The 114,002-nt window shown below is 66.0% G+C and carries 105 protein-coding genes, 1 tRNA gene and 3 pseudogenes (1 of these 109 only partly in view); 38 read left to right on the plus strand and 71 right to left on the minus strand.

Features of this window, described 5'->3' with window-relative positions; genetic code table 11:
* Positions 1 to 123, plus strand: a pseudogene (locus IY716_RS10180) (helix-turn-helix transcriptional regulator); it begins 542 nt to the left of the window's first position.
* Positions 124 to 154: 31 nt separating this feature from the next.
* On the opposite strand, the gene IY716_RS10185 reads toward IY716_RS10180, so the two are convergent.
* The 5 genes from IY716_RS10185 to IY716_RS10205 are packed head-to-tail and all read right to left on the minus strand — an operon-like array spanning position 155 to position 6,316.
* Positions 155 to 1,429, minus strand: coding sequence for a phosphotransferase (locus tag IY716_RS10185; RefSeq protein ID WP_218221606.1), 1,275 nt, complete (start codon positions 1,427 to 1,429; stop codon positions 155 to 157).
* A gap of 11 nt (positions 1,430 to 1,440) precedes the next feature.
* Positions 1,441 to 2,460, minus strand: a complete 1,020-nt coding sequence (locus IY716_RS10190) for a hypothetical protein (RefSeq protein ID WP_218221607.1) — start codon at positions 2,458 to 2,460, stop codon at positions 1,441 to 1,443.
* Positions 2,461 to 2,497: 37 nt separating this feature from the next.
* Positions 2,498 to 3,154: a GNAT family N-acetyltransferase gene (locus tag IY716_RS10195; RefSeq protein WP_218221608.1), complete on the minus strand. Its 657-nt coding sequence runs from the start codon at positions 3,152 to 3,154 to the stop codon at positions 2,498 to 2,500.
* A complete protein-coding gene (locus IY716_RS10200) occupies positions 3,151 to 4,860 on the minus strand; it encodes a DUF885 domain-containing protein (protein WP_218221609.1) in 1,710 nt (569 codons plus the stop codon). Before IY716_RS10200 ends, IY716_RS10195 begins: the two co-directional genes overlap by 4 nt.
* A 7-nt stretch (positions 4,861 to 4,867) precedes the next feature.
* Positions 4,868 to 6,316 carry an NAD(P)H-quinone dehydrogenase gene (locus IY716_RS10205; protein ID WP_218221610.1) on the minus strand — a complete coding sequence of 483 codons (1,449 nt, stop codon included), beginning with the start codon at positions 6,314 to 6,316 and terminating at the stop codon, positions 4,868 to 4,870.
* 189 nt (positions 6,317 to 6,505) lie between these two features.
* Here IY716_RS10205 and IY716_RS10210 point away from each other — a divergent pair, with 189 nt between their 5' ends.
* The 5 genes from IY716_RS10210 (at position 6,506) to IY716_RS10230 (ending at position 11,576) form a co-directional block, all read left to right on the plus strand.
* Positions 6,506 to 7,351 carry a purine-nucleoside phosphorylase gene (locus IY716_RS10210; RefSeq protein ID WP_218222177.1) on the plus strand — a complete coding sequence of 282 codons (846 nt, stop codon included), beginning with the start codon at positions 6,506 to 6,508 and terminating at the stop codon, positions 7,349 to 7,351.
* 97 nt (positions 7,352 to 7,448) lie between these two features.
* On the plus strand, positions 7,449 to 9,332 hold the full coding sequence (locus IY716_RS10215; protein WP_218221611.1) for a phospho-sugar mutase: 1,884 nt from the start codon (positions 7,449 to 7,451) through the stop codon (positions 9,330 to 9,332).
* A gap of 54 nt (positions 9,333 to 9,386) precedes the next feature.
* Positions 9,387 to 10,091 (plus strand): deoxyribose-phosphate aldolase, encoded by a 705-nt coding sequence (deoC, locus tag IY716_RS10220; RefSeq protein ID WP_218221612.1) that lies wholly within the window; start codon positions 9,387 to 9,389, stop codon positions 10,089 to 10,091.
* Positions 10,092 to 10,134: 43 nt separating this feature from the next.
* Positions 10,135 to 10,455 (plus strand): hypothetical protein, encoded by a 321-nt coding sequence (locus IY716_RS10225; protein ID WP_218221613.1) that lies wholly within the window; start codon positions 10,135 to 10,137, stop codon positions 10,453 to 10,455.
* Between the two features lie 23 nt (positions 10,456 to 10,478).
* The gene (locus IY716_RS10230) at positions 10,479 to 11,576 is read left to right on the plus strand and encodes an acyltransferase family protein (protein ID WP_218221614.1); all 1,098 of its coding nucleotides are present in this window, start codon (positions 10,479 to 10,481) and stop codon (positions 11,574 to 11,576) included.
* On the opposite strand, the gene mfd is transcribed toward IY716_RS10230, so the two are convergent.
* Positions 11,543 to 15,172: a transcription-repair coupling factor gene (gene mfd / locus IY716_RS10235; protein ID WP_218221615.1), complete on the minus strand. Its 3,630-nt coding sequence runs from the start codon at positions 15,170 to 15,172 to the stop codon at positions 11,543 to 11,545. The genes IY716_RS10230 and mfd overlap by 34 nt on opposite strands.
* A 108-nt stretch (positions 15,173 to 15,280) precedes the next feature.
* Positions 15,281 to 16,444 (minus strand): calcium/sodium antiporter, encoded by a 1,164-nt coding sequence (locus tag IY716_RS10240; protein WP_218221616.1) that lies wholly within the window; start codon positions 16,442 to 16,444, stop codon positions 15,281 to 15,283.
* Positions 16,445 to 16,542: 98 nt separating this feature from the next.
* Between IY716_RS10240 and IY716_RS10245 the strand changes: the two genes are divergently transcribed.
* Positions 16,543 to 17,046, plus strand: coding sequence for a DUF2505 domain-containing protein (locus tag IY716_RS10245; protein ID WP_218221617.1), 504 nt, complete (start codon positions 16,543 to 16,545; stop codon positions 17,044 to 17,046).
* A gap of 189 nt (positions 17,047 to 17,235) precedes the next feature.
* Here the strand turns inward: IY716_RS10245 and pth are convergent, their stop codons facing one another.
* The 6 genes from pth to IY716_RS10275 all read right to left on the minus strand — a co-directional run bounded on the left by pth (position 17,236) and on the right by IY716_RS10275 (position 22,384).
* The gene (gene pth, locus IY716_RS10250; RefSeq protein ID WP_218221618.1) at positions 17,236 to 17,814 is read right to left on the minus strand and encodes an aminoacyl-tRNA hydrolase; all 579 of its coding nucleotides are present in this window, start codon (positions 17,812 to 17,814) and stop codon (positions 17,236 to 17,238) included.
* A gap of 35 nt (positions 17,815 to 17,849) precedes the next feature.
* Positions 17,850 to 18,500: a 50S ribosomal protein L25/general stress protein Ctc gene (locus IY716_RS10255; RefSeq protein WP_218221619.1), complete on the minus strand. Its 651-nt coding sequence runs from the start codon at positions 18,498 to 18,500 to the stop codon at positions 17,850 to 17,852.
* Between the two features lie 221 nt (positions 18,501 to 18,721).
* Positions 18,722 to 19,405, minus strand: coding sequence for a 3-oxoacid CoA-transferase subunit B (locus IY716_RS10260; protein WP_218221620.1), 684 nt, complete (start codon positions 19,403 to 19,405; stop codon positions 18,722 to 18,724).
* On the minus strand, positions 19,402 to 20,145 hold the full coding sequence (locus tag IY716_RS10265; protein ID WP_218221621.1) for a 3-oxoacid CoA-transferase subunit A: 744 nt from the start codon (positions 20,143 to 20,145) through the stop codon (positions 19,402 to 19,404). The genes IY716_RS10260 and IY716_RS10265 overlap by 4 nt, the downstream gene beginning before the upstream one ends.
* An 18-nt stretch (positions 20,146 to 20,163) precedes the next feature.
* Positions 20,164 to 21,399, minus strand: coding sequence for a thiolase family protein (locus IY716_RS10270; RefSeq protein ID WP_218221622.1), 1,236 nt, complete (start codon positions 21,397 to 21,399; stop codon positions 20,164 to 20,166).
* Between the two features lie 136 nt (positions 21,400 to 21,535).
* Complete coding sequence (locus IY716_RS10275; RefSeq protein ID WP_218221623.1) at positions 21,536 to 22,384, minus strand: IclR family transcriptional regulator C-terminal domain-containing protein; 849 nt, start codon at positions 22,382 to 22,384, stop codon at positions 21,536 to 21,538.
* A 216-nt stretch (positions 22,385 to 22,600) separates the two neighbouring features.
* Here IY716_RS10275 and IY716_RS10280 point away from each other — a divergent pair, with 216 nt between their 5' ends.
* Together IY716_RS10280 and IY716_RS10285 are read left to right on the plus strand one after the other, a co-directional pair.
* A complete protein-coding gene (locus IY716_RS10280) occupies positions 22,601 to 24,388 on the plus strand; it encodes a sugar phosphate isomerase/epimerase and 4-hydroxyphenylpyruvate domain-containing protein (RefSeq protein ID WP_218221624.1) in 1,788 nt (595 codons plus the stop codon).
* Between the two features lie 237 nt (positions 24,389 to 24,625).
* The gene (locus IY716_RS10285; protein WP_218221625.1) at positions 24,626 to 26,101 is read left to right on the plus strand and encodes a sodium/glutamate symporter; all 1,476 of its coding nucleotides are present in this window, start codon (positions 24,626 to 24,628) and stop codon (positions 26,099 to 26,101) included.
* Positions 26,102 to 26,197: 96 nt separating this feature from the next.
* Here IY716_RS10285 and IY716_RS10290 read toward each other — a convergent pair whose 3' ends face one another.
* Positions 26,198 to 27,643 (minus strand): NAD(P)/FAD-dependent oxidoreductase, encoded by a 1,446-nt coding sequence (locus IY716_RS10290; RefSeq protein ID WP_255316739.1) that lies wholly within the window; start codon positions 27,641 to 27,643, stop codon positions 26,198 to 26,200.
* A 206-nt stretch (positions 27,644 to 27,849) separates the two neighbouring features.
* Between IY716_RS10290 and IY716_RS10295 the strand changes: the two genes are divergently transcribed.
* The 6 genes from IY716_RS10295 to IY716_RS10320 all read left to right on the plus strand — a co-directional run bounded on the left by IY716_RS10295 (position 27,850) and on the right by IY716_RS10320 (position 33,330).
* Positions 27,850 to 28,404 carry a TRAP transporter small permease subunit gene (locus tag IY716_RS10295; protein WP_218221626.1) on the plus strand — a complete coding sequence of 185 codons (555 nt, stop codon included), beginning with the start codon at positions 27,850 to 27,852 and terminating at the stop codon, positions 28,402 to 28,404.
* Positions 28,401 to 29,675, plus strand: a complete 1,275-nt coding sequence (locus tag IY716_RS10300) for a TRAP transporter large permease (RefSeq protein ID WP_218221627.1) — start codon at positions 28,401 to 28,403, stop codon at positions 29,673 to 29,675. The genes IY716_RS10295 and IY716_RS10300 overlap by 4 nt, the downstream gene beginning before the upstream one ends.
* Entirely contained in the window at positions 29,672 to 30,601 is a 930-nt protein-coding gene (locus tag IY716_RS10305) for a shikimate dehydrogenase (protein WP_218221628.1), read from the plus strand. Before IY716_RS10300 ends, IY716_RS10305 begins: the two co-directional genes overlap by 4 nt.
* 14 nt (positions 30,602 to 30,615) lie before the next feature.
* Positions 30,616 to 31,644, plus strand: a complete 1,029-nt coding sequence (locus IY716_RS10310) for a DctP family TRAP transporter solute-binding subunit (protein WP_218221629.1) — start codon at positions 30,616 to 30,618, stop codon at positions 31,642 to 31,644.
* Between the two features lie 9 nt (positions 31,645 to 31,653).
* A complete protein-coding gene (locus IY716_RS10315) occupies positions 31,654 to 32,625 on the plus strand; it encodes a phosphotriesterase (protein WP_218221630.1) in 972 nt (323 codons plus the stop codon).
* 63 nt (positions 32,626 to 32,688) lie between these two features.
* Positions 32,689 to 33,330, plus strand: coding sequence for a TetR/AcrR family transcriptional regulator (locus IY716_RS10320; protein WP_218221631.1), 642 nt, complete (start codon positions 32,689 to 32,691; stop codon positions 33,328 to 33,330).
* 108 nt (positions 33,331 to 33,438) lie between these two features.
* On the opposite strand, the gene IY716_RS10325 is transcribed toward IY716_RS10320, so the two are convergent.
* From IY716_RS10325 to IY716_RS10335, 3 genes are all read right to left on the minus strand, one after another.
* On the minus strand, positions 33,439 to 34,419 hold the full coding sequence (locus IY716_RS10325) for a ribose-phosphate diphosphokinase (RefSeq protein WP_218221632.1): 981 nt from the start codon (positions 34,417 to 34,419) through the stop codon (positions 33,439 to 33,441).
* A 52-nt stretch (positions 34,420 to 34,471) separates the two neighbouring features.
* On the minus strand, positions 34,472 to 35,959 hold the full coding sequence (gene glmU / locus IY716_RS10330; RefSeq protein ID WP_218222179.1) for a bifunctional UDP-N-acetylglucosamine diphosphorylase/glucosamine-1-phosphate N-acetyltransferase GlmU: 1,488 nt from the start codon (positions 35,957 to 35,959) through the stop codon (positions 34,472 to 34,474).
* Between the two features lie 137 nt (positions 35,960 to 36,096).
* Positions 36,097 to 36,168, minus strand: a tRNA-Gln gene (locus IY716_RS10335).
* A 141-nt stretch (positions 36,169 to 36,309) separates the two neighbouring features.
* Here IY716_RS10335 and IY716_RS10340 point away from each other — a divergent pair.
* Positions 36,310 to 38,139, plus strand: coding sequence for an ABC-F family ATP-binding cassette domain-containing protein (locus tag IY716_RS10340; protein WP_218221633.1), 1,830 nt, complete (start codon positions 36,310 to 36,312; stop codon positions 38,137 to 38,139).
* A gap of 42 nt (positions 38,140 to 38,181) precedes the next feature.
* Here IY716_RS10340 and IY716_RS10345 read toward each other — a convergent pair whose 3' ends face one another.
* From IY716_RS10345 to IY716_RS10355, 3 genes are read right to left on the minus strand one after another with little or no spacing between them, the layout of a single operon-like run.
* Complete coding sequence (locus IY716_RS10345; protein WP_218221634.1) at positions 38,182 to 39,177, minus strand: 4-(cytidine 5'-diphospho)-2-C-methyl-D-erythritol kinase; 996 nt, start codon at positions 39,175 to 39,177, stop codon at positions 38,182 to 38,184.
* A 9-nt stretch (positions 39,178 to 39,186) separates the two neighbouring features.
* Positions 39,187 to 40,218, minus strand: a complete 1,032-nt coding sequence (gene rsmA / locus IY716_RS10350) for a 16S rRNA (adenine(1518)-N(6)/adenine(1519)-N(6))-dimethyltransferase RsmA (protein WP_218221635.1) — start codon at positions 40,216 to 40,218, stop codon at positions 39,187 to 39,189.
* On the minus strand, positions 40,215 to 41,297 hold the full coding sequence (locus IY716_RS10355; RefSeq protein ID WP_369699681.1) for a TatD family hydrolase: 1,083 nt from the start codon (positions 41,295 to 41,297) through the stop codon (positions 40,215 to 40,217). The genes rsmA and IY716_RS10355 overlap by 4 nt, the downstream gene beginning before the upstream one ends.
* A gap of 692 nt (positions 41,298 to 41,989) precedes the next feature.
* Between IY716_RS10355 and IY716_RS10360 the strand changes: the two genes are divergently transcribed.
* The gene (locus IY716_RS10360) at positions 41,990 to 42,535 is read left to right on the plus strand and encodes an endonuclease domain-containing protein (RefSeq protein ID WP_218221637.1); all 546 of its coding nucleotides are present in this window, start codon (positions 41,990 to 41,992) and stop codon (positions 42,533 to 42,535) included.
* Positions 42,536 to 42,664: 129 nt separating this feature from the next.
* Here IY716_RS10360 and IY716_RS10365 read toward each other — a convergent pair whose 3' ends face one another.
* Together IY716_RS10365 and rsmI are read right to left on the minus strand one after the other, a co-directional pair.
* On the minus strand, positions 42,665 to 44,542 hold the full coding sequence (locus IY716_RS10365) for a long-chain fatty acid--CoA ligase (protein ID WP_255316740.1): 1,878 nt from the start codon (positions 44,540 to 44,542) through the stop codon (positions 42,665 to 42,667).
* Between the two features lie 67 nt (positions 44,543 to 44,609).
* A complete protein-coding gene (rsmI, locus tag IY716_RS10370) occupies positions 44,610 to 45,539 on the minus strand; it encodes a 16S rRNA (cytidine(1402)-2'-O)-methyltransferase (RefSeq protein WP_218221638.1) in 930 nt (309 codons plus the stop codon).
* A gap of 52 nt (positions 45,540 to 45,591) precedes the next feature.
* Between rsmI and IY716_RS10375 the strand changes: the two genes are divergently transcribed.
* The 4 genes and pseudogenes from IY716_RS10375 to IY716_RS14040 form a co-directional block, all read left to right on the plus strand.
* Positions 45,592 to 47,322, plus strand: coding sequence for a dolichyl-phosphate-mannose--protein mannosyltransferase (locus IY716_RS10375; RefSeq protein ID WP_369699682.1), 1,731 nt, complete (start codon positions 45,592 to 45,594; stop codon positions 47,320 to 47,322).
* Positions 47,323 to 47,413: 91 nt separating this feature from the next.
* The gene (locus IY716_RS10380; RefSeq protein WP_218221639.1) at positions 47,414 to 48,628 is read left to right on the plus strand and encodes a hypothetical protein; all 1,215 of its coding nucleotides are present in this window, start codon (positions 47,414 to 47,416) and stop codon (positions 48,626 to 48,628) included.
* 10 nt (positions 48,629 to 48,638) lie between these two features.
* Positions 48,639 to 49,310 carry a 5-formyltetrahydrofolate cyclo-ligase gene (locus IY716_RS10385; RefSeq protein WP_218221640.1) on the plus strand — a complete coding sequence of 224 codons (672 nt, stop codon included), beginning with the start codon at positions 48,639 to 48,641 and terminating at the stop codon, positions 49,308 to 49,310.
* A gap of 74 nt (positions 49,311 to 49,384) precedes the next feature.
* Positions 49,385 to 49,477 (plus strand): annotated as a pseudogene (locus tag IY716_RS14040) (FmdB family zinc ribbon protein); the annotation flags it as partial.
* 62 nt (positions 49,478 to 49,539) lie between these two features.
* Here the strand turns inward: IY716_RS14040 and IY716_RS14045 are convergent.
* The 3 genes from IY716_RS14045 to IY716_RS10400 form a co-directional block, all read right to left on the minus strand.
* Complete coding sequence (locus IY716_RS14045) at positions 49,540 to 49,776, minus strand: hypothetical protein (protein WP_369699730.1); 237 nt, start codon at positions 49,774 to 49,776, stop codon at positions 49,540 to 49,542.
* Positions 49,733 to 50,407: a Flp pilus assembly protein CpaB gene (gene cpaB, locus IY716_RS10395; RefSeq protein ID WP_218221642.1), complete on the minus strand. Its 675-nt coding sequence runs from the start codon at positions 50,405 to 50,407 to the stop codon at positions 49,733 to 49,735. The genes IY716_RS14045 and cpaB overlap by 44 nt, the downstream gene beginning before the upstream one ends.
* Before the next feature lie 889 nt (positions 50,408 to 51,296).
* Positions 51,297 to 55,484: a DUF4011 domain-containing protein gene (locus tag IY716_RS10400; protein WP_218221643.1), complete on the minus strand. Its 4,188-nt coding sequence runs from the start codon at positions 55,482 to 55,484 to the stop codon at positions 51,297 to 51,299.
* Between the two features lie 244 nt (positions 55,485 to 55,728).
* On the opposite strand from IY716_RS10400, the gene IY716_RS10405 reads away from it, so the two are divergent.
* The 4 genes from IY716_RS10405 to IY716_RS10420 all read left to right on the plus strand — a co-directional run bounded on the left by IY716_RS10405 (position 55,729) and on the right by IY716_RS10420 (position 59,634).
* Positions 55,729 to 56,442 carry a response regulator transcription factor gene (locus IY716_RS10405; protein WP_218221644.1) on the plus strand — a complete coding sequence of 238 codons (714 nt, stop codon included), beginning with the start codon at positions 55,729 to 55,731 and terminating at the stop codon, positions 56,440 to 56,442.
* Positions 56,439 to 57,584, plus strand: a complete 1,146-nt coding sequence (locus tag IY716_RS10410) for an ATP-binding protein (RefSeq protein ID WP_218221645.1) — start codon at positions 56,439 to 56,441, stop codon at positions 57,582 to 57,584. Before IY716_RS10405 ends, IY716_RS10410 begins: the two co-directional genes overlap by 4 nt.
* Before the next feature lie 193 nt (positions 57,585 to 57,777).
* Complete coding sequence (locus tag IY716_RS10415) at positions 57,778 to 58,812, plus strand: DUF418 domain-containing protein (protein WP_218221646.1); 1,035 nt, start codon at positions 57,778 to 57,780, stop codon at positions 58,810 to 58,812.
* A 186-nt stretch (positions 58,813 to 58,998) separates the two neighbouring features.
* Entirely contained in the window at positions 58,999 to 59,634 is a 636-nt protein-coding gene (locus IY716_RS10420; protein WP_218221647.1) for a DUF305 domain-containing protein, read from the plus strand.
* A 33-nt stretch (positions 59,635 to 59,667) separates the two neighbouring features.
* On the opposite strand, the gene IY716_RS10425 is transcribed toward IY716_RS10420, so the two are convergent.
* Positions 59,668 to 60,546, minus strand: coding sequence for a F510_1955 family glycosylhydrolase (locus tag IY716_RS10425; protein WP_218221648.1), 879 nt, complete (start codon positions 60,544 to 60,546; stop codon positions 59,668 to 59,670).
* Between the two features lie 148 nt (positions 60,547 to 60,694).
* Complete coding sequence (locus IY716_RS10430) at positions 60,695 to 61,102, minus strand: four-helix bundle copper-binding protein (RefSeq protein WP_218221649.1); 408 nt, start codon at positions 61,100 to 61,102, stop codon at positions 60,695 to 60,697.
* 330 nt (positions 61,103 to 61,432) lie between these two features.
* Here IY716_RS10430 and IY716_RS10435 point away from each other — a divergent pair, with 330 nt between their 5' ends.
* Positions 61,433 to 62,494 (plus strand): glycosyltransferase, encoded by a 1,062-nt coding sequence (locus IY716_RS10435; RefSeq protein WP_218221650.1) that lies wholly within the window; start codon positions 61,433 to 61,435, stop codon positions 62,492 to 62,494.
* Between the two features lie 15 nt (positions 62,495 to 62,509).
* Positions 62,510 to 62,725 carry a hypothetical protein gene (locus tag IY716_RS10440; RefSeq protein ID WP_218221651.1) on the plus strand — a complete coding sequence of 72 codons (216 nt, stop codon included), beginning with the start codon at positions 62,510 to 62,512 and terminating at the stop codon, positions 62,723 to 62,725.
* 6 nt (positions 62,726 to 62,731) lie between these two features.
* Here IY716_RS10440 and IY716_RS10445 read toward each other — a convergent pair whose 3' ends face one another.
* The 9 genes from IY716_RS10445 to IY716_RS10485 form a co-directional block, all read right to left on the minus strand.
* Entirely contained in the window at positions 62,732 to 63,367 is a 636-nt protein-coding gene (locus tag IY716_RS10445; protein WP_218221652.1) for an A24 family peptidase, read from the minus strand.
* A 2-nt stretch (positions 63,368 to 63,369) separates the two neighbouring features.
* Positions 63,370 to 64,044, minus strand: coding sequence for a type II secretion system F family protein (locus IY716_RS14050; RefSeq protein ID WP_369699683.1), 675 nt, complete (start codon positions 64,042 to 64,044; stop codon positions 63,370 to 63,372).
* 229 nt (positions 64,045 to 64,273) lie between these two features.
* Complete coding sequence (locus tag IY716_RS10455; RefSeq protein ID WP_218221654.1) at positions 64,274 to 65,239, minus strand: type II secretion system F family protein; 966 nt, start codon at positions 65,237 to 65,239, stop codon at positions 64,274 to 64,276.
* The gene (locus tag IY716_RS10460) at positions 65,236 to 66,750 is read right to left on the minus strand and encodes a CpaF family protein (RefSeq protein ID WP_218221655.1); all 1,515 of its coding nucleotides are present in this window, start codon (positions 66,748 to 66,750) and stop codon (positions 65,236 to 65,238) included. Before IY716_RS10460 ends, IY716_RS10455 begins: the two co-directional genes overlap by 4 nt.
* Entirely contained in the window at positions 66,747 to 67,937 is a 1,191-nt protein-coding gene (locus IY716_RS10465) for an AAA family ATPase (protein ID WP_218221656.1), read from the minus strand. The genes IY716_RS10460 and IY716_RS10465 overlap by 4 nt, the downstream gene beginning before the upstream one ends.
* A complete protein-coding gene (locus tag IY716_RS10470; RefSeq protein ID WP_218221657.1) occupies positions 67,934 to 68,650 on the minus strand; it encodes a Flp pilus assembly protein CpaB in 717 nt (238 codons plus the stop codon). The genes IY716_RS10465 and IY716_RS10470 overlap by 4 nt, the downstream gene beginning before the upstream one ends.
* 11 nt (positions 68,651 to 68,661) lie before the next feature.
* Positions 68,662 to 69,669: a TadE/TadG family type IV pilus assembly protein gene (locus IY716_RS10475; RefSeq protein WP_255316741.1), complete on the minus strand. Its 1,008-nt coding sequence runs from the start codon at positions 69,667 to 69,669 to the stop codon at positions 68,662 to 68,664.
* Entirely contained in the window at positions 69,657 to 70,061 is a 405-nt protein-coding gene (locus IY716_RS10480; RefSeq protein WP_218221659.1) for a TadE/TadG family type IV pilus assembly protein, read from the minus strand. The genes IY716_RS10475 and IY716_RS10480 overlap by 13 nt, the downstream gene beginning before the upstream one ends.
* Positions 70,062 to 70,167: 106 nt before the next feature.
* Positions 70,168 to 70,380: a Flp family type IVb pilin gene (locus IY716_RS10485; RefSeq protein WP_369699684.1), complete on the minus strand. Its 213-nt coding sequence runs from the start codon at positions 70,378 to 70,380 to the stop codon at positions 70,168 to 70,170.
* A 319-nt stretch (positions 70,381 to 70,699) separates the two neighbouring features.
* On the opposite strand from IY716_RS10485, the gene IY716_RS10490 reads away from it, so the two are divergent.
* Positions 70,700 to 71,347, plus strand: a complete 648-nt coding sequence (locus IY716_RS10490) for a TetR/AcrR family transcriptional regulator (RefSeq protein ID WP_218221660.1) — start codon at positions 70,700 to 70,702, stop codon at positions 71,345 to 71,347.
* A gap of 31 nt (positions 71,348 to 71,378) precedes the next feature.
* Here the strand turns inward: IY716_RS10490 and IY716_RS10495 are convergent, their stop codons facing one another.
* Positions 71,379 to 71,891, minus strand: a complete 513-nt coding sequence (locus tag IY716_RS10495) for a DUF456 domain-containing protein (RefSeq protein ID WP_218221661.1) — start codon at positions 71,889 to 71,891, stop codon at positions 71,379 to 71,381.
* 12 nt (positions 71,892 to 71,903) lie between these two features.
* Complete coding sequence (guaA, locus tag IY716_RS10500) at positions 71,904 to 73,454, minus strand: glutamine-hydrolyzing GMP synthase (RefSeq protein ID WP_218222183.1); 1,551 nt, start codon at positions 73,452 to 73,454, stop codon at positions 71,904 to 71,906.
* 305 nt (positions 73,455 to 73,759) lie between these two features.
* Here guaA and IY716_RS10505 point away from each other — a divergent pair, with 305 nt between their 5' ends.
* Both IY716_RS10505 and IY716_RS10510 read left to right on the plus strand, forming a co-directional pair.
* On the plus strand, positions 73,760 to 74,557 hold the full coding sequence (locus tag IY716_RS10505; RefSeq protein ID WP_218221662.1) for an alpha/beta fold hydrolase: 798 nt from the start codon (positions 73,760 to 73,762) through the stop codon (positions 74,555 to 74,557).
* A 154-nt stretch (positions 74,558 to 74,711) separates the two neighbouring features.
* Entirely contained in the window at positions 74,712 to 75,977 is a 1,266-nt protein-coding gene (locus IY716_RS10510; RefSeq protein ID WP_218221663.1) for an MFS transporter, read from the plus strand.
* Here the strand turns inward: IY716_RS10510 and IY716_RS10515 are convergent.
* The 12 genes from IY716_RS10515 to IY716_RS10570 form a co-directional block, all read right to left on the minus strand.
* Positions 75,915 to 76,757, minus strand: a complete 843-nt coding sequence (locus IY716_RS10515; RefSeq protein WP_218221664.1) for a GvpL/GvpF family gas vesicle protein — start codon at positions 76,755 to 76,757, stop codon at positions 75,915 to 75,917. The genes IY716_RS10510 and IY716_RS10515 overlap by 63 nt on opposite strands.
* The gene (locus tag IY716_RS10520) at positions 76,754 to 77,077 is read right to left on the minus strand and encodes a gas vesicle protein K (RefSeq protein WP_218221665.1); all 324 of its coding nucleotides are present in this window, start codon (positions 77,075 to 77,077) and stop codon (positions 76,754 to 76,756) included. The genes IY716_RS10515 and IY716_RS10520 overlap by 4 nt, the downstream gene beginning before the upstream one ends.
* On the minus strand, positions 77,061 to 78,086 hold the full coding sequence (locus IY716_RS10525; RefSeq protein WP_218221666.1) for a gas vesicle protein: 1,026 nt from the start codon (positions 78,084 to 78,086) through the stop codon (positions 77,061 to 77,063). Before IY716_RS10525 ends, IY716_RS10520 begins: the two co-directional genes overlap by 17 nt.
* On the minus strand, positions 78,055 to 78,522 hold the full coding sequence (locus IY716_RS13900) for a gas vesicle protein (RefSeq protein WP_304413981.1): 468 nt from the start codon (positions 78,520 to 78,522) through the stop codon (positions 78,055 to 78,057). The genes IY716_RS10525 and IY716_RS13900 overlap by 32 nt, the downstream gene beginning before the upstream one ends.
* Positions 78,523 to 78,584: 62 nt before the next feature.
* Positions 78,585 to 79,109: a gas vesicle protein gene (locus IY716_RS14055; RefSeq protein ID WP_218221667.1), complete on the minus strand. Its 525-nt coding sequence runs from the start codon at positions 79,107 to 79,109 to the stop codon at positions 78,585 to 78,587.
* An 8-nt stretch (positions 79,110 to 79,117) separates the two neighbouring features.
* Positions 79,118 to 79,360, minus strand: coding sequence for a gas vesicle protein GvpG (locus IY716_RS10540; RefSeq protein WP_218221668.1), 243 nt, complete (start codon positions 79,358 to 79,360; stop codon positions 79,118 to 79,120).
* A 5-nt stretch (positions 79,361 to 79,365) separates the two neighbouring features.
* A complete protein-coding gene (locus IY716_RS10545) occupies positions 79,366 to 80,115 on the minus strand; it encodes a GvpL/GvpF family gas vesicle protein (protein WP_218221669.1) in 750 nt (249 codons plus the stop codon).
* Entirely contained in the window at positions 80,112 to 80,528 is a 417-nt protein-coding gene (gene gvpJ, locus IY716_RS10550; protein WP_218221670.1) for a gas vesicle protein GvpJ, read from the minus strand. The genes IY716_RS10545 and gvpJ overlap by 4 nt, the downstream gene beginning before the upstream one ends.
* Positions 80,529 to 80,577: 49 nt before the next feature.
* A complete protein-coding gene (locus IY716_RS10555; protein ID WP_218221671.1) occupies positions 80,578 to 81,732 on the minus strand; it encodes an SRPBCC family protein in 1,155 nt (384 codons plus the stop codon).
* Positions 81,729 to 82,535, minus strand: coding sequence for a hypothetical protein (locus tag IY716_RS10560; protein WP_218221672.1), 807 nt, complete (start codon positions 82,533 to 82,535; stop codon positions 81,729 to 81,731). The genes IY716_RS10555 and IY716_RS10560 overlap by 4 nt, the downstream gene beginning before the upstream one ends.
* A gap of 196 nt (positions 82,536 to 82,731) precedes the next feature.
* Complete coding sequence (locus IY716_RS10565) at positions 82,732 to 83,256, minus strand: DUF3817 domain-containing protein (RefSeq protein ID WP_218221673.1); 525 nt, start codon at positions 83,254 to 83,256, stop codon at positions 82,732 to 82,734.
* A 6-nt stretch (positions 83,257 to 83,262) separates the two neighbouring features.
* A complete protein-coding gene (locus IY716_RS10570; protein ID WP_369699685.1) occupies positions 83,263 to 84,108 on the minus strand; it encodes an SURF1 family protein in 846 nt (281 codons plus the stop codon).
* A gap of 137 nt (positions 84,109 to 84,245) precedes the next feature.
* Here IY716_RS10570 and IY716_RS10575 point away from each other — a divergent pair, with 137 nt between their 5' ends.
* Positions 84,246 to 84,890, plus strand: coding sequence for a VOC family protein (locus IY716_RS10575; RefSeq protein WP_218221675.1), 645 nt, complete (start codon positions 84,246 to 84,248; stop codon positions 84,888 to 84,890).
* A 31-nt stretch (positions 84,891 to 84,921) separates the two neighbouring features.
* Here the strand turns inward: IY716_RS10575 and IY716_RS14060 are convergent, their stop codons facing one another.
* Complete coding sequence (locus IY716_RS14060) at positions 84,922 to 85,995, minus strand: class I SAM-dependent methyltransferase (RefSeq protein WP_218221676.1); 1,074 nt, start codon at positions 85,993 to 85,995, stop codon at positions 84,922 to 84,924.
* A 219-nt stretch (positions 85,996 to 86,214) separates the two neighbouring features.
* On the opposite strand from IY716_RS14060, the gene IY716_RS10585 reads away from it, so the two are divergent.
* On the plus strand, positions 86,215 to 87,351 hold the full coding sequence (locus tag IY716_RS10585; protein ID WP_218221677.1) for a CDP-glycerol glycerophosphotransferase family protein: 1,137 nt from the start codon (positions 86,215 to 86,217) through the stop codon (positions 87,349 to 87,351).
* A gap of 34 nt (positions 87,352 to 87,385) precedes the next feature.
* Here IY716_RS10585 and IY716_RS10590 read toward each other — a convergent pair whose 3' ends face one another.
* From IY716_RS10590 to IY716_RS10615, 6 genes are all read right to left on the minus strand, one after another.
* Positions 87,386 to 88,636: an MFS transporter gene (locus IY716_RS10590; RefSeq protein WP_218221678.1), complete on the minus strand. Its 1,251-nt coding sequence runs from the start codon at positions 88,634 to 88,636 to the stop codon at positions 87,386 to 87,388.
* Between the two features lie 58 nt (positions 88,637 to 88,694).
* The gene (locus IY716_RS10595; RefSeq protein WP_218221679.1) at positions 88,695 to 88,991 is read right to left on the minus strand and encodes a DUF4235 domain-containing protein; all 297 of its coding nucleotides are present in this window, start codon (positions 88,989 to 88,991) and stop codon (positions 88,695 to 88,697) included.
* Positions 88,992 to 89,052: 61 nt separating this feature from the next.
* The gene (locus IY716_RS10600) at positions 89,053 to 89,451 is read right to left on the minus strand and encodes a DUF3618 domain-containing protein (protein ID WP_218221680.1); all 399 of its coding nucleotides are present in this window, start codon (positions 89,449 to 89,451) and stop codon (positions 89,053 to 89,055) included.
* On the minus strand, positions 89,438 to 89,848 hold the full coding sequence (locus tag IY716_RS10605) for a phage holin family protein (RefSeq protein WP_369699686.1): 411 nt from the start codon (positions 89,846 to 89,848) through the stop codon (positions 89,438 to 89,440). Before IY716_RS10605 ends, IY716_RS10600 begins: the two co-directional genes overlap by 14 nt.
* Positions 89,849 to 89,887: 39 nt before the next feature.
* The gene (locus IY716_RS10610; protein WP_218221681.1) at positions 89,888 to 90,769 is read right to left on the minus strand and encodes a manganese catalase family protein; all 882 of its coding nucleotides are present in this window, start codon (positions 90,767 to 90,769) and stop codon (positions 89,888 to 89,890) included.
* 99 nt (positions 90,770 to 90,868) lie between these two features.
* Entirely contained in the window at positions 90,869 to 91,399 is a 531-nt protein-coding gene (locus tag IY716_RS10615; protein ID WP_218221682.1) for a CBS domain-containing protein, read from the minus strand.
* A 200-nt stretch (positions 91,400 to 91,599) separates the two neighbouring features.
* On the opposite strand from IY716_RS10615, the gene IY716_RS10620 reads away from it, so the two are divergent.
* The gene (locus IY716_RS10620) at positions 91,600 to 92,331 is read left to right on the plus strand and encodes a GAF and ANTAR domain-containing protein (RefSeq protein WP_218221683.1); all 732 of its coding nucleotides are present in this window, start codon (positions 91,600 to 91,602) and stop codon (positions 92,329 to 92,331) included.
* A 41-nt stretch (positions 92,332 to 92,372) separates the two neighbouring features.
* Here IY716_RS10620 and IY716_RS10625 read toward each other — a convergent pair whose 3' ends face one another.
* Positions 92,373 to 93,959 carry a hypothetical protein gene (locus IY716_RS10625; RefSeq protein ID WP_218221684.1) on the minus strand — a complete coding sequence of 529 codons (1,587 nt, stop codon included), beginning with the start codon at positions 93,957 to 93,959 and terminating at the stop codon, positions 92,373 to 92,375.
* Positions 93,960 to 94,161: 202 nt separating this feature from the next.
* Here IY716_RS10625 and tagD (IY716_RS10630) point away from each other — a divergent pair, with 202 nt between their 5' ends.
* Positions 94,162 to 94,620, plus strand: coding sequence for a glycerol-3-phosphate cytidylyltransferase (gene tagD / locus IY716_RS10630; protein ID WP_218221685.1), 459 nt, complete (start codon positions 94,162 to 94,164; stop codon positions 94,618 to 94,620).
* Positions 94,621 to 94,655: 35 nt separating this feature from the next.
* Positions 94,656 to 95,045: pseudogene (gene tagD, locus IY716_RS10635) on the plus strand (glycerol-3-phosphate cytidylyltransferase); the annotation flags it as partial.
* 205 nt (positions 95,046 to 95,250) lie between these two features.
* Here the strand turns inward: tagD (IY716_RS10635) and IY716_RS10640 are convergent.
* From IY716_RS10640 to IY716_RS10650, 3 genes are read right to left on the minus strand one after another with little or no spacing between them, the layout of a single operon-like run.
* Positions 95,251 to 95,997 carry a histidine phosphatase family protein gene (locus tag IY716_RS10640; protein WP_218221687.1) on the minus strand — a complete coding sequence of 249 codons (747 nt, stop codon included), beginning with the start codon at positions 95,995 to 95,997 and terminating at the stop codon, positions 95,251 to 95,253.
* A gap of 29 nt (positions 95,998 to 96,026) precedes the next feature.
* Positions 96,027 to 97,781, minus strand: a complete 1,755-nt coding sequence (locus IY716_RS10645) for a tetratricopeptide repeat protein (RefSeq protein WP_218221688.1) — start codon at positions 97,779 to 97,781, stop codon at positions 96,027 to 96,029.
* Between the two features lie 3 nt (positions 97,782 to 97,784).
* Positions 97,785 to 99,764: a tetratricopeptide repeat protein gene (locus IY716_RS10650; protein WP_218221689.1), complete on the minus strand. Its 1,980-nt coding sequence runs from the start codon at positions 99,762 to 99,764 to the stop codon at positions 97,785 to 97,787.
* A 163-nt stretch (positions 99,765 to 99,927) separates the two neighbouring features.
* On the opposite strand from IY716_RS10650, the gene IY716_RS10655 reads away from it, so the two are divergent.
* Positions 99,928 to 101,112, plus strand: coding sequence for an ATP-grasp fold amidoligase family protein (locus tag IY716_RS10655; protein ID WP_218221690.1), 1,185 nt, complete (start codon positions 99,928 to 99,930; stop codon positions 101,110 to 101,112).
* A 36-nt stretch (positions 101,113 to 101,148) separates the two neighbouring features.
* Here the strand turns inward: IY716_RS10655 and IY716_RS10660 are convergent, their stop codons facing one another.
* The 3 genes from IY716_RS10660 to IY716_RS10670 form a co-directional block, all read right to left on the minus strand.
* On the minus strand, positions 101,149 to 101,895 hold the full coding sequence (locus IY716_RS10660; RefSeq protein WP_218221691.1) for an acylneuraminate cytidylyltransferase family protein: 747 nt from the start codon (positions 101,893 to 101,895) through the stop codon (positions 101,149 to 101,151).
* A 213-nt stretch (positions 101,896 to 102,108) separates the two neighbouring features.
* Positions 102,109 to 102,315, minus strand: a complete 207-nt coding sequence (locus IY716_RS10665) for a hypothetical protein (RefSeq protein WP_218221692.1) — start codon at positions 102,313 to 102,315, stop codon at positions 102,109 to 102,111.
* A 14-nt stretch (positions 102,316 to 102,329) separates the two neighbouring features.
* Entirely contained in the window at positions 102,330 to 102,902 is a 573-nt protein-coding gene (locus IY716_RS10670) for a hypothetical protein (RefSeq protein WP_218221693.1), read from the minus strand.
* 726 nt (positions 102,903 to 103,628) lie between these two features.
* Here IY716_RS10670 and IY716_RS10675 point away from each other — a divergent pair.
* Together IY716_RS10675 and IY716_RS10680 are read left to right on the plus strand one after the other, a co-directional pair.
* On the plus strand, positions 103,629 to 104,777 hold the full coding sequence (locus IY716_RS10675) for a glycosyltransferase family A protein (RefSeq protein ID WP_218221694.1): 1,149 nt from the start codon (positions 103,629 to 103,631) through the stop codon (positions 104,775 to 104,777).
* Positions 104,778 to 104,813: 36 nt separating this feature from the next.
* Positions 104,814 to 105,704, plus strand: a complete 891-nt coding sequence (locus IY716_RS10680; protein ID WP_218221695.1) for a DMT family transporter — start codon at positions 104,814 to 104,816, stop codon at positions 105,702 to 105,704.
* 43 nt (positions 105,705 to 105,747) lie between these two features.
* On the opposite strand, the gene IY716_RS10685 is transcribed toward IY716_RS10680, so the two are convergent.
* The 7 genes from IY716_RS10685 to IY716_RS10715 are packed head-to-tail and all read right to left on the minus strand — an operon-like array spanning position 105,748 to position 113,592.
* Complete coding sequence (locus tag IY716_RS10685; protein WP_218221696.1) at positions 105,748 to 106,176, minus strand: hypothetical protein; 429 nt, start codon at positions 106,174 to 106,176, stop codon at positions 105,748 to 105,750.
* Positions 106,173 to 108,671: a glycosyltransferase family 2 protein gene (locus IY716_RS10690; protein ID WP_218221697.1), complete on the minus strand. Its 2,499-nt coding sequence runs from the start codon at positions 108,669 to 108,671 to the stop codon at positions 106,173 to 106,175. Before IY716_RS10690 ends, IY716_RS10685 begins: the two co-directional genes overlap by 4 nt.
* A 52-nt stretch (positions 108,672 to 108,723) precedes the next feature.
* A complete protein-coding gene (locus tag IY716_RS10695; RefSeq protein WP_218221698.1) occupies positions 108,724 to 109,596 on the minus strand; it encodes a hypothetical protein in 873 nt (290 codons plus the stop codon).
* Positions 109,597 to 109,639: 43 nt separating this feature from the next.
* Positions 109,640 to 110,296, minus strand: coding sequence for an HAD family hydrolase (locus IY716_RS10700; protein WP_218221699.1), 657 nt, complete (start codon positions 110,294 to 110,296; stop codon positions 109,640 to 109,642).
* Positions 110,293 to 110,985, minus strand: coding sequence for a cytidylyltransferase domain-containing protein (locus tag IY716_RS10705; RefSeq protein ID WP_218221700.1), 693 nt, complete (start codon positions 110,983 to 110,985; stop codon positions 110,293 to 110,295). Before IY716_RS10705 ends, IY716_RS10700 begins: the two co-directional genes overlap by 4 nt.
* The gene (locus IY716_RS10710) at positions 110,982 to 112,619 is read right to left on the minus strand and encodes an aldolase catalytic domain-containing protein (protein ID WP_218221701.1); all 1,638 of its coding nucleotides are present in this window, start codon (positions 112,617 to 112,619) and stop codon (positions 110,982 to 110,984) included. The genes IY716_RS10705 and IY716_RS10710 overlap by 4 nt, the downstream gene beginning before the upstream one ends.
* Before the next feature lie 22 nt (positions 112,620 to 112,641).
* The gene (locus IY716_RS10715) at positions 112,642 to 113,592 is read right to left on the minus strand and encodes a hypothetical protein (RefSeq protein ID WP_218221702.1); all 951 of its coding nucleotides are present in this window, start codon (positions 113,590 to 113,592) and stop codon (positions 112,642 to 112,644) included.
* Between the last annotated feature and the right edge of the window lie 410 nt (positions 113,593 to 114,002).

Genomic DNA, 114,002 nt, shown 5'->3' on the forward strand with positions numbered 1-114,002 from the left:
TGGTTCGCCGTGGAACGCATCGAGCGGGCCAGCGTCACCAAGGTCGCCTGCAGCGGTCACACCATCCACGAGGTCGGAGAGCCCCCGGAGGATGCCAGACCGGTGCACCGGTGGGGAGAGTGACGTCCTCGATCGCACTCTTCAGTCAATACACCTAGAGCTCCGGCCAGGCCGGCAGGTCGATGGTGGGCGCGCGCAGTCCCACCACTGCCTCGGCGCAGGCGAGCCGATGCTCCGCCTGCTTCTGCCAGGACTGTCCGCGGGCATCGCGGGCGCCGGCTACAAGAGACAACGCCACCGAGGCGGTGCGCACTCTCAGCGCCCGGGGGTCCACCGTGGCGGCGAACCCCGTCGCGAAGCGCTGGAACGCAGCGGGCACATGCACATATCGGGTATCCACCGCAGGCAGCACCGCCAAGTGGCCCAGGAAGCACGCAAGGTCATCCACCCGGTGCCCGGGTCCCAGCGAATCGACATCGAGAAGCGCGGAGACCCGGCCCTCGTGCATGAGCAGATTGGCCTCGTAGAAGTCGCCATGGGTGGGGACCACCTGGCCCCGGTCCGTCTTGGGAAGCGCCGCGGCGATATGCGACGCCAGGGCACGGATCCGGTCGGCCTCCCCCGGCAACGCCGAGCTGGCCGCTGTGGCGTAGGCCGAGAGTCGGTCGGTCCAGGCGTCCCTCGCGGGCAGGGTCATCACCTTGGCCGGAAGCTGGTCGAGAAGCTCGATGAACTGACCGGGCGAGATCGTGGCGGCACCATCGGCGAGGAAGTACTCGGCGAGCGACTCCCCCGGACCCTCGCGCAGCGCCACCACATCGTCCACGGGTTCCCGGACCGGCACGGCGGTGGGCACCCCGGCGTCAAGCAGCAGCCGGTGTCGCGTGTGCAGCTGATCCGCGCGCCGGGAGCGCAGCACCTTGAGGAACAGCCGGGCGCCGTCGTCGAACTGGGCCGCGATCACTGCCCGGCGCAGCGGACGGTAGCTGATGGTCTCCAGACTGACCAGGTTTCGACCCTCGCCCCAGACGCGGCGCACCGACGCGGGGTCGGTGGCCACCCGCAGCCCTGGCAGCGCAGGGTCCAGCGGGTGCTGCCAGATGGAGAGCCTCCCGTAGGGGCTGTGCGAGTGGACCAGGCCGTCTGCCTCGGCGGAGACAGGCTCCGTGGTCATGCCCACGTAAAGCTCGTCCACGTGATCCGAGGTCTCGGTATAGGACCCCGAAGGGCCTCCGCGCGGGACGACCGGGCGACCGGTGGCGACACGGTAGATTCCGGTGACTCCTGCGCCGGGGCGGTGCTGCAGGGATTCCAGGTGCACGCTGGTGGCGTAGACGCCGGTGTGCTGGATGGCCTCGGCCACCGGCGAATGGGCGTCATAGGACTCCATGAAGGCCAGCTGCTTGGCTTCCAGCTCCGCCGAGGTCATGCCGTGGGACATCAGGCGCGCCGGCGCTTGAGCACTTCGTCCAGGTTCAGTGAATCCTCCTGCGGAGGCGTCTCCTCCGCCGCGGCAGGGGTCTCGACGAATCGACGCTGGGTGAGCTTGGCGTCACTGGTGGGTGCGGGGGCCTCCACGGGCAGCGGCGCCGGTTCCAGGCGCTCGGCCTTGTCCAGGTCCAGGTACTTCGGACGAGGGACGGCGCGCGGCTGCCAAGGCCCGATCGGCTCGGCCGCGGTGCCCAGCACGGGGCCGGAATCTGCATGTTCGGGGCTGAAGGTCCGCTCGAGGCCCACCGGGAGGCCGTCCTCGTCGATCTGCTGCAGAGAGTTCGGTCCGCCGGCGCCGCGCTCATCGGCGCTCAGCGCGTCGAACAGGCCCTTGTCTGCAGTGGATTCCCAAGGGCGTGCCTGCGGTGGATTCATAGCTTCGTCGATGGCCGCCTGGACCCGACGACGTCGGCTCCTGCGTCGACGCACCACGGCCATGGTGCGCATGGTCACCAGGGCGAGCAGGAAGACTCCGCCGGAGGCGAGCGGCACTGCGACCGGCAGCGCGGTCAGCGGCGTGAGAATGCCGGTGACGACGGCGGAAAGGAGAGCCAGCACACCGATCAGGGCCACGGTGATGCGGCCCCAGTGCAGGTGGAATCCGGTGCTGGCACGGTCCGTGGACTCGGTGGATGCCGGGGTGCTCGGCGCGGTGACGGGGCTTGGGGTCTCGGCCGTGGCGCTCTCGGTACGGCTCTCGGCGCTCTCGGTGTGACCGGTGCCGGGGGAAGATTCGGTGTTCGCGGACATGTTCGCCCCTCGGTGGATGTGGGGGTGGGCGGCGGTGATCGGAGTCTCCTCGGAGGAGGCCTGCGCAGCAGCGGCGTAGCTGCTGTCCTGCCGCTGTCCGCGCAGAACCAGCGTCCCCAGGAAGAGCACGGCGATCAGCGCGATCAGCGCAGAGGACGGGATGGGCAGGCCCTCCACCGCAGCGAGGAACGCGCTCTCGGTGTGTGCAATGCCCAGCATCTCCGGCCCCCTGACCTGTGTGAAGTACAGGGCGAGCTTATCCGATGCCGGATTGTGATCCGCGGCAACGCGCCACGAGTCCTTCGCCTATCTCTTCCTGGGTCAGCGCGAAGCTGCGATGATCGCGCCAGTCGCCATCGATGTGCAGGAAGCGCAGGCGCATCCCCTCCTCGCGGAAGCCCAGCTTCTCCACCACACGCACGCTGGCGATGTTCTCCGGACGCACGGTGATCTCCACCCGGTGCAGTCCGCGCTCGAAGAACAGGTGGTCCACCGCGAGCGCCACGGCGAAGGTCATCAGCCCGCGTCCGGCGTACCGTTCATCGAGCCAGTAGCCCAGTGAGGTGGTGCGTGCGGAGCCGCCGATGATGGGGCCCACGGTGAGCTGGCCGATGAGCAGCGGTGGTTTGCCCACGGGGGTGAACCAGATGAGCCAGGGAAGGTGGGTGCCCGCCTGGGCGCCGCGGATGAGCGTGCGCGCCATGTCTTTGAATCCTGCCGAGGAGTTGCGCGGGGCCGGGTTCTCCGGAGTGGTCGCATCCCAGGGGGCGAGCCAGTCGGTGTTGATCACGCGCAGCGCCATGAAGCGATGCTCATCGGCCATGCGCAGCGGGCGCAGCTCGAGGCGGCCTCCCTCCACTTCGACAGAGGGGCGTGCGGAGAAGTCTCGGCTTCGGCCGGAGAACAGTCTCATGGCCGCATCGCGAAACGCAGTGTGTCCAACCCGATCATTCCCAGCTCCAATAGTTCCGTGTGAAAGGCTCGCAGATCGAAGTCCTCGCCTGCGGTGCGTGCGGCCTCCTCACGCTCCGCGCGGATCTGCCCGAAGACACGCTGACCGACCTTATACGACGGCGCCTGGCCCGGCCAGCCGAGGTACCGGGTGAACTCAAAGTCCAGCTGAGCGGCCGAGATCGGCAGGTGGGCGCGGAGGAACTCTTTTCCCAGCTCAGGAGTCCACACCGTGCCGCCCCATTCCTCCGGGGCGTCGAATCCGCAGTGGACTCCGATGTCGAATATCACACGTGCTGCGCGCATCCGCTGCATGTCATACATGCCCATCAGGTCCCCGGGATCGGTGAGGAAGCCGAGCTCCGCCATAAGCTCCTCGGCGTAGAGGGCCCACCCCTCCGCGAAGCCGGAGACGAAGCTGCCGTGGCGGCGCCAGGAGTTCAGCCGATCCTTGACCAGGGTGGCCGTGGCGATCTGCAGATGATGGCCGGGGACCCCCTCGTGGTAGACCGTGGTGGTCTCGGCCCAGGTGCTGAAGCACTCGTCCTCGGGCGGGACCGACCACCACATCCGTCCTGGTCGAGAGAAGTCATCGCTGGGTCCGGTGTAGTAGACCCCACCGTCCTGCGTCGGGGCGATCATGCACTCGAGCACGTCCATCGGCGCGGGGATGTCGAAGTGGACATCCTTCAGCGCCGCCACGGCCTCATCGGAGAGACGCTGCATCCATTGCTGCAGCGCCTGGGTGCCGACGAGCTGGCGCGCGGGATCCGCATTGAGGATCTCCTTCGCCTCCTCAATGCTGGCGCCTGGCTTGATCGCTGCCGCCACCTCTTGCTGGGCGGCGACGATCCGGGCCAGCTCCTGCAGACCCCAGCGATAGGTCTCTTCGAGATCGAGCGCGGTACCGGTGAAGTATTGGCTGGCGAGCCGGTAATGCTCGACGCCCACGGCGTCGGCCTCCGGAGCTTGCGGCGACAGTTCGCGTTCCAGCCGCTCGGCGAGCAGCCGGTAAGCCTCCTGCGCGGCCGAGGTTCCCGCCGCGATCGCCGCCTGCGTCGCGACGCTGACCTCAGCGGCCCGGGCGTCACGCTGATAGCCGGAGAGCGCGCCGTCGTGCTCCGAGTAGCTCCTGCACTGCTCGGCGACGGCCTGGACCTGGCGGCGGGCGGGCACGTGACCCCGCCGTGCGGACTCCTGCAGCGACTCCCAATAACCCTCGAGTGCGGCGGGAAGGTTGCTCAGCCGTCCGGCGATGTGCCCGAAGTCGGTCTCGGTCTCGGCGGGCATGAGCTCCAGCACCATCCGGACGCTCTGCGGCGCCGACGCGAGGTTGTTCAACTCGGTGCGACCGGTCTCGTGCAGCGCGACCTCCAGGCCGATCCGTTCAGCCATAGCATGCAGCGTGACCTCATCGGTGGAATCCACCGGCATCAGCTCGCTGAGCTGGGCCAGAGCGTCACGCTGCATCTGGGCCATCGCCTCGCGGCCCGCCGGCGAGTAGTCCGCGTACTGCGTCTCCACCCCGGGCCGTCCGAGCACGGTCGCCTCTTCGGGGTTCAGCGCGAGCAGCCGCTCATAGTACTGCTCGGCGAAGGCGTCCGTGGGGGTGCGCACCTGACCGGTGCGTGGAGGACGTTCCGGACCGGCGGGTGAGCGTCTGGTCATGCGGGATTCAGTCCTCGGGGTCGGTGACGTGGAGGTGAAGGCGACGAGCGGCCTCAGAGATCGAACCGGTCAGGGAGGGATAGACCGTGAAGGTGGTGGCCACGTCGTCCACATGCAGCTTATGGGTGACCGCGAGCGCCAGCGGAAAGATCAGCTCGGAGGCTCGCGGCGCGACGACCACGGCGCCGATCACCGTGCCCGAACCCTTGCGGGAGAAGATCTTCACGAACCCCTCGCGGATGTTCATCATCTTCGCGCGGGCGTTGGTGGCGAGGTCCAGCTTGACCACGTCGGCCTGGTACTTGCCGGAGTCCACCTGGTCCTGGGTGACGCCGACAGTGGCGATCTCCGGCGAGGTGAACACGTTCGAGGCCACCTGGTGCAGCTTCAGGGGCTTCACACTCTCACCCTTCATATGAGCGACGGCGACCCGTCCCTGCATCGCCGCCACCGAGGCGAGCGGCATCACCCCGGTGCAGTCTCCGGCGGCGTAGATGTTATTGGCGGTGGTCCGCGAGACGGTGTCCACCTGCACATGCCCGGATTCCGAGATCTCCACGCCGCACTCCTCGAGCCCGAGTCCGGTGGTGTTGGGGACACCGCCGACGGCCATCAGGCAGTGCGAGCCTTCGAGCACCTTTCCGTTGGTCAGCTTGACCTCGACGCCGTTCTCGGTGCGCTGCACGGATTCCGCGCGGGTCAGCGAGGCCACGTGGACCCCGACGCGCGCGAACGAATGCTCGAGGACCTGGGAGGCGTCGGAATCCTCTCCGGGCAGCACCTGCTCGCGGGAGGATACGAGGGTGACCTGCGCGCCGAGCCGGCGGTAGGCCGAAGCGAACTCGGCACCGGTGACCCCCGAACCGACCACGATCATGTGCTCGGGGACCTCCGTGAGGTTATAGGCCTGGGTCCAGTTGAAGATCCGTTCGCCGTCCGGCACCGCGGAGGGGAGCTCACGGGGATGCGCTCCGGTGGCGACGATGACGGCATCGGCCTCGATGACCTCGCCCTCGTGAGCACCCGTTGTCACTTCGATGTTGTGCGGGGGCAGGACCTTGCCGCGACCGATCACCACCCGCACCCCGTAGGACTCGAGCGTCGAGTGGATGTCCCGAGACTGGCTCTTGGCGAGCTTGAGCAGACGCTCGTTGACCTTGGAGAAGTCCGCCCAGGCGTGAGCCTCATCGCCCCGGCCCTCTCCGAAGCGCACTCCGAAGTCGGTGGAGAGGTTGACTCTGCGCATGGCGTCGGCGGTGGCGATCAGCGTCTTGGAAGGGACGACGTCGGTGAGCACGGCCGAGCCGCCCATCCCCTTCTCCTCCACGATGGTGACCTCGGCGCCAGCGTCGGCAGCGACCATGGCGGCCTCATAGCCGCCGGGACCACCGCCCAGGATGGCGATACGGTCAGGGGCGAAGCGGCTGTGCGAGTTAGTGGAAGTCACGGCCCCCATTCTGCCCAGTTCCCCGCACAATGTCATACCCCGCGCGCGGACGACGCCGGCCCGGCCGCCCCAGGTGTGTTGCCCAGACGTCTCATACGTCCACCCCAGACGCCCCACGTGTCCAGCCCAGACGGTAGATTGGATCCTGTGAGTGATGACATATCCCAGACCCAGCCCATGGCCCAGACCGGCGAGCACATGGTGGCGCACCCGGAACTGACCCCGACCAATGATCCGACGGCCCCGGCCAATCTCCTCGCCGAGGAGGCCTCCCGGGCGCTGTTGAATCAGGTCGGCGTGGACTCGATCGATCTGGCCTGCACCCTGGGTTCAGGCTGGGGCGAGGCCGCAGCCCAGCTCGGCGATCTGGTCGCCGAGGTCGATGCACAGGACGTGCCGGGCTTCCACTCCTCCGGGGTCTCCGGACACAGCGGCACGCTCAAGGTCATCCGCACTGCGTCCGGGGCGCATGTGCTGGTCATCGGTGCGCGCACCCACTACTACGAGGGCCGAGGCGTCGACGCCGTGGCCCATGGCGTCCGCACCGCGGCCGCCGCCGGCGCCAAGACCATGGTGCTCACCAACGGCTGCGGCGGGCTGAACCCTGCGTGGGCCCCGGGCACTCCCGTGCTGATCTCCGATCACCTGAACCTGACCGGCACCTCCTCGCTGCGCGGCGCGCACTTCGTCGACATGACGGACCTCTACTCCTCCCGCCTGCGCGGGCTCGCACGGGAGATCGATCCCGAGCTTCCCGAGGGCGTCTACGCGCAGTTCCCCGGCCCGCATTACGAAACCCCGGCCGAGGTCGCGATGGCGGGCACCCTGGGAGCCGACCTCGTCGGCATGTCCACTGCACTCGAGGCCATCGCCGCCCGCGCCGCCGGCATGGAGGTCTTCGGCATCTCCCTGGTGACGAACCAGGCGGCCGGCATCTCCCCTGAGGCCCTGAGCCACCAGGAGGTGCTCGAAGCCGGCCGTGAAGCCGCACCGCGGATCTCCTCCCTGCTCGCCAAGATCATCGGGCGGGTTCTCAGCCCCTGATCACCGCGGGCCTGGAGCTGAACACCGCAGTCGCGCCCCTGATCGCCAGCACCACCAGCACCCACATAGTCCACCTCTTCAGATGGAGCAGAGCATCATGACCGAGAAGCTGTTCGGCGAGGTTCGCCGTTGGATCAACGCCGACCCCGACGCCGCCACCCGCGCCACCCTGCAGGACCTGCTGCAGCGTGCCGAGAACTCCGATGCCGAAGCGCACCAGGAGTTGGAGCGTCGCTTCGCGGGACGCCTTGCCTTCGGCACCGCGGGACTGCGCGCCGAGCTCGGGGCGGGCCCGCTGCGGATGAACCGACTCGTGGTGCGACAGACCGCTGCCGGGATGCTCAGCTACGCGGAGGAGAAGCTCGCCGAGGCCCGCAAGCAGGTGGACAACCCGCAGGACGCGCTGCAGACCGCCCGCAAGATCGTGATCGGCTTCGACGCCCGCCACCAGTCCGATGAGTTCGCCGCCGACACGGCGGAGATCTTCTCCGCGGCTGGCTGGGAGGTCCATCTCTTCGATCGTCCCGGTCCCACCCCGCTTCTCGCCCGCCAGGTGCTGGTGCTCGACGCGGAGATCGGGGTGATGGTCACGGCCAGCCACAATCCCCCGCAGGACAACGGCTATAAGGTCTACCTCGGCGGCGAGCTCTCCCGCTTCCTGGAACCCGACGGACTCGGCGTGGGCGCGCAAATCGTTCCCCCGGTGGACCGTGAGATCGCCGCGCGGATCGCTGAGCTGGCGGAGTCCGAAGCCGAGAACGACGCCTCCCAGCCCGCTTCCGCCGACGGCGCTGCCGGCAGCGGTCAGGGCACAGCAGCGGAGACCGCTCCCGTGCACCAGGTCACCGATGAGGCGCGCCGCAGCTACGAGGCCGAGGCGCTGGAGCTCCTGGACACCGAGGCCTACCCGCAGCGTGACCTGCACGTGGTCTACACGGCGATGCACGGTGTGGGCGGCGAGATGGTGGCCTCCCTGCTGCGCGCGGCCGGATTCACGCTGACCCCGGTGGCCGAGCAGCACAAGCCCGACCCGGACTTCCCCACCGCCGCATTCCCCAACCCGGAGGAGCCCGGCGCCCTGGACCTGGCGCTGAAGACCGCGGAGTCCGAGGCCGCGGACATCGTCCTGGCCAATGATCCCGACGCCGACCGCCTCTCCGCCGCCGTCTATGACGAGCGCACCGAGAACTGGCGCCAGCTCTCCGGCGATGAGATCGGAGCCCTGCTGGGGCGCCACCTGCTCGAGCGCGGCCCGCTGCGCCCGCAGGTGCTGAACTCCCCCACCCCGGAGCGGACCGAGACTCCCGACGCGGCCCCCGTGCTGGCGAACTCCATCGTGTCCTCGAGACTGCTGGAACGACTCTGCCAGGTGCGCGGGGTCGGACATGCCGCCACGCTGACCGGTTTCAAGTGGCTGGCGCGGGTGCAGAACATGAGCTTCGGCTACGAGGAGGCAATCGGCTTCAACGTAGACCCGGCCCATGTGAAGGACAAGGATGGCCTCTCGGCGGCGCTGATCTTCGCGGAGATGGCAGCCTCGCTGAAGTCCCGCGGGGTCAGCCTGATCGATGCCCTCGACGAGATCGCTGCCGAAGCCGGCGTCTTCGTCACCGGCCAGGTCACCATCCGGGTCAGTGACCTCTCCGAACTCGGCAAGGTCACCGCCGGACTCCGCGCCGAAGCGCCGACCGAGATCGCAGGCTCCCCGGTGGTCAAGTCACTGGACCTCACGCAGGACCCGCTGCCCGGGTCCGAGCTGAACGAGGCCACCAAGACCGACGCGCTGATCTATCTCACCGAAGCCGGAGACCGGGTGATCGTGCGCCCCTCCGGCACCGAGCCCAAGGTCAAGTGCTACCTCGAGGCCGTGGCGGAGACCCCCGGGGTCGACGCCGCCGCTGAGGTCATCACCGAAGCCCGCGCCAAGGCCGGGCAGCGTCTCGATGCGCTGCGCGAGGCCATGGAGAACATGCTCAGCTGAGCGCTCCTCGACTTCCCGACGAGATCCCGACCCCTGACTTTGAGGAACACCATCATGATCCAGACCCCGTCCCCCGCCGAGATGGCGCCGCTGATCGATCACACGGCGCTGAAGCCGGACACCGATGAAGCCACCATCCGCCGCATCATCACCGAAGCCAAGGATCACTCCTTCGCCGCGGTGTGCATCAATCCGCGCTGGGTGTCGTTGGTCGCCGCCGAGCTCGCCAGCAGCCCGGTGAAGACCTGCACGGTGGTCGGCTTCCCCCTGGGCGCCACCACCACCGCCTCGAAGCTGGCGGAAACCGTGGAGGCCGTGGAGCTCGGCGCCGAAGAGGTCGACATGGTCGTGGACATCGCCGCCGCCAACGCCGGGGACAAGGAGTACGTCGAAGCTCAGATCCGCGCCCTGGCTGACGCCGCCCATGCAGGCGGCGCCATCCTCAAAGTGATCCTGGAGACTGCGCTGCTCACCGAGGCCGCGAAGGAACTGGTCTGCCGGGCCGCCGAGACCGCAGACGCAGATTTCGTGAAGACCTCCACCGGGTTCGCCGGTGGAGGAGCCACGCTGGCCGATATTGAGCTGATGCATGCACTGGTCGGTGGTCGGCTCGGGATCAAGGCCTCCGGTGGGGTGCGCAGCTATGACGACGCCGCCGCCATGGTCGCCGCTGGCGCCACACGGATCGGAGCGAGCTCCTCTCTTGATATCGTGGGACACAGAGATTCCAGCACATCCGGTGCTGCCGGGAGTTACTGAGAACACCTCTGGCGCAGCCCGTATCGCATCCTAAGGGGAGCACATGATCAGCAACGGCAAGGTCAAGGCCTACTCGGGCCAGGGCAACTTCGTAGGAAACTTCGCAGGGTTCCTCCTCGTCTTCTTCATGCTCGTGGGCTCCATCGTGGCGTTGAACTTCTGGGACCTGGACCAGGTCTGGATTCCGGGGCTGATCTTCATCGGTCTCTACGGCGGTGCCTTCTTCGTCGCCAAGGAGATCATCGGTCGCTCCGACTCCCTGGAACAGCAGGACCTCCACGGCGAGCACGGCGAGCCGCTGGATGCCATGGCATCGCGCGCCACCTCCTCGCGTGAGTCGGCTGCGGAGCCGCACGTCCGCTGAACATGCGGGACTGATCTGCTGCTATGACCACTCCGGCTCCCCCTGTCTCCGGCAGTCGGAATCTCGGCATAGATCTGTTGCGCGTGATCTCGGTCGCCGCGGTGGTGATCGGTCACGCCTGGCCAGGCATGCCCGGCGAGGCCTACCTGCAGATCTGGCGCATGCCGCTGTTCTTCTTCCTCGCGGGGTTCTTCTTCTCCACCTCGCGCAGCTTCACCGCCGAGCTGCGCATCCGAGGACGCTCCCTCGCGCTGCCTTATGCGGTCTGGCTGGTGCTGCTCAGCGGCGCCGTGCTCGCCATGGAGCACAGTCCGTGGCCCTTCGAGCCCGGCACGATCACGGGTGCGCTGATCGGCGGGGCCGAGACCGATATGCCGTTCCTGGCCTTCTGGTTCATCTCCGTGTTGTTCTTCGCCGCACTGCTGCTGCGCGCAGTGCTCGCGGCGCCGTGGTGGGTGGGCGTGCTGGTCAGCCTCGGCGGCCTGACCGTGGTCCAGCTGCCGGACTCCGCTATGGCCTACACCCCGCTGGGCATCGGTCTGGCGCCGGCATGCATGGCATTCATGTTCGCCGGGCACTGGTTCGGCCGTTTCATGCGCACTCCGCGCGGCCATAATCTTCCCGCCAAGCCCTGGATCGGACTGGCCTGTGCGGCGGTCGGCTTCTTCGGAGTGATCGCCGGGGCGCAGACCATGAACTTCAAATGGTCAGGTTTCGGAACGTTCCTGCTCTCCCCCGCGCTGGCGCTGCTGATCAGCGTCGGGCTGGTGCTGATCTTCTCCACCACCGTGCACGCCCTGCTCGGCGGCACGAGTCAGGGGCGCACCGGGCCGTCCCGCTGGGGGCGCGGGGTCGGCGTCGTCATCTCGGAGCTGGTGCGCACGGCCACGCTGGTGGTCTTCCTCCATGCCCTGGTGCTCTACCTGCTGCTGCGCCTGGTCGAGCTGGAGAATCCGCCCCTGCGCACCCTCGCGGCGCTGCTGATCTGCTGGGGCATCGGCGTGCTGGTGAACCGGACGCCGCTGAAGCTCCCGCTCAACGGGCTCCCCCTCGCGGCGCCCCGGCACCAGCGGACTCGCCGCGCGCCTCAGACCGGTGGGAAGATCGCCTCAAAGACCTGATTCAACCAGGCCAGCAGCTCGCCGTCGGTGAGCTCCACCCCGGTGATCCCGCTGGTCTTGGGCTTGGGGATCAGCACCTGCTTCATCGAGGTCTTGTGCTGGCTGCCCGGATACATCCGCTCCATGCGCATGGTCTTGGACTCGGCGAGCTCCGCCACGGGGCCGAAGCGGATGAACTTGCCCTGTGTGCCCACGTCGTGGATCCCCGCCGCCCGCGCGCGGTTGCGGAACCTCGCCACCTCGATCAGGTTGGTCACCGGATCGGGCAGGTCCCCGTAGCGGTCCTGCCACTCGGTGACGACCTCGGTGATCTTCTCCTCGGCGTCGGCGGCGGCCAGCTTCCGGTATCCCTCCAGGCGCAGCCGCTCCCCCGGCACGTAGTCGTGCGGCAGGTGGGCGTTGATGGGCAGCTCGATCTTGACCTCGGTGAAGGTCTCCTCCTCATCGCCGCGGTAGTCCGCGACCGCCTCACCGACCAGACGCAGATACAGGTCGAAGCCGACCCCGGCGATGTGACCCGACTGCTCGCCGCCGAGCATGTTGCCCGCGCCGCGGATCTCGAGGTCCTTCATGGCCAGCTGCAGGCCGGCGCCGAGCTCGTTGTTCGCCGCCACGGCGCGCAGCCGTTCCAGCGCCACCTCGCCCAACGGCTTCTCCGCCGGGTAGAGGAAGTACGCGTAGGCGCGTTCCCGGGAACGGCCCACGCGGCCGCGCAGCTGGTGCAGCTGGGAGAGCCCGTAGGTCGAGGCTCGGTCCACGATCAGCGTGTTGGCGTTGGAGATGTCCAGACCGGTCTCGATGATCGTGGTGGAGACCAGCACGTCAAAGCGCTTCTCCCAGAAGTCCTGGATGATCTGCTCCAGCCGGGACTCACTCATCTGCCCGTGGGCGACCTCCACGCGCGCCTCCGGGACCAGTTCGCGGACCCTGGCGGCGGTGGCGTCGATGGAGGAGACCCGGTTGTGCACGAAGAACACCTGGCCCTCGCGCATGAGTTCGCGACGGATCGCGGCGGAGACCTGCTTATCGGTATAGGGCCCCACATAGGTGAGCACCGGGTGGCGCTCCTCGGGCGGGGTGGCCAGCGTGGAGGTCTCCCGGATCCCGGCCATGGACATCTCCAGGGTGCGTGGGATGGGCGTGGCCGACATCGCCAACACGTCCACATTGGTGCGCATCTTCTTGAGCTGTTCCTTGTGCTCGACCCCGAAGCGCTGCTCCTCGTCGATGATCACCAGCCCCAGGTCATGGAACTCCACCTCTTTGGAGAGCAGCCGGTGAGTGCCGATGACGATGTCGATGCTGCCCTCACGCAGCCCGGCGAGGTTCTCCTTGGACTCCTTCGCGGTCTGGAACCGGGACAGCGGGGCCACCCGGACCGGGAACCCGGCGTAGCGCTCGGTGAAGGTCTCATAGTGCTGGGAGACCAGCAGCGTGGTGGGCACGAGCACGGCGACCTGCTTGCCGTCCTGGACCGCCTTGAACGCGGCGCGGATCGCGATCTCGGTCTTGCCGTAGCCCACGTCACCCGAGATCAGCCGGTCCATCGGGATCTCACGCTGCATGTCCGCCTTGACCTCATCGCTGGCGGTGAGCTGATCCGGGGTCTCGGCGTAGGGGAAGGCGTCCTCGAGCTCGCCCTGCCAGGGGGTGTCGGGGCCGAAGGCGTGTCCGCGGGACGCCATGCGTGCCGCGTAGAGCCGGATCAGCTCGCCGGCGATCTCCTTGACCGCCTTCTTCGCCTTGCGCTTGGTCTGCGACCAGTCGCTTCCGCCCATCTTGGACAGCGACGGCGCCTCCCCGCCCACGTACTGCGAGACCTGGTCGAGCTGGTCGGTGGGCACCATGAGCCGGTCCTTGGCGCCGCCGCGCTTGGAGGCGGCATATTCGAGCACCAGGTACTCGCGGATCCCCGCGGTGCCTGACTTGATCGCCTGCGGGGAGCCGACCTTGCGCTGGATGAGCTCTACGAACTGGCCGATGCCGTGCTGCTCGTGGACCACATAGTCCCCGGGCTTCAGCGCCAGCGGGTCCACCACATGTCGACGACGCCGGGCCGGCACCTTCCGCGCGGAGCCGGAGTCCTGGCGGATGGACCGCCCAAGCATCTCGGACTCGGTCAGCAGCGCCAGCTGCAGCGGGTCCACGGCGAAGCCCTCGGAGACATTCGCCGTGGAGATCGTGATCCGGCCGGAGCTCGGAGCCTCCTCCAGAGTGTCCACCCGGACGCAGGGGACTTCGTGTTCGGTGAGCAGCTCGAAGACGCGCTGGGCGGAGCCCGCCGCGGCAGTGGTGACCACCACGGTCCAGTTCGCCTTGGCGCGCTCGGCGAGGAAGGTCATGACATCCTCGACGCTGCCGCGATAGCCGATGGGCTCGCGGGAGTCGATGGAGACGATGTCGGCGTCCTGTTCGAGCTCCTCGTCCAGGCCCAGCGAGGTCATCGACCACCATCCGGCGCCGTGGGCGATCGAGGCCTCGCGAGTCTCGGCCAGGCTGGCGAAGCCCCCTGCGGAGAGGCCCTGCTGCTCGCTGCCGATCTGCGCCCCGCTGACGTCCAGCGGTGCGGCGGCGCCGTCGGGGGCTGCGGACCAGGCGGCGGCCAGGAACTCCTCATTGGTGGCCGCCAGGTCGTGGGCGCGGCCGCGGGTCTTCTCGGGTTCGATCACCACGGTCAGCGATCCGGCGGGCAGCTGGGAGACGAAGGTCACCATCTCGGGCACCAGCACCGGGGCGAGGGATTCCATGCCCTCCGCAGCGATGCCCTCGGCAAGCTTGGTGAGCAGATCCGCGGCATGCGGCATCTGTGAGATGAGCTCCTTGGCGCGGGCCTTCACAGCGTCGGTGATCAGCAGTTCACGGCAGGGCGCGGCGTCGAGGACTTCGGGGTGTTCGGTGGACTCAGTGTCCAGGGACCGCTGGTCGGCCACGGCGAACCAGCGCATCTGCTCGACCTCGTCGCCGAAGAACTCGATGCGCACCGGGTGCGGTTCCGTCGGAGGGAACACGTCGAGAATTCCGCCGCGGACGGCGAACTCGCCGCGCCGGGTGACCATGTCCACGCGGGAGTAGGCGGCATCGGCCAGCTCCGCCACGGTCTGATCGAAGTCGGCGAACTCCCCGACCTTCAGCCGGACCGGAGCCAGGTCCCCGAGCCCGGCGACCAGCGGCTGGACCACGGCGCGGACGGGGGCGACGACGACGTCGAGCGCTCCACCGGTCTGCTCCGGGTGCGCAAGCCGGCGCAGCACCCCGAGGCGCCGCCCGACCGTGTCTGAGCGCGGCGAGAGCCGTTCATGGGGCAGGGTCTCCCAGGAGGGGAAGTGCGCCACCGCGGCCTCGGGGGCGTAGGCGGCCAGCGAGGTGGCCAGCTCCTCTGCTTCGCGGTCGGTGGCGGTGACGGCCAGCAGCGTGCCGGTGTCGCTGGTGCCGCGCAGTTGAGCGGCGATCTCCGCGATCAGCGCGGGACGCAGCCCCGTGGTCGAGGAGATCTGCAGCTCCTCGGTGCGCTCCGCTGCCGGGTGTGCGGCGGCTGAGGCCACCCGCTTATAGGAGGGGTTCGCCGTCAGTGCCGTGCGCAGACCGGAAAGAGCCATGGGAGAGTGACGCCTCGTTTCGCCTACAGATCGATGCAGGAGGAGTTTTTGTATGGGGTGGGAGGGCCCGCAGAGTCGGCCTCATACAGGATACTCGGTGTTCCCCCTCTAGGTGCGGGCGGCCCTGCGGCTGCGCAGCACCCCGACCTCGTAGCCCACCAGCGCCGCGAGCCAGAGCGCGGTGATCGGCAGCACGAACCACAGCATGGCCGCATTGAAGGGCTGCAGCGCCGCATGGGTTGAGGCATCGAGCACCAGGTAGGTGACGTAGGCGCCGTAGAGCAGCACGAGCAGCGCGCCCTCCCAGCGTCCGATCGCCGCGGCGGTGAAGGCCAGCGGCAGCAGCACCAGCGCAGTGGCGATCATCACCGGCAGGTCGAAGTGCACAGCCGCGGGGTCCACCTCGATCCCGCCGGGGGCGATGACCGCGGTGAGGCCGAGCACGGCGCCGATGTTGAAGATGTTGCTGCCGACCAGGTTGCCCACGGCCATGTCCCGTTCCCCGCGCAGGGCCGCGATGACGCTGGTCGCCAGCTCCGGCAGCGAGGTGCCGATGGCCACGATGGTCAGACCGATGATCAGGTCGCTGACGCCCAGCGCCTGTGCAATGGTGGTGGAGGCGCTCACCAGCATCTGCGCCCCGGCGACCAGCAAGGCGATGCCGACGATGAGCAGCACCAGATCCACCAGCGTGGAGCGCCGCTTCGAGGTGCGCAGCGTCCGGGTGGGCTTCACGGAGTCGCTGGGGGCGTTGCTGGCAGCGTTGCTGGCGGCGGGGCTGGCGGCGTCGTCGTCCCCGGATGCCGTCTCGTTCTTCGCCCGCTGGGTCTGCCGCCGGGCGAGGACGATCGTGACCACGAGGTAGACCAGGAGCAGCCCGACCAACGTGGACCCTTCCAGGGTGCTGACGGTGCCGTCCAGGCAGAACAACAGGGCGATGACCGAGAGTCCGATCATGATCGGGATGTCGGCCTTGATCAGCTGCACCTTGACCATCAGCGCCCCGAACACGGCGGTCAGGCCCATGACGAAGAGGATGTTGGCGATGTTGCTGCCGACGACGTTGCCGACCGCCAGCCCTGGCGAGCCGCTCAGTGCCGCACCGGCGCTGACCGCGAGCTCGGGCGCCGAGGTCGCCGAGGAGACCACTGTCAGCCCGATGATCAGGGAGGACAGTCCCACGGTCTTGCCGAGCGAGGAGGCACCGCGGACGAGCGCTTCGCCGCCGGCGACGAGCAGGACGAACCCGCCCAAGAGCAGGAGAATAGTCATGAAGGTCACCGGAGCAACTTTACAATGGGAACGTTGCGCGGCTGATCTCGGGGGACCTTCCGCGAGACAGCTCTTGACCTACTTGAAGGAGATTGCCCGTGGCACTTGAAACCGAACTCGTGATTCCGCACAGCGCGCAGAACATCATCGAGGCCTATGCTGATCGCGACTTCAATGAGCACCTGTCCAAGAAGGTCGGCGCTGAGCTGCTGAGCTTCGAGGTCAACGGACCCCTGGATGGCGCCTTCGAAATCGTCACAGAACAGTCGATGGCAGCGGACAAGCTGCCCGACATCGCCAAGAAGGTCATCAAAGGTCAGGTCACAGTGCATGTGACCCACTCCTGGGGTGCACCCGACGCAGACGGATCGCGCCGGGCGGACACCGAGGTGAAGATCTCCTCGGCTCCGGTTTCGGCGACCTCGGCGCAGAACCTGCACGCGCGCGGAGACCAGGAGACGCTCTCCACCGTCCGCGGTGAGGTCAATGTCAACATCCCGCTGATCGGCAAGAAGATCAAGGCTGCCGCCGAGCCGTATATGCGCAAGTTCGTGGATCTTCAGGCGCGCGAGGTCAGCGCCTGGATCGCTGGCCGGGGCTGATCAGGCTCGGGCCTAAGTCCGGTTGATCAACGCTGACGCAGTGACCGTCTGGTCACCTTCGGCCCAGTGACCGGCTTGGTCACCTCCGGCTCAGTGACCGGCTTGGTCACCTTCGGCTCAGTGACCGGCTTGGTCACCTTCGGCTCAGTGACCCTCTGGTCACCGCCGGCCCAGGGCGCGGGCAGCGGCTCAATGCACCGCGTTCTGGGCCGCCGTCAGCCCATCGGCGACGAGGGTCTCCACGGCATCTGCCAGCCGTGAGATGAACAGCGGAAGCTCCTTCTGCTCCGCGGCGCTGAACTTCTGCAGCACGTAGTCCGCAGTGTCCATCTGGCCAGGGGGCCGTCCGACGCCTGCCCGGACCCGCAGGTAATCTCGGTCCCCACCCAGATGAGTGGTGATCGACTTGAGCCCGTTATGTCCGCCCTCGGACCCGCCGCGCTTGAGCTTCGCGCGGCCGAAGTCGAGGTCGACCTCATCGTGGACCACGATCAGGTTCTCGGTGGGCACAGAGAAGTAATCCATCAGCCCACGCACGGGTTTGCCCGAGACGTTCATATATCCCTCGGAGATCGCGAAGACGACCTTCGGTCCGCCCGGGCCCAACCGGGCCGCGACGGCCTTGGCCCCGAGCTTGGTGCGCGAGTAGTTCGCGTCCATTCTCTCGAGGAGTTCATCGAGCACCATGTGCCCGATATTGTGCCGGGTATGACGATAGCGGGACCCGGGGTTACCGAGTCCCGCTATCATCCACGTCTGCGAAGCCATGCTTCGAGCCTAGTGGAGGTTGTGCGTCGAGCCGATCAGGACTCGTTGTCCTCGGAGTTCTCCGCGGACTCTTCTTCGCCTTCACCCTCGGTGGACTCGCCATCGGCGTCCTCACCCTCGGTGGTCTCTTCCTCATCGCCCAGGTCCTGCTCGGTGGGCTCATGGATCGAGACGATCGGGGATTCCATATCGGACAGCGCCAGCGTGACTCCCTTGGGCAGCTGGATGTGCTCCGGGAGGGCGTTCTCGTCGCGGTCGGTGATGTCCACGATCACGTGCTCGGGCAGGTGGGTCGCCTCGGCCTCGATGGAGACGGTGGCCTGCTCCAGGATCCACTCGAAGCCGACGGCGGGCTCGCCTGTGACCTCGACGTAGACGTCGACGACGACCTTCTCACCGCGGCGCACGGTCAGCAGGTCCATGTGGTCGATGTTGCGCTTGATGATGGCGCGCTGGATGGCCTTGGGGATGACCAGCTGCTCGGTGCCCTCGATGTCCAGGGTGATCAGCGCGTTGGGGTTACGCACTGCCAGGTGGGTCTGGTGTCCCGGGAGAGTCACGTGGATGGGCTCTTCGCCGTGGCCATAGACCACTGCGGGGATGAGGTCATCGCGGCGTGCTTTGCGGGCTGCGCCCTTGCCGAATTCGGTGCGCTTGGTCGCGGGAATGACGATCTTGTCAGCCATGGTATTTGTCCTTCGTTGGTTGGATGCGTATTGATCCAGGCCAACGACAAGTGAAGTCCAGGCTCTCCGCGCGCTGAGCGGCGGGTATGAAGTCCTGCAGTTCGCCTCGTCGATCACGGGGCTGATATCCGCGGAAGCTGATCCGCCGACGTCGCCCCCTCGCCTGGGCACAGCTGTCAACTATACCAGCAGATTCAGCCCCACTGGGCGAGCGCAGGTGTTCAGCTGTTGTTCGCGGGCAGGGTGAGGGGAAAGTCGAGCCGATCGGCAAGCTCCTGCGGGCTCATCCCGTGGGCCTCGCGCAGCGTGACCGACGGGCCGTCCTCGCCCTGATCGATCAGGAAGACCCCGTGGTCGGTGTAGATCCGGCTCACGCAGGCCAGTCCGGTCAGCGGATAGGTGCAGTCGGCCACGATCTTCGGCGTCCCATCCTTGGCGAAGAGAGACATCATCACGAAGACCTCTTTGGCGCCGATGGCCAGGTCCATGGCGCCGCCCACGGCGGGGATCGCGTCCGGCGCCCCGGTGGACCAATTGGCCAGGTCTCCCGCGGCGGAGACCTGGAAGGCGCCGAGCACGCAGACATCGAGGTGGCCGCCGCGCATGATGGCGAAGGAGTCGGCCTGATGGAAGTAGCTGGCGCCGGGGTGCTCGGTCACCGGGATCTTCCCGGCGTTGATGAGCTCCTCGTCGATCTCCTCGCCGTGCGCTTCGGGCCCCATGCCCAACATGCCGTTCTCTGTGTGCAGGGTGATCTGCTGGTCGGCGCGGAGGTGGTCCGAGACCTTGGTGGGCTGTCCGATGCCGAGGTTCACGTAGGAGCCGGGGGCGATGTCTGCGGCCACGAGCCGGGCGAGGTCCTCACGGGAGAGGGTGGTGCCGCTGGTGCTGTTCTCGGTGCTCATGCGTGCTTCGCCTCCTGGGGCTGGGCTTCTTGCTGGTTCTCCGGCTGGCCTCCCGGTTGGTTGCCGGGCCGGTCGGGCTCGGCGTCGAGCGCGGTGACCGTGTCGACGTAGATGCCGGGTGTGACCACGTGTTCCGGGTCGATCGATCCCACGGGGACACGCTGCTGGACCTGGACGACCGTGTGCGCGGCGGCGGTTGCCATGACCGGGCCGAAGTTCCTGGCGGTCTTGCGGTAGAGGAGGTTGCCGGCGTCGTCGGCGGTGTGTGCCTTGATCAGCGCCACGTCCCCGCGGATCGGATACTCGAGCACGTAGTGGCGGCCGTCGATCTCGCGGGCCTCCTTGCCCTCGGCGAGGCTGGTGCCGTAGCCGGTGGGTGTGAAGAAGGCTCCGATGCCGGCGCCCGCGGCGCGCAGCCGTTCGGCGAGGTTGCCCTGCGGGACGAGCTCGAGCTCGATGTCTCCGGCGCGGTAGGCCTCGTCAAAGTGCCAGGAGTCGGACTGCCGAGGGAAGGAGCAGATCACCTTGCGCACGCGGCGTTCCTTGATCAGCAGCGCGAGGCCGCGATCACCCTGTCCGGCGTTGTTGCTGACCACGGTGAGCCCCGTGGTCCCGGACTCCAGGAGCGCGTCGATGAGCTCCATGGGCTGTCCGGCGTTGCCGAAGCCTCCGAGCAGCACGGTGGAGCCGTCCTGCACTCTTGCGACGGCCTCTGCGGCCGTGTCGACAAATTCAGTCATGGGTTCATCCTTCAGTTCTCAGCTGGTCTGGGGCGTCTGGCTGGTGGGTGATGTCTGGCTGGTGGCGTTTTCCAGGACGACGGCGAGGCCCTGGCCCACGCCGATGCACAGCGTCGCGACACCCCAGCGTTCTCCGCTGGCTTCCATGCGCTGCGCCAGCGTGGCGAGCACGCGGGTCCCGGAGGCACCCAACGGGTGCCCGATCGCGATGGCCCCACCCCAGGCGTTGACGATCTCGGGGTCGATGTCCCAGGCGTCCAGGCAGGCCAGGGACTGGGCGGCGAAGGCTTCGTTGAGTTCCACCGCCCCGACCTCACCCCAGCCGATTCCGGCGCGCTTCAGCGCCTTGTTGCTGGCCTCCACGGGGGCATAGCCGAAGTATTGCGGCTCATCGGCCGCGGCCGCCCAGCCTGCGATGCGCACCTTCGGGGTGAGTCCGAGCTTCTCGCCTCCGGCGGCGGAGCCGAGCCAGACCGCCGAGGCTCCGTCGTTCATCGGGGAGGCATTGCCTGCGGTGACGGTGCCGTTCTCGGCGCGGAACACGGTGCGCAGCCCGGCGAGCTTCTGCTCGGTGACTCCGGCGCGGATGGTCTCGTCACGGTCCAGGTCCACTCCGGGCACGTTCACGGTGAGGTCGGTGAAGCGACCGTCCTCCCAGGCGCGGGCAGCGAGTTCGTGGGAGCGCGCGGCGAAGGCGTCCTGCCGCTCACGGTCGATGCCGTACTTCTCGCGCAGCTGCTCGGTGGCCTCGCCCAAGGAGATGGTCCATTCCTTGGGCATGCGTTCGTTGATCAGCCGCCAGCCCAGGGTGGTGTTCGCGAGCTCGAGATTCGCCATCGGGAAGGGCCGTTCGGTCTTGGGCAGCACCCACGGAGCGCGGGACATGGACTCCACACCCCCGGCAAGGATGACGTCGGTCTCGCCGAGCGCGATCTGCCGGGCACCGGAGATGGCCGCGTCCAGGGAGGACCCGCAGAGCCGGTTGATCGTGGTGGCGGGCACACTCACCGGCAGCTTTGCCAGCAGCCAGGCCATGCGGGCCACGTTGCGGTTCTCCTCACCAGCACCGTTGGCGTTGCCGAAGATGACCTCGCCGACGATCTCCCCGGCGTTCTCGGGATCAAGTCCTGGTGCCTGCTCCACGAGCGTGGAGATCACCAGTTCGGCCAGGTCATCGGGGCGCTGGCCTGCGAGGGCCCCGCCGACCTTGCCGAAGGGGGTGCGTACGCCGCTGTAGACGAAGATGTCCTGCATATGAGCTTCCTGCCTGTGTTGTTCGCTATGCAAACACTTGTGCGCTATGTGTACCGAGCATAGTCCTGCAGGTGAAGTTTTTCCAGAGGTGCCGGGGTGACTAGAGGCTTTGCGGTGACTAGAGGCTGTGCCGTAACTAGAGGCTCTGCGGCACGGTGAGCCGGCCGACGTCGTCGCCCAGGGACCGTATCAGGTCTTCCACCGTCTCAGCACAGCGCAGCAGATGCGGGAGTGTGCGTTCCACTGATTCGGCCGCCGACTCCCGGCCCGCAGAGATGGAGGTGTTCAGCGAGAGCACGATGGATCCCTTGGCGTCCCGCACCGGCACCGCCACTGAGCGCAGACCCTCTTCGAGCTCCTCGTCCACCACGGCGTATCCTTTTACGCGGACGCCGGTGATGATTCCGAGCAGCTTCTCTGGATCGGTGACCGTGCGCTGGGTGAACGCGGTGCGCGGCATCGTCTGCATCCGGTGCCGCAGCGTCTCGTCGTCGAGCTCGGCCAGCAGCACCCGACCCATGGAGGTCACGAAGGCGGGAAGCTTGGTGCCCAGGGCGAGGTCGATGCGCATGATGCGCCGGGTGTGCACCCGGCAGACGTACATCACCTCGTCACCCACCAACAGCGCGGCAGAGCAGGATTCGGCCAGCTGCACCGAGAGCTCACTGAGGGAAGGCTGCAGCAGCTCGTGCCAGCCCCTCCCCGACCAATACCCCTGCCCAAGGCCGAGCACCTTCGGCGTCAGCTCGAAGACGCGACCATCGGTATAGGCGTATCCCTCGTGCACCAGGGTCAGCAGCATGCGCCGCGCCGTGGCTCGACTGACACCGCTGCGCCGCGCGACCTCGGAGAGCGTGAGCTTCGGCTCGGCCGCAGAGAAGGACTCCAGCACCTTGAGCCCGGTGGACAGTGAGCGCACGAACTCATTGCGCGTCGCCCCCGGCGCAACGGGCTGCGCAGAGTCTTGCTGCTCGTCCTGATCCATGGCCCGATCCTACCGACCAGCGACTCCTCCCCGTTGGGGGGGGGGGTTCCCGTCCCCGCTGAGTGGCTCCCCCATCCCCGCTGAGTGGCGGATTCTCCGACTAGTTGAGGCGGTTTTGGCCCAATGTACTCGTAGGTTCCGCCGCTCAACGCTGGGGAGAGGTGCATGCGAGTCCCAGCCATGGGCCCGGAATGTAATGTTTGGTACATTGCGAGCATGCGCACCTCTATCGCGACTGTCTGCCTCTCCGGAAGCCTCACCGACAAACTCCACGCCTGCGCCGATGCTGGCTTCGACGGGGTGGAGATCATGGACGCGGACCTCACCGTCTCCTATGAATCCCCCGAAGAGATCCGTGCACTGTGTCAGCGCCTGGGACTAAGGATCGACCTCTTCCAGCCCTTCCGAGACTTCGAAGGGGTGACCGAAGAGCTGCTCGCCGAGAATCTGCGCCGCGCCGAGGCCAAGTTCCAGCTGATGAACCGGCTGGGCGCCGACACCATCCTGGTCTGCAGCAACGCCGGGACCGCGACGATCGACGACGACGCCGTGGCCGCCGCCCAGCTCGGCGCCCTGGCGGACCTTGCCGCCGGATATGGCATCCGCATCGCCTATGAGGCGCTGGCCTGGGGCCGCTACGTCAACGACTACCGACACGCGTGGAGACTCGTGCAGCTCGCGGACCGCACGAATCTCGGCACTTGTCTGGACAGCTTTCACATCCTGGCGCGCGGACACGACCCCGCTGCAATCGAGGACATCGATGGTGACAAGATCTTCTTCCTGCAGCTCGCCGATGCTCCCCAGCTCGACATGGACGTCCTCTCCTGGAGCCGACACCATCGCCTCTTCCCTGGTGAGGGCTCTTTCGACCTGAGCAGCTTCTTGACCCATGTGCTCATGGCCGGATACACCGGACCGCTCTCGCTGGAGGTCTTCAACGACACCTTCCGACAGACCGATGTCACCGGGACGGCCGCCCATGCTCGACGGTCATTGACCTGGCTGGCCGACCGCACCTCGGAGGCCAACGGCTGGAGCGCCGATCGCCTGCCCGCCGCCCAGGCCCCGCGCAGCGTCGACTTCGTGGAGATCACCGGCAGCGATCTCGGCCAGGCCGACGAGACCCTGAACCAGCTCGGCTTCACCTTCCGCGGCAAGCACCGGACCAAGCAGGTCCGACTCTGGACCATGGGCTCCACCCGCGTCATCCTCAACGAGCAGAGCCAGCAGCCCGAACCTCACCTCTCGGCGATCGGCCTTCTGGTCGACGACGCAGGCCAGGCCCTCGCGCGCGGGGCCGCCCTGGGCGCCCCGGTCGTGTTCCGACGCACCTATGCCGGGGACCACGAGCTCAAGGCACTGGGAGCCCCGGATGGCACGGTGATCTACTGGAATGATGCGCCCGCCGAGGACACCTGGGTCAGCGAATTCCACGGCGGGCAGCCAGCGTTGGACTCCACGCACGCCGTGGACCACATCAACCTCTCCTACCGCTGGCACGAGTTTGAGGAGACGGTGCTCTTCTTCCACAGCGTGCTCGGGCTCGAAGCTCAGGCACCGGAGAACGTGCCCAGCCCGCAGGGGCTGATGCGCAGCCAGGTGATGCGCACCGCGGACGGCACCGTGCGCCTTCCGCTGAACCTTGCACCCCCCACAGCCCCGCTGCCGCCGCGGCATATCGCCGTGACCTGCACCGATATCATCGGACTCGCGCAGGACGCGCATGACCGAGGGCTGCATTTCCTCAAGATCCCGAACAACTACTACGCGGACGTCGAGGCGCGCTTCGGGCTGGACGCCGAGTACCTTGCCCGGCTCAAGGAGCTCAATCTGCTCTACGACCGCGATGAGCAGGGCGAGTTCATCCACTTCTACACGCCGAGCATCGGCGGACTTTTCCTGGAGATGGTCCAGCGCGTAGGAACCTACGACGGTTACGGGGCGGCCAACGCGCCGGTCCGCCTCGCGGCCCAGCGCCGCCAGCCCCAGATCCTGCGCTGAGCACCCCCTTGCGTTGAGCGGCGGATTCTCCGAATAGTTGAAGCGGTTTTGGCCCAAAGTACTCGTAGATTCCGCCGCTCAACGGGGTTGGGTGCGGGGTGGTGCGGGGTGGTGCGGGCTTGGGGTGCCGCGGGCACTCTCGAGCGGCTCAACCCTGGCTACCCGCGCTTGAAGTGTGGTTTTATTCTCCCCACACGCATGGCCGCCGGGGCGGTCCACTTCGGAGAGGGGCATCCGATGAGTCCAGAGGTAGTCGGGTTCGCGATCGTGCTGCTGGCATCGGTGATGCTGCTCGGCAAATACGTCCGCGTGAAAGTGCCGTTCATCCAGAAGCTGCTCCTACCCAGCGCCATCATCGCCGGATTCATCGGTCTCATCGTCGGCCCACAGGTGATCGGTCGACTCGGAGAACCCCTCGGTTGGGCCTGGCTGGAAGATGGCGGACTGCTCACCACCGGGATCGTGGACATCTGGGCCGAGCTGCCCGGCCTGCTGATCTCCGTCGTCTTCGCCACCCTGTTCCTGGGCTCGCGCATCCCCTCCCCCGTCCGCGTGGCTAAGCTGGTCGGCCCGCAGCTCTCCATTGGAGTGGCCTACGGCTCGGGCCAGTACGTCGTCGGAATCGTGCTCGGACTGCTGGTGCTCTCCCCGCTGCTCGGGGTCGATCCCGTCTTCGGCGCACTGATCGAGATCGCCTTCGAGGGTGGGCACGGCACCGCGGCAGGAATGGCCCCGGCCTTCGATGACATGGGCATCCCGGAAGCCACCGACCTCGCCCTGGCCATCGCCACCGTAGGCCTGGTCTTCGGCATCATCATCGGCATCTCCGTGATCAACTGGGGCGTGCGCACCGGGCGCACACGCGTCATCAAGAATGTGTCCGAACAGTCGAAGTCCGAGCTGCGGGGACTCTACAGCGACAAGGAGAACATCTCTGCCGGACGGATGACATCACGACCCAGCTCGATCGAACCGCTGACGCTGCACGTCGCCGTCGTCGGGCTGGCCATCATCATCGGGTGGCTCATCCTCGAGGGGCTCGTGTGGGTCGAGAATCAGCTCTGGGGGCAGCCCGGATCACCCTGGTCCGAGGACGGGCTGACGCTGCTGGGCTATGTTCCGCTCTTTCCACTGGCCATGATCGGCGGCGTGATCGTCCAGGTGGTCCTTGATCGCACCGGCAACACCAGCCTTCTGGACCACGAGACCATGAAGCGCATCCAGGGCCTCGCCCTGGACATCCTGATCGTCGCGGCCCTGGCGACAATCTCCCTGGACGCCATCGCCGCCTACTGGGAGACCTTCCTGATCCTCTCGGTGGCGGGCATCCTGTTCTGCACCACCATCCTGCTGGTCTTCACTCCGCGCATCATCCCGGAGTTCTGGCTGGAGCGCGGCATCGCAGACTTCGGCCAATCCATGGGTGTGACCGCCACCGGCCTGGTGCTGCTGCGGGTGGCAGACCCTTACGACGAATCACCTGCCCTGGAGGCCTTCGGCTATAAGCAGCTGTTCTTCGAGCCGTTCTTCGGCGGCGGACTGATCACCGCGTTGGCCATTCCGCTCATGATGGCCACCGGCAGCGTCTACATCGTGCTGATTCCGATGGCGGTGCTGTTCATCGTCTCGCTGGTGGCCGGCAGGATCTACTACAAGGGAGTGCGCTCAGGACGCTGGGCCGGCCCTCCCGCAAAGGTGGACCAGCCCACCTAGCATCACCCCCTTGCGTTGAGGGGCGGATTCTCCGCCTACTTCATGCGGTTCTAGGCCTGAAGTGCTCGGACTTTCCGCCGCTCAACGTGGGTGGCTTTACACTGGGCGGCCGTAGGTCTCGAGCAGGCGCAGCCAGACCTCGTTGACCGTGGGGAAGGCTGGGACCGCGTGCCAGAGCCGATCCAGCGGAACCTCGGCGGTGACCGCGATCGTGGCGGCCTGGAGCAGCTCGCTGACCTCGGATCCGACGAAGGTCATGCCGAGGATGACCTTGCGCTCCTCGTCGACCACCATCCGGGCGGTCCCCGTGTGGGGCTCGGACTTCACCGCCGACCCGGCGACGTCGCCGATCTCATAATCCACCACGCGGATGGTGTAGCCCGCCTCGCGGGCGGCCGCCGCGGTGAGCCCCACCGAGGCCACCTCCGGGTCACTGAAGGTGACCTGCGGGACGGCCGCATGATCTGCGGTCGCGACATGGGCTCCCCAGGGCTGGTCCTGCACCACAGCGCCCTTCGCACGCGCCACGATCACGTCTCCCGCGGCACGGGCCTGGTACTTGCCCTGGTGGGTCAGCAGCGCCCGATGGGTCACATCGCCCACCGCGTAGAGCCAGTCGAAACCAGGCACCTGCATGGTGTCATCGGTCTCGATCCAGGTCCCCGGCTCCAGCCCGATGCTCTCCAGGCCCAGGTCCCCCGTGCGCGGGGACCGTCCAGTCGCCGCGAGCACTTCCTGAGTCAGGACGTCCTCTCCCTCCGAGACTTCGATCCGCACCTCGTCCGCCGAGCGGGAGACTCGCTCCGGGGTCGTGTTCAACCGCAGCGTCACACCCTGCTCTTCCAAGGCCTTCCCGACCAGCTCGCCGGCGAAGGGTTCCATCCCGCCGAGCAGCCCGCGGCGTGCAATCACCGTGACCTCGGCCCCCAGGGAGGCATACGCGCTGGCCATCTCGACCGCGACCACGCCGCCGCCGATGATCGCAAGGCTCTTCGGGATGGCATGCGCGCTGGTGGCCTCCCGGCTGGTCCAGGGGTGAGCCTCCGCCAAACCTTCGATCGGTGCGATGGCCGCAGCGGAGCCGGTCGCGAGAGTCACCGCGTGGCGCGCCGTGAGCTGCGTCTCCGATCCGTCCTCGGCGGTGACGGTGACCTGCTTGGGCCCGGTGAGACGACCCTGGCCGCGGATCAGGCTGATCCCGGCGCCGTCGAGCCACTTCGCCTGACCGTCGTCCTTCCATCCGCTGGTGAAGGAGTCGCGGCGAGCCAGGACGGCCTCGACGTCGAGGGTCCCGGTCACCGCCTCGGCCGCGCCGGGCACCTGCTGGGCGGAGCGCAGCGCCTGCGGAGAACGCAGCAGCACCTTTGAGGGGATGCAGGCCCAGTAGGAGCATTCACCGCCCACCAGTTCGGCCTCGACGACGACGACGCTCAGACCGCCCTGGACCGCGCGGTCGGCCGCGTTCTCCCCCACGGCTCCACCGCCGATCACGATGACGTCGAACTCCATACCCTGGCCTGCTGCTTCGGTCTGCGGTTCCATAGCTGCTCCTGGTGAATAGGTGAAGAAGGTGTGCTTGCGGAGTACAACAGGTTCGACCCCACGGATGCTTCCCGAGCGGCCGGGACGAGGGCAGATGCGGGATCCCTAGGATCTCCAGCGTGACCTTTGACACCTAATGTACGAACCGGTACGTTTGTTCCAGTCATTGTGGCGCACGCCACTTTTCTCGTGATCAAAGGAACCCCGTGACCGACACCAGGAAACCCCTGAGCCGCCGAGTGGTGGAGGTGCTCACGCGCATCGAGCTCGGTTTCGCCGGCGTGATGCTTCTTGTGATCCTCGTCCTCGTCTTCACCCAGGCCGCCCAGCGCTACACCCCCTTCGAGGGTCTGGCCTGGACCGGCGAGATTTCCCGCTTCGGCCTGGCCTGGATGACCTTCTCCGTGGCGGGGGTGCTCATCACCCTGCGCGGGCACATCGCGCTGGAAGTCGTCGACACGCTGCCCGCCCCGCGGCTCATCCGCGTGGTGCAGGTGGGTTCGCTGCTCATCGTGGCGCTGATCGCGCTGGGTCTGAGCAACGAGGCCTGGGGACTCATCCAGACCCAGGGCGCCCTGAGCTCCCCCGTGCTGCGCCTGCCCATGTCAGTGGTCTACATCCCGGTGCTCACCGGGATGATCAGCACCGTCCTCCGTTCACTGGTCGCCGCGTGGATGATCGCCAAGCACGGGCCGATCCTGCCCGACGCTGACCATGACGCGGCGCAGCTGCACACCAACACCGTGGAGGACCACTCGTGACACTCATTCTTCTGGGCGTTGCCATCGCCGTCCTGCTTCTGGTGCGCGTGCCGGTGGCCTTCGCGTTCCTCGGTCCCTCGCTGGTCTACATGCTCCTGGACGGACAGTCCTCCGGCACCAGCCTGCGTCAGGTGACCAACGCCGTGCAGAGCTTCCCGCTGCTGGCGGTGCCGCTGTTCGTGTTCCTTGGAACCCTCGCGAACCACGCAGGCCTCGCCGATCGACTCTTCCGCTTCGCGATGGCGGCCCTCGCCCGGATCCGCGGCAACCTCGGCTACGTCACCGTGGGCGCCAGCGTGGGCTTCTCTTGGATGAGCGGCTCCGCCGTCGCCGATGCCGCCGCACTGGGCAAGGTGCAGATCCCGGCCATGCTGCGCAACGGCTACACCCGCCGATTCGCCACCGGACTCTCCGCGGCTTCCTCACTGATCGCCCCGGTCATGCCGCCCAGCATCCCTGCCGTCATCTACGCCGGTCTGGCCGCCGCCTCCACCGGCGCGCTATTCGCCGCCTCCGTGATCCCCGCGCTGCTCATGGCCGTCGGGCTGTGCGTGGTGGTCTGGATCCTGGTCCGGCGCAATCCGAACCTTCGGGCAGGTCATTTCGATCGCCAGGAGCTGATCCGCTCCACCAAGGGTGTGCTGTTGCCCGCCGTGACACCCGTGATCATCCTGGGCGGCATCCTCGGCGGCCTGTTCACGCCGACCGAAGCGGCCGCCGTCGCCGTCTTCTGGGTGCTGCTGATCTCGCTGATCCAGCGCTCGCTCTCCTTCAAGGGCTTCCTGGCGGCCGTGCGCGAGACCGCGCTGACCACCGGCGCGATCATGCTGATCGTCGCCTCCGCCGCGCTTCTGGGTCACATCATGGCCCTCGAGCGTCTGCCGCAGCTGCTCACCGAGACGCTGCTGGGCATCACCGAGAATCCCACGGTGTTCCTGCTCCTCGTGGCCCTGCTGATGCTCATCCTGGGGACCGTCATCGACGCCACCGCGATCCTCGTGCTCGTCGTGCCGATCCTGCTTCCGATCTCCATGCAGTACCAGATCGACCCCATTGTGCTCGGCGTGGTGCTGATCATTTCGCTGATGATCGGGCTGCTGACTCCCCCAGTGGGCACGGCCCTGTTCGTAACCGCTTCGGTCTCGGAGACCCGCGTGGGTGAGGTCTTCAAGGGAGCCCTGCCCTTCGCGATGCCTGCGGTGGTTGTGCTGCTGCTGGTCATCTTCTTCCCCAACGCGCTGATGTTCTTCCCGGAGGTGCTCGGCCTGTGACGACCAATCCGAGAGATACGGGGAGAAGCACCGATACCGGGCGCAGCATCCTGGCCGGACTCATCGGCCATGGCGTGGGTCCTTCGCTGACCCCCACGATGCACGAGCTTGAAGGCTCGCGGCACGGAATGCGCTACATCTACCGCAGCATCGAGTTCGCCGGCGGCGAGGACTCCCAGGAGGAGCTCGGCCAGCTTCTCGAGATGGCTCAGCGCCTCGGCTTCAATGGACTGAACGTCACCTTCCCCGCCAAGCAGTCCGTGGTACCGCTGCTCGATGAGCTCGGGCCCTCCGCCGCCATGATCGGAGCGGTCAACACCGTGGTCTTCACCGACGACGGCGCCGCAGTCGGACACAACACCGACGTCACCGGATTCCAGGCCTGCATCGAAGACGGCTTGGGCGAGACCGCCTGCGGCCACGTGGTCCTGGTGGGATCCGGCGGGGCCGGCTCCGCGGTGGCGCATGCACTGGTCATGCGCGGAGTCACAAGCCTGAGCCTGGTGGACGTGGATCTCGACAAGAGCGCCACCCTGGCTCGCAGCCTGCACACCACGCATGGCTTCACGGCTGAGCGGGCTCAACCCGAGCACCTGCCTCAGCTTCTCCAGCGTGCCGACGGCGTGGTCAACGCTACTCCGTTCGGCATGGCCCACCACCCGGGATCACCCTTCGACACCGAGCTGCTGGAACCGCGGCACTGGGTGGCCGACGTGGTGTACCGGCCGGTGGACACCGTGCTGCTCCGCGCAGCCGAAGAACGAGGCTGCCGGACGGTCTCGGGGCTCGGCATGGCCATGCATCAGGCCGCCGACGCCTTCGAGATCTTCACCGGCGAGACCGCAGACCGCGCGTCCATGCTCGATGACCTCAATGCCCTGATCGAAGCAGAATCACCACACCCGCGTGCAACGATGCACCGATGAGAGGAACACTCACCATGTCCAAGCGATATAACACCCTGAGCAAGGCCGCAGTCATCGCCGCCCTGCCCATCCTCGGCCTCACCGCCTGCGGCGGAGGCGACGAGGAGGCCAGCGGCGACGGCGGCAGTGGCGAGTCCATGGAGCTGACCCTCGCGCACAGCTACAACGATGACCAACCCCAGGCCCGCTGCGGCGCCGATGTCATCAAGGAAGAGGTCGAGGCGGCCGACGTCGGACTCACCATCGAGATCTTCGGCTCCAGCCAGCTCGGCGGCGACGCCGACCGCATCGCGTCGGTCGCCTCCGGTGACGTGGACATCGACATCCAGGGCGCCTCCGCGCTGGGTGCCGTCTACGAGCCGATCAGCGTGCTCGACGCCGCCTATGCCTTCGACGACGCCGATCACCTCGCCCGCTTCATGGAGAGCGAGGAGGGCCAGCAGGTCGTCGATGACTTCGCCGAGTCCGCCGGCATCCAGACCCTCGGCGCCTGGTCCGCCGGTGCCCGCCACTTCACCTCCAACGAGCCGATCAGCTCACCCGAGGACCTGGAAGGCATGCAGATCCGCTTCCCCGGATCCCCACAGTTCCTGATGAACGCCGAGGCCATGGGGGCTGACGCGGTGGAGGTCGCTTACGAGGAGCTCTACCTGTCGCTGCAGCAGGGCGCGGTGGACGGTCAGGAGAACCCGATCACCAACATCGAGTCAGAGAACCTCAATGAGGTCCAGGACTACCTGAACCTCAGCGCGCACCAGCTCAACACCAACCTGGTGATCATGTCGGACAAGTGGAATGACCTCAACGAGGAGCAGCAGGAGGCGCTCACCAGCGCCGTGGACTCCGCCGTGACCGAGGTGACCGACTGCGTCGCCACGGATGAAGAAGAGACGCTGGCCGAATGGCAGGAAGGTGATGACTGGGAGGTCAACGACGACGTCGACGTGGAGGCGTTCCGGGAGATGACCATCCCGAACCTCGAAGAGGCCCTCGAGGGCGATTCGCTGGCCACCTTCGAGGCCATCCGCTCCACGAGCGAGTGACCTGAGCCTATGTCCAGCATGGTTCCCACGCTCACCGGAGAGGTGCCCGGAGATTCACTGGGCACGACTCTGGTGCATGAGCACCTGATCGTCAGTGATCCGCAGTTGGATCGCGACCTCCCCCACCCTGAGTGGGATGAGGTCGCGGTGATGGCGCGAGCCGAGGCTCAGCTGCAGGCGCTGGCGGAGCTGGGCGTAGACACGATCGTGGACCTCACGGTCCCCGGTCTCGGACGCGACGTGCGGCGGGTCGCCGAGCTGGCCCGCCGCACGTCGGTTCGTATTCTGGCAGCCACCGGCTGGTACACCAGCGACGTGCTGCCGCACTTCTTCCGGCTCAACGGGCCGGGCAGGCTGGTGGACGGTCCCGATCCGCTGATTGAGCTGTTCCTGCGCGACATCGAGGAGGGCATCGCCGGCACCGACCTGCGTGCGGCGATGCTCAAGGTCTGCTCGGACAGTGCCGGGATCACCGAAGACGTGGCCCACGTCTTCACCGCCGCAGCCCAGACCCACCTGAGCACCGGTGTGCCGATCACCACACACTCGGATCCCGCCTCACACGGCGGACTCCAGCAGCAGCGTCTGTTGGGCAGCCTTGGGGTGAACCTGGAACGGGTGGTCATCGGCCACAGCGGCGACTCCACCGACCTCAACTACCTCCGCGAGCTAGCCGATGCCGGGTCCTTCCTGGGCTTCGACCGCTTCGGGATGAGTCACACCGGCTCCGATGAGGACCGCATCCGCATGCTGCTGGCGCTGCTGGAACTGGGGTACGCGGAGAAGCTGTTGCTCTCCCACGACGCCGCCGTGTTCAGCCGCATCACTCCACCCTCCTGGCGCGCCGAGCACGCGCCGCAGTGGAGCATGGATCACCTGCACCGCCGCATCCTGCCGCGGCTGCGTGCGGAGGGTCTCGACGCCGGCCTGGAACGGCAGCTCATGGTGGAGAACCCCCAACGCCTTCTGACAGGGGCATAAGCCATCAGGACCCTGCCGTGAGAGGATCTGATACTCTCGCGGCGAAGCCAGGAGGAGAATACTGTGACCCAGACGCCGCCCCGCCAACGCGACGCCGTACGCACCCGAGCCGAGGTGCTCGCAGTGGCCACAGAGGTCTTCGCCGACGACGGCTACTCCGGTGCCCGGATCGATGAGATTGCCCGCCGCACCCGCACCACCAAGCGGATGATCTATTACTACTTCGGGGGCAAGGAACAGCTGTATCTGGCGGTGCTGGACAATGCCTACCGCGGCATCCGCAAGGCTGAGCAGACCCTCCAGGTCGATGAGATGAACCCGATCGACGCGCTGCGCGAGCTCGCCGAGCTCACCTATGAGCACCACCTGCGGAACTCGGCCTTCATCCGGCTGGTCTCGATCGAGAACATCCACCGCGGCAAGTACATCCGAAAGCTGGAGTCACTCAGCGATCTGGGCCAGCCGGCGGTGACGATCCTCGACGGCATCATCGCCCAGGGCAAGAAGCAGGGTGCCTTCCGCGAGGAGGTCAACGCCCTCGACCTTCATCTGTTGATCAGTTCCTACTGCGTCTTCCAGATCGCCAACCGCTATACGTTCAGCTACCTGTTCGACCCGGACTTCACCACGCAGCCCCGCCGTGACCGAATGCGGGGCCTCATCGGCGACGTCGTCGTGGCCTGGGCGACCGCCACTACGCGTTGAGGGGCGAATTCTCCGGGTATCTGGGCCCTTCTGAGGCCTCAATTACTCGGAAAATCCGCCCCTCAAGGTGGGGTGGGGACTAACCCGCCCCTCAGCGTGGGGTGGGGCTCAGGCGTCGCCGTCGAAGAGGGAGGTCACCGAACCGTCGGTGAAGACCTCTTTGATCGCCCGGGCGAGGATCGGCGCGATGGAGAGCACCGTGAGCGCCTCGAAGCGCTTGTCCTCGGGGATCGGCAGCGTGTTGGTCACCACGATCTCCCGGGCGCCGCAGTTGGCGAGCCGCTCAGCGGCCGGGTCAGAGAACACGGCGTGGGTCGCGGCGATGATGACGTCCTTTGCGCCGGCGTCCTTGAGGACCCGGACCGCGCCGGAGATCGTTCCACCGGTGTCGATCATGTCGTCGATGAGCACACAGGTGCGCCCCTCGACCTGACCGACGACCTGCTTGGAGGCCGCCTTGTTCGGCTGGGTGACGTCGCGGGTCTTGTGCACGAAGGCCAACGGGGCACCGCCCAGTCGATCGGCCCACTGCTCGGCGACCCGGACGCGTCCGGTGTCTGGGGAGACCACGGTGACCTCGTCCTCAGTGACGCGGCTGCGAATGTGATCGGCCAGCAGCGGAACGGCGAAGAGATGGTCCACGGGCCCGTCGAAGAAGCCCTGGATCTGCGCGGTGTGAAGATCCACGCTCATGATCCGGTCAGCGCCGGCAGCCTTGTAGAGATCAGCCACCAGACGGGCGGAGATCGGCTCGCGGCCGCGTCCCTTCTTGTCCTGGCGGGCGTACGGGTAGAACGGGGAGACCACCGTGATCCGCTTGGCGGAGGCACGCTTCATGGAATCCACCATGATCAGCTGCTCCATGAGCCAGTTGTTCAGCGGTGCCGGGTGGGACTGCAGCAGGAAGATGTCCTTGCCGCGAACCGACTCGGAGGCGCGGACGTAGAGCTCCCCGTTGGCGAAGTCGTAGGCGCTCATCGGCAGCAGCTCGGTGCCGAGCTCCTCGGCGATCTCCTGGGCCAGCTCCGGGTGTGCCCGACCGGATGCCAGTACTAGGGTCTTTTCCCCGCTCAGCCTGATCTCGTCCATGGGTGTTCTTGCCTCTCGCCGGCGTTGCAGTGGGTTGGTGCCTGGTGAAACGTTACTCGGTGTGCTCGTTGCCCTGCTGGGCGCGCCCGTTCTGTCCGCTGGCCTGGGCTGCGCCGCTGGCCTGGGCTGCGGCGCTGGACCGGCCGCCGTCGGTGGTTCCGGCGGCGTTCGCGGCGTCGGCGGCTGCGGAGCCCGGCCGCTTGGCCTGCACCCATCCCTCGGCGTTGCGCTGCGGGGCCACCGAGAGCGCGAGCGCTCCCGCCGGCACGTCCTTGCGCACCACGGCCCCGGCCCCGGTGTAGGCGCCGTCGCCGACGCTCACCGGCGCCACGAAGACGGTGTTGGAGCTCGTGCGCACATGCGAGCCGATGACGGTGCGGTGCTTGTTCTCGCCGTCGTAGTTCGCGGTGATGTTGCCGCAGCCGATGTTGGTGAACTCGCCGATCGTCGCGTCGCCGGCGTATCCGAGGTGAGAGAGCTTGCTGCCGCGGCCGATCGTCACGTTCTTGGTCTCGTAGAAGGCGCCGATCTTGCCCTCTTCCCCCAGGACCGTGCCGGGGCGCAGATAGGTGAACGGTCCGGCGCTAGCACCGGCGCCGATCTGCGCGCCCGATCCGTGCACGCGGGTGACGGTGGCCGCCTCGCCGACGATCACATCGGTCAGCGTGGTGTCGGGGCCGACGACGGCGTTGCGGCTGATGTGGGTCGCGCCGTGGAGCTGGGTGCCGGGGAGAATCGTGGTGTCCTCCTCCAGGGTGACCGTGGAGTCGATCCAGGTGGTGGCGGGGTCGATGACCGTGGTGCCGGCGCGCATGGCCCGCTCCACGGTGCGGCGGTTCATCTCGGCGCCGAGCGCCTGCAGCTGCACCCGGTCATTGGCGCCCTCGACCTGCCAGCGGTCGGCGGTGACCACGGCGGAGACCTTGCCACCTTCGGCGCGGGCGATGGAGAGCACGTCGGTCAGGTACATCTCGCCCTGCGCGTTCTCGGTGGTGACCTGGCTCAGCGCGCGGTTGAGCACGGCGGCGTCGAAGGCGTAGATCCCGGAGTTGATCTCGGTGATGCTGCGCTGGGCTTCGGTGGCGTCCTTGTGCTCCACGATCCCGAGCACGTCCTGCGGGTTCTGATCGCTGCGCAGGATCCGACCGTAGCCCGCGGCGTCGTCGAGCATGGCGGAGAGCACGGTGACAGCGTTCGCACTTGCCTCGTGGGTCGCCACGAGCTCGGCGAGCATCTCCGAGGTCAGCAGCGGCACATCACCATAGGTGACGACGACGGTGCCAGACTCGGCGGGTGCGCCCGCGGCGTCGAGCGCCTGCAGGCCGGCCTGCACGGCGCGCCCGGTGCCGGGAACCTCGTCCTGATCGGCGATGACCGCCTGCGGCTGGAGCTGCGTGATGTGCGCGGCCACCTTCTCGCGCTGGTGGCGGACGACGGCGACCAGATGCTGGGGATCCAGGCCCTTCGCGGCGGCCAGCGCATGCCCGATCATCGAGACTCCACCGATGGGATGCATGATCTTCGGTGTGGCTGACTTCATCCGGGTCCCGGCTCCGGCCGCGAGCACGATCACGGCGGTGGGGCGAGCTGGCTGGGGCGTGGTCACGAAGGCTGCTCCTCGAGGCGGTTCTTGGACCCCTCCAGTGTAGATAGGCCCGGCTGTACAGTTCAGTGCCGTTCCGCCTCTAGGATTCGAACCTAGACTGCACAGCTCCAAAGGCTGGCGTGCTGCCATTACACCAAGGCGGAGTGCGACGTCGGGCGTCTGGATGCTCTTTCCTTCCAAGCACACCAGTTCCCGGCCACGCGCTGGTCCATCTTCGCATGCGGCGCGGGGGGAGATGAAACCGCGTGAAACTTCAGCCTGAACCGGGGCATTACCCTGGATGGGTGGCACATCTTCTGGGGGCTGAAGCCCTACACCTCGAATTTCCTACCCGCACCGTCTTCGATTCCGTGACGATCGGCGTCAATGAAGGCGACCGCGTCGGCGTCGTCGGACGCAACGGTGACGGCAAATCTTCTCTGCTGGGCATGCTGACCGGGCGCCTGGAGCCCGATTCGGGCAAGGTCACCCGGCGCAAGGGCGTGCAGTTCGGCGTGCTGGACCAGTCCGATGACCTTGATCTTGACCACACTGTCGGGTTCTCTATCGTCGGGGACGCCGACGACCACGAATGGGCCTCGGACCCCAAGATCCGCGACGTCATCGCCGGACTGGTCTCCGACATCCCCTGGGAATCCACGATCGCGGATCTCTCCGGCGGTCAGCGCCGACGCGTGGCGCTGGCGAAGCTGCTGGTCGGCGAGTGGGACATCATCGCCCTGGATGAGCCCACGAACCACCTGGACGTCCAGGGCATCTCCTGGCTCGCCGATCACCTGAACCGCCGGTGGCCGCGCACCTCCGGCGGGCTGCTGGTGGTCACGCACGATCGCTGGTTCCTCGACGAGATCAGCACCACCACCTGGGAGGTCCACGACCGGGTGGTCGAGCCCTTCGACGGCGGCTATGCGGCCTATGTGCTCCAGCGCGTGGAGCGCGACCGTCAGGCCGCGGCCGTGGAGGCCAAGCGTCAGAACCTGATGAAGAAGGAGCTGGCCTGGCTGCGCCGCGGCGCCCCGGCGCGCAGCACCAAGCCGAAGTTCCGCATCGACGCGGCCAACGAGCTGATCGCCGATGTCCCTCCTCCGCGCAACACCGTGGAGCTCAAGAAGATGGCCACCGCCCGGCTCGGCAAGGATGTGGTCGACGTCCTCGATGTCTCCCTGGCCTTCGGCGAGAAGCAGATCCTCGACGACGTCACCTGGCGGATCGGTCCGGGCGAGCGCACCGGCATCCTCGGTGCCAACGGTGCCGGCAAGTCCACGCTGCTGAACCTGATCGCCGGGAAGCTGACGCCCGACGCCGGCCAGGTCAAGCAGGGAAAGACCGTGCGCCTGGCCACCCTGGACCAGCAGTTCTCCCAGCTGGCCGACATCGAGGGCGACCGCGTCCGCGAGGTGCTGGCTCGGGAGAAGACCCAGGTCGTGGTGGACGGCAAGGAGCACACTCCCGCTCAGCTGCTGGAGCGTCTCGGCTTCTCCACCGCCCACCTCTCGGCGCGGGTCGGCGAGCTCTCCGGCGGGCAGCGTCGCCGCCTGCAGCTGCTGATGGTGCTGCTCACTGAACCCAACGTGATGATCCTCGATGAGCCCACCAACGACCTGGACATCGACATGCTCGCCGCCATGGAGGACCTGCTGGACTCCTGGCCGGGCACGCTGATCGTGGTCTCCCACGACCGGTATCTGCTCGAGCGCGTCACGGATCAGCAGTACGCGATCCTCGACGGCAAGTTCCGCCATGTTCCCGGCGGCGTGGAAGAGTACCTGCGGCTCACGGCCGGAGACTCCGGCGCGACCGAGGGCAGGGGCGGGAAAAGCTCCACGAGCGGCAAGGCCGGAAAGTCAGCGTCCGCCACGGCCAAGGCTGCCTTCCCGACACCCTCGGGGCTCTCCAGCGCCGAGGAGCGCGAGCTGCGTAAGGAGGTCGGCGCTCTGGAGCGCAAGATGCAGAAGCTGACCACCCAGATCGAGAAGAAGCAGCGCCAGATGGCTGATCACGACCCCACGGATTCCGAGGGTCTGGGCAAGCTCAGCGCCGATGTGCAGCGACTCCAGGGGGACAACGCGAAGCTTGAGGAGCGTTGGGTGGAGCTCTACGAGCAGGTGAGCTAGCCGATCTCTCGGCTGGTGGGCTAGCCGTTCTCGGCTGGCCGGCTAGCCGTGCTCTCGGCCGTTGCCGTTGACCAGGCGCGCTCCGTGTGCGGGTCCGGTGACCGGGATGGCCCAGACCTCGGTGCGCTCCTCGAGGCTGGTGGCCAGCTGGTGGGCCGATTCCGCGTCCCGGGCGAGGAACACCACAGTGGGCCCGGAGCCGGAGACCATCCCCTGCAGGGCGCCCTCGATCATGCCGATGTCCATCATGTCCTCGAGCGTGGGCAGCTGCGCCACGGCCGGGGCCTGGAGGTCATTGGCCATGAGCGAAGCGACAAGCTCGGCATCGGCGGAGCAGACGGCCCGCACGAGGTCCGGGTCCAGGTCCGGCTCGTCGGCGGTGATGTTCTGCCGGTCGCGCATCTCATCGAGCGTGGCGTAGATGCTCGGCGTGGAGAGGCCGGTGTTGGCCGGCACGATGACCAGGTGCAGCTCTCCGCGAGTGAGCAGCGGTGACAGCTCGTCGCCGACACCCTGGCCGACGGCGGCCCCGCCGAGCATGGCGAACGGGACGTCGGCGCCGAGTTCGGCGCCGATCTCGGCCAGCTGCTCCTTGGAGAGTCCGGCCTCCCACAGCGCGGAACAGGCCACGAGGGCAGCTGCGGCATCGGCCGAGCCTCCGCCCATACCGCCCGCCACCGGGACGTTCTTCGTGATGGTCAGATCCACGCCGCTGGTGATACCCAGCCGATCACGGAGCTTCGAGGCAGCCTGGTGCACGAGGTTGCGCTCATCCAGCGGAATGGCGGCCGCGACGATCTCGCCGGTCTCCGGGTCCTGGGTCTGAACCTCGGTGAACGCCGAGCGCTCACACAGGCTCACCGTGATGGCACTGTCCTCGCGCGGAGAGGCCGTGACCTCCTCGTAGAGGGAGACGGCGAGGTACAGCGTGGCGACCTCGTGATAGCCGTCCTCGCGGAGCGGACCGACGCGCAGGCTGACGTTGACCTTGCCTGGCGCCACGGCCGTCACATGTCCGTAGAATTCACTCTCCCGCATATACCGACCCTACTGCTCGCCACTGACATGCGGGTCTGCATCGGCGGTGCTGGAGCTGGCCGCGTCGTCGTCGGCGGTGTGTCCCGTGGTGGGAGCCTCCTCCACGGCAAGGGCCTGTGCCGGATCCAGGTTCGCTTCCGCGGCCGGGGTGTCCCGCAGGGCGGCGGCGATCGCGGTATAGGCGTGGATGTCCAGGGTCTCCCCGCGGGCCGAGGGATCCACCCCGGCGGTGCGGAGCACGGTCTCGGCATGGCTCGCTGAGCCTGCGATCCCGGCAAGGCAGGCGCGCAGGGTCTTGCGTCGCTGGGCGAAGGCGGCGTCGATGACGGCGAAGACCTCCTCGCGGGTGACCTCCACCGAGGCCACCGCTCGCCGGTCGAAGCGCACCAGCCCGGAGGAGATCCGCGGCTCGGGCCAGAACACGCGCTTGCCGACCACTCCGGCCTTGCGCATCTGCGTGTCCCAGGCGGCCTTCACACTGGGAACACCGTAGATCTTGGAGCCGGGTCCCGCGACAAGCCGGTCCGCGACCTCGTCCTGGACCATGACCAGGCCTTTGCGCAGGGAGGGCAGAATCTGCAGCAGGTGCAGCACCACCGGAACGGCGACGTTATAGGGCAGGTTCGCGACCAGCACCTCGGGACCGGCGCCCTTGGTCTGACCCGTGCCGATCTCGGCGAAGGACTCCGGGGTGAGCTTGAGCGCGTCCTGCTGCATGACGTGCAGGTTCGCTGCGAGCTCCGGGCGGAACTGCGTCACGGTCTCGGGGAGCTGACCGGCGAGCTTCGGGTCGATCTCCACGGCGCTGACCAGCGCGGACTCGTCCAGCAGGCCCAGGGTGAGAGAGCCCAGCCCCGGACCCACCTCGAGCACGTGTTCGCTGCCGTCGAGGTCCGCGAGCCCCACGATGCGGCGGATTGTGTTGGGGTCGATCACGAAGTTCTGCCCCCACTGCTTGGTGGGGCGCACGCCGAGCTGCTCGGCGAGGGCACGCACGTGGGTTGCGGAGAGCAGCGGCTGGGTGGCGGGGTGATCGCTCATGTCCAGCTCCCGTAGGCCTGGGTGGTGTTGAACATGACCTGCTGGCACAGCGACTCCAGCTTCGCCTCGCGCACGTCGGCCATGAGCCGCATGGTCTGCGGGATCAGATAGGGCGCGTTGGGCTGGCCGCGGTAAGGATGCGGTGTGAGGAAGGGCGTGTCGGTCTCGACCAGGATCAGCTGCGGGTCAGCGATCGCGAGGGCCTCGCGCAGGCCCCGTGCATTCTTGAACGTGACCGTCCCGGCGAAGGACATGTACCAGCCGTTGGCATTGCAGATGCGGGCGAGCTCGGCGTCCCCGGAGAAACAGTGGAAGACGACGGCGCTGGGCAGCGTGGGGGCGTCCTGGAGCACCTCGACCACCTCGGCGTGGGCGTCACGATCATGGATCTGCATGGCGAGCCCGGTCTCCACGGCAAGCGCGATGTGATCCTCGAAGCTGCGCTTCTGGGCGGCGACCCCGTCCTGGCCGGTGCGGTAGAAGTCCAGCCCGGTCTCCCCGATGGCGACGACCTGATCATGCCGGGCCAGTTCGGCGATCCGCGCGAAGGCGGCCTCATAGTTGCCCTCGGCCGCGAGCTCCGGCGCATCATTGGGATGCAGCGCCACGGCGGCCTTCAGCCGCGGATCCTTGCCGGCGGCATCCACCGAGAACTCCGAGGAGGCCACGTCGTAGCCGACGCAGAGCGCACCCACCACGCCCACGGCCTGAGCGGCATCGAGCGCCTCGCGCACGGTGACTCTGACCTCGCCGTCACGGAAATCGAGGTGGGCGTGATTGTCGAGGACCGGCACGGGCAGCGGCTCGGGAGCGGGCGGGTACTGCAGCCGGCGCTTCTTCCCGGACTTCTCCTCCGCCTGCTCCCGCGTGGGCCCAGCTGGCGCGCCGCCGGTGGGAGTCGTGCCGGTGGGGGCCGTGCCGGTGGGAGTCGTGCCGTTGAGGGCCGTGCCTTCGCTGGGAGCCGAGCCGGCGGCGTCGTCGTTCTTCGCGGGCGCAGGGCGGTACGCGCGCGGGACCTCCCCCGCCGTCACGGAAGGGCTCGTCTGGGCGCCTGCACGATTTCGCTGCTCTTCACTCACGGTCATCCACTGTATCGCCCCGCCCCCTCCGCGCCCCGTTCCCATCCCGTTCCCATCCAGTTCCCGCCCCTTTCCCACCCCACCCGTCATCCTTTGGGCAGAAACTGTCGGAAAGAGTGGGTGCGGAGCCCGTCATAGCGACGATTTGTGCCCACCAGATGGCGAACCCCTCCGTGGAGCTTCCGTGGACCCCTCCGTGGAGCCTCCGGGGAGCTTCCGCAGAGCCACTCCGGAACCATTCGAAGGCCTGTGGATAACCGAGGAACCCCGATTCTCTCCTTGAAAATGAGCGTATGAGACGCCCGCGCCAGCTTCCCAACGGTTTCACCGGAGGTCCCTTCCTCTATGGAGACCTGCCTGGCGCGGGATTCTCGCAGGAACGGGTTCGGCGGAAGGACATCAGCCAGTTGTCATGGGGCATCCACATTCATCGACTTGCAGTGCCGGATACGCCCCAGACACAGATTCTTCAGCGCGCGTTGATCCTCGCTCGTGCCCTTCCCGAGTGCTGGTTGTCCCACACGACGGCAGCTCAGATCCATCGCTTGCCCCTTCCCCTGCAGCTTGCACACGACGGAACGGTGCACCTGTCCCAACCCGCAGGCACGACTCACCGCATCAGGCGACCGGCGGTCACCCATCACCGCGTCCGCATCCGGGCTGGTGACCTCAGCGAGTGGAACGGCGTCACGATGACAACGCCGGTGCGGACCTGGTTCGACATGGCCGGGCTACTCAGCGTCGACGAGCTGGTTATCATCGGCGACCACTTGGTCCGCCGCCCCTATTCCTCCTATGAGGGCAGATTCGAGCCCTATGCGACCCTGGAGCAGCTCAACGAGGTCGTGGAGTCCATGCACGGCTCCCCCGGACGACGACGGGCCATGGCTGCAGCGGACCTTGTCCGGGTAGGTGCGGACTCGGCGAGGGAGACGAAACTGAGACTCGCGCTCATCCGCGCCGGACTGCCCGAACCGTCTCTGCAGGTTCCCGCCCGACCGGACTGGCCGCACTCACCCTGTGCCGATATGGGCTACCCGGAATTGAAGCTAGCCATGGAGTACGACGGCGCCACTCACTTCACGGTCGAACAGGCCAGGTTTGATCAGAGGCGCAACAACACGTTCCTCAGCGCCGGGTGGACGGTCCTCCACTTCAACGCGGACGATAATGCGGAGGGCTTCGCATCGGCGGTCAGGCAGGTTGCGGAGGCTATTTCTCGGCGAAGTCGGCCATGAAGGGCCTCGCGCTCATCGGTTGGGCAGGAATCGTCGGAATGGGGGCACCCGAACCAACTCATTCCGACAGTTTGTGCCCAACAGATGAGGGGCGGGGGCTCGGAGGGGTGGGCGCTCACGTGGGCGGGGTCAGGTCGAGTAGACCGAGTTGATCACGCCTTCGAAGTCGGCGAGCACCCGGTGCCGCTGCAGCTTCATGGAGGCGGTCATGTGGCCCGAGTACTCGGAGAGTTCGACGTCGAGCAGCTCAAACTTGCGGATCGACTCGGCGCGTGAGACTTGTCGGTTGGCGGCCTCCACGACCAGCCCGATCTCCTGGCGGATCTTGGGATGCTTCGCGGCGTCGATCAGCGAGAGCGAGCGGAACCCGTTGCTCTGGCACCATTCGGCCACGGCGTCGGCGTCGAGGGTGATCAGCGCCGCCACGTAGGGCCGATTGTCCCCGATCACGATGACCTGAGCCACCAGCGGGTGGGCGCGGATGATCTCTTCCATCGGCATGGGGTAGACGTTCTTGCCGCCGGCGGTCACGATCACGTCCTTCTTCCGGCCGGTGAGCGTGAGGAAGCCGTCCTCGTCCAGTGCGCCGAGATCGCCCGTGCGGAAGAAGCCCTCCGTGTCGAAGGCCTCAGCAGTGGCATCGGGACTGCCGTGGTAGCCGGCGAAGATCACGGGGCCCTTCAGCAGCACCTCCCCGTCCTCGGCGATGCGCACGGTGTTGCCCGGCACCGGGATGCCGACGGTGCCGATCCGGGTCGAACCCGGAATGTTCAGCGTGATCGGGGCTGTGGACTCGGTGAGCCCATACCCCTCCTGGACCGGCAGTCCTATGCCGGTGAAGAAGTGTGCGATCTCGGGGTTCAGCGTGGAGGCTCCCGAGATCATGTAGCGCACGCTGCCGCCCAGCCGGGCATGCAGCTTGGAATAGACCAGTCTGGCGAACATCGCCCGCCGCGCCCGCAGCCGCACAGAGGGGCCGGGGCCGGCACCGGTGGCGGCGTCCTGCAGCGCCTGCGAGTAGGCGATGGCCGTCACTCGGGCGGTCTCGAAGACCTTGCCCTTGCCCTCGTCGCGCGCCTTGGCCGCAGCCCCGGCGTAGACCTTCTCGAACACGCGGGGCACAGCGAGCAGCCAGGTGGGCCGGAAGCTGGCGAGATCATCCAGCAGCGCCGACGGGTCGGAGGAGTGCGCGACCTGCACGCCGCGGTGCAGGCACATCAGCTGCACCGCGCGGGCCAGCACGTGGGCCAGCGGCAGGAACAGCAGCGTGCGGGATTCGTTCTCTCCGAGGATCTCCGCAGCGAAGGGCAGGATGTTGGCCGCGCCCTCGGCGAGGTTGCGGTGGGTGATCCGAGCCCCCTTGGGCTCCCCGGTGGTGCCGGAGGTGTAGACCAGAGTGGCGACGTCGTCGAGGGTGGCGTGTGAGCGCGCCGCCTCGAGCTGCTCGTCGCTGATGTGTTCTCCGGCGGCAGCAAGATCATCGAGCTGGCGCAGCTCCCCGATGGGCAGCACAGAAGGTCGCGACCCGTTGAGCTTGGCACCGGCAGCGCGCAGGCGGTCGTGCAGCTCGGCACTTCCGGCGAGCGCCAGCTTCGTCTCGGCGTCCTTGAGCAGCGCGCTGACCTGGTGTGCGGAGCTGGTCTCATAGATCGGCACGGAGATCGCGCCGGCGAACCAGATGGCCTGATCCACCACGGCCCAGCTGTAGCTCGTGGGAGCCATCACGGCGACGCGGTCCCCGGGTTCGATGCCGAGCGCGATCAGCCCCTTGGCGACGCCTCGGACCTGGTCCACGAAGCTGGTGAGCGAGACGTCCACCCATCCACCGGTGCCGTTGGGCACGGCGTAGACGGGCTGTTGGGGGCGAACTGCAAGGAGTTCAAGCACCCCATCGGTGGAGTTCGAGTGCGGATCCAGCTGCGCCACCTGCTGGGTTGCAGCCTCGCGGATCTGACTGGTGGTGCTGGTTCGGGCTGGCTGTTCGCCACCCGTGCTGTCCTCGCTCATGGCCCCGCCTGCTCATCGATTCCCCTGCGGTGGAGTCCCTCATCCGCTGTGTCGATCATTCTACTGTTCAACGGGGGTTTTCGGCGCGCCTCCGGGCCAGGACGGCATCATAGATATCACTCGCGGGAACTGAATGCGCGGCGCCGACTTCCTTGGCCGCGGTCTTGAGCTTGATGCCCTCCTCCACCTTCTGCAGCACGACGTCGGCCAGCGCGGGAAGGCTCAGCGTTTCAGCCCCCGCCCCACCGACCGCGGCGCCGCCGATCACCAGGACCATCTCGCCGCGCAGATGACGGTCCGAGGCCGCCGCAGCCAGCTCGCCGAGGCCGCCGCGCAGCACCTCCTCGTAGCGTTTGGTGAGCTCCCGTGCCAGCGCTGCCGGACGGTCCTCCCCCAGCGCGGCGGCGAACTCGGTGAGTGTCGCCGCCACCCGGTGCGGGGATTCGAAGAGCACCGTGGTCCATTCCTCGCCGGCCAGACGGGCGAGCAGCTTCTTGCGCTCCCCCGACTTGCGCGGCACGAACCCGGCGAAGGTGAACCGGTCGGTGGGCAGCCCGGACAACGCCAGGGCCGTGGTCACCGCGGAGGCGCCGGGAGCGACCGTGACTCCCACGCCTGCGGTGATGGCGGTCTCGACCAGGCGGAACCCGGGGTCCGAGACCGAGGGCATGCCGGCGTCGGAGACCACCAGGATCCGGGTCCCTCCCGCGGCCTGCGCCACGAGCTCTTCGGCCCGCGAGGCCTCGTTATGTTCATGCAGGCTGACGAGCCGGGCGTGGGTGCTCACCTGCAGCGCGCGCGCCAGGTGGCGGGCCGTCCGGGTGTCCTCCGCGGCGATGATCTCCGCGCTGGCCAGCAGGCGCTTGAGCCGGTCGGTGGCGTCGCCGAGGTTGCCGATGGGCGTGGCCGCCAGCACGATCGGGGTGTCCCACAGGGAGGAGGCTGCTGCTGCTGCCTCGAGACTGTCATCGGATCCATCTGCTGCGCCTGAGTCCATGACACGCCTGCCTCTGATTGGTGATCGGCTTGCGCCAAGTAGCATACCCATAGTGACCTCCGCCGAGCCTGCCCGCCGCCTCCCGGTCCCCGCCGGTGAGACCGCCGAGTCCGGTGCGGGCGGGTCTGCCTTGAGCGGGTCTGCATTAAGCCGGATGCACCGCCGGCTGGGCGCCGAACCCTATCGCCCCGGCGTCTGGGGCTGGATCCTCCCGGTCCTGGTCACCGTCATCGGCGGCATCCTGCGGCTGCGGAATCTCTCCACCCCGCACCTGCTGATGTTCGATGAGACCTACTACGCCAAAGACGCGTTCGCGCTGCTGACCGCGGGCTACGAGCTGGAATGGCCGGAGGGCGCCGATGAGGCGTGGCTCACTGGGAATGCCCCGCCCTCCGACGAGGCCGCCTACGTGGTGCACCCTCCGTTGGGCAAGTGGCTGATCGCCCTCGGGCTGCGCGTCTTCGGGTATGACTCCGCATTGGGCTGGCGGGTCTCCGCCGCGGTGGCGGGAACCCTGGCGGTGCTGCTGATCGCCGTAATCGCGCAACGGATGTTCCGCTCGGTATTTCTGGGCGCGTTCGCCGGCACGCTGACGGCCATCGAGGGTCATCACCTGGTGATGAGCCGGGTCGCGCTGCTGGACATCTTCATGATGCTCTTCGTGCTTGCCGCCTTCGGCGCCCTGCTGGCTGACAGATACAGCGGACGACGGCGGCTGGCCGAGTGGGCGGTGGCGCGCGACTCCTCAGTCGGCACGGCACGCCTGGACGAGAGCAGAGATTCGAGTCGAGGGCTGGCCCGGGCCCGGGGGACGCGGTTGGCGCTGCGCCCGTGGCGACTGCTCGCGGCCGTGCTGCTCGGCGCCGCCGTCGCAGTGAAGCTCTCCGCGCTGGCGTTCTTCGCGGTCTTCGGGGTCATGGTGATCCTGTGGGATCTGCAGGCCCGTCGCGCCGCCGGCGTCGGCCGCTGGTTCCGGGTCGGCCTGCTCCGCGACGCGGTCCCGGCGGTGCTCACGGTGCTGCCGGTGGCGGCGGCCGTCTATCTCGCCAGCTGGTCGGGCTGGCTGTTCTCGCGTGAGGGCTGGGGCCGGATGTGGCATCTGAGCCACCCCGCCGAGGGTCTCGCCGGACTGGTCCCGGGACCGATCCGTTCCCTCTGGAATTACCACGTCTCGGCCGCCGATTTTCATCAGGGCCTCAGCAACGGGCACGAGTACGCCTCCTCTCCTTGGACCTGGCCGTTCATGGGCCGCCCGGTGTCGATGCACTACGACGGGATCTCTGAGGGCGAGGTGTATGCGCAGACCGGCGAGACCTGCCAGGTGTCGGCGTGCTCCTCCGCGGTGCTGGACCTTGCCAACCCGCTGATCTGGTGGGCTGGATTGATCGCCGTGGTGATCGTGGTGGCCCTCTGGCTGGGTCGACGGGATTGGCGCTATGGCGCGATTCTCTCCGGGTTTGTGGCTGGATTCCTGGTGTGGCTGCTGTTCCCGGACCGGACCATGTTCTTCTTCTACACGATCAGCTATCACCCCTTCCTGATCCTGGCGATCACTGCTGTGGCGGCCCTTGTGCTGCGCATCGGCACCGGATCCCGGCGCGCTGACGGGTCCCAGCGTGAAGCCGGGGCGATCGTGGCAGCGCGGCAGCGCAACACGGTGATTCTGCTGTGCTTCGTGCTGCTGTGTGTGGCGGCCTCGGTGTTCTTTCTTCCGCTCTGGACAGCCGAGATGATCCCTTATGAGCAGTGGCGGATGCGCATCTGGATCGAGTCTTGGCTCTGATCTTCGGCTGACCGGCCGTTCGGCGGGACGAGGCGAAGGTCGGCGCATAAGCTGGGCTCATCCGAATCGGTCGAGAAGGAATGCTTCGAACATGGCCCATACTGTCTCTGCGCTGCCGTCGCGGACCCTCTCCGCCGAGGGTCGCCATTGGTCGATCGAGCGCGCCTGGCCCGTAAAGGGTGACGCCGAGATGCTCGTCGTCGAAGTGGCCTCCGTCCCGGATGAGTACGCAAAGACCGCCGACGCGGATCCCGAGGACCCTGGTGCGGCCGCCGGAACCGACTCGCGGACGAGCGAAACCTCCGCCGGGACGCATCTGCCGCGCCGCGCGCGACGCGCAGGCAGATTCTGGGTCGAAGAGCGCGCGGATCTGGCCCGACCCACCGAGCACCTGGAGCTCTTCCCTGCCGGCACCGACCCGCAGCTGCCGGCGCTGCAGGACGTCTCCGAGGGCGGAATCGTGATCGCCCATGAGCCGGGCCAGCGTGCCGTGGTGCGGCACAGCATCCGGGGTCGCAACGGCCGCGCGGACAGTGCAGATGAGACCTACACGGTGGTCCTCCCTCCCGGCCAGGCGTCCACCCTGCGTGCCGGGATGCGGCATGCGCAGGCGTTTGCCGGGCCATTCCGGCTTCCACGCACGGTCGCCGAAGACGACTCCACGATGACGTTCCAGGCGCTCCCGGGGGTCTCGCTGCACCGTCCGGAGCGCTTCGGACCGAGCCAATGGGAACAGGCCTGGGATCAGGCACTCGATGCGTGGTCCACGGCGATCCAGCACCCGGGCGAGCTTCCAGAGAGCACACCCGTGCATGACGCCGCCGCGGAGATCAACCGACTCCAGCGCTGGGAAGAGAAGACCCGCCCCTACATCATGGGGGCTGAGCTCTTCCAGGAGGCAGTGGACGCCGCCTGCGAGGCGCTGCAGAAGCTTCCCAAGGGCCGGCTGATTCCGGCTCATCGACACCTGCGTGATGAAGATCTGCTCTGGTCCGCGGAGCTCGGCCCCGCCCTGTTGAAGGTCTCCTCCGCCGGGTGGGCCGATCCGGCGCTGGATCTCGGGTCGCTGCGCGCCTGCGCACGGTGGAACGAGATCCGAGGCCTGTGGGACGCGGAGCAGCGCTCGGTGGTGACCCAGCTGCTCAACGACACGGCCTATCGGAACGGGGTCTCAGCCCAGGCGCTGGCCAGCTATGAGCACAGCGCTCTGCTGCGCCTGAGCTGCCAGTACACCTTCTCCCCCAGCCTGGCCGACGCCGCAGAACATCTCCGCGCCGATCTTGTTCAGGCTCGGCAGCCGCACTGAGGCTCTCACCATGACACCAACACCGGCTCCCTCCCCCGACGACAAGGCCGCTGTGCGGCGGAGGCTGCGCGCCCGCCGTCGACAGCTCAGCGCGCAGGAGCTCGCCGCCCGTGGCGAAGAGGTAGCGCGGGTGCTGGCGGCCGAGGTTCCCGCCGGTGCGACCGTAGCGGGCTATCTGCCGATTCCGGGGGAACCCGATGTGCGTCCGTTCCTGGCTCAGCATCTGGGGCGCGGCGGTTCGGTGTTCCTGCCCGTGGTCGATCCGGCGCAGCAGCAGGACCCTGGGCTGCGCGAGCTCCAGTGGGTCCGTTGGACGGCGGAGAGCACGCTGCGACGACACGAGGTTCTGCCGATGGAGGAGCCGCTCGGGGACCGGATCAGCACAGCTGAGCTGAGAGATCTGCATCCCCACGGGCTCACGGTGCTGGTCCCGGGACTCGCCGTGGACCACGACGGCGCCCGGCTGGGTCAGGGCGGTGGCTTCTATGACTCGACCTTCGGACCTGGGACGTCGGGCTCGGCCCGCGCGGACGAACACGCTGGCCTCCTTTCGATTCGTTTCCTTGCGGTGGTCCACGCTGAGGAAGTCTTCGACGCGGGTTCGTTTCCGGTCGAGTCTCACGACCTTTGCGTGGACGCCATCGTCACCGAACGCGGTGTCAGCACCGTGGGAGCCCTATAATCGACTGGCAGCAATGACGCATGCTGCTCGGCGATGCATTCGACCGGGCAACGCCCTGAACCCCGAGGAACTTGATGCCCACTTACGCCTACGCCTGCAAGAATTGCGGCCACGCCTTCGACATCGTGCAGAAGTTCAGCGAGGACTCGCTGACCGTGTGCCCTGAGTGTCAGGGCACACTGCGCAAGAAGTTCGGTTCCGTCGGCGTCTCTTTCAAGGGCTCCGGCTTCTACCGCACCGATTCCCGCGCGGCGGCCGCTGCCGGTTCAGAGTCCAGCAAGAGCTCCAGCTCGGAGGGCTCCTCGTCCTCCAGCAGCTCGTCGGATTCATCCGGGTCCAAGTCGCCGTCCACGGCGCCGAGCAAGGCCACTTCCGGCGCGGGCTCCTCGAGCTCCTCAGCCTCGGGTTCAGGTTCGTCAAGCTCATCGAGTTCCTCCAGCTGACGCGTCGCTCGACTCCGCGGCACCTGCCTCTGCACCGCTCACCTGCGCACTGCGCAGACTCAAGTGCAGCCGACCCTCCTGGGTAGCCTGGGCGATCGACTCCGCAGTGTCGAGATTCACCGCCAGAATCACCACGCTCCCCGCCTCTCCGCCAGCAGGCAGCCAATTCTTTGATTCATCCTTCGGGGTCCACAGCACCGGTGCCGCGGTGGCCACCAGCGCGGAGGAGGAACCGCGCTCCGGGGAGTCGGAGGAGACGAGAACGTCCACGCGCTGACCCGGAGTGAGCAGGCCGATCATCGCCGGATCAGCCGGCCGCACGGGCACCGCCACTGTCCCGGGGTCCTGACCGGCCAGCAGCCCCGGACCGACCAGCTGGTTCGGATGGATCAGCGACCCCGCCGGCAGCGGCACGGCCACCTGTTGCCCGAGCACCTGCTCGATGTCTGCGCTGTAGCCCTGCGGGACGGCCGCTGCGTCGACGGGGACCTCCTCCACCACGGCTGAGCTCAGTCGATCTCCTGCGGCGATATCGGCGTTGACACGCAGCGCGAGAGCCGTCTCCAGCTGACCCTCCTCGCTGGTCAGCAGGGCGGCTGCCGCTGCGCCCAGGCCGAGAACAAGAGCAAGCGGTATGCGGAACCGCTGCAACAATCGGGGCAGCGCGGAGCCATGCAATCGTCGGCTGACTCGTGGAGGTCTGCTCCGTCTTCCACGCGGCGTGCCCCGCGTCCGCGTGCTCCGCTGCAGTCTTCGCGGCTCAAGGCGCCCTGCCGGAGAGTCGCGACGTGCCTGCGCCGGTGGTCCTCGACGTGCCTGGGCCGGTGATGCGCGGGTTGAGACTCCTGGCACTTGAGACGCGCGGGCAACGACGCCGGGGGCCGGCGCCTGGTGCCTGGGCTCCCTCGCATCAGCCCCTGTGGACACCTCTGTGGGCACCTTCGGGGCGCCTCGCTCGCGACTCTGCGGAGATCGCCGCGACCGGCGTGGACGTTGCGGGAGGAACGGCCCGGAGGACTCCTCCAGGGTGGGACGCGTCGGCATGAGATCAGGATGTCCGCACTCCGGCCTGGCCAGCCCCTGCTCCCCGGAACTGTGGAGAAGCCCGTCCTTCCCACTGGGCTACCAGCGCCTGAGGAAAACTGCACACCCACAGCTGGACGACGCGAGCACAAACCGGGCACCACGTGCACGGCGCACCGGGACCTCGCCCCAACAGGTTGTCGCGGCTACCAGTGCGGCGGTCGCTGGCTGAGGATCCACTGCTCGTGCGGAGTCAACGCAGGCTTCGGCGCATCCGACGCTCCAGCATCCGAGTTCCGCGCGCCCGCCGTCGCCGACTTCCCAGCTTTCCCAGCCTGCGAAGCACCCCGCGCCGACCCCGAGGTCGACCCACCAGAGTCGGCGTCGCGGTCCTGGGAGCTGAAAGGATCGGAAAAGTTGGACTCGACCTCGTGAGACTGTCCCGAGGTGGGCGGGGCGACCACGCGACGTCGACCTCTGCGCCGCACACCCCCGGAGGATCCAGAACCCGGACCTTCGGCTATTCCTTCCATGCCCCGCGCTCCCGCGGCGAGAGCCACTTCTTGGACTTGCGGTGCGAATCTTCGTCCTCGATATCGGCCGCGCCGCCGAAGCGGATGCCGTCGCCGCGGGACTCGTCCTCCCGTGAGCGCCGACCGCGCGGGGTGATTCCGGTGGTGTGCACCGTGATGCGTCCGGATTCGGCGAACTCCGGCCCGGAGGCCAGGCCGACTTTCTCAGCCACGGCTTCGGTGCAGCGGACCGGGTCGGAGAACACCTCGATGGTCCAGAGCGCCATGTAGATCCAGCCCAGCTCCTCGAAGCCCTTCGGCCGCTGCCGCGAGCGCTCGCGCACCGACATCGCCCCGTAGCTCTTGGTGCCGTCGGAGACCATCGCCACCGGGACCATCGGAGTGTCCGGTGCGGCTTTGCGCGAGCAGGCGGCGAGGTCCAGGGTTCCGCGGAACCCGTCCTCCACCCGTCCACCGCGAGCCCGGATCCGGTCCACCAGGTCCAGGACCAGCGGGTCGGTCAGCTGCGCGGAGGCTGTGGGGTTCCCCGCGCCCTCCAGGCCCAGCCTGATCAGGTCATAGATGTCACGCGCGCCCTCGGTGAGCGCCGGACGGTCCATATCGGCGCTGCTCAGCGAGGTCACCACGCGCAGGTGGTCCCGCGCCCGGGTCACCGCCACGGCGAAGTGCTCGCGGCCCCGCGGCTCGGAGAGCTCCCCGAAGTGGGTGGCCGCCTCGCCCTTGACGGAGCGTCCGAAGCCGAGGCTGAAGATCACGTCATCGCGGACCAGACCGGCGGCGCGCTCCACCGGGGCCACCACGAAGCTCTCCCCGTGGGCGCCGTCGGCGAAGAAGGGTTTGGCCCAGGCGTGGTTCGCGAGGTTCAGCCGGATCGCATCGGCCACCCGTCGGGCGTGCCATTCCGAACCGGTGATCACTGCCAGCGAGGAGCTGCGCCGGGACCTGACATGTTCGAAGACCATGTCCACCACACGGTTGACCTCGCCGGTGGGCGATTCCACGGCGTCGCGGTATCCCGCCGGCGCCCCGGCCACATGCTCCACCGTGAACCGGCGGTTCTGCCCGGTCAGCTGCGCGGCGTCGGGCAGGCGGGTGAGCTCTCCGTCATAGAGCGCGGCGGAGAGCAGCCCGGTGAGCTCTTGATCCACCCCGCGGTGGACCTGGCGCAGCGTGTAGAGCGGCAGCACGGCGGCCAGCTCCGCGTAGATCGACGTTGGACGGTGCTGCTCGGTCTCACGCGCCACCGGATCGGCGGAGACGTGGAACGGGGTCGGCGAACCGGCCACCGGGTCGCCGAAGGCCACCACCTGTCCCGCGCGGGTGATCGCGTTCAGCGCCGTGGGCACGGCGAGGGACTCTGCGTCGAGCAGGATCACGGCGTCGGCCCGGTAGTCGGAGGGGAACTGCTCCCCCAGGCCCAGCGGAGAGGTCGTCCAGATCGGCACCAGCGGCTGAGTCAGCTTGGGGTTGATCGCTTCCAGCGATTCGATCGTCGGGGCGGAATCTCGCAGCAGCTCCCGCAGCCGGCTTGCGGCCTGCGGGTGCGCCTCCACGGCGGACTTCCAGCGCACGGACAGCGCATGGCCCAGCCGGTGGGCGCTGGTCTCGATATGCCCGGCGTCGGCCTCGCGGAAGGTCTCCTCGATGCTGCGCAGGTTCTCCCCGGTGGTCATCGCCAGATAGTCGTCCCCGGAGATCATCGCCTCCAGCGCGGACTGCCACCAGGAGAGTTCCAGCTCGTCGGCGACCACGTTCGCGCTGATCTCCCGCGCGGAGAAGTCCTCCATGAGGTCACGGAAGCCCTGTTCGCGCAGCTGCTCGCCCAGCAGCGTGCGCTCGGGCAGCGTCTCCAGCGGCTTCTCATCCCCGGCGAGGGTCTCCACGGTCTCGAGCAGCTTCTCGATCGGCATGTCCGCCAGGGATCCGGTCTCGAGCACCTCATCGAGGCGCTGCAGCCGATCCTGCACCTCGCCGAAGGTGTTGGTGAGCCGGTCCACGCGGTGGGGCACCTTGGGCGCGGAGCCGGAGATGGCCCACTCGGACCACTCCTCGCGCTCGCTCTGCACCTCGATCAGCGAGGAATGCAGATCCCCGATGGCCACGGAGGGGCGCACGTACTCCTTGGCCACCCGGCGCAGCCGTGAGCGCGTCACCGAGGTCATCTCCACGTTGTTCTGCCGGCGCCACCAGCCCGGGGCGGTGGCGGCGATCAGGTCATCGACCGCGCGAGCGTAGACGTCGTGGGTGAACTTGCCCAGCGACTCCTGCACGCGTTGGAAGAGCAGCACCTGCCGGTTCCAGTCGTTGAAGGTGTCTCCCGGGGTGATCCCGGCCGCCTGGCAGGCCGAGACCATCATTCGGCGCAGCTGCGGCAGGTCATCGCGCAGCTCCTTGACCAGGGCCATGGCGTCCCGGGTCTCCTGCCGATTGGACAGCCGGGCGTTGTACCAGGGGCTGTCGCGGGTCTCGGCGGAGAAAGCGCCGAGCTCGGCGGCGCGCTTGAGCTTCACCGTGATCTGGCTGCGGTCCACAGTGTTGTCCAGCACGGAGCGCTTGAGCCGGACAGCGGTCGACGGCGCGGGGTTCAGGCTGGTCAGCGCGGCCAGTGCCTGCATGGCCTGGTAGGGCGAGCAGTCCCAGCGGCGGCGCACGTTGTGCAGCGACTTCACGTGATCCACCAGCTGGTGGCGGCTGGTCTTGAGCCGGGTGTGCAGCGCGGTCAGCCGTGGCGGTTCTGCGCGCTCGGCTCGGCGGATCGCGCGGATGAGCTGGTCGCGGATCTCCTCCGGGGTGGCCGCGGCGGAAATGTTGCCAGCCAGGGTGCCCAGGTGGACGTCGGAGAGCCGGTCCTTGAACTGCTCCAGGGTGGCGGTGCGCTCGGCCAGGACCAGCACCCGCTTGCCCTGCCAGGCGAGGCCGGCGGCGGCGTTGATCGCGGTCTGGGTCTGACCGGTTCCGGCGGGGGCGGAGACGACGGCGGACTGCCCGGCGAGTATCGCGTCCAGGGCGGCCTGCTGGTGCGGGTCGGCGTCGGCCACGAGGCGTTCGTCGCGCGGTTCGCGCTCGTCCACCGGCGGCAGGTCCATCAGCGTGCGCACGGCGCGGGTCTGGCCCAGCTGCTTGCCCGCGGCCATCGCGTGGATGACCGGGTGATCGAGTTTCAGTCCGGTGGGGTCACCCAGGAAGGTCAGATCGGCGAAGGTGGAGACGTAAAGCTGGCGCCACACCTGCACCGAGCCCAGGGACGGGACGTCCCCGGCGATGCGCGCGAGCATGTCCGCGGGCCGGTTGGGGTCGAAGCGCGCGGTGACGTAGCCGGTGTTGTGGAATTCGGTCGGGTCCAGGTGGGTGCTGTGCCGGGCGGCGAGGTGCCGAATGAGCGCGGGGTTGAGCCGTGCCGGTGCGCTGAACTGGATCTCGAAGTCTCCGCTGCCCTCCTCACGGGGCCGCAGCGTGATGGGGACCAGCATCACCGGCGCGGTGAAGTCTTCCGTGAACTGCTCCCCCGAGGGGCCGCTTCCGGCTTCTTCGGTCCAGCTGGCGATCCCGGCCGCGAGGAACCCGACGTCGATCCCGCGCTCCTCGGACATCTCGCGGATCTTGGAGCGGATGCCCTGGGCTGCCTGCTTGCCCACGGTGAAGGCCGAGTCATCATTGAGCAGCGTGGAGAGCCGGGTCTTGCGCCCGGCCATGAGCTGCATCATGCCGGAGGAGTTGGCGTCGGTGAGGTCGATCGCGTTGTGCTGGCTGGGGGCGAAGCGCAGCATGGTGTCGTTCTCGGTGCCCGAGCCCACGGATTCCAGCCAGGCGGCGACCGGGTCGCGGCCATCGGAGGTGGGGGCGACGGCGGTGTCTGCGGAGCCGGCGGAAGCTGCCGAGGGCGCTGAGCTCGCCGAGTCTGCGGACGCTGGGGAATCAGGAGAATCCGGTGAGTCTGGGGAAGCCGGCGAACCTGGGGAGCCTGGCGTCGATGGCGACTCGGCCGAATCAGCAGAGGCAATCCGTGGGGCCGCTCCATCGGACTCACTGGAGGCCTCGGTCTCCGCAGGCTCTGCGGAACCGGGGTGGGCGGCGTCGTCGTCGGGGGTGTCTGGGCGCTGCTGCTCGACCGCGGGGCCCGCGGCCTCATTCTCAGGCGGGCGGCCCGACTCCTCAGCGGCTGGTTCTTTGCTCACAGACGACCTTCCAACAATCCCCACTCCGGGACGAACTCACGCTCGGACCCGGCCCCTCGCCTCCGTCGGGAGGTTCGAGGGTCGCCGATAATTACATGCAGTGAAGTCTAATGAGCGAGGGCGCGCAAGGAGCGAGAGGTTTCAGCCTGACCTTGAAGCCGTGTCGCGCCGAGGACCCCGCTCCAAGCCGCGCGCCGTCGGCCGACCCCGGAACCCTCGGGTCTCGCTGATCTACGATCAGAGAATGAGCACCGGAGAAAACGAGAGCCACGAGATCAACGTTCTGGTGGTCGACGACGAGGAACCGCTCGTGCGACTTGTGCGACAGTACCTCCTCCGCGAAGGACTCGGCGTCGACTCCACCGGGAATGGAGTGCAGGCCCTGGAGATGGTCCGCGAGCAGGAGCCCGCCGTGGTGATTTTGGACCTGGGCCTGCCTGGTATGGATGGCGTCGAGGTCTGCCGGCAGATCCGGACATTCTCCGACTGCTACATCATCATGCTCACTGCCCGCGTGGAGGAGGTCGATCGGCTGATCGGTCTCTCGGTGGGCGCTGATGACTACGTGTCCAAACCGTTCAGCCCGCGAGAGCTGATGCTGCGGGTCCGCGCCATGCTCCGCCGACCCCGCACCGGAGGTGATGGTGGAGCTCAGGTCCTTGAGCTGGAGGGTCTTCGCATGGACCTCGCTGGCCGTGAAGCTCGGCTCCAGGGCTCCCCCATCGACCTGACCCGCACCGAGTTCGAGGTCTTGGCCGCGCTGCTCTCGAAGCCTGGCGTCGCGCTTTCCCGTCGTGAACTGATCAACAAAGTGTGGGGCGATGACTGGTTCGGCGACCCACACCTCGTGGACGTTCACGTTGGACACCTCCGGCGGAAGCTTGGTGAGGACCCCGCCTCCCCTGAATTCATCCACACGGTTCGCGGGGTCGGCTACAAGATGGGTGCTTCCCGGTGACCCGCCGACGGCGCCGGCCCGGTCTCGGGGCACGGATACTCGCAGCACTGGTCGCGGTGCTCTGCGTCGCAGCGGTGACAGCCTGGATTGTCGCCCTGATCATCGGACCGACGCTCTTCCATGACCATATGCTCATGGTCAGCCCCGTCGGCCCCGACTCCGACGTGGTGGCTCATGCGGAGCAGGCATTCGACACGGCCTGGACCACCACACTGGCTCTGTCCCTCACGGCAGCCTTGGCCGCCTCGGTGCTCGTCACGTTCTTCCTGGTCCGCAGGCTCGTCCACCCCATCGGTGAGGTTCAGGCCGCGGTCACGCGAGTGGCCCAGGGAGACTTCACGGCGCGTGTTCCCGAAGACGGCATAGGAGTCGAGTTTGCGGAGCTGATGAGCGCATTCAACGCGATGGCCGGGGAGTTGGACCAGACCGAGCGCACCCGCCTCCGGATGCTCTCGGACCTGGCACATGAGATGCGCACCCCGGTCGCCACCCTGGACGGCTATCTAGAAGCGATGCAGGATGGGGTGGCTCGTGCAGACGGCGAGACGCTGGTCATGCTCCGCGAGCAGACCGAACGGCTCACTCGGCTCGCAGCTGACATCTCACTGGTCAGCGCGGCAGAGGAGCGGCGTCTGAGCACGCATCCCACGCCCATCCGGCTCGGAGACCTCCTCACCGCAGCGGAGACGCAGATACGCGGCCGCTATAAGGACCACCGCGTGGAATTGCGCGTGACCGCCAGCATGGAGGCCCGCGACCTCGTGCTCTGCCTCGATGCCGACCGCATAGGACAGGTGCTGACCAATCTTCTCGACAACGCCCTCCAGCACACTGACCCCGGTGACACGGTGACGCTGAGCGCAGTAGCCGATGACACGTCGGTGAACTTGCAAGTGCGAGATTCAGGTCATGGCATCGCAGCCGAGCACCTGCCGCATGTGTTCGAGCGCTTTTATCGCGTCGACACCGCCCGGGACCGCAGTCACGGTGGCTCGGGCATCGGTCTGGCAATCGTGCGATCCATCGTCACTGCGCACGCCGGCTCCGTGAGCGGGCACAGTGAGGGTCCGGGGAGGGGGGCCGTGTTCTCTGTGGAGCTTCCCCGCAGGATGAACTCCCCCGTCGCACCGCAGCGACTATGAAGGTTCAGCGACTATGAAGGTTCAGTGAAGGAAGCCGTGTGGGGTGCTGGTCCGTGAGACGCGCTGGCTAGCATGAATGGTTGCGCGAGCACCCCTGCGCAGAGCGCGAATCAATCGAAGCAAGCGGAGGACCAGAGTGTCGACAGAGGGAACCGTCCCTTTTCAAGGAGCGTCCCTCCTGGGTAGACGCCGCGTGCTCGCCCTGGACGCAGCGCGCGGCCTCGCCGTCATCGGCATGATCGCCATCAACACAGGACCTCGCGGCGACGATGAGTTCCTGGAACTGCTCTACCGTGTGCCCTATGGCCGGGCGTCCCTGCTGTTCGTGCTGCTCGGCGGCATCGGACTCTCGCTGATGACTCGGCGTTCCCGCTCAGATCAGGTCCCGCTGCCCTGGGCTGCGCTGATCTGGCGCTGTGCCCTGCTGATGCTCGGCGGTCTCGCGCTGCAGACGCTCGATCACGAGGTCTCCGTGATCCTTCAGATCTACGCGCTGCTGATCCTCTTCTCCCTGCCGCTGCTCCGCGCCTCGGGGCGCAGCCTCCTCGTGGTGGCCGGGCTGAGCGCCGTCGTCGGCCCGCCCCTCTGGATCCTCGTCCAGGCCCAGACGGACGGGCGCTTCGACCGGGATCCCGTCTCGGCGACTGACCCGATCGGGGAAATCCTCCTCGATGTCGTGATCACGGGACCCTACCCGTTGATCGTCTGGGGGGCGGCCTTCGTCTTCGGCCTCTGGCTGGGCCGGCAGGAACTCGGACAGTCCAGAGTCAGCACTCGTCTCATCCTCTGGGGCGCCGGGGCGGCCCTCAGTGCGCGTCTGCTTTCCACTGCCCTGGTGTCGATCTTCGGTGAACCCACCAGTCATCTCGACTGGCAACGACTCACCAGTGCGGTGGCGCATTCTCAGATGCCGCTGTGGCTGATCAGTGGGACAGGCTCTGCGGTGTTCGTGCTGGGTCTCTGCTTGAAGATCAGCGCCTGGACAAGCCCCGGGCTGGCACCGTTGATTTCCCTCGGTCAGATGGCCTTGACCGCATACATCGGACACCTCTTGATCTTGGCGTTCCTGGTGCGCCCTGGGCCGGACACAATGGCGCAGGGCGTGCTTGCAACGGGGGCCACGGTCGCAGTGCTGATGGTCTTCGCCTGGCTCTGGCGCCGTCACTTCACGCGGGGTCCATTCGAAATGCTGCTCCGGCTGCCGAAGCTCCGCCGCACCGCGCGCTGATCCTTGACCCCAGTCTGACCGGCGCCTCTGCGGTGAGGGTGGTCGGCGGTTCACACCTCACGGTCAAGGAGAAGCCTGCATTCGATGAAGATTCCCTGAAGACCCGGTTTCTCAGGCATCAGTGCGCGCCACCCCGGTGTTGTCTTGAACATCGACGAGAATCCGCCTGACCCTAGGAGCACCCCCATGACGACGAAGACCTTGACCGCAAGCATCGGAGCTTTTGCCCTCGCGGCTACCCTCGCCGGGTGTGGCTCAGCAGAAGAGCCCAGCGAGTCCGCACTGGAGACGACCCAGAGCACCGAGGAGGTCTCAGCTCAGTACAACGAGGCAGACGTGGACTACGTCTCCGGGATGGCGATGCACCACCAACAGGCCGTGGAGATGTCCGACATCCTTCTCGAGAAGGACGACGTCGACCCTGAGGTCACCACACTGGCCGAGGACATCCGTGAGGCCCAGGGGCCTGAGATCGAGCAGATGCAAGCCTGGCTGGACGCCTGGGACGAAGAAGACACCAGTGATGACGACATGGAAGGCATGGACCACGGCGAGGAGGGCATGGACTCGATGGAGGGCATGTCGGACATGGAGGGCATGATGAGCGATGATGAGCTCAGTGAGCTGGAGAACGCCACCGGGACTGAGGCGTCGAGGCTGTTCCTGGAGCAGATGATCGCCCACCATGAAGGTGCGGTGTCCTCCGCCAAAGACCATTTGGACAACGGGGAGAACCCTGAGGCCCTGGAGCTTTCAGAGAGCATCATCTCGGACCAGCAGGCCGAGATCGATGAGATGGAGACCATGCTCGAAGAGCTGTGATTCACACGTTGCGGGACCGGTCGGCCTTGTCGGTCAGACGAGCTGCTCGACCGTGTTCCCTCCATCGGTGGTGCGTAGGACGGTGGAGTCGGCGACGAACAGAGCTTCCACTGCCCCCTCCTCCGTGAGGCCTGCTCCAAGGGCAACGACCTCACCCACCGGGTCCTCGCTCGCGGTCCAGGTCTGCCCCGCATCGCGGCTGGTCAGCAGCCTGCCATCTGTGCCGGCCCCCACGATCGAAGTTTCGTCAGCCCAGGCCACGCGCGAGATCAGACTGGGGGTCTGAAGCGTCTCCCAGCTGGCCCCATCGGCTGAGACAAGGAGCCCCGCTTCAGTGGCTGCGGCGATCGTGCCGGACCCCGGGGCGGTGGACAGAGCGGCAGGGGGCGCCGGGATGGAGAGTGTCTCCCAGTTGTGACCGTCTGTGCTGCTGCGCAGTTCCCCGTCGAAGCCAAGTACTCTTCCGGCACCGGCAGTCAGTGCGTGGAAGTCCGACTCTCCTCCGCGGGAAAGCAGCGACCAGGTCTGCCCCTTATCAGTGGACTCAATCAATCCCATAGGTTCCGGCAGATCGACTCCGCTCCCGGGGTGGCCCGAGGCGAGGTAGTGCCCCTGCGGGGCGAGCGTGAAGCCCATCAGATCGACGGTGGGACCCACCGGAGTCAGTGCGCCGTTCTCAATGCGGAACAGTCCGTAGTGCGTGGCAAGAAGCACCACACCATCGGAGGGGTCACGCACAATGCCGTGAACATGCCCACCAGCGTCGAGAGTTCCCGAATCTTCCCCGGATTGAGGGTCGGTTCCGGTCTGTGACTGTCCGGTGGGTTCAGCTTCAGCGCACGCTGTGACACCAGCGGCGCCAAGAAGTCCCAACCCGCCGGTGAACAGCAGCCTTCGGGGGAAGATCCTCATACAGTCCTTCTAGTGGCCTACCGAACATCGACCAGGGATCGGTCGGCTTTCAACCCTAATTGACCACCCGCGGATGCCCAGCTCAGCTGGACTGAAGATTCGATGAAGGAACTATGAAGATCGCCATCACGGGCTGCTTTCGGGCGGCCTAGCCAATGGCATTGAGCAGCTGATCACAGGCGGCCTCGCAGCGCCGACACGCCTCCGCGCACAGACGGCAGTGCTCATGCATCTCGGCGTGGCTCTCGCATTCTTTGACGCAAGCTCGGCAAGCCTCGCGGCAGGCCTGCACCACCGCGCGGAGAACGTCCTCGTTCTGGCCGGTGATGCGGGTGAGAATGCGTCCGGTGGTGAGACAGATATCGGCGCAGTTCTGATCTGTGCTGATGCAATTGGCCATCTCACTGGCCATCGGTTCGCTGAGACAGGCATCAGCGCAGGCCGTGCAGGTCTGCGAACATTCGAAGCAGGCTGCAATACAAGCCGCCAGCGTCTCCTGGTCGATCCCAAGGTCTCCCTTGGGGTGGACCTGAAGCATGGACTTCACGTGAGACATGGCGTTCCTCTCCTCGCACTGGATTCCGGAAACCTCTGCGCATTCAGGTCCCGTGCGGATCAGGCTACTGCTGCGGAGCAGCTTTTTGAACCCTGTCCTAAAGCTTCCGGCCATCTGTCCACTGGACGAGTAAACCGGGCGGGTGAGTGACTCGAGAACTGCGTACTTCCCGTCTCAGCGCAGGTCGAACGCTTGCACCATGAAGTGATATACGTCTCATTTACAGTCCAAAGCGTGCAGAATGTATTTCAAATCTGTAATGTCAGACGCGTTCTCCTCGGATTCACTTGCACCGAAGCCGATGCGGAGGACAGTAAGGACTGTCCCGCTATGACCCTGAAAAGTACTGCGCGGGTGACCGCGCTGGTCCCTGCCCATAATGAGGCGGGCTCGCTGCCCTCGACCATCGAGTCGCTGCGCGCCCAGACCGTAGAGATCGATCGCATCATGGTCGTCTCTGACAACTCCACAGACCCCACCGTGACCATCGCCGAGGCCCTGGACGTGGAGGTCTTCGAAACCCAAGAGAACTCCGCGCGCAAGGCCGGGGCGCTGAACCAGGCGCTGGATGCCATCGACCCCGGATGCTTCGTGCTGATCGTGGACGCGGACACCCAGATCGTGCCGCGCTTTGTGGAGCGCGCTCTCCGCGAGTTCGAAGACCCACAGGTCGGCGGGGTCGGCGCGGTGTTCCAGGCCCACCGGCCCACGGGGTACCTCGAACTGTGCCAGTACCTGGAATGGGTCCGCTACGCCGAGCAGATTGAGCGCACCGGACGGACCTTCGTGATGTCCGGCACCGCCGCCCTGGTCCGCTGGGAAGCCCTGGCGCAGGTGCGCTCACGGTTCGGCTCGATCTACGAAGAAGAGACCATCACCGAGGACATGCGGCTGACCATGACGCTGAAGGCCTGTGGATGGCAGCTGCGCTCCCCCGCCGAATGTCAGAGCACCACCGAGACCATGCCCAACGTGCCCATGCTGTGGCTGCAGCGCCGCCGCTGGTACCTCGGCGCGCTGCAGAACATCCTCGAGATGGGCTGGAACCGCGTCACCCGGCGCTACATCTTTCAACAGTTCATGCTCGCGCTCTCGGTGCTGCTGATGGCCACGCTGCTCACCCTCACCGTGAGCTCCTACTTCGTGAACGGATTCATCCTCGTCGAGCCCCTCTGGCTGGCCGTCGGCGCGATCTTCGCGATTGAACGGGTCGTCACCGTGTGGGACGAGCCGTGGCGATACCGGATCTTCGCCGCATTGGTGATCCCGGAGCTGATCTACGCGCTGATCCTGCAGAGCGCCTATCTCGGAGCCGTGTGGCAGAAGCTGACCTCCTCCCAGGGGGCGTGGACTCACGTGGGAGAACCACACGACGCCATGAAAGGAGCATGAATGTACGGAGCTGACATGACCCAGAGCTCACAGCTCGCCGTCTCAGGGATCGCCGTCTTCGGTCTGGGATGGAACTTCCTCGCCGTCGGCGTGCTGCTCATGGCCACGCTGACCCTGGGGACCATCGTCTCGGTCATCTGGCACCGGGTGCAGAGAACTGAGGCAGCGCAGGTGCCGGTGCGGCCTAAATCAGCGCCGCGGCAGACTACCCGGGCCGCGGTCAGACGCTGATCGCCTTCAGAAACTGATAACCAGCGCGAGCACCGCGCCGGCCAGCATGGAGGGACCGAAGGGCACCTCTGATGATGTACGGTCTCCCCTGCGGAGCAGCACCACCATCAGCGCCGCGACGCCGTTGAGCAAGAATCCGAGCACAGTGCCCACGGCCACTTCGGACCAGCCGAACCAGCCCAGCAGCGCACCGATGACGGCGGCGAACTTCACGTCACCAAGCCCCAGCCCCGCAGGTGAGATCAAGGCAAGCAGGAAATACCCGGCCATAAGTACGACGGCGGCCAGCAGGCTCCTTGCGAACGCGTCACCACCGGAGCCGGTCGCCGCCACGACACCCAGGGGGACCAGAAGTGCGACGGCGGTTCCCGCCACCATCCGGTCCGGCAGCCGATGCACCGCGATGTCCACGACCATCAACAGGGCACATCCCACTCCGGCGGTGGCGAACGCGATTAGCTCTGCAGGACTTCTCGCAAGAACTGCGGCTCCGACCCCGGCGGCCGCGGCGAGCGGGACGTGGGCGCGGGCCCGGAGCCACCAGGAACCTTCCGGAATCACGCGGCGCACAGAGCCGGTGAAGAAGCCAGCAGATAGACCGGAAATCGCTCCGGTGACCAATGAGATCAACCAGTGATCCATCATCACAGGCCGCTGAAGGATTCGACAATATTGATCGCGGCTGGACCCATCACCACGATGAAGATCACCGGCAGGATGAAAAGCATCAGCGGCGCAAGCACCTTCACCGGGATCTTCTGCGCCTTCTCCTCGGCGCGCTGGCGTCGTTTGAGCCGCATCTCATCAGCTTGCGTCCGCAGCACGCCTGCGATCGAGACCCCGTAGGCGTCGGCTTGGATCACGGCGCGGACAAAGCGCCGCAGATCCTGGACCGTGGTGCGCGTGGTCAGTGATTCGAAGGCCTGACGGCGAGAGTTGCCCATCTGAATGTCCTGCAGGGTGCGCACCAGCTCCTCAGCCAAGGGTCCTTTGCCGTTCTGCGCGGCGCGCGCCATAGCGGAATCGAAGCCAAGCCCCGCTTCCACGGCGATGGTCATTTGGTCAAGGGTGTCGGCGAGTTCCAGTTCGATCTTTTCGTGGCGTTTGGTCCCCTCGCTGTTGAGCAGCAGCTCGGGCAGGAAATACCCAACCAGGGTGACCAGGGTCGCAATCAGCACCAGCAGGGGAGAAGGCCCTGACAGGAGAATCATCAGATTGACTGGGACACCCACTAGAACCCAGAGCAGTTTCAACGAAAGCAGCTTGTCCAAGGTCCAAGCGGCAGGACGTCCCGCGAGGGTGTGCTGGCGATCGAGCACACGGACGATCAAGTCTGGAGTAGTCCGTCGGGCCAGAGCAGCCAGCGACTTTCCACGTGGGACGCTTGCCGGCGTGCTGGTGGCTGCGACCAGGGTGACGCCCCCACGGCGAAGGTTTGCCTGCGCCCGGCGTCGGACGGGGTCCACCCCGGTCCAGACCAACCAGATCCCCACGCCTACTGCGATCGCCGCGGAGACTGCTGCAAGGATCACGACGTCAGTCATCGCTTCAGAACTTGATCTCAACGGTTTTGCGGAGCCAGAGTCCTCCGATAGTGAGCATGATGAGCCCCAGGACCATCAAGCCGTATCCTAAAATGCTTTCAGTGAACGGAGCGAGATAGCTGGGGTTGGTCAACAGCAGGAATCCGGCCAGACCGAACGGCAAGACCATCAGAATCAGGGCGGAAAGTTTTCCCTCTGCACTGAGGGTGGCGACTTGGCGCTTGATGTCATTGCGTTGACGGATAGTGCCAGATACGCCGTCGAGTACCTCGGCGAGGTTTCCGCCGACTTCTCGGTTGATTGCGATCGCCTGGGTGACCCAAGAGAAGTCGTCGCTGGCCATCCGCGCCGCAGTCATATCGAGGGCTACGCCGAGCTCCCGCCCGACACGTGTCTCGTTGATGATCCGGACGAACTCCTCAGACGTCGGGGCCTCTGCCTCGTTCGCCACTGAGGAGAGTGCCTGGGGGAGGCTGTGCCCGGCGCGCAGGTTCGAAGCCATGAGCTGCAGAGAATCATCCAGCTGCTCGGCGAACTGCTTCTGTCGTTTGGAGATTCGCAGGCTCAACACGATCTTCGCCCCAAGTGGCGCCACCGCTGCGAGCAGGACCGCTAGCAACACACCACTGAACAGCAGTCCCACGGAGGCTCCCACGAGGGAGCCGACTGCGACGAGGAAGACGAAGTCCTGCGGCCGCAGTTTCACCGCTGCAAGCTCAAGCGTGGAGGCTCCGACCGGCGTGCCCCGCCGCCGGATGAGCTTCTCGACGAACGCAGTGGCTTTGCCAGCGCCACGCTCCAGCATGCCAACGGCTTGCTCGTGACCAGGGCGGCGCCGGTCCACCGGGATCCGGACTGGCCCGGGAGAGAACAATAGATACCCCAGCAGACCCATAGCCAGCGAGCCAGCCAGCACGGCGCTGGCAAGCAACCCGCGCTCTGCGAAAAGTTCGACTATTGAGTCGATCATCGCGCTGGCCCCGTCTCGGGAAGTGCGAAGACCCGGGGAGATACAAATATCCCCAGATCCTCGAAACGTTCGGTGAACCGCGGCCGGATTCCTGTAGAGACCGGCTTGCCAAGGAACTTGCCCGAGTCATCCACTCCTGCGGAGTAGTCAAAGAGGAATACGTCCTGCAGGGTCACCGTGTCCCCTTCCATTCCATGGACCTCGGTGACTGCGGTGACCCGCCGTGTGCCATCCCGGAGACGGGTGAGTTGGACGATCAGGTCCACTGCCGAGGCAAGTTGTTCTCGGATGGCACGCAGCGGGAGGTCCATCCCGGCCATGAGCACCAGGGTCTCGAGGCGGGCAACGGCGTCGCGCGGCGAGTTGGCGTGAACGGTGGAGAGCGAGCCGTCGTGACCGGTGTTCATCGCCTGGAGCATGTCGAGGCTCTCGCCGCCGCGAACCTCGCCGACCACGATCCGGTCGGGCCGCATTCGCAGCGAGTTTCGGACCAGGTCTCGGATGCTGACCTCACCCTTGCCCTCCACATTCGGGGGTCGGGATTCCAGGCGGACCACGTGGTCCTGCTGAAGCTGCAGCTCCACGGCGTCCTCGATCGTGACGATCCGCTCGCCGTCGGGAATGAAAGAGGAGAGCACATTCAGCAAGGTCGTCTTGCCGGAGCCGGTGCCGCCGGAAACGATGATGTTGAGCTTGGCAGCCACGCAGGCGTCCAGAAGTTCGGCCATCTCGGGGCTGAGTGTGCCGAAGCGTACGAGGTCACCCACTTTGAAAGGGTCTTTGCTGAACTTTCGGATCGTCAGCGAAGAACCGTTGAAGGCCAGCGGGGGAATCACCGCATTGACGCGAGATCCGTCGAGCAGCCGCGCATCCACCATGGGGGCGGACTCATCGATTCGGCGCCCGATGCGAGAAACGATGCGTTCAATCACAAGTCGCAGGTGTGCCTCGGAGGCGAATCGGCTCGCGGCTCGCTGCAACCGGCCGGACTTCTCGATGAAGATCATGTCCGGTCCGTTGACCATGACCTCGGTAACGGTCTCGTCATCGAGCAGTCGCTGAAGCGGACCATAGCCCAGGACATCGTCCTGAACCTCTGCGGTAAGACGTTTGCGCTCCTCGGCGCTCAACGGGATCGAAGATTTCTCGATCACGGCGTTCAGCTCCGCGCGCACAAGCGCGTGAAGCTGGCGTTCATCCAGTTTCGGGTCGTTGAGACGCGCCCCGATCCGCTCGAACAAAGTGGCAGCAGCTTTTTCCTTCAGCCGTCGAAGCGCATCCTCGGGCTCATCAGCGCGCGCCGCAGTGGTGGACTGGTCCGTCACTGTCGCTGCCGTTCTCCGGGAGACCGACCGGGGCGCAGGCCCAGATCCCACATCTGGCGTGACTGTCGGATCCGGAGGAGTCTTCGCCGGTGGCGCCTTGGCTACCGGAGGCGTCTTCGAGGCGGCTTTCGACGATCCGGTGGCCGGGTTCTCTTGCACGGCCTTGAGCCGTTCCGAGAGGCTCATGCCTTGCGCCTTGACTTCACGCGGAGTCTGCCTCGTGAGTCCAGTCTCACTTCTTCTGGGAGCAATACGTTCACCAGCGAGGCCATTGATTTCACCAGCGGGTCGCGCACATGAGATTGCATCAGCGGAACTCCAAGGTTGGCAGAAGCAGGAGCGCGTCGAGATCGCGGGATTGAGGTTCCTACGGACACGCCAAGTGTCTGCTCCACGTCCTGCAGGGACACCCCGTCTGCCGCGTCAGCCCAGTTGACCACCACGTGGTACCGGTCGGTGAACATCTGCAGCACCGAGAGTGTGTCCACCACCTTTCGCATGCCGCTGACTCCGGTCACACTGAGCCCCGTCAGCAGCAATGGATCCGTAGTGTGATCCAGGGCGCCCAACGTGTAGTCCGAGAGTCCCGGGGAGGTATCGACCACCACATAGGGGAACTCCTGAGTCAGGACCTTCAACAGGTGACTGATCTGAGCGCTCGTGATGCCATCAGCCTCAGCAGGATGTGCCGGAGCTGGTAACACGTAAAGACCGGTCTCATGCAGCGTCAACCGGGTCTTCAAGGCGATGGTGTCGCCCTCAGCGACACTCTGCAGCGCGTCGGGTATGAAGTGCTCCGGCACAAGGTTCAGTGCCGTCGCCACGTCGCCGAACTGTAGATCCAGATCCACGATCACCGTGGAGTATGGCACTGCCTGGGCGAGCGCGACGGCGACGTTCGTCGCCACTGTCGTCTTGCCCACACCCCCCTTGGAGGAGACCACCGTGATCACCCGGCCGGTAGGCGTGTCTGTCTCAGCGCTCGCGTGGCGGGCTGCGAGCGTATCGGCCAGCTGAGAAGCTTCACCCAGCGCGTGGCGGATCTCCGGCCCGTCCGCTGTGACGGACAGAAGGTCCTTGACTCCGGCGCGCATAGCGGGCAGACCCAGCGCTTCGGGTTGATCAGTGACCAGCAGAACCACAGTGTCTGGGTATTCTGCGTGGAAGCGGGCCGCAAGTTTCAGGCTCAATTCGGGGTCTGGCCGTGAGTCCATCACCACCACTCCGGGCACCGGAGCCCCGTTGAGCCGCCCGAGAAGGTCTGCAGGATTTTCCGAGTACGGCCTAGGCAGAAAGAGATGCCCGGGACCAGCAGCCTCCGCATAGGCCGATTCAATATCAGGACCTGCGGCGGCGATCGCGATGCGACTCATTCGAGCACATCCTCGACCTGGATGGGACCCGTGTCCTCTACAGGGCCGTCCTCCGGCTCGAGTGAGAGCCAGACTCCGTGGAACTCCGCGGCATGAGCAACAAGTTTCGCATCGCTGGCCTCGACAGCGAGGGTCACCATGAGGGTCTCCGCGGCCGCTGTCGTGGTTTCTTCTCCATCTTCATCCATGGCCTGAGTTACACCACCTTGGACTCTGGTGACGAGAACCTTCTGCAGCATCAGCTGCGTCTCCTGAGGTTCCTCAGGGCTGACGAAGAATCCCACGGTGTCACCAGGTGTCAGATGACCGCCAATCACCCTGGTCGTGGGCAGCTGAACAGTGATCTCGTGGAAACCCTCAGGAGCGTCCACCTCGGTGGGATCTGCAAGTTCCTCTGGGGAGGCGAATCGACCGACGACAAGCTGCTCACCGGGGTAGAGCGCCGTCGTCGTCAGCTCCCCCGCGACCTGATCAAGTGAGCTGATGCTCTCCGGGACCACAGCAGAGGCCGGCACCTCCTCGGTGGTCACGACCTCCCCGAGTTCTGCCACTGGTGTCCCTTCGGGAATCGATTCGGTGGCCACGAGTACCGACTCGGGTGACATTCCCGCCATGGCGCGCTCGTCCGCGGCGTTGACATAGTTGATCACTAGCACGGCAGCGAGGACGGCGAGAATAACCGCGGCGATTGCGGCGATGAAGCGACGGGACAATGGATTCGGCCTTACTCGGTCAGGGCCACGATGGCGGCACCCAGGCGGGGTCCGCTCGGGCTGTAGTCGAAATCTTCGGTCAGGTCCACGAAGCGGTCAAAGCTTCCCCGAATGCACCGGTCGGCGCCGCCACAGGGCGGCGTGGATGAGCGGTATTGAGCGGCGAAGTAGTACTCCGTGAGCGTGAACGCACCATAACCGAAGACACGGTACTCGCCCCCGCTGCCGGTGCCGGTGTACTCGTCAAAGATCGGCAGCAGAACAGTCTTGCCCACCCATTTCTGAAATTCTGCATCAGTGCAGATAGACGGCACGTTATTGCCCGTGTCTGAACCGACCCATCCGTCGATGATCGAATCGGTCTTTCCACAACTCTGGGCACTCGGGGTCAACCAACCGAAACCCCCGGGGAGGAAGTTGTTGGAGGGACCCGTGCATTCAGTCTCTGATGCCTTCGTGAAGTAGATGGTCTCGTCCGGCGTAGATTCGGGAATGTCCACACCGGTCACTGCCCCGGTCTCATCTCGAACCACAGTGATACCCGCCTGCGCTTCGAGCTCACACCAGGAAAACGTCAACGGCAACACAGCGGTCCCCCCGGTGGGGTACCCCCACCGGGCACTGGAGTGAGCGGCGAGACGAGTGGAGTTCACCCCGATGATCGGAGCGAACCAGTGCTCCCGAGTCGTACCTGTCTCCACAGTAACTTCCCCCGCCGTAGGGTCGAATGCGCTGATGGATCCCGTGGCTTCACCAGAGTTTAGATTCACCTCAGCCATGGTCTGGGCGGTGGCAGCTGTGGTTTCGCAATCCTCCCGTGCGCAGTCCTGAGCAATGGCCAGCGCCCCGGCGTCAGCCCCGGTCTGCAGTTGCTGCCGATCAGCGTGCATCGCGCCGATATCAATGGCTAGTGCGGCAAGGATCATGATGGGGACCATCATCAGTGCCACTATCACCGCCGAGGCTCCGCTGTCAGTATTCGTTAGGCGGGTATTCAGCAAAGTTCTCAGCCATTGCATCGCATAGTCCCCTTGCCGGTGAGCGTGACGGAACCGAAGCCGCCGAGCAGCTGCATCGGGTAGCTGATGGTGACCGTGGCGGTACCTGGCCCCACGGTGCTCGCCGCTTCGCAGGTCGCGGGGGTGATGGTGATCTGATCAGCGGCAACGCTGGCCGAGGGAGCCGCGGAGGTGATGGCCGTCTGACGTGCCTCGGTCTGCGGATCAGCACCGCTAGAGGTGTCCTGTAGCGCCATCACTCGGACACCGTCCCGTGCGGCATTGGAAAGGACTGACTGCACGTGAAATGCGTGCCCAAAGGCAAGAATCCCGAGAAGCATCAGGACCAAGATCGGAGCGACAATGGCAAACTCCACCGCCGAAGCGCCGCGATCACGCTCTTGTGCTTTCATGTCTCGGTCCCCCCGGGATTGAAGTCGACCATGTTTTAAAACCAAAGCTGCCGGCGGAACCCCCCTGAGGGCTCCACCGGCAACTAGCTATGGGAAGCGGTTTGAATCAGGCGGGTGCGTCCGGAAGAGCATCGTTGACCTGGTCAAACAGCCCGTCCAGAGTGTTACCGAGAAGTAGGACGGCTGCGATGATCACAACGGCGATCAGACCCACCAGCAGCCCATACTCCACGGCGGTGGCGCCCTTGTCCTTGCGGCCTTCGAAGCGGTCAGACATGAAGGACTGAAGGGTGGCGACGAGTGCATATGCGTGTGTCATGGAGGGTCCTAACGTCAAGGTGGGGCCGCAAGGGGCCTTTTCTGGGAGTCCCCTCGTCCGTTAGGAATCGGGTACTTGGAGCAATCTTTGCATTATTTTGCATGATCCGCAAGAGTCCGTCTTGAGAAACCTGCTGTATCCAAACTTTGCCCTCCTGGCATTTAGTTAGTTTGTCTACCTATTTCTTTCGGTGACTCGTGTTGTTAATCACATGCTCGAATATGTAGCCAAGAGCCTTTTCCTTTTTGCCACTGAACTATTGCGGCACGGCAGGTCGAAAGGATAGAGTGCTCCTTTCACCATGGGGTATCATGTCCCCATGACTGACGACCACGTTGGCCTGCGTGAACTAAAGAAGCTCATGACGCGGGATGCGATTTCCGCAGCGGCCCTGAAGCTCACAGAAGAAAAAGGGCTGAACGAGGTCACTATCGATGACATCGCTCGCGAGGCTTTCGTCTCGCCGCGGACCGTCTCGAACTACTTCGCTTCTAAAGAGGAAGCGGTTCTCGCAGCCGGCAAGGCGGACGCCGCTCGGATCCTTGACGACTTCAGCGCCAGCACGTCACAGGACCCGCCATTGAAGATCCTCTGCGAGCTATTGAGCACTTACGCACGGGATCACGCCGACCAGCTGCGCGGCGCCGCCAGAATGGCCGATCTGGAGCACAAGAATCCCTCACTGCGTCCCTATCGCGTCTCCCAAGAGGTCCAACTCCTGGAAAAGCTGTGTTTCCTCGTCGCCGCCCGAACCGGGACTGACGCCACCACCGATCTCTACCCATCTCTCGTGGCATCGGCCGCATTTTCAGCGATGCTCACCTCATTGGAAATCTGGTGGCGCAATGACCTTCCCGACGAGCGCCTGCCGCAGCTCATCATGGACGCCTTCAACCTCGTGAGCGCGGGCTACCCCCACGAAACCGGTCACCCGGATCCTGCAGCGACGGTCAGCGCCCCCGCGTAGCGGCAACAGTGCGGGGCATCAGCGCCCGAACTCAGAACACGAAGTAGACCAGCGTGCCGATCAGGAACGCGGAGATGGCCAGGCCGGCGAGCAGGAATTCCAGCAGGATCCCCAGCCCCATCGCACGCATCGCGCGCAGAGACGCGGTGCCCGCGGCGCGCCAATCACGGTCGCGCCGGATGTACTCGGCGCCGAAGAGCCCCGCGGCGAAGCCGATGAACAGCCCCAGCGGCGGGAGCAGGAACAGGCCGACGACGGCGGCCGCTATCCCGACCAGGATCGGACCGCGTGGGATCTGCTGCCGGTGCAGGGACCGACCGGTGAGCACAGTGGAGCCGCTCCACCCGGCGATGGCCAGGACGACGCCGATCACTGCCGCGACCCAGGGCACCGTCCCGCCGAGCAGGAACGCCCACACCGGCAGGGTCAGGATGATCAGCAGGGAGCCGGGCAGCACCGGCAGCACGACGCCGAGCGCGCCGATCACCAGCAACAGCCCTGCGAGGACAGTGGTGATCGCCTCAGTGGCGGTGGAATCGAGCACGAGTCTTCGGACTCACTCCCATTCGATGGTGCCTGGCGGCTTCGAGGTCACATCCAGGGTGACCCGGTTGACCTCTTCCACCTCATTGGTGATTCGGTTGGAGATCTTCGCCAGCAGGTCATAGGGCAGCCGCGACCAGTCAGCGGTCATCGCGTCCTCGGAGGAGACGGGGCGCAGCACGATCGGGTGGCCGTAGGTGCGGCCATCGCCCTGGACGCCCACGGAGCGCACGTCGGCGAGCAGCACGACCGGCATCTGCCAGACCTCCTGGTCCAGACCTGAAGCGGTGAGCTCCTCCCGAGCGATCGCATCGGCCTTGCGCAGGATCCGCAGCCGGTCCTCGGAGACCGAGCCGATGATCCGGATGCCCAGACCGGGGCCCGGGAACGGCTGGCGCTGGACGATCTCGGCGGGCAGCCCGAGCTCGGCTCCGACGGCGCGGACCTCGTCCTTGAACAGCGCGCGCAACGGTTCGACCAGCTTGAAGACCATGTCCTCGGGCAGCCCACCCACGTTGTGATGTGACTTGATGTTCGCCGCACCCTCACCGCCGCCGGATTCGACCACATCGGGGTACAAGGTGCCCTGGACCAGGAACTCGACCTTCGCGCCGTCGGCGGCTGCCTGTTCAAGGACGGCCTTCTCGGCGCTCTCGAAGGCGCGGATGAATTCCCGGCCGATGATCTTGCGCTTGGTCTCGGGATCGGTGACGCCCTCCAGCGCGGCGAGAAAGCGCTCGCGCTCATCGGCCACGTAGAGCTTGGCGCCGGTGGCGGCCACGAAATCGCGTTCCACCTGCTCGGCCTCACCTTCGCGCAGCAGCCCGTGATCCACGAACACGCATGTCAGCTGGTCCCCGATGGCCTTCTGCACGAGTGCCGCGGCCACGGCGGAGTCCACTCCCCCGGAGAGGCCGCAGATCACGCGGGCGTCTCCGACCTGGGCGCGGATGGCGGCGACCTGCTCTTCGACGATGTTACCGGTGGTCCACTCGGGCGTCAGGCCGGCGCCGTTGTAGAGGAAGTTCTCGATGACCATCTGTCCCTGGGGCGAGTGGCGCACCTCGGGGTGCCACTGCACGCCGTAGAGCTTGCGCTCCTCGTCGGCGAAGGCCGCGACGGGGGCGCCCTCGGAGGAAGCCAGCACCTGGAAGCCTTCGGGGGCCTTCCGCACGGAGTCGCTGTGCGACATCCATGTGGACTGGACCGCATCGGTGCCGGTGAGCAGCGAGTGCGGGGCGTTGACGCTGCGCACCTCGGTCTTGCCGTATTCGCGATCGCCGGTGCGGGCGACCTCGCCGCCGAGGCTGTGCGCCATGGCCTGGAATCCGTAGCAGATGCCCATCACCGGAATGCCGGCCTCGAAGAGCTCGGTCTCCACCCCAGGGGCGCCTTCGGCGTAGACCGAGGAGGGCCCGCCGGACAGGATCACCGCGGAGGGCTTGCGGGAGATGATCTCTGAGGCTGCGAGGGTGTGCGGGACGACCTCCGAATACACACGGGCCTCGCGCACTCGGCGCGCGATGAGCTGGGCGTACTGCGCGCCGTAGTCGACCACGAGCACGGTCTGCGCCTCGGAGTTCGACCGCTCCACGGCGGGGACGGCAGAGTCTGCGGAATCAGGCTGAGAAGTCACTGTCCCATCCTAGCGGCCAGCGCGGAGTCGGCGGACGGGGCGGTTTCGCGGGCAATCCCGCATCTGGTGGGCACAAATTGTCGTTATCAGCCGCCCCGGAGGCTCGCATTCCGACGATTCCCGCCCAACCGATGCGGGTCTCCCCACATTCGCTCCGGATCTACGCCCCACACGGGCGGTCCCGCCTAGGATGGACGGGACCCGAGGCCCCCGCAGGACAGGAAAGACTCACGATGACTGCCGAAACATCCCCGCTGAACGCCCAGCACGTCGGCGAGACGGGCGAGACGGTGGTGTTCCTGCACGGGCTCTTCGGTCAGGGCAAGAATTTCACGCAGATCGCCAAGGCCCTCACCCCCGAACTCCACTCAGTGCTGATCGATCTGCCCAACCACGGCGCTTCCGAGTGGACCGAGACGTTCGACTACGTCGAGCAGGCAGACCTCGTGGCGCAGCATCTTCGGAGCACCGTGGCAAGCGCCGGCCCCGTGCATCTGGTGGGTCACTCGATGGGCGGCAAGGTCGCCATGGTGCTGACTCTCCGGCATCCGGAGCTGGTCAGCCGCCTCGCCATCGTCGACATCTCGCCCGTCGCCCACGAGTCCATGGGCGAGTTCGATCACCTGATCAGCAGCCTGAGCCGCCTGAACCTGGATCAACTCACTTCACGCGGGGAGGCGGACGAGTTCCTGCAGGAGCCGATCCCGGAGAAGATGGTCCGCGGATTCCTGCTGCAGAGCCTGGTCCGCTCGGGCGACGGGTTCCGTTGGCGCGTGAACCTGGACCTGCTCCACAAGTCACTGCCAGCCATCGGAAGCTTCCCGGAGTTCGACGGCGAACAGTTCGCCGGCCCCGTGCTCTGGATCGCGGGAGCAAACTCCGGATACGTGCAGGACGAGTACGAACCCGCGATGCGAAAGCTCTTTCCGCGAGTGAGCCAGACGACCATCAAGGACGCCGGCCACTGGGTCCACGCCGAGAAGCCCGAGGTGTTCACCGCCGTGCTCAGGGCCTTCTTCACCGCGGACTGACCTGGGGCCCCTCCCCCATCTGTTGGGCAGAAATCGTCGGTATGAGCCGCCCCGCCGGCCGTCATTCCGACAATTTCCGCCCAATCGATGCGGGGTCCACCCGCGCGGGTGCGGGGACGGGGTGCGCACCGACGGGCCGGTCTATGATGCGGGCATGACTCAACCACGCCAGCTCCAGCGGGCGCAGGTTCAGCGACGCACGCTCGTCGTCGTCGTGTGCAGCCAGATCCTGGGTGGGGCGGGTCTCGCCGCGGGCGTCACCGTGGGGGCGCTGCTGGCACAGGACATGCTGGGCTCAGCGAGCCTGGCCGGGCTGCCGATAGCGCTGTTCACGTTGGGTTCCGCACTGGCGGCGTTCACCGTGGGTCGGGTGAGTCAGCGCTGGGGCCGCCGGATCGGCCTGGGCATCGGATTCAGCGCCGGCGGGCTGGGGGCGCTCGGAGTGGTGGCCGCCGCCGTCGCGGACCAGGTGCCGATGCTGTTCCTCGCGCTGTTCGTCTACGGCGCGGGCACGGCCACGAACCTGCAGGCCCGCTATGCCGGGACCGATCTGGCGCCGGACTCCCGCCGGGCCACAGCGATCAGCATCGCCATGGTCGCCACCACGCTCGGCGCGGTGGCTGGGCCGAACCTGGTCGAGCCGCTCGGGGATCTCGCCCGGAGCTTGGGCATCCCGCCACTCGCCGGCCCGTTCCTGCTGGCCGCCGCGGCGTATCTCGCGGCGGGACTGATTCTGTTCGTCTTCCTGCGCCCAGATCCGTTTCTGCTGGCGAAGCGGCTCGCCGCAGCAGAGTCCGCCGCGGAGAACACAACAGAGACAGCGGATGCCCCCGCCAAGACGGCGGCCGCAGACGCCAACTCAGCCCCCGCACCCGGCACCGGGGCCTACATCGGGGCGACCGTCATGGTGCTGACCCAGATCGCCATGGTCGCGATCATGACGATGACGCCGATCCACATGCTCGCGCACGGTCACGGGCTCGGCTCGGTGGGGCTGGTGATCGGGCTGCATGTGGGCGCCATGTGGCTGCCGTCCCTGGTCACCGGCGTGCTGGTGGACAAGCTCGGACGGATATCGATGAGCATCGCGGCGGCAGTGATCCTGCTCGCCGCGGGTCTGGTCGGTGCGGCCGCGCCGGGCGACTCCCTGGGGCTGCTCATCCTGGCGCTGATCCTGCTCGGAGTGGGTTGGAACGTGGGACTCATCGCTGGCACCGCGCTGGTCGTGGATGCGACCGTCCCGCAGAACCGTCCGCGCACGCAGGGCGGGATCGACGTGCTGATCGCCCTGGCTGGGGCGGGCGGCGGTGCGATGTCCGGGATGGTGATGGCTGCGACGAACTTCGCGCACCTGTCCCTAGGCGGTGGGCTGTTGGCCCTGCTGCTGATCCCCGTCCTGCTCTGGGCCCGGCGCCGTTAGGTCCACGAAGGAGTACGGCGGCCACGGCCCGAGGAAACGGATGTCTGCCGCGGGAACCTCATCCCGGATCTCGGCGAGCTCGGCCCCGAGCGCCGTGATCTGCAACTCATCGACCAGGCATGCCACCGACAGCACGGAGATGGCGCCCTTTGTTCGACTGCTGGGGGCGTATCCCTGAATCTGGAGACAATGCGCAGCGATCCTTGCTCGGGAGACCGGGAAGAGCTCATCGGCGGCCTGATCCGTGATCTGCCTCTCGAGCTTGTCGAGCCGCTTCTCCAGCAGGCGTCGCACCCCCGCTGGTCGGGATTCCATCTCTGCGCGCAGCTCGCGTACTGCCGCGTGCTCGGCGGCCTGCGCGTGCTGATCCAGAGTGATCTCCACGCGCAGCTCCGAGGTCCCCGCCAGCTCGTCGAGCCTCTGCGAAAGCTCCCCGGCAGAACTGTCCAGCCACTCAGTGAGCTGGTCGATCGCCGGGGAACCTGTGCGCTCTGACGGACGCACGATCACGTTGAAGGACACGGGCAGGACCGCCCCGGCGCGGGTCCAGCAGTCGTCGATGACGTCGCTGTGCGCCAACACCCAGCGCTTGACGTCCTCATCAGGACCTTCGTAGGGACCCGAGCGGTGAATGTGCACCACCGCAGCCAGACCGGAGGGCGCTGTGACTGTCTGGAGCTCCGCGCCGTCGATGCCTGCCACCGCGGGCTCCGGCGAACCGGCAGGAACGATTCCGTAGACGTAGAGCGTCTCCGCTTCCTGCGCCGCTGTGTTGCTCACTCGACCTTCCCTCGACCTTCCTCTGCCCATCGCTGGGGGTTGATGAGTTTGTCCACCACCTCGTCGACGACTTCGTCCAGACCGCGGTGAAGGTCAGTCACCGAATCGGTGATGCCATGATCGGCCTTGATCTGGTCCATGGCCTCATCCAGCTCGAGCAGGGCCTCTCCGAGCCGGTTCTGTTCCTCCTCGGTCAGTTCGCCGCCTTCCATGCGGCGCACGGCCTGTGTCTCGAGGGCTTCTTGGATGACCTCGACCAGGGTCACGACAAGAGTCAGGACCCCGTGCTTGAGGCTCTCTTCGTCAACCTGCAGCGCCATGGGGCGCCTCCTTCGTCGCGTGTGCCCATTCGGTGAGGTGCTGCTGCCACTTGGACAACTCCGGTGAGGCGAGACGGTAGGTCGCCCGCGAGGTCTCGACTCGCAGGACCTCATCGTGGTCGGTGGGATTGTTCAGCGTCTCGCGCTCCACAGTCACGATTTCAGAGGGCCCACAACGCAACAGCGGTCGGCTGTCCATCGGAGATTTCCAGGTGAAATCACCCGCTTCCTCCAACGTTCCGCGCCCTCCGCGCCAGGTCGACCCCTGCGCCAGCGTCTCAAGCACCCAGAGCGAGCCGCTGAACAGCGGTCCGACCTGCTGTTGAGCGGGTCCGGCGGAGCCGTTCGCTCCACCACCGAGGGACTGCCCCTCTGAGTTGAGCTCTGTGCGCAGCAGCTTAAGCAGTGCCTGGGGATCCGCTGCCGAGATCATCTCCTCGGACCCGTCGCGCATCTTGAGCTTGAGCCTGGTTCGCGTCTCACCGCCGACCGATGTTTCCTGAACCGGCTCAACCCCGGAGATGTCTGCGAGGGTGGACTGCCACAGCGTCTCCGCAGGGTCTCGACGGTGGAGGATCAGCCGGCGATTGGTCAGATAGGCCCGACCTGGACGCCAGGCCTGGTAGAAGTCGTCATGCAGGTAGCTTGCTGCCATCGCAGAGACGATCTCTTCCCCGTCCGCCATGGGCAGGTGCTTGGTCAGTGACTTCTGCACCCACGCCCTGGTCTGTTCGTCCCACTGGCGCATCATCCCGTACTCGAGCATCGTCTCGATCCCGGCGATGGTGGCCCGAAGGTTAACACCAATCAGCGGTATATCAGCGACCGAGATGATCAGATCCAGGTTGAGGTGGACTCCCTTGTTCAGCAGAACCTCGAGCAGATCGGGCAGTGTCGCCCCGGGGTCCCGCGTCGGCTGCAGGGCTGCGGGACGTTCTGCGAGATCCTTCGCCAGGCCAGCCCCCTGCGTGAGGTGGCTAGTTCGCGGGGGCTGGGGAGGGTGACTCATCTGGTGACTCATTCGCTGTGGTGGCGGGAGCGTTATCGTCGTCTCCGGTCCCTAAGGCGGGAGATTCCTCGCCTTGTTCCAGCCGCTTCGCGTAGGCGCTCTGCCACCCACACCATGGACAGTATTCGTTCATGAGCTGCTTCAGCGGAGAGCGCTTCTCACATGCGGGGCAGGTCTCCTTCTGTTCCACCGCTTCCTGCCACGCGACGGTCTCACGGTCGGTGCCCGCAGGAAAGTCGAGCCCGTAGCGAGCCGCAGTCTCAAAGGAGGCAAGCGCCGCGCGGATACGGATCCCGAGCAGCTCAACACCCGCTACTGAAACCATGATGTCAGCGTTGAGCACGAGGCCCTTGTCCAGCAGCGTCTCGACGACCTGCAACAGGGTGCCTTCGCGGTCCCGCTGCGGTTCCATCGCGTTGCCGGGCTGTCTCTCCATGCCTGTACTCTCCTTGACCAATTGATGTACCCCTTCGCAGACGGACCGACGTCGCTGCGGTGTCAGGCGGTGGGACGCCCACGCACGTAGCGGTCGAGCCGGTCGTAGCTGAGAAGCTCTCCAGAGCTGTTCAGGTTCACATCGTATTCCGCCAGGAGGTCCGCGGTGTCGGGAATACGCCGTGACTCCACCACTTCGAGCTTCACGTTCCAGCCCTCGTCCGTCTTGTGCACGCCGACCACAGACTCTGCCGAGCGACCGGTCAGCCCAGAGAACTGTTCCATAGCCTTCCGGCTGGCCTGCACCGCACTCAGAGCGGCTCGTCGAGGCGGTCGAGAGGAATCCTCCTTGCTCGGCGCAGCTCGACGCGGCTCGGCAGAGGCTCTGGCCGGTTTCTCACCACCACCATCGCCTGAGCCGCCTTCCCTCTTCGCGGGTGCCTCCCTGCGTGGGGCGTTGGAACTCGTCTTCCGCTTCGGGGCGCCCTCCTGGCTGCTGCGAGCGGGACGGCGAGGTCGCTCCTGCGAGGATGCGGATTCCGCAGAGGACTCGGTGGACTTCGTCTCTTCCTCAGATTCGGCGTTCACGGTGCTCCTTAGCGTTTGTTGCGTCGAGTCGACTCCAGGAGTCTGGTGACCAGTTCCTGTTCCAGCTGTGCGGCCCGTTCTTCAGTCAGTGTTCCGGCACGGCGGGCGTCTTCGACTTCGCGCAGTTTTCGACGGATCGTTCCTGGATCGTAGTACTGGCGCTCGGCTTCCTGGTAGATCTGCTCCGCGACCCAGACGGTTCCCTTCAACGGAGCCAACGGTGCCCCAAGGATGGAGGAGAAGAGCCCCATAGGGATCACACCTCCGGAACAAAGTCATACGGCGCCTGCGGGCCGACCAGTCTGAAGGTCAGGCGTGGATGCCTTTCCTCCGCGAGCTCTTCCACCGCCTCCTCGAAAGCCTCGGCGCCGTCGTAGGCCACCAGAACGGCGATCTCGGCGACGTCGTCGGGCTGGCCCTGCTCGTGGACGGCCATGTCTGCGGTCACCGTGCGGAGCTTCTCCAGGATGGGCTCGGCCTCTCCTGGCTGACGAGCTTCGAAGGCCTTCACGATGATCTCACCCAGACGGATGCGCTGAGGCCGCGTCTCATCCTCCGTCGTTCCGGCGATCGTCTCGCGCAGCTGGGCAGCCTCTGGGACATCCTCGACGATCTCCCTCAGCAGGGTCTCCCGGTCGAACCGGACCAGCAATGTGTACTGTGAGTGGCCGTCGATCGCCTGCAGCCCAGAGAGGTACCCGGATTCGCGAGGCTCGAGCACTTCAGCGCCGATGTCGGCATCTCCGGGAAGCACGGTGCCGAAGGCCAGTGGGAGGACCGCAGTGGCTGAAGCCAGGGTGTCCAACAGACGCGTGTGCCCCAGCAGGTCCTCGGGGGTGCCCAGCACCTCTACGGGGTCCATATCGCTGACCACCGCAGCCACGTTCCCATGAACCACCAGGCGGACGGGTTGCCCCTGAACGCCCTGGAGGGAGGGTGTGACTTCGGAATCCGCGTGGACTATGCCGTAGAGGTACTGGTCCCGGTTCGTGCCTGTCTCGCTCATTCGGACTTGCTGCTCTGCTTCGCGGGACGCCGAGTGCGCCGAGGAGCTTCCTCCTCCTCGTCATCGTCGTCACCGGGAGTCAGCGCATTCTTGATGCCCTCGACTGCTCCCTGTGTCTTTCCGCGGGAACCGTCCTCGACCATTCCGCCCATGAGTTCGCTGAGGTCCTTGCCGCCCTGCTGGCGAAGGTCCAGGCGGTTGGTAGCCTCCGCGAAGCGAAGGTAGGTGTCCACGCTGGCGATCACGATTCGCGCATCTATGGTGAGGATCTCGATGCCCACCAGGGAGACCCTGATGTACGCATCGATGACCAGGCCTTTGTCGAGGATGATCTCGACGACGTCGGCCAAGGAGCTCGATGAGGGGCGGTCCACATAGCTGCCCTGTGAGCGCTGCACTGTTCCTGTACTCATTACCATTACCTACTCTCTGAGTGACGCGCACGATCACGTGCGCGGTGCCTCATCGGGGTTCGGGTTCTTCGTCAGCGTCTTGCGTTTCCTCGTCGTACTCGGCCTCGTCCTCGGCCGGTTCCTCCTCGGCGGGGGCCTCTTCTGCAGGCTCCTCCTCCTCGGCGTATTCGTCCTCGGCGGGAGCCTCCTCTTCAGGCTCCTCCTCCTCGGCGTATTCGTCCTCGGCGGGAGCCTCCTCTTCAGGCTCCTCTTCCTCGTAGTCCTCTTCGGTGGGGGCGTTCTCCGCGGGCTCTTCTTCCTCCGCGTAGTCGTCCTCCGCGTCGGAGTCCTCTTCACCTTCTGCGTCCGGCTCGGACTCCGCCTCAGGATCAGACTCCTCCTGCTGCTGAGCCTCTTCCTCCTCCGACTCCTGCTCGAGAGCGTCCTCGTGGGACGTCACGACTTCGCCGTCGCGGATCTCACCGCGCCAGCCCTCCACGGACTCAGGGTCCAGGATGACCTCGGTCATCACGTGGTGGACGAAGAACTTCAGTTCCAGGCGGAATCGACGGCCCACCGCGCGCCAGAGATTTCCGGTGCGCTCCATGAAGCCTTGAGGGTGATACTCCCCAATGGTGAGCATCCGGGTGAGCGTAGGCGTGACCTCGTGGAAGCTCACGCTGCCGCTGATGTGCCCCTTCTCGCCTGTGGATTCCCAGACGATGTGCGAGTCAGCGACCTGTTCGGTGATGGTTGCTTCCCAGGTGCGGTGGGACAGGAAGACCTGACCCTTGAACTTGAGCTTGACGTCATCGAGCCGCTCGACGTTCTCGACCTTCTTCATGAAGTCAGGCCAGTTCTCGAACTCCGTGAAGGCGTTGTAGGCGGTCTTGAGCGGGACGCCCACATCGGTCCACTCAACGATGTTCATGAACTTGTTGTCGGAACCGCCGCCGGCCTTGGATCCGCCGCCGAACAGGCCCTTCACCTTGTCCCCGGCGCCAGCGGTGACAGCCGAAGCCGCGGCGCTGACCGGACTCTTGCCTTCCGCCACCTTCTCGGCGCCCTTCTTGGCGCCTTCGCCCATAGAGCCTCCATTGCCGTCGAGGCGATCTGCGATCTTCTCGACCTGCTCACCCGCGGAGCTGAATGCTTTGCGACCGAGCGCCTGGGCGTAGTCGCCGACTTGGGACTTCAGTCCCCCGAAAATACCCTGATCGCTCACTTCTTGGCTCCCTGGCTCTTGCTGGAGGATGAGGCAGGCTTGCGCGTGGACGTGCCTGAAGTCGACTTACGAGTCGACGCGCCGGAGCTCGACTGCTTCCGGGTTCCGCTGGTGCTGCGCTTGGCGGGGGCCTTGGTCCCCGTGCTGGAGGAGGACTGCGACTTCGTCGTCGTCCGTTTCCGCGGAGCAGCCTTGGGCTTCTCCTGCGCTGCGGGCTTCTCTTCGGCCTCGTCCTGCGCGGGAGCCTCTTCAGCCTCGTCCTGCGCGGGAGCCTCTTCAGCCTCGTCCTCCGCGGGAGCCTCTTCAGCCTCGTCCTCCGCGGGAGCCTCTTCAGCCTCGTCCTCCGCGGGAGCCTCTTCAGCCTCGTCCTGCGCGGGAGCCTCTTCAGCTTCATCCTCCGCAGGGGCCTCTTCAGCCTGGTCCTCTGCAGAAGCGTCCTCACCTGAGGACTGCTCGTCCTCAGATTCGTCCTTCTGGGGTCCCTTCGAATCGAGGGACGCGTTGAGCTTCTCGGTCTGTTCCTGGAGCTTGCTGCTGACGGCGTCGACACCCTTCGTGACCACGGCGGTTGCAGCGCCTCGACCGGACTCGGCAAGTCGCCCGGACAGCTTCTCCTGGAGATCCTTCAACTCGGGTGAGGAGTCGGTGAACTTCTTGAACGTCTCCTGCAGCTGGTTCCGGTTCTTGAAAAGTGTGGAGCCCGATGCGGCGGCAGCCACGGTGAACGCGAGCTTCAGTTTTTTGGTACGTCCTAGTAGGTAGCCGCCCAAAAGCAGCCCGGTGACCTTCATCTTGTTGTTCACGTTGTTCCTCCCTGAAAGCGCATCCAGCACTTCGCATCTGGTCGGGAATATGTCAGGACCGTCTTCAAGCTAACCACGGCACCTGGACGTTCCCTCACAGTCTGCACGCCACAGCCCGACCAGCGAAAGCCCCTGCGGTCGGAAAAGGAGGAAGGAATCACCGGATTCGCCCCGGCACGGGCGGAACATGCGCGACTCAGTACCGCCGCACGGCCTCCGGGTTGGATTCCATGTCCCGGCGCACCTCGCGGGCGATCTTGCGTTCCACGATGAAGCTCAGGAACGGCACCACGCCGCCGAGGACGATCGTGATCAGCCGGCCGATCTTCCAGTTCATCAGATACCAGAGCCGGAATCCGGCGATGATGTAGATGACGTAGATCCAGCCGTGGACCACTGCGGTCCAATAGGAAATCCCCGTCCCGTCCACCACGGATTCCTTCGGGTAGAAGCCCAGCGTGTTCTCGGCCCCTGCGGCGGTGGTGCCACCGGCGTAGAGCTCGTAGCCGAAGCCGTAGTCCATGATCATCTTGGCCACCAGGATCAGCAGCATGATGCCGGTGGCGAAGGCGAAGAACTTATAGAACGTCAGCGAGCCCCGGATCTGCGCGGCGGTGCCGGCGAAGCGCCGCTGCTTGGGCCGCGGCGGCGCGGGCGGGATGTCGTCAGCCGCACCCGAACCGGTAGAGCCAGTCGAGCCGGTCGTCGAGGAATCAGTCATGCGTCGTCAGTCTTTCGTTTGGTTCTGCTCGCGCAGCGCGAGCTGTTCGGCCCGCCACTGCTCCTGCCATTCGCGGTCCAGCCGCGCTTCCTCCAGCTGCTTCTCGTGGTCGTCCTTGACCAGGCGCCACCACAGGTAGAAGGCGAATCCGGCGAAGACCACCCATTCCACGCCGTAGAACAGGTTCAGCCAGTTGAAGCCCGTGGCCTCGGGCTGCGGCCCCACCTCCACCGGTTCAAGAGCCGAGGACGACGACGCCGCCCCCACCTCTTCTCCAGCGCCGTTGAGCATCTCAAAGGCCACCACGAACCCGGAGTACCCGGGCTGGTCCCAGACGTTGATGAGCTCTGCTGGGGAGAGCGCCGGGAAGATCTGTGTGCCGTCGGCGGTGTACTCCCGCGGACCTGGGCCCGGAGCCTCGGGCGGCAGCAGTCGGCCGTGGATCATGAGCTCCTCCCCCGCCGGAAGCTCATCAGCGTCCGCGGGATCGGCCACCCAGCCGCGGACCACGGGGATGATGTTCTCCCCCGGGGCGTCGTCCGGCCGGAAGGCGGCGATCACCCAGTAGCCGCTCTCACCTTCTTGCAGCCGCTCCTCGATGAGCACCTGCGTGCCCTCCAGGAACTCGCCGCTGAAATCCACGATCCGGTCCGCCTCGGCCACGGTCATCGCCTGCTCGGGCTGATGGACCTCGGTGAGCGGCACAGGAGTTTCGGTGATGGATTCCGTGGGGACCGGTTCGGTCTCGGACTGGCTGAACTGCCAGGCGCTCAGCACCACGAAGACGGAGGCCAGAACCAGCGCGAGGACTAGAGTTCCGATCCATTTGGGCTGCATGGCGGTCTTGAGCACCCACCAAGGATACGCGTCGTGGACCAGGCAGGGGCGCCGTCGTCGTGATATTTCTACAATCGGTAGAAACATTTCGAATACGTATGACTTTCTCCGAGGATTTAATTCTGAACGGCACCTGGTGCCATGATTGCCCCATGATGCGCCTCGATCACGTCTCGTATGCAGTGGGTCCCGACGGAATGACAGCCACGGTGGAACGGATCACCGATGCTTTGGGCGTGGAACGCGTCCGCGGCGGCATGCATCCCCGGTTCGGCACCCGGAATGCGATCATCCCGCTGGCCAATCGGCAGTACCTGGAGATCGTCGAAGTCCTGGACCACCCCAGCGCGGACAAGGCGCCCTTCGGCCAGGCGGTCCGCAACCGCTCCCAGATGGGCGGCGGCTGGATGGGCTGGTGCGTGAGCGTCGATGACCTCTCCCCCTTCGAAGAGCGGCTGGGACGCAAGGCCGTGCCGGGCAACCGCAAGTTCCCCGACGGCCAGGAGCTCACCTGGCAGCAGATCGGCATCAAGGGGCTCATCGCCGACCCCCAGGTCCCCTACCTGCTGCGCTGGAACGACGGAACCGACGAGCTGCACCCCTCCCAGGCCTATCCCCCAGAGGCTTCGCTGACCAGGCTGAGCATCGCCGGATCACCCGACCGGGTCACCGAATGGCTGGCCTGCCCGAATGTGGACCCCTTCGAGGATGTCGACGTGGAGTGGATCGCCCCCTCCGGCACCCCGGGCATCATGTCGGTCACGTTCAACAGCCCCAAGGGCAGTGTCACCATCTGAGCTGCGGAGAACGCCCCTCGCCGGTTCTTGATCACCGCCCCGCTGCGCCACGCGTCAGCACTCCGAGCCGGCTGAGACCCCTCTCCTGCGGGATGAACTCTGGGAAGCGCGTCCGCCAGGAATCCAGGATGTCGGCCTCGTCCTTGCGGTTGGTGTCATCGAGGATGATGGTCGCCTCCGGCGAGAGCCGGTCCCGCAGCACGGGCAGCGCGGGGAATCTCGCTTTGGGACCGGTGGCCTTCGGCGGACCGTCGATGAGCAGCAGGTCGACATCCTGCAGGTCTGAGAAGGCATCGACGTCGTACCAGTTGAACGTCTCACCCTCCACCTCGATGGCCCGCAATGGCGCCAGCCGCAGGTCGACGGTCTCGCTCAGACCATGTCGTTCCAATCCCTCCCGGGTCTTCGTCGCATAGGACTCCAGGTGGTCGATCGAGACCATCTCGATGCCCAGCTCCCGGCAGAGATAGCCCACCCAGATCGTGGACGTCCCGCTCCCGATCTCGACAATGCGGGTGGGGCGCTTGGAGCGGACGAGATGCAGCAGATGCAGCAGGGACTGCGCATCCAACGCAAAGCCGCCCGTCGGTGGCATGGGGACATCGGAGGAGACGGGGCGGGGATAGAGCTGAAGCAGTGATTCCATCTGGCGCACCACATTCTCGTTCCCACGGCGGGTGCTGCTGAGGCTGTTCTTCTCGGCCTCCTGCACGCGCTTGCGCAGAGCCACGAGATGCTCGCGGTCCTGCGCGGCCGCACTGGCCCAGGCCTTCGTGTTGGATCGGAGGTCCGTGACCTGTGACCGCACATCGGTCAGCGCCTCATCTGAGGCCTTGTGCTTCTTCGAAGATGCGTTCAGGAGATCCTGAGTGTGCTGATCGGCCCGCTTATTGGTGAGGGACAGACGCCGCATCTCCTGGAGCAATGCATTCTGGACCCGAAGGACCATCACGCCCAGAGCTGCCACTGCGCCGAGCACGGCTGCTCCAGGCACCCACACCTCCGGGCCCGTGCCTGCCACGACGAGCACGGCCAAAGCCACCACCAGCACCGCAATGACGGCGATGGCCTGATTCTTCGATATTCCCAGCAAGCGGTCCTCCACTCTCGTTCCATGACTCGGCCTCTCCCGAGACTTCCCTGCGTGCTGGCGGAAGCCTCCATGATGACCGTATCCTCTCCGGGGTCTGACCGACAGAGGCCCAGATTGCTCCTCAATGAGAGCGGTAGGTGATGGTTTCTCTGGTCTGAGATATGTTTGGTGGAGAAACTGATTGGTGTTCACCCATTTCTTCTGGATGGACCCTTCACCTCGAGGAGCAGAGTGATCAAAGCGGCCTTGCCTCATGCGCTGAGCGTCCTGACGCTCGGCGCTCGGGCGATCTACGCCGGCATGAAGCTGCTCCCGGTGCAGAAGAAGGTCGTGCTGATCACCCGCGAGCCGCGGCAGATCTCGGCGGATTTCGAGCTCCTACAGGAATCCCTGAAGCGCAAACACCCCGAGCACCGAGTGCTCGTGATCAAGCACAATAAGCTCAGCCCCAGCTATCTCGGCCGCGCCCTGCGCGAGATGTATCACCTGGCCACCTGCGACGGTTGCCTGGTGGACGGCTACATCATCCCGGTGAGCATCCTCAATCACCGCAAGGACCTGAAGATCGGCCAGATCTGGCACGCCCTGGGCGCGATCAAGAAGTTCGGCCACCTGGCGTCGGGTCGCCGGGAGGGTCTGGCCCCGCGAGTCGCCAACTCCATCCGCATGCATGAGAACTACTCGTTCATCTGCGCCTCCGGCAGCTACACCGCCGCGACCTACGCCGAGGCCTTCGGGGTCCCGCCCGAGATGGTCCAGCCACTGGGCATGCCGCGGGTGGACTACCTCCTCGACGACGCCGGCAACGCTGCCCGCCGAGCGCGCATCCTGCAGCACCACCCCCAGCTGGCCCACGGCAAGACCGTGATCTACGTGCCCACCTTCCGCCGCGGCCAGCAGGTCTCCTACCTGGAGCTGGCAGCAGCGTTCGACGGCGAGCTCGGCAACCTCGTGATGCTGCCGCATCCGGCGGACCGGACCCCCGTGCCGGAGTCCAACGGCGTCATCATCGGCACAGGAGACTTCGGGATCCTCGACTGGCTCAGCGTGGCGGACGTGGTCATCACCGACTATTCGGCGATCACCTACGAGGCCACCCTGCGGGACATCCCGCTGGTGTTCTGGCCCTATGACATGGACTACTACCTCAAGGCCCGCGGGCTCGCGCTGGACTACTTCGCCGAGGTTCCCGGACCGATCGCCACCTCTGCTGCGGAGGCGGTCTCCCTCGCCCTGGAGCTGGAGGAGACGGACTACAACACGTTCCGCTCCCGCCACCTGAACTTCGTCACGAACCCTGACGGGTCGCTGCCGGAGGAGAACCCGCGCTGCGCGGACCGGATCGTGGACGCGCTGCAGCTGAGGTAGCGGCGCGAGCCGCCGACGGCGCGAGGCCGTCAGCTCAGTCCCGTGGGCGCCGTGGCGTCCCCTGCCGGACGTCGTAGCGGCCGTGGAGCAGCCAGTAGACGACCATGGCCGCGAGGATGAGCCCCGCGCAGGCGCCGTACATGAAGCGGAAGCCTCCGAGGTCGGCGAGCGGGCCCAGCAGCAGCGGAGAGAGCCCGACGCCGCTGTCCATGAAGATCAGGAACGTGGAGAGTCCGATGCTGACGCGGTGGGCCGGCACAGCTGAGGCGATTGTGGCCTGCAGCACCGGCAGCAGCGAGCCGTGCCCGAACCCGGCCAGCACCGCGGAGAGCAGCACCACGGTCTCATTGGGCGACCAGGCCAGCAGCGCCATGGCGCCGAAGAACATCACCACGGTCGGGTAGATGACGGTGTTGTCGCCGTAGTAATCGTGCAGCCGCCCCACGAAGAGCCGGGTGATGAGCACGACGGCGGCGAAAATGACGAAGTACAGGCTGCCCACGTTGTCCATGTTCTCGCCGCGGGTGAAGCTGTCCAGAAAGGTGATCACCGAGGCGAAGCCCACGGAGAGCATCATCCCGACCAGCGCCACCGGGATCGCTCGGCGTTCAAAGATGTCTCGCGGCTTGAGCATCAGCCGTCGTCGCAGGGTCTGCTGAGTCGGCGGCATCTCCGGAAGCCGGATCCACAGTGCAAGCACGAGCGCCAGCGCTGCCAGTGCACTGGCTGTGATGAACAGGGCGGGGAAGCCGAGGGATTGGCTGACCTGGATCCCGAGCAGCGGTCCCAGCGCCTGCGGCAGGGAGTTCGCCACCAGGTAGTAACCAGCACCCTCGCCGCGGCGGGAGGGCGGGATCAGCGTGAAGACTCCCGCGTTCAGTGCAGTCTGACCGAAGCCGAAGGCCGCACCCTGCACCATCCTGACCAGGATCAGCACCGCGTAGCTGTCGACGACGAGATAGGCCACCGAGGCCAGCACGAAGAAGACCAGGGTGACCAGCACCGTGCGACGGCGGCCGAGGAAGTCGACGTACTTGCCGGCGAAGACGCGGGAGACCAGCGCGCCGACCACGAAGGCGGAGGCGGCGAATCCGGCTGCGGTCTGCCCGACGGAGAACTCACTGGCCGCGTAGACCGCCATGCCGGTGACCAGCATGAAGAAGACCATGCCGAAGCACAGGTTGATCCCGATGGCCAGCAGAAAGCTGCGGGTGAAGAGGGTCTGCGAGCTGCCAGGGCCGTCGCCAGGCTCTGGGGAGGCGGGTTGGGATCTGGAGCGACTCACCCGATGAGTCTGCCATGGTTCGCATGCTCAACCACAACGTCGTTCAGGTGCCGGACACTCAGTCCCCCGGCCACGTTCCGGTCGCCTTCTGGAACACCCAGGCTCCGCCGCGGTCCACCAGGGCCTTCGCGAAGGCGAAGATCGATCCCTGGATGGCTGCGGCGAGCAGAACCTCACCGAGGTTGAACTCTGACTGCAGGGCCTGGGGTGCGGCCTTGCCATCGTTCTTGGAGCCCCATTTCCAGACCTTCTTGAATACCGCTCCCGCGACCGCGCCGGCGATCAGGCTGTTCACCAGACCGATCGGGCGGTAGACCGCCTTGGCCGCTGTGTTGCTGGAATCCTTCTTGCTCATCGAATATTCCTTCCTTGTTCGTGTGCAGAGAAACGCGGTCCAGGTCCGCCTGTTTGGGTCGTCAGCGTCTGGGCCAGCAGATCGCGACGACGGTCGCTACGGCACCGGCCGCCGTCACCCCGAGCCATGCGTTCCGAGTGGGTCTCCCCCGCTCATCCGTGACGCGTCCCCTGGCATCGGTGAGATACGCCGCGACGTGCTCACGAGCCTCGTCACGCTGCTCCACGAGGCGGCTCTTCGCGACCTGCACCTGCTCACGCGCCTGCTCCTTGACGTCGAGCTTGCCGGCGAGCGCACCGACGGTCTCGCCGAGTTCACGCCGGGTGCGCTCGAGGTCCGCCTCGAGTTCTGCCACGGAGGCGTCCTTGGGAGGTTCCGGAGTGTTCACAACCGGGCGCTCGTGTTGGGCTGCTCGAGTCGAGCGCCGCGTCTGCGGATCTTCAGGATTAGGCGTGGTCATGGCGGGCGTGCTCCTTGAGCTCGGCTACATCTCGGTTCACGTTGGTCACGGTCCGCTCAGGGACGGGTGAGAGGTCCTTGACCTTCTTCTTCCCCAAGAGTGCCGCAATCGCGGCGCCGATGAACAGCACTGCTGTGACGATCAGCCCGGCGGCCCAGGCGGGCAGCACCACTGCCAGCCCCAGGATCGCCGTGGCGATGAGCGCTCCGAAGCCGAACCACGCCAGGATACCTCCTGCGCCGAGGTACCCAGCGCCGATCCCGCCCCGCTTGGCCTTCGAGGTGAGCTCCGCCTGTGCAAGTTTCAGCTCGTCCCGGATGAGCCGCGAGGACTGTTCCGAGAGACGAGTCATCAACTCGGCGATGGACGGTTCGGTAGATCGTTCGGTTTGGCTCACGTGGTGTCCTTCTTCTTCGGGATCGACATTGCGCGCTCTCTACTCCTTCTTCAACTTGTCCTGCACCGCACCGGCGGTCTTCTCTACGGAATTGGGAACCTCTGTCGTCCCGTAGAAGCGAGCATCCGGGTGAGTCGGAGGCGGCATCGGCACACCCTGGGGCGGAGTCTCCACGTAGCTGAACTCGCCAAGCCCATCCGGGCTCGGCCCTGAAGCCCAGGAGCCTTCGGCCATGGACTTACCGTCGGAGAAGTTGATCGCCTGGTAGGAGAACTCCCGGTGCTCCTTCTTGATCGGGAAGTTACTCGGCACCGGCAGCTGCTCCACACCAGAGTCCTGCAGCTCACGAGCCGCCGCCAGCCACTGATTCTGATGGTGGGTGTCCCGCGCCAACAGGAAAGAGAGCAGGTCACGCACACCGGCGTCGTCGGTCTGATGGTACAGACGTGCGACAGCGATGCGTCCGTGCATCTCTGCACTGATGTTCGAGGTGAAGTCAGCCAGCAGGTTCCCACTGGCGGTCACGTATCCGGCATTCCACGGGTTGCCGTTGCTGTCCACCGGTCGGGCGCCCGCACCGGCCAGGATCGCGTCCTGGACGTCCATCCCTCCGACGACCGCGGCGACGGTCGGGTCACTCTGCACGGCGTCGTCGGTGATCCCGTGCGGCGCCTTCTCCAGAAGTTGAGCCACCATGGTCGCGAGCATCTCCACATGGCCGAATTCCTCGGCCGCGGTGCTGAACAGCAGGTCCCGGTACTTGCCGGGGATGTGCGCGTTCCAGGCCTGGAAGCTGTACTGCATGGCCACCGTGATCTCTCCGTACTGACCACCGATGACTTCTTGGAGCTTCCGCGCGTAGACCGCGTCAGGCTTCTCAGGTGTGGCGTTGTACTGCAGGGCCTGCTTATGCAAGAACATGGCTTTCTCCGGCTCAGTTGAGGGTGAGGTGTGTCAAGCAACTGCTGCAGCGCTGTACGCGCCTGGGGTCCTCTGGGTATGCAGTAAGACCAAAGTGGATCAGACCACCTCTTTTCCATGCGCAGAGGAAGACCGCTCGCTCGCGGAAGACCCTCCGCTGACGATGCCCAGCGCGTCGAAGATGGAGACGGGCTGCTCCAGACACCAGGTGAAGACGTCATCCTGGTGCAGGATTCCCACTGCCTGCCCCTCTTCGAGGACCAGGAGAGGTTTGACGTCACCGTCGCGGTACCGCCCCAGGACACTCTCGATGGACTCCTCGGGCGTGAGGAATTCTGCTGGGGACTGCACCAGGCAGGCGCAGCGCCGGCGCTTCCACCGTTCGGGCTCCTGGGCGGCCATCGCCGCAAGCGCAGACTCGGTGATCAGTCCCACTGGCTGGTGGGAGAGATCGAGCAGGAGCACCGGGGCCTCGGTGCCGATGACCAGACCTGCGGCGTCTTCCAGGGAATGGGTCACCGTGATAGCTCGTTCGATCGGCAGCATCAGGTCGCGGACGGTGGCCGTGGCGGCTCGTCTGCCGCGTCCGGTGGATGCCAAGGCGGCGTAAGGGGCTGGCTGACGTGACATGGACTCCATGGGTATCCCTTGCGTGGAGAAACAAGAGCCCTTTGGCTGGAGCTGATTTGAGCGTACCTCAAGACGACGCACACTTCGATACCCCCGGCGGTTCCCAGTATTTTCCGCGCTGTGACACCATTGATTTTCAACGACCACCCGCATTGCGGCGGTCTCCATCAGAAGCCACATCCTGACGGAAGGAGCTCCCTATGGACGTCTCTGAGACCACACACGATCTTGCAGCGGAGCTGACCCAGGTCCTGCTGAAGGATCACGATGTGCCTGCTGTCCTAAAGTCGATCGCAGAACTTGCTGCGCAGCAGCTCTCCGGTGATCGGACGATCCTTTGCGGCATCATTCTCAAGCGCGCCAAGCGCAACACGGTGGTCGCCACCAGCTCCGCCGAGGCGCAGCAGATGGACGAGCATCAGGCCGGCTTCGACGAAGGACCCTGCCTGGAGGCGCAGAAGACCAACAGTGTGATCAGCGTCCCCGATGTCCGTTATGAGCAGCGGTGGCCGAAGTACATGACCGAGGTCCGCGACCACGGACTGCACACCATCCTGGCCGTGCCGCTGCGGGTCGGGACCACCTCCACCGCGGCGATGAACTTCTACGCCCGGGAGACCGACGCGTTCACCGAGGCCGAGATCGAGATCGCGAAGCACTACACCGCGGTGGCGTCCCAGGTGGTCGCCATTGCGCTGCGGATCGCCCGCTACGCCGATGACGCGGAGGACCGTCGCACGGCGATGGAGTCCCGCACCGCGATCGACCTCGCCGTAGGCATCATCATGGCGCAGAACCGATGCAGCCAGGAGGAAGCGGTGGAGATCCTCAAGGCGGCCTCCAACCACAGGAACATCAAGCTGCGTGAGCTCGCCGAGCAGATCACCACTGCTGTGGGCCAGATGGCCCCGGCCACCAGCTTCGAGCCCTGAGCCGACTCCAGCCGGGCACGGCGGCCTGAGCCGAGGCCGGTCTACGTGGTCGGGTAATGCCCGCGCTCGGAGATCTCGAAGCCGTTTCCGGTGAGGGCGTTGTAGCAGGAGACGCGGTCATCCAGGGAGACGCAGGCCATGAAGCCGTCGGTGGCCGCCTGATCGATGCCGAGGGTCTCGTTGCCCTCATCATCAACCGGGTTCCCGCAGTCCAGCGCCGCGGCAGCGTCCACCTGCATCAGGTAGGTGGTGCCCTCGTCACAGCCTTCAGGGGCCACGTATTCGTGCTCATAGGCGGTGCAGCGCAGACCGTCACCGAACTCGCAGGCGATGTTCCCGTCCGGCGTGACGAACGAAGACATGGTCGCCGCACCGGAGATGGAGATCGAGCGGTTGACCCAATCCGTGCCCACTGAGTCCATGGTCTCGGTGGCGGCGGAGGAGTCCGCGCCGTTGCGCGCACCCTGGAACACGGTGGCGGCGTAGACGCTGGAGCATTCGGACTGCAGGTCCGCGAAGGTCTCTTCCATCATGGTGGCGTCCTCGCCGGTGAGCGCATCACCCTCGGCGCCCAGGGCGAGGAAGTCGGTGACGCGCGAGGCATCCTCGGACTCCGACTCGCACGTAGAGTCTGCCGCGAGCGTGGACACAGAGGTCCGCGCCTCAGCGAGCGCCTCCTCAGAGGGCCCCTCTTCCGCAGTGGGCTCCTCGGAGGGCTCTTCCTCGGCGGAGGCTTCTCCAGACGGCTCCTCTTCGGAAGTCGATTCTTCGGAAGCGATGGGCGCGGGCTCGGCGACCGGCTCGTGCTCGTCGCCGAGAGTGGTGAACAGCAGCGCACCGATCCCGAGGATGGCGACCAGTGCCAGCGCTACCCCGGCGAGGATCTTGGCTCCGGAGCCCTTGCGCTTGGGCCGTGACTGCTGCTCAGGCGCAGCCTCATACCGCGCAGCGGGGTAAGCCCCGGTCTCCGCCCCAGCCGACTGCGCAGCGGGATACGCCACGGGAGCCGCGGCCGCTGGCGCCGCGGAATAACGGGGAGCGGGTGCTGGCGCGGGACGGCTGCCCAGCGGTTCGAAGCTCTGCGCCTCGGCAGACTCCCCCAGCGGAGGCGGGGTGGGGTGATCGGCAGGCGCAGGGTTCACCGAGTAGTTATAGGAGTCCGGTTCCGGCTCAGACGCCGGCTCAGGTGTGGGCGCAGAGGCTGAGGCAGCAGATGGGCTCGCGGCCGCAGCAGGCACCCCGAGGATCTCTGGCTCATGCGGCTCAGCCAGCGGCTCCTCCACCGGTTCCGCCACCGGCTGTGCCGGGAGGTTCGCGGTCTCTTCCTGATGCACCGGGATGTCATCGGTGCGGGGATCCCACATCTGGTGCAGCGGATCGGTCTCTGCGGGGGAAGCAACAAAGGGGCCCGAGGCGACGTCGGGACGCTGCGCGATCGCGGCGTCGATCGCGGGATCTCCGAGCTGACCGAGGGCCTCAACGAGCTCGGCGTAGGCACCCGGGTTCGCCGCGACGGCGGGGCGAAGCTGGGCATGGTGTTCGGCGATCCAGTGCAGCATCTCCCAGTCGGTGCGGGGGTCTGAGGCGAGTGCTGCGAGATCATCTGGGTCAGGGGTGTTGGTGCTCACCGTCCCCAGCATACGTCGAGGTTCGGCCCGCAAGCCAAGGCGGAGGACCAGCTCAGCGCACGGGCCTGCACGCGAAGATCCTCAAGTGCTTCTTGAAACCTGGTGTTTCGCTGAGCTTGTTACTATGCGCAGGATGGGTATAACAGCCCCGGGCCACATTCGTTCGGCGGCGCGCTGACAGGTTAGGAGAAATGACGCGATCATGAAGCGCATTCTCACGTACGGCACCTTTGACCTCCTCCATTGGGGTCATATCAACCTGCTTCGGCGCGCACGAGCGCAGGGTGACTACCTGATCGTCGGCGCCAGCACCGACGAGTTCAACACCGCCAAGGGTGCCCGCCGGCCCAGCTATCACCAGTTCGAAGTCCGCAAGACGATGCTCGAGGCCGTCCGCTATGTGGATCTGGTCATCCCCGAGGAGAACTGGGAACAGAAGGTCGAGGACATCCGCCGCTTCCACATCGACACCGTGGTGATGGGTGACAACTGGAAGGGCTCCGAGCACTTTGAGCACCTGCGCCGCTTCTGCGACGTCGTGTTCCTGCCGCGGACTCCAGGGTTCTCCACCTCGCAGATCCGCCGCGACCTCCTGGTCGACGCCGTGGGCCGCCCCGCTGAGGTCACCGTCGTGGACGATTCCCGCATGGTCTCGCTCTGATCGTGGACCTACCCGCCGCGAAGGACTGCTGAGCGATGCGCCGCGTCCTGACCTATGGCACCTATGACCTGCTGCACTGGGGCCATATCCGCCTCCTCCAACGCGCCAAGGACCTCGGGGACTACCTGATAGTGGCGCTGAGCACCGATGAGTTCAATGAGCTCAAGCCTGGCAAGAAGCCCAGCTATCACTCCTATGAAGTGCGCAAGATGATGCTGGAGTCCATCCGGTTCGTGGACATGGTCGTCCCGGAGACCAGCTGGTCGCAGAAGGTCAACGACGTCCAGGACCTCGACGTCGACGTGGTCGTGATGGGCAGCGACTGGGAAGGGTCCCCACGGTTCGAACACCTGCGTGATCACTGCGAACTGATCTACCTGCCCCGCACCGAGGGAACCTCCACCAGTCAGATCCGTCGGGATCTGCTCTTCGAAGCCATCCAATACAAGGCCGAAGCCGAAGCGGAGGAACAGGGGCACCAGCGTCAGGAGACGGCTCGGTTCGCCCCCATCCGCGACGACGAGACCCGGTTCCCCCCACCTCCACGCCGCCACTAGATCGGCGGCACTAGATCGGCGCCGCCGAGAGGACCCCTCAGGGAAAACCCGGCTGGAAAGAAGTCCGAGTGAGTCAGGCCAGGCTGCCGAGCACCTCGGGCGAGAGGTTGAACATCCGCAGCTTCGCATGGGCCCGGATCTGTTCATCGGTGAGCGCGCGGATCGCCTCAGCCTCCTGCTCCGAGCTCAGCGATTCATCCAGGCCACCCTTGGGCAGCGAGCTGCTCAGCGGCCCGCCATGCAGCGGCACATCGATCACACTGATGGCCCCGGCGGTCACCGAGATCACCCGGGTCCGGTCGATCAATCCCAGCGCTTCCAGCAATGCCTTGATCGAGGTCCCATGCGAGACGACGACGGCGGTGCGCAGCGGGTACTTCTCATCCGCTGAGTGCGTGGCCGGGGCGTCTGCGGCGGCTCGCACCACGTGGAAGAAGGCAGAGCTCATCCGCTCCACCAGCGCCTCAGGGGCTTCCCCGCCGGGCGGTGTCCCTTCCCCGGATTTCCACGCCTTGTACAGCTCCGGGTACTGCTCCTTCGCCTGGGCGGTTTTCATGCCTTCCCACTCCCCCAAGTGCTGCTCCGCGAATTCCGCGATCACCTCGGGGGCATAGTCCAGGCCGAACTCAGCGAAGGTCTGCGCGGTGCGCTCCAGCGTGGAGACGTACCCTCGGGCGGGGTTCTGCGAGCGCACGTAGCGCCCTGCCGCGCGAGCCTGGGCCCGCCCGGATTCGGCGAGGTCAATCGAGGATTGTCCCTGGAGCCGGTGGGTCTTGTTCCACTCGGTCTCGCCATGGCGGACCAGCAGGATTCGAATCACGGTGTCATGTCACTTTCAGTCAGAGCTCGTCAGTGCAGCCCGGAGCTGCGTTCGAGTCGGTCCAGGTACTCAGCCTCTGGCAGATCCAGCACCTCCGCGGCGACCCCCTGCGGGTTCAGAACGCCCGTGGCGCAGAATGCCTGCATCAGCCGTCGCTCGAACACCAGGTCATGGACCATCACGATGTCGTTCAGCGGGGAATGTGGGCCGAAGCCGCTGTGCGTGCGGTACCCGGCTGGGTAGCTGCGTTCCCCGGCGTAGAAGTCCGCGCCGAACAGCGCGATCTCCGCCGGAGCGAACTGGAGCAGGTCATAGACCATCCGCTGGAGCCCCAGCGAGGTCCCACGGAAGTAGAGGCCGAACTCGCTGCGGGTGAAGCGCAGCCACTCGGGCTGCTCCTCCACGAGCGTCGCGTAGAAGGGTCGCGCCACCGCGAGCCTCAGGGACCCTGCGGCCACCGACTCTGCTGCATCTCTCCACATGGATCCGAGGTCCCGGCCGTTGTAGTAAGCAATATCGGTGCGGGTGCCGCTGCGCCGGGCCTCCTCCGCAGAGACAGATCCACGCGCTCGGGTGCGCACCACCACGTCATAGGAGTCGATGAGCTCGCCGCAATGCTCCTCGGTGGCGGCGGGCCCGACCACGGCAACGCGCTTCCCCTGCACCAGGCCCAGCATGGCGTCATCCCCGGGCAGCGGGAACTCGGCCCGGCGCGCGGCGGCGTGGGCCTGGAGCGGGCCCGCGTCGCCGGAGAACAGCGCGACGTCGGCGCGCAGCTTCGCGAGCTGGAGCCGGCTCAGGTCAGTCGCCGCGTCCACCGGCGGCCGGGCTGCGGCGCGTGTCGCCTTCGCCAGCTCCCCCAGCTGCGCGTAGCCGCCCAACAGGTGCTTGAACCAGAGCGGGGACTCCAGCGGGATCCCGCCGAGCTCCTTGATCCGGTTCCTCGCCATGGCGTCCCGCAGAGCTGCCGCCACGCGGAAACGCCGCAGGAACTGCAGCCGGACGATCAACACTTCGAGCAGCAGCTGATGCAGCCGGTGTGCCGAGCCGGCCACCGCCTCCAGCGCTGCCTCGGCCTCCGCGATGCACTCCTGAGTCGGCTCCTGGGTGAAGAGCGGCTCCACCTGGGCCCAGAAGGACGCCTCGGCCAGCGGACCCCGGCCGGGCTTCAGCTGCGCGGCGCCGGCCCAGATCAGCGGCCAGTCGAAGGTGGAGCGCGCGCCGGCGTTGATGATGCCCTCCACGGCGCGCAGATCATTCGGGTTCAGCTCCAGTGCCCGCTGGTAGAGCTCAAGTGCGTCCTCGAACCGGGCGATATAGGGCTTCCGATAGGCGGCCGCCAGGGCGACCATCTTGGCAGGCGTCGGGTCCGCGGTCACGGCAGCGCCCATGAACTCCAGTCCGCGCGTGGTCTCCCCTGCGGCGAAAAGCGCGCGGCCCAGCCTCCATTGCATCGTGGGGTCGGAGGGGTCTGCGGCGTGGCGGCGTTTCGCGAATGCCAGCTCCTCCGCCGAGCGGACCCGGCCGGAGATCAGTCCCGCGATCGGGTCATAGACCAGCCCGTGCTCGCCGTGGTCGTCGGTGTGGACGGCATCACTGAGCATCTGGGCCAGCAGACCGCGGTAGGAACCGGACTCCTCGTCCTGCGTCCCTGGCCGGATCCTGGCCGCGGCGCCGTGCACCGCACGCTGACCTCCGGGAAGCTCCGACACCCGGCGGGCGCCGTATTTGATCACCGCGGCTGCGGCGATCTTCACCCGCAGTCCATGCAGACTCAGCGCCATGGCTCAGGCAGTCCGGGTGGTCAGCGCCGAGGAGGTCTCCAGGCGCGCGATGTACTGCTCCTCGGTCAGGGCGAGCACCTCGGCGGCCACGCCGTGGGCGTCCAGGATCCCGCTGGCCGCCATGGCCTTGGTGAGCCGGTGTTCGAAGGCGAGGTCATGGGCGAGGACCACCTCGTTGACGATCGAGTACGGCCCCATCTGCTGATCCTTGGCCGGACGGTAGCCCTTGCCGAAGGCCTTCTGCCCGCTGAAGAAGTCGATGTTGAAGAGGCTGACCTGCGCCGGATCGAACTGCAGCACGTCGTAGAGAATCCGCCCGATCCCCATGGGCGGGCCGTGGAAGCCCAACGAGTAGTCGTGGCTGTAGAAGCGCAGCCAGTCCGGGAGATCCTCCCCGGCGGAGGCCCGGCTCAGTCCACGCCCGATCACCATCTGCAGCCGGCCGGCCTCCACCGCAGCTGAGGCCTCCTCGCGAAAGTCGTCGATGTCGCGGCCGGAGAAGTAGGCAATGTCGGTGCGACTGCCCAGCCGGGCGCGCTGCTCCTCGTCGAACTCCGTCATCAGCCGGGGTCGGATGATGACGTCATAGCTGTCGATCAGCTCCCCGAGCCGGTCCCCGGTATCGGCCGGGCCGACGACGGCGATTCGCTTGCCCCGGATGAGCGTCTCCATCTGGGTCTCTCCCGGCAGGGGCAGCTCGGCGCGGCGCTGCGCGGAGTACTCCTGGTAGGGCGTGAGGTTGCCGCGGATCAGGTGGGTGTCCGCGGCCATCTTGCGCAGCCGCTGGCGGTCCACCTCCTGGTGCGGGGTCCAGGGCATGGGTTCGATGCGCTTGAGCGCCTCGTCCTCACGGCCGAGGTAGATCAGCGCGGAGAGCAGCTTCTGCCGGTGCCGCGTGTGCCCGGCAGAGTTGGTGCCCAGCCAGGTCACCGACCGCTGGGCCAGGTCGCGGCGCAGCGCGAAGGAGCTGCGCATCCGCTGCAGGAACTGGAGCCGGTAGACGATCAGCGAGGTGGTCGGCCACGACAGCCGCAGGCCGACGGCATGGGCGGCGTCCAGGGCCGCAAGCGCCTCATCCACCTCAGCCTCGGATGGAGCGGCGGTGAAGAGCTCGCGCAGGGTGCGCGCCAGGTCCAGCTTCGCGGCGGTGTTGCGGCCCCGGGACGCTTCGAAGAGTTCCGCGCTGCGCCAGAGCCGCGGCCAGTCCTGGTCGGCACGGCAGCCCATGATGATCACGCCGCGGAAGGCGGTGGGGCTGGTGGGCTTGAGCTGCAGCGCCTTCTCATAGGCGTCCAGCGAGCGGTCGTAGTCGGCGATGTGCGGCTTGCGGTAGGCCGCTCCCAGGTCCGTCCACCAGGTGGCGCGGTTCTGCCGCTGCAGGGCGCGCTCCATCAGATCCAGGCCGACGGCGGCGTCGCCGTGTTCGAATTCCAGCTCGCCGCGTTCATGCAGGACGAAGGGGTTCTCCGGGTCGAGCTGCTCGGCGCGCGCGAGTGCCTCCCGGGCTTCCTCGGTCCGCGGCAAGGGGCCCTCGACCAGCCCGGCCACCGGGTCATGGACGATGTGTCCGCCGGTGGCGCGCAGCAGGGACCGGGCCAGCGCGACCCAGCGCAGCGCGACCTCGGGCTCCAGCTGCACGGCCCGCTGGCGCATGGCGAGCGCGGCGCCGTACTTCTTGAGCTTGAAGTACTGGAAGGCCAGGCGCTCCAGCTTGTCCGCGTCCTGCACCGTCGCGATGTCCAGCCGATCCAACACCGCCGAGGCTCCGCGCGGGTTGGCCTCCAACAGCACCGTGGCGGCCTTGTCCTGGAAGCCCCCGAGGGAGGAGCGCTCCCCCGTCATGGCCGTCTCCAGCTGTGAGGGCGCGACGCGTGAGGTCGCGAGGACCGCCCGGGCCAAGGCGCGGTCGACGCCGGGGACAGCGGTGGCAGCGCCGACGGTACGTCGACCGAATTCAGCGGCGAGGACTAGTGGTTTCAGCATCGCAGGCGAGTCTACTCAGCACAGGCCCACATGCGAGGCGACACGAAGGGTCAGCCCTGTAACCTGGGGTGAGTCCTCACCAGCGCCGGTGCCAGCTCCCGATCCCCGCCCGCCAGCTCGTCGAGCTGACTCTTGACGATGTGGAAAGAACCGGAAGACGCCTATGACACTCGAGAAATCCGCACGTGAGTCGCCCTTTCTGAGGTTCGCCAACGCCGAGTACCGCCGGCGTGGCACCCAGCTCCGCCGGGACCTGTCCAATAAGACCTATGTGCACAGCCTGCTGGAGCACAAGACCCTGGGCGGCGCCCGGCTCGGTCTGCCCACGCAGCACGCCGTCCTGCATTCCACCGAGGAGATCACCGCTGAGGTGCTCGGGGACCGGGTGGCGCTGAAGTTCGCGCACGGCTGGTCCGCCAAGGGAGTCATGCTGCTCGAGCGGGTCGGCGAGGACCGCTATTTCGACAATATGGCCCTGCGTGAATGGACTCTCGAAGAGATCCGGGAGAAGCAGCAGGCGGTGGCCGCGAAGTTCACACGGAAGGACCCGGCCTGGATCGTCGAGGAGTTCCTCCATGGGGCACAGCCGGGGACGGTGCCCTTCGATTACAAGTTCTACGTGTTCCAGGGCCAAATTGCGATGGTCGCCCAGATCGACAGAAACACCTCGCCGCCCCGGATGGTCAAGCTCGACGGCGATTTGAAGCCCTTCTCGGTGGGACGCGACTACTTCCTCCGGCTCAAGGACATCCAGCCGGGGGCGCCCGTGGTGCCGCGCTCCGCGGTGATGCTTTCCCGCTGGGCCATTGAACTCTCAAAGATGACCGACGCGCCGTTTGTCCGCGTGGACCTCTATGACACCGTGGACGGGCCCTACTTCGGTGAGTTCACCTTCTCCTCCGGGGCCGAGGTTCGGGGAACGGTGACGTACAGCGACGACATGCTTGCCCGGTTCGATCACCTGTTCCTCGAGGCGCGGAAGCGGCTCAACGGCGAGGAGGCGGAGCCGCTCACGGGCTGGAGCAAGGCTCTGCAGGACACCGAGGATGAGGTGCTCGCGTCCTACCCGCTGATCGGTCTGACGGCCTATCAGCGCTTCGCCCACTTCCTCTACAACCGGGGCAGCCTCGGAGGCTTCCGACTGGCCGAGGCGCAGAGCGCGTTGCTGGAGAGCGGTGAGGCCAGCGCCATCAACACCTACCTGTGTGAAGCACACATGGCAGCAGGACGCCGCGCGAGAGTGAAGACCGCTCCCCTGGTGCCAGCACTGCTGAGAGTCGGCCGCAAGGTCTACCGGAAGCTCCGGCAGGTCCGGGCCCAGAAGTCCACGGATGCCAGCGGGACCTAGAGGCTCAGACGTATAGAGGCCTCGAGGTCTAGAGCCTCAGAGCAGGCTCACTCCGCGGTGGGTCCGGGCGAGCGCCATGTCCTCGAGCAGCTGGAACTGCTCGGGCCAGTCGATGTCCAGCACGGCGTTCTCCGGGAGCTCATACATCTTCGGGTTGGTGCCGACCCGGTCACCGACCTCCCGCATACGTGCGAACGGGATGAAGTAGGCGCCGTGGTTGATCTCGTAGAGCGGCTTGATGTCCTGGCTGCGGGGCCACTTCTCTGTGGTCGGGTCGTAGTTGAACGGCCCGTTCTCATCCCAGAGGAAGGTCTGCAATTTAGTGACGGTGAGCAGGCTGTCGTGCCCGGCGTCGGCCGCCTCGCGCCAGGCGCGGATGAGCTCCCGGAAGTACTCGGCCTGCAGGAACGGGTGGGTCACATGGGTCATGCACATGGTGCCGCTGGATTCCAGGGTGGCCACGTAGTCAATGAACTGACTCATCGGGGTGGAGGACCGGCCGAGCTCGTCCGGGCGCTCCAGCGGGACGAACCTGCTGCCGCCGGCAGTCTTGGCGAACTCCTCGGTCACGCTGAGTACCAGCGGATCGTTGGAGGAGACGATGATCTTGTCGATCTCTTCCACCACGGCCAGCTGCTGCAGCTTCAGCTCCAGGAGCCCGCCGGGGATCTCTGCGAAGGGCTTGGTGTTCTTTTGCGGCACCCGCTCGCTGCCAGCGCGGGCGGGGATGACCACGGTGATCGGGCCGACGGCGTCTGCTGAGGTCTTTTCTGAGATGCTCACAGCCGTCGAGTCTACCCAGCGACGCTCAGGAGTACGTCACTCGCTCCGGCGATCTGGAACGAATAAAAGTCCTCGCTGTTCGGGCCAAGGATCGTGCCTTCTTTATTGGGCTTCTCCCAGAAGCCCAACGAGACTCAATAAATCGAAAAACGATGGTGGTCGCTCACCCTGCCAAGCGAACGACCACCATCGTTGGACTGATCGAATCTAGCGTTATTCAGAACTGCGCAGAGACCATCCCTGCGTGAAATTGCGGCGAATCCGGCGCAGTGCCTCGCGGCCACTCGCGGTCATCACCGTGGCACCGATGGCAGCTAGAGCGGCGCTGATGTACAACACGAAGGCCAGGTTCTCCGAGCCAGTGAGCATCCCAGCGATCACTAAAACTGCGAAGAGCAGTACGAATAGTCCGCCTCGCATATCGATACCTCCTATTACCAGCCCATGTAAACGGCCAGGGCACCGCCAGCTCCTGCGATGCAGCTGACAGCGAGGCCTGGCCCGATTTTACCGCCGATGAACTTCACGAGAGCCCAGTACGAGACTCGCTTTTCCAAGATGGAAAGGATGGCGTCAAAACCGATGACGCCGCCTGTGCATCCTGCGATGGTCGAGGCGATACCACCCAATGCGCCCTTGCTGCTGGATTGGGCCTGAACGCTGGAGCCGACGCTGACCTCCCCTGCGGAGGCCGCTGCCACTTCTTCTTCCATGGACTCGGCACTGGCCAACTCCACTTCGGAGCCGTCATCCAAGACGACAACGGCATCGCCTGCAGCGTTGAAGCCGAGAGCATGCGCATCCGTAGTGATCTCCTCTTGGCCCATGGCAGCGAGATCCTCATTGATAGCTTCGCGTGAGGTTGCGTCCAGGACCTGACTGTTCTCCAAATCAGCCGCAGCCTGTTCCGCGACGGATGGAACACTTGCGGCAGCACCAGCGACCCCGGTCGCCATCAGTGATCCCGTAACAAGGAGTGCTGGAATTCCTCGAGACAGCGTCTTCATAACTCTCCGTTCCCGATACGGTCGCCGACCTCTTCGACGTCCGAGCCTTCGCCCCTTCTGGACGGTTGCTCAACACAACGAAATCACAGGCAAAACGCAAACTGAAGGATATTCGCTAGATCGATTGGATAATAGCTACTAAAGAAGTAGCAATTTCAAATACTAAGAGTTTTAGAGCACTCGTGAAGCACTACTCTCAGACGACTGCCTCAGCCTGGACAAGGGGATCGTGAGAGCGGCGAGGGAACCGGCTAGCCCCCTATAGCGACAGCTTGACAGTGTTTTGCCCACTTCGCGCCGGCTGCGGACTTCCCGGCCTTGGCCACCAGAAGCGGGTCTTGGCGCTTTACAAGCAGCTCGGCCGCTTCCCGCGTCGATACCGCTCCGCTCCGCACCGGCAGACGCGTGGCAAGTTCATCCCACCTGGGAGTCCTGAATCCACAGAGGCTCTCGCTCCGAGAAAAAGGGTCCAGTACTTTGCACACCTGAGTTTCTAAACTGTGCCATCATTTCCGGAGTCAGATCTGGCGCCCCTGTGACGATACTGTCATTGGAACGAGCCCTCCGATGGAAGGCTCAACAAGCAATGTTCATGGACATCACCCGCCTCGCGCAGCACTTCGACTGCTGGCACGAAATCGCAGAGGGGCATACGACCACTACAGGATGGGACTCGATCAAGAGGTGAGAAGGCTGCTGTGGCAAGGTCAAAGGAGAGTCCTCGACGTGTTTCGTCCGCGCCCTCGCCCCTCCCCGGCCCGGTACACCCGCAACGCCGACGGGCCGCTGATCACCGTCGGGATCACCAGCTACAACGACGCGGAGAAGATCTCACGTTGCCTAGAGAGCATCGCGGCGCAGACCCTGGGGGCCGAGCACATCGAAGTGCTCGTCGTGGACGATGGCTCCACGGACAAGACCGTGTCACTCGCCCGCAGCCATGAAAACAGCGGCCCCTGGGCAGCATTCACCGTTCACCGGCACGGTGCCTCGGGCAGCCCGTCCAAGGGCCGGAACATCATCATGGACGAGGCCACCGGCCAGTTTGTGTTCTTCGTCGACGCTGATGACTATCTGGGCCCCGAGGCGCTGCAGACGATGACCCAGGCGGCGACGAAGAAACGGGCGGACATCGTAATCGGCCGCTACGTCGGGGTGAACCGCTCAGCGCCCAATGTCCTGGAGCCTCGCGGGACGTCCTCGAGCAAGGACTACCACTCCGGCTGGCTCAACAGCCTGCATGTGCAGAAGCTGTTCCGCACCGCGTTCATTCGCAGCCTGGACTACCGGTTCAACGAGTCGCTCATCTACGCCAGTGATCATCCCTTCATGATCAGCGCGTTCCTGCACGCCGAGCGCGTCGCCATGGTCGAGGACGTGGACTGCTATTTCCTCACCATGGACGCTCCCGAGACAGAAACTGAGACAGCGACTGGAACTGAGACGGCGTCTGGGACTGCCAGTGCCTCAGCCACGGCACGGGTGAACGTCTCGCGCGCGGAGATCTCCGCGAAGAAGCAGCTCCAGTTTCTCCACGACTGCTTCGGCATTCTGGCCCTCGGCCGCGGCCAGGGCGGCCGGACCAGCACCCGGGCTGGCACGATGCGCGCCGACTATTGGAACCGACTGCTGAAGCTGCACCTGCCCATGCTGGTGCTGCGCAAGAACGACGACGCCGCCATTGTGGAACTGGCTCAGCAGGCCCGCAACATGGCCGAGCTCTATGGCGCCCAGACGCAGCGCTCCCGACTCGCCGAGGGCGCCCAGACCATGCTCACGGCACTGCAGCAGACCTCACAGGATGACCCGGGAGACGGCGCGAAGCTCACCGCCGCTGCCGAACAGGTCCGAGCTGATGTCCGCGGATCGGCCTGACGGCTTGCCCTGAGTCTGCAACCAGGAACCCCTCTCATGCTCCCCTACCTGATGATGATCATGGTCGTGATCTTCTATGCGGGGAACATCCTGGTCGGTGAATCGCTGAACAGCCTTCCGCCACTGACCATCGCGTTCTGCCGCCTGGTCATCGCCTTTCTCTGCCTCGCACCGCTAGCGGGCAAGGCCGCCTGGAGGGCACGGGAAGTGTTCCGTGAACAGTGGAAACCCCTGCTGCTGCTGACGCTCACGGGTGTCGCCTTCTTCAACACGTTCATCTACGGGGCTCTGCGGTTCACCTCCTCCACGAACGTCTCAGTCCTGGAGTCTCTGATTCCTGCGCTGACTCTGGCGCTGAGTGCGCTGCTGCTCCGGGAGAGACTGCGCTCGGTCCAGTGGTGGGGAGTCGCGCTGTCCCTCTTGGGCGCGCTCTGGGTCATCACCGATGGCCAGCTCCTGCGCCTCGGCGAACTCTCCTGGAACGTGGGAGACGGCATCATGATCGGGGCGATCATCTCCTGGGCGGTGTACTCCATCGCGGTGACGCGGTACCTGCACCTGTTCCCCAGCTTCAGCGTCGTCCTCGTCATGACCGGGCTGGGGGCCGTCATTCTGGCGCCACTGGTCGCAGTCGAGTGGATGATACTCGGTGTTCCCACGCTCACGTTGACCGAGCACCTGCCGGGACTGCTCTACCTGGGGGTCTTCCCGAGCGTGGTGGCGCTGCTGTTCTACAACCGCGCGGTACAACGTCTGGGCGCCGGCAGAGCATCTGTCTTTCTGAACTTTCTGCCGGTGGCCACTATGGCAGGAGCCGTCCTGTGGCTGGGCGCGGAGCTGACTGCAGCAAAAATCATCGGGGCACTCGTGGTCATCCTCGGCGTGCTCCTGGCCACCCGCACCGGCAGAACCCGGGTGACCCGCTAGCCAGCGAACCGAGTGCCGCCGGCCTCCGTCGCGCCAGGGCGCCTTACCGCTGAGCGCTCTCCTCGCCGGCTGACTCTGCCCGCAGCCGGGCGATCTCGTCTTCAACGTACTGACGGTGGTCTTCGAATCCGGCGAGCGTGCGTGCCTCGCTGGTGCGCAGTCGGGCTTCGGTGGCGTCGAGGGTGCGGTTGATCTGGATGGTGCGCTCGTCGATGCGCCGGAACATCGCCGTGGTGCGCGCGGGCCTGACGCTCGCCTCCAAGTCGGTGAGCCTCCCGCGAATCCCAGAAGAGGTGTGGGTCATGGCCGCCAGGGTCAGAATCACCAGCGCCGAGAACAGACCGAAGCTAACGATCCCGGCGACGGCGGCGAAGACCCAAAGCTGCATCAGCACCGCGATCAGGGTGACCACCAGTGAGACCCCGTAGAGCGCGATCAGCCCGAGCTGTTCTTTGGAGAGTCCTCGAGTCATAGGGCCAGTGTCTCCCGATCCGGTGTGGTCATGGTCTGCTCGGCCAGCTGGCCGATGAAGTCTGCATAGGCGGTCCACTCGTGCCTCCGGGCGAGGGCCAGTCCGCGTGCGGCCTGTTCGGCAAACAGCTGCTCGTCGGCGCTGTAGCGACGAATCAGCGGCTGAACGTCCTCCGCCTGGGCATAGAGTGCGGCGCGTCCGTAGACCGGCTCGAAGGCCGGAGGGAGGACCGCGACGGCGCCACTGGCCATCGCCTCCAAGACGGCCCGCTCCGGGTGATCGGGCGGAGTCTGCGCGTAGTGCACGAAGAAGTCCACGGCGCGGTAGAACCCTGCCCGGGATGCCTCTCCAGGTTCGAAGGCCACCCAATTGGCGGGCAGATGACGGACGTTCAGAGCGCGCTGGGCGGCTGCAGGGTCCCCATAGAGGCGGACATCGGTGTTCTCCTCGGCAGGCCAGCGTGCGAGCGTCTCGGAGGCGTGAGCGGGCCAGTCTTCGCGGGTGACTCCGGCCCAGCGGCCGATCACGGGGCGCCGGGAGGAGAGGCTGCGGCGCCTCCTCGCGGCGCCGGGAGCGAAGGGACTGGTGTAGCTGAATGCGCTGATGTCCTCGGCCGGCAGCAGCTTGTTCAGGGCCGTTCGGACACGCGCGGTGCTCGGCACCCACTGGGCGCGGCGTCCGAAATAAGCCTCTGCATGCCGGGCGCACTCCTCCGGCAGGTACTTGACCTTGGATTCGGCGTCGCGGGGCGGCGCCTCTGCGGCCACCACCACCTGCTCAGGGGTGAACGCCGTGGACCCGGCGGGCATGAATTGGAGGAGCTCGGGATTGCGCACCAGCAGCAGCCCCACCGCGTGGAAGTCTTCGTCGGCAAGGACCAGCTGGACCTGACCGGTGGAGATGAGCTTCTCGATCGGGGCGCAGTGTGTCCGGGCGTAGCGGGCCAGGTGCAGCGCGTTGTCCAGGTGCAGCACGCCGACGCGCTGACCGGCCTGCAGCAGATGGTGGATCTCCTCGAGGGCGCTGATCTGTTCGGGGCCGTATTCGCACCAGTCGGCGGCGATCACCACGTCCAACCGGGGGCCAGGTGGCGGAGGCTGGGTGAACCGTGCCGGGACGTGGACTGGAGCGTCCTCTCCGGTGCTGAGCCGCAGTTGCTCCGGTGTGGCCCGGGTGTGCCAGGTCTTATAAGCGCTCCAGAACGCCCGCCGGGCAGGGTGCTGCCAGCCGGGGCGGAAGTCCGCGCGGGAGAGTGAGTCGGGGAGGATCCGCATAAAGATCAGCGGCTCTTTGATCAGCCCGACGGGTTTGCGGACGTAGGCGGCCAGTCTGTTCCGCAGCTCGTTATCCGCTGCCTTGCGGGCGGGCAGATAGCCGCCGAGTTCGCGGAGGAGCTGGGTGGGCGCCATGAGGGTGGGGGCGCTGGGGATATAGGGCAGGTAGCCGCGGCGGATGCGCACCAGATCCTCGGTCATGTTCACCGTGTAGACCTGGTTGCCCGGCTGGTCCGGGTGTCGCAGGAGGTCGCTGACCTGTTTCTCGATCCGCTGGGGGTGGGACCAGTCGTCGGCGTCCTGGCCGGTGATGTACTCCCCTCGCGCCTGAGCGATTCCGACGTTGCGGGCGGCATAGGTGCCGCCGTTGGTGGCGAGCCTGATGACGCGGACCCGCTGGTCCAGGGCCTCGAGCTCATCGAGAATGGGCGCATAGTCCGCCGGAGAGGCGTCGTCGAGGATGAGCAGCTCCAGGTTCTGCCAGGTCTGCTCCAGGATGGAGCGCGCTGACTGGAGCACGTCCTCTCGCTGCGGCTGGAACGCCGTCATGATCACGGTGACCAGCGGATCGGCGGGCCCCTCCCCCACGCGCGGTGCGTCGGGGTCTGGTGTGGAGGTGAGCAGGTTGAACGGGATGCCGTCTCCCGGGCGCAGCGTGACCGGAGCCAGGTCATAGTCGTCGAACTGCCGGTTGAACCGTTCCTGCCACCGCTGGACTGAAAGCCCGTCGCCGCCTCGGATGAACGGGCTGCGGGAATCGGTGACCAGGTAGTCGAAGTGGAAGGAGCGCACCTCGGGGTGCTCGGCAAAGAGCTGCTCCAGGTCAGCGAAGCGCTCCTGTTCGAAGAGCAGCTCGGCCTCAAGCTTGAGCAGCTGCCGCCTGTTGGTCGGCCAGTCCCTGGGCCGGTGGTTGATCAGCTGCAGCGCGGCCGTGGCAAACTCGGTATCGGTGGGCTCGGTGTTCTGCAGGGCGCAGACACCTGCGAGCCGGGCGAGCCAATCCACGCTCAGCGAGTAGCTGGAGACGGAGCCCTCAAGGACCTTCCCCACGGTTTCTGCGTATCCCATGGTCCCGTGGGAGGCGCCGGAGGCAAGGATCTCGCGCATGTGGACGGAGGCGCCACGCAGGGCGGTGCTCTCAAGTTCAGCGATGCGCCCTGCTCCTCGGGAGATGTAGCCCTGGATCATGCCGGCGCGCCAGAGGTCCTCAGTGCTGTCCAAAATGCGCCCTCTCCTCTGCTGCCCCTCCAGCTGCGTTTCGTCCCGCAGCACTCTACGCGGTCCAGTCCTCGAGCATAGTGACACCGCGGTCAATCGTGTCCACGAATCGGGCGCGGCCCGGGGGCTCGTGAAAGGGTGCCGCGGAGTACTCTTCGAAGCGGACCCGTTCCGCGTTGGGGCCACCCTGGACGGAGTCTCTGAAGGGCAGATAGTGCTTCACGTAATGGTGTTCATCGCGGACGTTCTGCACCACCAGCGCGTAGTTCTGACGCGGCTCTGAGTAGGTTGTGATGGCGGAGACGCGGCTGCCGAGCGCCAGCAGCCATTTTCGGCGAGACCTGTCTCGCTGTTCGAGCGCAGGCATGATGCGTCGAATGTAGCTGGCCTGCGCCTTCCAGTGATACCTGTTCAGCGCGGTCTGAGCGTTGAAGGAGATCGCCAGGCTTCCGGGAAGATGCGGGGCGACTTGAAGTGCGGCGAAACCCCCTCCGGAAGACCCGACCAAGACTATCTGGTCGGCACCGGCCGCCTCCGCCGCCTTAGTGATGACCTCCCCCAGCAACGGATAAAGCTCCACTCCCTCCCACCCCAGATACCAAGCGAGCAGCAGCTTGGAATCAACCGTGAGTGTGGGGTCAGACAAAAACAGACAGGAGTACTCAGTGCGTTCATCCAGCGTGCGGAGCCACTCGAAGCGGGGCAGGTGATGACGTCCGTTGAGCATGGCCCCGTGAAACACGACGACGAGCGCGCGGCTGCCCTTGTTCAGCAGCAACGCGTCCAGGCGGCCCCGGTCGTCAAGGGCGACAGCGTAGCGCAGCGCACCCCGCTGGGCACTGAACACCAGCTCTGCAGGGAAATCAAAGCGCACTACCGGGACGGAGATGCCGCCCCGATCTGGGGCGACGACGGGTTCAGTGTTCATGATCAGCGACAAGTATGCCATCAAACCCAGACTCGCCGGATCGCTAGAGGAGGGTCTGCAGACTCTCCACGCTGGCGATGTCGTTCCGCTGGCACCACGCTTTCCACCCGGGGACTTCGGTCCATCCGGAGATGAAGATGAAGTCGAGTCCAGCTTTAGTGGACGCCCTGTAATCGTAGGTGCTGTCGCCGAGGAACAGCGCGGGTCCGGAGATATTCTCTCGCTCCAGTTCCCGGGCAAGGATGGCGTCTTTCGTGTCCGGGCTGCCGAAGATGCCGCCATCGAAGTGCTCGTGGATGCCGCGAGTCGTGAAGATCTCGCGAATCTCTTCTTGGTCTCCTCCAGAGACGATCAGCCACTGGGACGCTTTGGTGGCTTCGCGCAGCTCGTCCAAGCCTGGGGCGATCTCGCATGCCATCAGACCGGTGCGAACATGCCCAGCGTAGGTCTCCAGCAGAGAATCCAGTCCCGGACCTTGGCTACCATCGACCATTTCGTCAAGGAAGAGCGCGAACTTCTTGTAGCGGGAGATCCCACCATTGGCCACGTGGAATTCGACCATCCGCTGCGCCGCTTCCTCACCGTAGGCCAGGGCGGTCTGGTAGAAGGCCTGGGTCTTGACCTTGTTGGAGTCGAGAACCACCCCGTCACAGTCGAAGACCAGCGTCGGGTACTTCGAGAGCTCAACCGGTGAGCTCACAGCTCCACGAGGCCCTTCTGCAGGAGCGTCTCCCCCACGATGAAGTCCGCGTTCCAGTCGATGTCGTGGCTGACCAGCTTGTCCAGGGAGTACAGGTACGGGTGCTCGCCAATGCGGTCATCGAGCTCCTGGTAGACCTGCGCCGGGGCGAGGAACACGCCACTGTTGACCTCATGGACAGGTTCCAGCGTCTGCGTGCGTGGCCATTTCTCCACGGACCGGTCATAGTTCATCGGACGTTCGCGCTGCCAGAGGAAACCGTGGATTTCGGTGGTCGTCATCAAGGAGTCATAGCCAGCGGCGAGCTGCTCCTGGTAAGCAGCGATGATCTTGTCGTACTGGGCAGCGGTGATGAACGGGCTGGTGACATGCGTCCACAGAATGTGCCCCTCCCCGATCAGCTCCAGAGCGTGGGCCACCAGCTGGTCGGTGCTGGTCGCGCTCGAGGACAGCTCCTCGGCACGCCGGTGCACTCGGAGCTTCGGGCTGTCCAGGGTCTGTGCGTAGGTGAGGATTTCCTCATCGTTGGTGGACAGGACGACTTCGTCTACACGGTCGCTAGAGAAGAGCTGCTTGAGCTTGATCTCGATCAGTCCATGCTGAACATCCGCGAAAGGCTTGATGTTCTTGCGCGGGACGCGCTGACTGCCGGCCCGGCACGGAAGGAAGGCGGTGACGCGTTCGCTCATCGGATCATTCCGTAGACGCTCTTCTGGACGTCCACATCGTATTTGGTAGGGGTGATCGAGGTCAGCTGCACCGAAGTCTCTTCCTCCGTGTAACGGCGGACCACGCTGTTCATCTCCTCATTACGCGCATCTTCTCCGGGGTAGCCGTCGAATCCTGCGAGGTGGAGACTCTTTGCCTTGCCGCTGGCGATGACAGCAAAGGCATACGCCATCACCAGCGAGGTCGGCGCGACGCAGTGCGTATCCCCGAAGCTGAAGGTGTCTGGCTGCACGCGGAGCCCGAAGTCCAAGACTTCTTTGTTCCCCAGCGCGTCCTTCGCATCCTGCGGCAACATCGAGTAGGGCGCGATCAACGGCTGAGGCAGACGCACATGCTCCTCGGCGTCGGCCAGCAGTCGGATGGGATGGGAAGCGACCCGCACATCGATGAGCTCGGAAGAGACTGAGGTCTGCGTATTCAGCGCGACGACAAACGGCTTGTGCTCCTTGATGAAGGACTCGAGTGCGAGCTGGTGGTCAGCGACGCCGGGGCCGGTTCCGAGCAGCAGCACGTCGCGATCCTTGAAGAGGCTCTGGGGGTTCCAGCTACCCTTCGCGTCCTCGCCATAGAACTGCCGAGCTGCATCCATGGTCTGGACATCAAACTTCGCGCCGCCTTCAACGCGAAGGTGCCCGATCACGGAGAGCACATCTTCCTCGTCGTACCGCGCATCATTGAGCATGAACTGGATGTAGGTCGGGTGGATGCTGTATTTGCCGGCCAGGTAGTAGAACGGGTTGGTTCCCCATCCGTAGTGGGCCTGCATCGGCTTGAAGTGCTCGCGAAGCAAGTTCATCAGCGGCACGAAGTTCGGGTTCTTGCCCCTCCGGGCGGCCATTTCAATGGCAAGCTCTTCGGTGCGGGCATTGCCGGGCCCACGGCCCATGCCGGTGACCGTCGAATCGATCCACTCGACGCCCTCGTCCATCGCGCGCAGCGAGTTGGAGAGGGCCAGCCCCATGTTGTCGTGGGTGTGAATGCCCATGGGTCCGGACCATTCAGTTCGGATCCACTGAATGATCTGGGCCGTCTGCTCCGGGGACATGCCGCCGAAGCTGTCGGCAAAATAGAGGACATCGAGCGGGTACTGAGCGGCGGTGCGCGCGAGCCGCTTGATGTCCTCTTCGCTGCGGTCAGCGACCTGCATGAGGTTGAAGCCGACCTTGTAACCGCGCTCTTTCAGCCAGTCTGTGGCGGGAACGGCGGCTTCGAACTCGTGGACATGGCAGGCAACACGGACAAGCTCTACGGGTGAATCCTCCGCTGTGACGGGGAACAGCCGTTCAAGCGCGTCGATCTGAGGCATGGTCTTGCCGGTCAGCTCGCCTCCGTTGACCATGACTCCGATCATCACTGAACTGGGAAGCGGAAGGCTGCGAAGGAAGTCATCGGTGGTGAAAGCACAGGGACCTTGGTACCCAGAGTCCTTCAGCGTGCGGAAGCCTAGCTCGAGCGCGTCCACACCTGCCGCCGGCAGCGCGTTCAGATAGTCCAGGATGAGCTCTCGGGAGAAGTCCCAAGAGTTGTAGTACCCACCATCTCTAAAAGTGCAGTCGAGGAACGTCGGCATTGCAGAACTGGTCGAATTAGTCACACGAGCATCCTACCGGCTGACCTCAATTATCCAGGGCCTCTGAACTCATGCTGGCAGCAGCCTCCAAGAAGTTGCGCTTCAGAATCACGAAGGACTCAGGGTGTTCGTTAGCTGAAATACGCAACGATTCACGAAGAGTTTTGTCGATTAGAGCCTCGGAAACCTTCCCGCCACCTCGAACCAAGCGCATCGACTCCAACACGTCACGATGGAAACTGCCAAGCTCCGAAAAATGCGCAAAAACCCCGGTGGCACCTTGTGCGCTCAATTGGAACAGCTGGCGGGCAAGCTTCGCATTCGCAGCCGCCTCTTCCTCCAAACCCGCCAACTTGTACAAGAGCGTCAGAACCCGCAGACCCTTGCCCATATTAAAAGCCAGGATGAAGAACGACTGGAAACTTTTCTGCGCAAGGAGGTCCCGCAAAGAAGATACTGTTCTGATAAACCCTAGCGTGTCACCACGAGCGAGATACACATGCCAAAGAGTGGTGAGGACGGAGACTTGCAGGTGCTCCCGGTTGTTGCGTGGCGTCTTTTCGAGGTCACCAGAAGGCAGCACAATGAGTGCACGGAGGAGCATCCGCTCAGCCTCATCCAAGTATAGTGGGTCCCCTAATTCCACAGCCTTGTAGCCACACACCACTGCCGCAGAAACGCGGTATCCTGACGTTCCTCGAAAATATTCGAAAGTTTGTTTCCCGACAAAAAAATCAACGCGCGGAATATTCGGACGGCTTCTTTTCGACTTAAAAGACTGCTCGAATTCTTTGTCGGTCGCGTGGAACAGTTCATCTAGAGAGGCTAAAACTGTGCCCTCAGCAGATCGCAGCAACTTGAAACTTCGAATGGGAAGCTGCCCTTCCGGAAAGTCGAACCGGAGCACGCCATTTGAGCATCGGGAACTTAGGTAATACTCCTGGCCGTCAGTACCTTCTACTACAACTGCACAGTCTGCTAATTGTTCCACCGGCACATCCTCCGCTCCTTCCCTCCGGAGCCCAACTGTCGCGCGCACGAAGTCATATTCCCAACCCACTAAAAACCTCCAATGACAGATCGCCCTCCGGAACTCACCAAAAATGTAACCTGAGCGGAATCCGAGGTCAGCAAAGAACGCTACTCAACGCGTCATCCAACACAAGTCCCAGCCATTCCGCGACAGAATTCATCAAGCAACCATGGCGCCACGTTCCACTCCACGGAGGTCCGGTCGAAACCCAAGAGCACTCTTCCGTTGGCAACTCGAAACCCGAAGTACCCTCTAGGGTACAAATGGACACCGAGGAAGCTGTCACTTGTGAGCCAAGTAAGCTCTGCCCATTACGCCCACGGCGGTCGTGGCATCCATACACTTAGCTCCGCGCCCCGACGCTAGCAACGGGG

It is taken from the genome of Nesterenkonia sp. Act20, assembly GCF_019173455.1.
Taxonomy (GTDB): domain Bacteria; phylum Actinomycetota; class Actinomycetes; order Actinomycetales; family Micrococcaceae; genus Nesterenkonia.

Coding starts and splice junctions, on each gene's coding strand:
- IY716_RS10475 (WP_255316741.1), bottom strand. CDS start 69,669: ATGCAATGGCTGAGAACTTTGCTGAATACCCGCCTAACGAATACTGAC.
- IY716_RS10425 (WP_218221648.1), bottom strand. CDS start 60,546: ATGAGGATCTTCCCCCGAAGGCTGCTGTTCACCGGCGGGTTGGGACTT.
- IY716_RS10325 (WP_218221632.1), bottom strand. CDS start 34,419: ATGGACGAGATCAGGCTGAGCGGGGAAAAGACCCTAGTACTGGCATCC.
- IY716_RS10540 (WP_218221668.1), bottom strand. CDS start 79,360: ATGGGGCTCTTCTCCTCCATCCTTGGGGCACCGTTGGCTCCGTTGAAG.
- IY716_RS10655 (WP_218221690.1), top strand. CDS start 99,928: ATGACACTCGAGAAATCCGCACGTGAGTCGCCCTTTCTGAGGTTCGCC.
- IY716_RS10650 (WP_218221689.1), bottom strand. CDS start 99,764: ATGCTGAAACCACTAGTCCTCGCCGCTGAATTCGGTCGACGTACCGTC.
- IY716_RS10310 (WP_218221629.1), top strand. CDS start 30,616: ATGTCCAAGCGATATAACACCCTGAGCAAGGCCGCAGTCATCGCCGCC.
- IY716_RS10565 (WP_218221673.1), bottom strand. CDS start 83,256: ATGACTGATTCCTCGACGACCGGCTCGACTGGCTCTACCGGTTCGGGT.
- IY716_RS10345 (WP_218221634.1), bottom strand. CDS start 39,177: ATGCGGGAGAGTGAATTCTACGGACATGTGACGGCCGTGGCGCCAGGC.
- IY716_RS10270 (WP_218221622.1), bottom strand. CDS start 21,399: ATGCAGGACATCTTCGTCTACAGCGGCGTACGCACCCCCTTCGGCAAG.
- IY716_RS10705 (WP_218221700.1), bottom strand. CDS start 110,985: ATGAGCGAACGCGTCACCGCCTTCCTTCCGTGCCGGGCCGGCAGTCAG.
- IY716_RS13900 (WP_304413981.1), bottom strand. CDS start 78,522: ATGGAGAGACAGCCCGGCAACGCGATGGAACCGCAGCGGGACCGCGAA.
- IY716_RS10255 (WP_218221619.1), bottom strand. CDS start 18,500: ATGGCTGACAAGATCGTCATTCCCGCGACCAAGCGCACCGAATTCGGC.
- glmU (WP_218222179.1), bottom strand. CDS start 35,959: ATGAAGTCAGCCACACCGAAGATCATGCATCCCATCGGTGGAGTCTCG.
- IY716_RS10680 (WP_218221695.1), top strand. CDS start 104,814: ATGCTCCCCTACCTGATGATGATCATGGTCGTGATCTTCTATGCGGGG.
- IY716_RS10615 (WP_218221682.1), bottom strand. CDS start 91,399: ATGTCACGTCAGCCAGCCCCTTACGCCGCCTTGGCATCCACCGGACGC.
- IY716_RS10460 (WP_218221655.1), bottom strand. CDS start 66,750: ATGAGCCTCTCGGAACGGCTCAAGGCCGTGCAAGAGAACCCGGCCACC.
- IY716_RS10485 (WP_369699684.1), bottom strand. CDS start 70,380: ATGACACACGCATATGCACTCGTCGCCACCCTTCAGTCCTTCATGTCT.
- rsmI (WP_218221638.1), bottom strand. CDS start 45,539: ATGGACTCAGGCGCAGCAGATGGATCCGATGACAGTCTCGAGGCAGCA.
- IY716_RS10490 (WP_218221660.1), top strand. CDS start 70,700: ATGACTGACGACCACGTTGGCCTGCGTGAACTAAAGAAGCTCATGACG.
- IY716_RS10195 (WP_218221608.1), bottom strand. CDS start 3,154: ATGAGACTGTTCTCCGGCCGAAGCCGAGACTTCTCCGCACGCCCCTCT.
- IY716_RS10620 (WP_218221683.1), top strand. CDS start 91,600: ATGGACGTCTCTGAGACCACACACGATCTTGCAGCGGAGCTGACCCAG.
- IY716_RS10285 (WP_218221625.1), top strand. CDS start 24,626: ATGAGTCCAGAGGTAGTCGGGTTCGCGATCGTGCTGCTGGCATCGGTG.
- gvpJ (WP_218221670.1), bottom strand. CDS start 80,528: ATGAGTACAGGAACAGTGCAGCGCTCACAGGGCAGCTATGTGGACCGC.
- IY716_RS10365 (WP_255316740.1), bottom strand. CDS start 44,542: ATGAGCGAGGACAGCACGGGTGGCGAACAGCCAGCCCGAACCAGCACC.
- IY716_RS10205 (WP_218221610.1), bottom strand. CDS start 6,316: ATGGGGGCCGTGACTTCCACTAACTCGCACAGCCGCTTCGCCCCTGAC.
- IY716_RS10225 (WP_218221613.1), top strand. CDS start 10,135: ATGATCAGCAACGGCAAGGTCAAGGCCTACTCGGGCCAGGGCAACTTC.
- IY716_RS10420 (WP_218221647.1), top strand. CDS start 58,999: ATGACGACGAAGACCTTGACCGCAAGCATCGGAGCTTTTGCCCTCGCG.
- IY716_RS10385 (WP_218221640.1), top strand. CDS start 48,639: ATGACACCAACACCGGCTCCCTCCCCCGACGACAAGGCCGCTGTGCGG.
- IY716_RS10510 (WP_218221663.1), top strand. CDS start 74,712: ATGACTCAACCACGCCAGCTCCAGCGGGCGCAGGTTCAGCGACGCACG.
- IY716_RS10290 (WP_255316739.1), bottom strand. CDS start 27,643: ATGGAACCGCAGACCGAAGCAGCAGGCCAGGGTATGGAGTTCGACGTC.
- IY716_RS10210 (WP_218222177.1), top strand. CDS start 6,506: ATGGTGGCGCACCCGGAACTGACCCCGACCAATGATCCGACGGCCCCG.
- IY716_RS10185 (WP_218221606.1), bottom strand. CDS start 1,429: ATGACCTCGGCGGAGCTGGAAGCCAAGCAGCTGGCCTTCATGGAGTCC.
- IY716_RS10405 (WP_218221644.1), top strand. CDS start 55,729: ATGAGCACCGGAGAAAACGAGAGCCACGAGATCAACGTTCTGGTGGTC.
- deoC (WP_218221612.1), top strand. CDS start 9,387: ATGATCCAGACCCCGTCCCCCGCCGAGATGGCGCCGCTGATCGATCAC.
- IY716_RS10200 (WP_218221609.1), bottom strand. CDS start 4,860: ATGACCAGACGCTCACCCGCCGGTCCGGAACGTCCTCCACGCACCGGT.
- IY716_RS10465 (WP_218221656.1), bottom strand. CDS start 67,937: ATGAGTCGCATCGCGATCGCCGCCGCAGGTCCTGATATTGAATCGGCC.
- IY716_RS10600 (WP_218221680.1), bottom strand. CDS start 89,451: ATGACCACGCCTAATCCTGAAGATCCGCAGACGCGGCGCTCGACTCGA.
- IY716_RS10445 (WP_218221652.1), bottom strand. CDS start 63,367: ATGGATCACTGGTTGATCTCATTGGTCACCGGAGCGATTTCCGGTCTA.
- IY716_RS10430 (WP_218221649.1), bottom strand. CDS start 61,102: ATGTCTCACGTGAAGTCCATGCTTCAGGTCCACCCCAAGGGAGACCTT.
- pth (WP_218221618.1), bottom strand. CDS start 17,814: ATGGCTTCGCAGACGTGGATGATAGCGGGACTCGGTAACCCCGGGTCC.
- IY716_RS10315 (WP_218221630.1), top strand. CDS start 31,654: ATGTCCAGCATGGTTCCCACGCTCACCGGAGAGGTGCCCGGAGATTCA.
- IY716_RS10380 (WP_218221639.1), top strand. CDS start 47,414: ATGGCCCATACTGTCTCTGCGCTGCCGTCGCGGACCCTCTCCGCCGAG.
- IY716_RS10695 (WP_218221698.1), bottom strand. CDS start 109,596: ATGAACACTGAACCCGTCGTCGCCCCAGATCGGGGCGGCATCTCCGTC.
- IY716_RS10230 (WP_218221614.1), top strand. CDS start 10,479: ATGACCACTCCGGCTCCCCCTGTCTCCGGCAGTCGGAATCTCGGCATA.
- IY716_RS10455 (WP_218221654.1), bottom strand. CDS start 65,239: ATGATCGACTCAATAGTCGAACTTTTCGCAGAGCGCGGGTTGCTTGCC.
- IY716_RS10610 (WP_218221681.1), bottom strand. CDS start 90,769: ATGTTCTTGCATAAGCAGGCCCTGCAGTACAACGCCACACCTGAGAAG.
- IY716_RS10525 (WP_218221666.1), bottom strand. CDS start 78,086: ATGAGTCACCCTCCCCAGCCCCCGCGAACTAGCCACCTCACGCAGGGG.
- IY716_RS10260 (WP_218221620.1), bottom strand. CDS start 19,405: ATGAGCACCGAGAACAGCACCAGCGGCACCACCCTCTCCCGTGAGGAC.
- IY716_RS10435 (WP_218221650.1), top strand. CDS start 61,433: ATGACCCTGAAAAGTACTGCGCGGGTGACCGCGCTGGTCCCTGCCCAT.
- IY716_RS10215 (WP_218221611.1), top strand. CDS start 7,449: ATGACCGAGAAGCTGTTCGGCGAGGTTCGCCGTTGGATCAACGCCGAC.
- IY716_RS10190 (WP_218221607.1), bottom strand. CDS start 2,460: ATGCTGGGCATTGCACACACCGAGAGCGCGTTCCTCGCTGCGGTGGAG.
- IY716_RS10665 (WP_218221692.1), bottom strand. CDS start 102,315: ATGCGAGGCGGACTATTCGTACTGCTCTTCGCAGTTTTAGTGATCGCT.
- IY716_RS10575 (WP_218221675.1), top strand. CDS start 84,246: ATGATGCGCCTCGATCACGTCTCGTATGCAGTGGGTCCCGACGGAATG.
- IY716_RS10280 (WP_218221624.1), top strand. CDS start 22,601: ATGCGCACCTCTATCGCGACTGTCTGCCTCTCCGGAAGCCTCACCGAC.
- tagD (WP_218221685.1), top strand. CDS start 94,162: ATGAAGCGCATTCTCACGTACGGCACCTTTGACCTCCTCCATTGGGGT.
- IY716_RS10265 (WP_218221621.1), bottom strand. CDS start 20,145: ATGACTGAATTTGTCGACACGGCCGCAGAGGCCGTCGCAAGAGTGCAG.
- IY716_RS10670 (WP_218221693.1), bottom strand. CDS start 102,902: ATGAAGACGCTGTCTCGAGGAATTCCAGCACTCCTTGTTACGGGATCA.
- IY716_RS10545 (WP_218221669.1), bottom strand. CDS start 80,115: ATGAGCGAGACAGGCACGAACCGGGACCAGTACCTCTACGGCATAGTC.
- IY716_RS10595 (WP_218221679.1), bottom strand. CDS start 88,991: ATGAGCAAGAAGGATTCCAGCAACACAGCGGCCAAGGCGGTCTACCGC.
- IY716_RS10480 (WP_218221659.1), bottom strand. CDS start 70,061: ATGAAAGCACAAGAGCGTGATCGCGGCGCTTCGGCGGTGGAGTTTGCC.
- IY716_RS10360 (WP_218221637.1), top strand. CDS start 41,990: ATGACAACGCCGGTGCGGACCTGGTTCGACATGGCCGGGCTACTCAGC.
- IY716_RS10685 (WP_218221696.1), bottom strand. CDS start 106,176: ATGACTCGAGGACTCTCCAAAGAACAGCTCGGGCTGATCGCGCTCTAC.
- IY716_RS10645 (WP_218221688.1), bottom strand. CDS start 97,781: ATGGCGCTGAGTCTGCATGGACTGCGGGTGAAGATCGCCGCAGCCGCG.
- IY716_RS10240 (WP_218221616.1), bottom strand. CDS start 16,444: ATGACTATTCTCCTGCTCTTGGGCGGGTTCGTCCTGCTCGTCGCCGGC.
- IY716_RS10275 (WP_218221623.1), bottom strand. CDS start 22,384: ATGGATCAGGACGAGCAGCAAGACTCTGCGCAGCCCGTTGCGCCGGGG.
- IY716_RS10520 (WP_218221665.1), bottom strand. CDS start 77,077: ATGGCGCTGCAGGTTGACGAAGAGAGCCTCAAGCACGGGGTCCTGACT.
- rsmA (WP_218221635.1), bottom strand. CDS start 40,218: ATGAGCGATCACCCCGCCACCCAGCCGCTGCTCTCCGCAACCCACGTG.
- IY716_RS10505 (WP_218221662.1), top strand. CDS start 73,760: ATGACTGCCGAAACATCCCCGCTGAACGCCCAGCACGTCGGCGAGACG.
- IY716_RS10440 (WP_218221651.1), top strand. CDS start 62,510: ATGACCCAGAGCTCACAGCTCGCCGTCTCAGGGATCGCCGTCTTCGGT.
- mfd (WP_218221615.1), bottom strand. CDS start 15,172: ATGGCTCTTTCCGGTCTGCGCACGGCACTGACGGCGAACCCCTCCTAT.